The 113067-nt window shown below is 62.8% G+C and carries 109 protein-coding genes, 1 tRNA gene and 2 pseudogenes (2 of these 112 cut by a window edge); 74 read left to right on the forward strand and 38 right to left on the reverse strand.

Going from position 1 to position 113067, the window contains the following annotated elements; translation table 11 throughout:
- The 4 genes from IYY11_RS13245 to IYY11_RS13260 form a co-directional block, all read right to left on the reverse strand.
- A protein-coding gene (locus tag IYY11_RS13245; protein ID WP_246719949.1) for an aminotransferase class I/II-fold pyridoxal phosphate-dependent enzyme crosses the window boundary here: on the reverse strand, window positions 1-1016 show its 5' portion. The gene continues 244 nt to the left of window position 1, outside the view; only the first 1016 of its 1260 coding nucleotides appear in the window; it begins with the start codon at window positions 1014-1016; the stop codon falls past the left edge of the window.
- A complete protein-coding gene (locus IYY11_RS13250) occupies window positions 994-1986 on the reverse strand; it encodes an NAD-dependent epimerase/dehydratase family protein (RefSeq protein WP_196404281.1) in 993 nt (330 codons plus the stop codon). Before IYY11_RS13250 ends, IYY11_RS13245 begins: the two co-directional genes overlap by 23 nt.
- Window positions 1987-2037: 51 nt before the next feature.
- Window positions 2038-3483 (reverse strand): VOC family protein, encoded by a 1446-nt coding sequence (locus IYY11_RS13255; protein WP_196404282.1) that lies wholly within the window; start codon window positions 3481-3483, stop codon window positions 2038-2040.
- Between the two features lie 69 nt (window positions 3484-3552).
- Window positions 3553-5091 carry an aldehyde dehydrogenase family protein gene (locus IYY11_RS13260; protein WP_196404283.1) on the reverse strand — a complete coding sequence of 513 codons (1539 nt, stop codon included), beginning with the start codon at window positions 5089-5091 and terminating at the stop codon, window positions 3553-3555.
- Window positions 5092-5219: 128 nt separating this feature from the next.
- Between IYY11_RS13260 and rocD the strand changes: the two genes are divergently transcribed.
- Window positions 5220-6461: an ornithine--oxo-acid transaminase gene (rocD, locus tag IYY11_RS13265; RefSeq protein WP_196404284.1), complete on the forward strand. Its 1242-nt coding sequence runs from the start codon at window positions 5220-5222 to the stop codon at window positions 6459-6461.
- Between the two features lie 9 nt (window positions 6462-6470).
- Here rocD and IYY11_RS13270 read toward each other — a convergent pair whose 3' ends face one another.
- Both IYY11_RS13270 and IYY11_RS13275 read right to left on the reverse strand, forming a co-directional pair.
- Window positions 6471-8918, reverse strand: coding sequence for an FAD-dependent oxidoreductase (locus tag IYY11_RS13270; protein ID WP_196404285.1), 2448 nt, complete (start codon window positions 8916-8918; stop codon window positions 6471-6473).
- Entirely contained in the window at window positions 8915-9805 is an 891-nt protein-coding gene (locus IYY11_RS13275) for a choline kinase family protein (protein WP_196404286.1), read from the reverse strand. The genes IYY11_RS13270 and IYY11_RS13275 overlap by 4 nt, the downstream gene beginning before the upstream one ends.
- Before the next feature lie 163 nt (window positions 9806-9968).
- Here IYY11_RS13275 and IYY11_RS13280 point away from each other — a divergent pair, with 163 nt between their 5' ends.
- From IYY11_RS13280 to IYY11_RS13300, 5 genes are all read left to right on the forward strand, one after another.
- Window positions 9969-11348, forward strand: coding sequence for an ethanolamine ammonia-lyase subunit EutB (locus tag IYY11_RS13280; protein ID WP_196404287.1), 1380 nt, complete (start codon window positions 9969-9971; stop codon window positions 11346-11348).
- 2 nt (window positions 11349-11350) lie between these two features.
- Window positions 11351-12136: an ethanolamine ammonia-lyase subunit EutC gene (gene eutC / locus IYY11_RS13285; RefSeq protein WP_196404288.1), complete on the forward strand. Its 786-nt coding sequence runs from the start codon at window positions 11351-11353 to the stop codon at window positions 12134-12136.
- 135 nt (window positions 12137-12271) lie between these two features.
- The gene (locus tag IYY11_RS13290; protein WP_196404289.1) at window positions 12272-13279 is read left to right on the forward strand and encodes a class I SAM-dependent methyltransferase; all 1008 of its coding nucleotides are present in this window, start codon (window positions 12272-12274) and stop codon (window positions 13277-13279) included.
- Window positions 13280-13282: 3 nt separating this feature from the next.
- Window positions 13283-14206 carry an iron-containing redox enzyme family protein gene (locus IYY11_RS13295; RefSeq protein WP_196404290.1) on the forward strand — a complete coding sequence of 308 codons (924 nt, stop codon included), beginning with the start codon at window positions 13283-13285 and terminating at the stop codon, window positions 14204-14206.
- A gap of 8 nt (window positions 14207-14214) precedes the next feature.
- Entirely contained in the window at window positions 14215-15573 is a 1359-nt protein-coding gene (locus IYY11_RS13300) for a phosphoribosylglycinamide synthetase C domain-containing protein (protein ID WP_196404291.1), read from the forward strand.
- Here IYY11_RS13300 and pdeM read toward each other — a convergent pair.
- The 4 genes from pdeM to IYY11_RS13320 are packed head-to-tail and all read right to left on the reverse strand — an operon-like array spanning window position 15570 to window position 21494.
- Window positions 15570-16268 (reverse strand): ligase-associated DNA damage response endonuclease PdeM, encoded by a 699-nt coding sequence (gene pdeM / locus IYY11_RS13305; protein WP_196404292.1) that lies wholly within the window; start codon window positions 16266-16268, stop codon window positions 15570-15572. The genes IYY11_RS13300 and pdeM overlap by 4 nt on opposite strands.
- Window positions 16262-18742, reverse strand: a complete 2481-nt coding sequence (locus IYY11_RS13310; RefSeq protein ID WP_196404293.1) for a ligase-associated DNA damage response DEXH box helicase — start codon at window positions 18740-18742, stop codon at window positions 16262-16264. Before IYY11_RS13310 ends, pdeM begins: the two co-directional genes overlap by 7 nt.
- Complete coding sequence (locus IYY11_RS13315) at window positions 18739-20469, reverse strand: ATP-dependent DNA ligase (protein ID WP_196404294.1); 1731 nt, start codon at window positions 20467-20469, stop codon at window positions 18739-18741. Before IYY11_RS13315 ends, IYY11_RS13310 begins: the two co-directional genes overlap by 4 nt.
- Entirely contained in the window at window positions 20466-21494 is a 1029-nt protein-coding gene (locus IYY11_RS13320; RefSeq protein ID WP_196404295.1) for a ligase-associated DNA damage response exonuclease, read from the reverse strand. The genes IYY11_RS13315 and IYY11_RS13320 overlap by 4 nt, the downstream gene beginning before the upstream one ends.
- Window positions 21495-21742: 248 nt before the next feature.
- Here IYY11_RS13320 and IYY11_RS13325 point away from each other — a divergent pair, with 248 nt between their 5' ends.
- From IYY11_RS13325 to ligD, 8 genes are all read left to right on the forward strand, one after another.
- Window positions 21743-23467: a thiamine pyrophosphate-binding protein gene (locus IYY11_RS13325; RefSeq protein ID WP_246719951.1), complete on the forward strand. Its 1725-nt coding sequence runs from the start codon at window positions 21743-21745 to the stop codon at window positions 23465-23467.
- Window positions 23468-23481: 14 nt separating this feature from the next.
- On the forward strand, window positions 23482-24039 hold the full coding sequence (locus IYY11_RS13330) for a carboxymuconolactone decarboxylase (RefSeq protein WP_196404297.1): 558 nt from the start codon (window positions 23482-23484) through the stop codon (window positions 24037-24039).
- A gap of 175 nt (window positions 24040-24214) precedes the next feature.
- Window positions 24215-24601, forward strand: a complete 387-nt coding sequence (locus tag IYY11_RS22435; protein WP_210331353.1) for a hypothetical protein — start codon at window positions 24215-24217, stop codon at window positions 24599-24601.
- A 110-nt stretch (window positions 24602-24711) separates the two neighbouring features.
- The gene (locus tag IYY11_RS13340; protein WP_196404298.1) at window positions 24712-25767 is read left to right on the forward strand and encodes an AI-2E family transporter; all 1056 of its coding nucleotides are present in this window, start codon (window positions 24712-24714) and stop codon (window positions 25765-25767) included.
- A gap of 90 nt (window positions 25768-25857) precedes the next feature.
- Window positions 25858-26178, forward strand: a complete 321-nt coding sequence (locus IYY11_RS13345; protein WP_196404299.1) for a hypothetical protein — start codon at window positions 25858-25860, stop codon at window positions 26176-26178.
- Window positions 26179-26196: 18 nt separating this feature from the next.
- A complete protein-coding gene (locus IYY11_RS13350) occupies window positions 26197-26694 on the forward strand; it encodes a hypothetical protein (protein WP_196404300.1) in 498 nt (165 codons plus the stop codon).
- A gap of 45 nt (window positions 26695-26739) precedes the next feature.
- Window positions 26740-27600 (forward strand): Ku protein, encoded by an 861-nt coding sequence (locus IYY11_RS13355; protein WP_196404301.1) that lies wholly within the window; start codon window positions 26740-26742, stop codon window positions 27598-27600.
- 6 nt (window positions 27601-27606) lie between these two features.
- Window positions 27607-30156: a DNA ligase D gene (ligD, locus tag IYY11_RS13360; RefSeq protein ID WP_196404302.1), complete on the forward strand. Its 2550-nt coding sequence runs from the start codon at window positions 27607-27609 to the stop codon at window positions 30154-30156.
- Here the strand turns inward: ligD and IYY11_RS13365 are convergent.
- Window positions 30153-30959, reverse strand: coding sequence for a Ku protein (locus IYY11_RS13365; protein WP_196404303.1), 807 nt, complete (start codon window positions 30957-30959; stop codon window positions 30153-30155). The genes ligD and IYY11_RS13365 overlap by 4 nt on opposite strands.
- 140 nt (window positions 30960-31099) lie before the next feature.
- On the opposite strand from IYY11_RS13365, the gene IYY11_RS13370 reads away from it, so the two are divergent.
- A complete protein-coding gene (locus IYY11_RS13370) occupies window positions 31100-31384 on the forward strand; it encodes a NepR family anti-sigma factor (protein ID WP_196404304.1) in 285 nt (94 codons plus the stop codon).
- Between the two features lie 198 nt (window positions 31385-31582).
- Entirely contained in the window at window positions 31583-31828 is a 246-nt protein-coding gene (locus IYY11_RS13375) for a hypothetical protein (RefSeq protein WP_196404305.1), read from the forward strand.
- A 63-nt stretch (window positions 31829-31891) separates the two neighbouring features.
- On the opposite strand, the gene IYY11_RS13380 is transcribed toward IYY11_RS13375, so the two are convergent.
- The 8 genes from IYY11_RS13380 to IYY11_RS13415 all read right to left on the reverse strand — a co-directional run bounded on the left by IYY11_RS13380 (window position 31892) and on the right by IYY11_RS13415 (window position 39859).
- Entirely contained in the window at window positions 31892-32095 is a 204-nt protein-coding gene (locus tag IYY11_RS13380; protein WP_018407191.1) for a CsbD family protein, read from the reverse strand.
- Window positions 32096-32203: 108 nt separating this feature from the next.
- A complete protein-coding gene (locus IYY11_RS13385) occupies window positions 32204-32719 on the reverse strand; it encodes a YchJ family protein (protein WP_196404306.1) in 516 nt (171 codons plus the stop codon).
- A gap of 115 nt (window positions 32720-32834) precedes the next feature.
- Window positions 32835-33107, reverse strand: a complete 273-nt coding sequence (locus IYY11_RS13390) for a formate dehydrogenase subunit delta (RefSeq protein ID WP_196404307.1) — start codon at window positions 33105-33107, stop codon at window positions 32835-32837.
- A complete protein-coding gene (gene fdhD / locus IYY11_RS13395; RefSeq protein WP_196404308.1) occupies window positions 33097-33924 on the reverse strand; it encodes a formate dehydrogenase accessory sulfurtransferase FdhD in 828 nt (275 codons plus the stop codon). The genes IYY11_RS13390 and fdhD overlap by 11 nt, the downstream gene beginning before the upstream one ends.
- The gene (gene fdhF / locus IYY11_RS13400) at window positions 33921-36800 is read right to left on the reverse strand and encodes a formate dehydrogenase subunit alpha (protein WP_196404309.1); all 2880 of its coding nucleotides are present in this window, start codon (window positions 36798-36800) and stop codon (window positions 33921-33923) included. The genes fdhD and fdhF overlap by 4 nt, the downstream gene beginning before the upstream one ends.
- 10 nt (window positions 36801-36810) lie before the next feature.
- Window positions 36811-38361, reverse strand: a complete 1551-nt coding sequence (locus IYY11_RS13405) for an NADH-quinone oxidoreductase subunit NuoF (RefSeq protein WP_196404310.1) — start codon at window positions 38359-38361, stop codon at window positions 36811-36813.
- Window positions 38361-38834, reverse strand: coding sequence for a formate dehydrogenase subunit gamma (locus IYY11_RS13410; protein ID WP_029648326.1), 474 nt, complete (start codon window positions 38832-38834; stop codon window positions 38361-38363). Before IYY11_RS13410 ends, IYY11_RS13405 begins: the two co-directional genes overlap by 1 nt.
- Before the next feature lie 125 nt (window positions 38835-38959).
- Window positions 38960-39859, reverse strand: a complete 900-nt coding sequence (locus IYY11_RS13415; protein ID WP_196404421.1) for a LysR family transcriptional regulator — start codon at window positions 39857-39859, stop codon at window positions 38960-38962.
- A 244-nt stretch (window positions 39860-40103) separates the two neighbouring features.
- Here IYY11_RS13415 and IYY11_RS13420 point away from each other — a divergent pair, with 244 nt between their 5' ends.
- The 5 genes from IYY11_RS13420 to IYY11_RS13440 all read left to right on the forward strand — a co-directional run bounded on the left by IYY11_RS13420 (window position 40104) and on the right by IYY11_RS13440 (window position 45888).
- Window positions 40104-41504 (forward strand): histidine kinase, encoded by a 1401-nt coding sequence (locus IYY11_RS13420; RefSeq protein WP_196404311.1) that lies wholly within the window; start codon window positions 40104-40106, stop codon window positions 41502-41504.
- Window positions 41501-42157: a response regulator transcription factor gene (locus tag IYY11_RS13425; RefSeq protein WP_196404312.1), complete on the forward strand. Its 657-nt coding sequence runs from the start codon at window positions 41501-41503 to the stop codon at window positions 42155-42157. Before IYY11_RS13420 ends, IYY11_RS13425 begins: the two co-directional genes overlap by 4 nt.
- A 91-nt stretch (window positions 42158-42248) precedes the next feature.
- The gene (locus IYY11_RS13430; RefSeq protein ID WP_196404313.1) at window positions 42249-42809 is read left to right on the forward strand and encodes a DUF3280 domain-containing protein; all 561 of its coding nucleotides are present in this window, start codon (window positions 42249-42251) and stop codon (window positions 42807-42809) included.
- 164 nt (window positions 42810-42973) lie between these two features.
- Window positions 42974-44401: a serine hydrolase gene (locus IYY11_RS13435; protein WP_196404314.1), complete on the forward strand. Its 1428-nt coding sequence runs from the start codon at window positions 42974-42976 to the stop codon at window positions 44399-44401.
- Between the two features lie 284 nt (window positions 44402-44685).
- Window positions 44686-45888: a GTP-binding protein gene (locus IYY11_RS13440; protein ID WP_196404315.1), complete on the forward strand. Its 1203-nt coding sequence runs from the start codon at window positions 44686-44688 to the stop codon at window positions 45886-45888.
- A gap of 32 nt (window positions 45889-45920) precedes the next feature.
- Here the strand turns inward: IYY11_RS13440 and IYY11_RS13445 are convergent, their stop codons facing one another.
- Complete coding sequence (locus tag IYY11_RS13445; protein WP_196404316.1) at window positions 45921-47237, reverse strand: cation:proton antiporter; 1317 nt, start codon at window positions 47235-47237, stop codon at window positions 45921-45923.
- Between the two features lie 174 nt (window positions 47238-47411).
- Here IYY11_RS13445 and IYY11_RS13450 point away from each other — a divergent pair, with 174 nt between their 5' ends.
- From IYY11_RS13450 to IYY11_RS13465, 4 genes are read left to right on the forward strand one after another with little or no spacing between them, the layout of a single operon-like run.
- The gene (locus IYY11_RS13450; protein ID WP_196404317.1) at window positions 47412-48179 is read left to right on the forward strand and encodes a ComF family protein; all 768 of its coding nucleotides are present in this window, start codon (window positions 47412-47414) and stop codon (window positions 48177-48179) included.
- A gap of 21 nt (window positions 48180-48200) precedes the next feature.
- The gene (gene grxC / locus IYY11_RS13455; RefSeq protein WP_196404318.1) at window positions 48201-48473 is read left to right on the forward strand and encodes a glutaredoxin 3; all 273 of its coding nucleotides are present in this window, start codon (window positions 48201-48203) and stop codon (window positions 48471-48473) included.
- Window positions 48470-48868 carry a DUF1178 family protein gene (locus IYY11_RS13460; RefSeq protein WP_029648334.1) on the forward strand — a complete coding sequence of 133 codons (399 nt, stop codon included), beginning with the start codon at window positions 48470-48472 and terminating at the stop codon, window positions 48866-48868. Before grxC ends, IYY11_RS13460 begins: the two co-directional genes overlap by 4 nt.
- Before the next feature lie 2 nt (window positions 48869-48870).
- Window positions 48871-49959 (forward strand): NAD(P)/FAD-dependent oxidoreductase, encoded by a 1089-nt coding sequence (locus IYY11_RS13465; protein WP_196404319.1) that lies wholly within the window; start codon window positions 48871-48873, stop codon window positions 49957-49959.
- Between the two features lie 21 nt (window positions 49960-49980).
- On the opposite strand, the gene IYY11_RS13470 is transcribed toward IYY11_RS13465, so the two are convergent.
- Window positions 49981-51036: a hypothetical protein gene (locus IYY11_RS13470; RefSeq protein WP_196404320.1), complete on the reverse strand. Its 1056-nt coding sequence runs from the start codon at window positions 51034-51036 to the stop codon at window positions 49981-49983.
- A gap of 204 nt (window positions 51037-51240) precedes the next feature.
- Window positions 51241-51936, reverse strand: a complete 696-nt coding sequence (locus IYY11_RS13475; RefSeq protein WP_210331354.1) for an imm11 family protein — start codon at window positions 51934-51936, stop codon at window positions 51241-51243.
- Between the two features lie 276 nt (window positions 51937-52212).
- On the opposite strand from IYY11_RS13475, the gene IYY11_RS13480 reads away from it, so the two are divergent.
- Together IYY11_RS13480 and IYY11_RS13485 are read left to right on the forward strand one after the other, a co-directional pair.
- Entirely contained in the window at window positions 52213-52578 is a 366-nt protein-coding gene (locus IYY11_RS13480) for an ArsR/SmtB family transcription factor (protein ID WP_196404322.1), read from the forward strand.
- The gene (locus tag IYY11_RS13485; RefSeq protein ID WP_196404323.1) at window positions 52575-53108 is read left to right on the forward strand and encodes an SRPBCC family protein; all 534 of its coding nucleotides are present in this window, start codon (window positions 52575-52577) and stop codon (window positions 53106-53108) included. Before IYY11_RS13480 ends, IYY11_RS13485 begins: the two co-directional genes overlap by 4 nt.
- Before the next feature lie 59 nt (window positions 53109-53167).
- Here IYY11_RS13485 and IYY11_RS13490 read toward each other — a convergent pair whose 3' ends face one another.
- From IYY11_RS13490 to IYY11_RS13500, 3 genes are read right to left on the reverse strand one after another with little or no spacing between them, the layout of a single operon-like run.
- Window positions 53168-53770, reverse strand: a complete 603-nt coding sequence (locus tag IYY11_RS13490) for a hypothetical protein (RefSeq protein ID WP_196404324.1) — start codon at window positions 53768-53770, stop codon at window positions 53168-53170.
- Entirely contained in the window at window positions 53761-54351 is a 591-nt protein-coding gene (locus IYY11_RS13495) for a DUF1214 domain-containing protein (protein ID WP_196404325.1), read from the reverse strand. The genes IYY11_RS13490 and IYY11_RS13495 overlap by 10 nt, the downstream gene beginning before the upstream one ends.
- A gap of 16 nt (window positions 54352-54367) precedes the next feature.
- Complete coding sequence (locus IYY11_RS13500) at window positions 54368-56605, reverse strand: transglycosylase domain-containing protein (protein WP_196404326.1); 2238 nt, start codon at window positions 56603-56605, stop codon at window positions 54368-54370.
- Between the two features lie 141 nt (window positions 56606-56746).
- Here IYY11_RS13500 and IYY11_RS13505 point away from each other — a divergent pair, with 141 nt between their 5' ends.
- Window positions 56747-57343 (forward strand): YcgN family cysteine cluster protein, encoded by a 597-nt coding sequence (locus IYY11_RS13505; RefSeq protein WP_196404327.1) that lies wholly within the window; start codon window positions 56747-56749, stop codon window positions 57341-57343.
- 570 nt (window positions 57344-57913) lie between these two features.
- Here the strand turns inward: IYY11_RS13505 and IYY11_RS23870 are convergent.
- Window positions 57914-58000 carry a GIY-YIG nuclease family protein gene (locus IYY11_RS23870; RefSeq protein WP_409455259.1) on the reverse strand — a complete coding sequence of 29 codons (87 nt, stop codon included), beginning with the start codon at window positions 57998-58000 and terminating at the stop codon, window positions 57914-57916.
- 355 nt (window positions 58001-58355) lie between these two features.
- Here IYY11_RS23870 and IYY11_RS13510 point away from each other — a divergent pair, with 355 nt between their 5' ends.
- From IYY11_RS13510 to IYY11_RS13645, 28 genes and pseudogenes are all read left to right on the forward strand, one after another.
- Window positions 58356-58892 carry a hypothetical protein gene (locus IYY11_RS13510; RefSeq protein ID WP_196404328.1) on the forward strand — a complete coding sequence of 179 codons (537 nt, stop codon included), beginning with the start codon at window positions 58356-58358 and terminating at the stop codon, window positions 58890-58892.
- Window positions 58846-60177 (forward strand): DNA-packaging protein, encoded by a 1332-nt coding sequence (locus IYY11_RS13515; protein ID WP_409455258.1) that lies wholly within the window; start codon window positions 58846-58848, stop codon window positions 60175-60177. Before IYY11_RS13510 ends, IYY11_RS13515 begins: the two co-directional genes overlap by 47 nt.
- A gap of 176 nt (window positions 60178-60353) precedes the next feature.
- Window positions 60354-61511, forward strand: a pseudogene (locus IYY11_RS13520) (phage portal protein); the annotation flags it as partial.
- Between the two features lie 1101 nt (window positions 61512-62612).
- Entirely contained in the window at window positions 62613-62876 is a 264-nt protein-coding gene (locus IYY11_RS13525; protein ID WP_196404329.1) for a hypothetical protein, read from the forward strand.
- Window positions 62877-62897: 21 nt separating this feature from the next.
- Window positions 62898-63080 (forward strand): annotated as a pseudogene (locus IYY11_RS13530) (phage portal protein); the annotation flags it as partial.
- A 227-nt stretch (window positions 63081-63307) separates the two neighbouring features.
- On the forward strand, window positions 63308-63484 hold the full coding sequence (locus IYY11_RS13540) for a histidine kinase (protein WP_196404330.1): 177 nt from the start codon (window positions 63308-63310) through the stop codon (window positions 63482-63484).
- Window positions 63484-64086 (forward strand): HK97 family phage prohead protease, encoded by a 603-nt coding sequence (locus IYY11_RS13545; RefSeq protein ID WP_196404331.1) that lies wholly within the window; start codon window positions 63484-63486, stop codon window positions 64084-64086. The genes IYY11_RS13540 and IYY11_RS13545 overlap by 1 nt, the downstream gene beginning before the upstream one ends.
- 152 nt (window positions 64087-64238) lie before the next feature.
- Window positions 64239-65465 carry a phage major capsid protein gene (locus IYY11_RS13550; RefSeq protein WP_196404332.1) on the forward strand — a complete coding sequence of 409 codons (1227 nt, stop codon included), beginning with the start codon at window positions 64239-64241 and terminating at the stop codon, window positions 65463-65465.
- 68 nt (window positions 65466-65533) lie between these two features.
- A complete protein-coding gene (locus tag IYY11_RS13555; protein WP_196404333.1) occupies window positions 65534-66109 on the forward strand; it encodes a phage head-tail connector protein in 576 nt (191 codons plus the stop codon).
- Window positions 66106-66432 (forward strand): phage head closure protein, encoded by a 327-nt coding sequence (locus tag IYY11_RS13560; protein WP_196404334.1) that lies wholly within the window; start codon window positions 66106-66108, stop codon window positions 66430-66432. Before IYY11_RS13555 ends, IYY11_RS13560 begins: the two co-directional genes overlap by 4 nt.
- A 10-nt stretch (window positions 66433-66442) precedes the next feature.
- The gene (locus tag IYY11_RS13565) at window positions 66443-66850 is read left to right on the forward strand and encodes a DUF3168 domain-containing protein (protein ID WP_196404335.1); all 408 of its coding nucleotides are present in this window, start codon (window positions 66443-66445) and stop codon (window positions 66848-66850) included.
- Between the two features lie 12 nt (window positions 66851-66862).
- Window positions 66863-67270 carry a phage major tail protein, TP901-1 family gene (locus IYY11_RS13570; RefSeq protein ID WP_196404423.1) on the forward strand — a complete coding sequence of 136 codons (408 nt, stop codon included), beginning with the start codon at window positions 66863-66865 and terminating at the stop codon, window positions 67268-67270.
- Between the two features lie 160 nt (window positions 67271-67430).
- Entirely contained in the window at window positions 67431-67787 is a 357-nt protein-coding gene (locus tag IYY11_RS13575; protein ID WP_196404336.1) for a gene transfer agent family protein, read from the forward strand.
- Complete coding sequence (locus IYY11_RS13580) at window positions 67784-68017, forward strand: rcc01693 family protein (RefSeq protein WP_281431699.1); 234 nt, start codon at window positions 67784-67786, stop codon at window positions 68015-68017. Before IYY11_RS13575 ends, IYY11_RS13580 begins: the two co-directional genes overlap by 4 nt.
- Window positions 68018-68019: 2 nt before the next feature.
- A complete protein-coding gene (locus IYY11_RS13585; RefSeq protein WP_196404337.1) occupies window positions 68020-68613 on the forward strand; it encodes a phage tail tape measure protein in 594 nt (197 codons plus the stop codon).
- A gap of 15 nt (window positions 68614-68628) precedes the next feature.
- Entirely contained in the window at window positions 68629-69267 is a 639-nt protein-coding gene (locus tag IYY11_RS13590) for a DUF2460 domain-containing protein (RefSeq protein WP_196404338.1), read from the forward strand.
- A 121-nt stretch (window positions 69268-69388) separates the two neighbouring features.
- Window positions 69389-70279, forward strand: a complete 891-nt coding sequence (locus IYY11_RS13595) for a DUF2163 domain-containing protein (RefSeq protein ID WP_196404339.1) — start codon at window positions 69389-69391, stop codon at window positions 70277-70279.
- Complete coding sequence (locus IYY11_RS13600) at window positions 70276-70707, forward strand: NlpC/P60 family protein (RefSeq protein WP_196404340.1); 432 nt, start codon at window positions 70276-70278, stop codon at window positions 70705-70707. Before IYY11_RS13595 ends, IYY11_RS13600 begins: the two co-directional genes overlap by 4 nt.
- A gap of 145 nt (window positions 70708-70852) precedes the next feature.
- Window positions 70853-74734, forward strand: a complete 3882-nt coding sequence (locus tag IYY11_RS13605; RefSeq protein WP_196404341.1) for a glycoside hydrolase/phage tail family protein — start codon at window positions 70853-70855, stop codon at window positions 74732-74734.
- Window positions 74735-74742: 8 nt separating this feature from the next.
- Window positions 74743-75012, forward strand: coding sequence for a DUF2793 domain-containing protein (locus IYY11_RS23050; protein WP_246719953.1), 270 nt, complete (start codon window positions 74743-74745; stop codon window positions 75010-75012).
- 9 nt (window positions 75013-75021) lie between these two features.
- Window positions 75022-76005, forward strand: a complete 984-nt coding sequence (locus IYY11_RS13610) for a hypothetical protein (protein ID WP_246719955.1) — start codon at window positions 75022-75024, stop codon at window positions 76003-76005.
- 238 nt (window positions 76006-76243) lie between these two features.
- Window positions 76244-76855 carry an N-acetylmuramoyl-L-alanine amidase gene (locus IYY11_RS13615; RefSeq protein WP_196404342.1) on the forward strand — a complete coding sequence of 204 codons (612 nt, stop codon included), beginning with the start codon at window positions 76244-76246 and terminating at the stop codon, window positions 76853-76855.
- Window positions 76856-76896: 41 nt separating this feature from the next.
- The gene (locus tag IYY11_RS13620) at window positions 76897-77073 is read left to right on the forward strand and encodes a hypothetical protein (RefSeq protein WP_014890979.1); all 177 of its coding nucleotides are present in this window, start codon (window positions 76897-76899) and stop codon (window positions 77071-77073) included.
- A 1-nt stretch (window position 77074) separates the two neighbouring features.
- Window positions 77075-77296, forward strand: a complete 222-nt coding sequence (locus IYY11_RS13625; protein ID WP_196404343.1) for a hypothetical protein — start codon at window positions 77075-77077, stop codon at window positions 77294-77296.
- On the forward strand, window positions 77262-77477 hold the full coding sequence (locus IYY11_RS13630) for a hypothetical protein (RefSeq protein ID WP_210331355.1): 216 nt from the start codon (window positions 77262-77264) through the stop codon (window positions 77475-77477). The genes IYY11_RS13625 and IYY11_RS13630 overlap by 35 nt, the downstream gene beginning before the upstream one ends.
- Before the next feature lie 75 nt (window positions 77478-77552).
- A complete protein-coding gene (locus tag IYY11_RS13635) occupies window positions 77553-77921 on the forward strand; it encodes a PepSY domain-containing protein (RefSeq protein WP_196404344.1) in 369 nt (122 codons plus the stop codon).
- 22 nt (window positions 77922-77943) lie between these two features.
- Window positions 77944-78627: a response regulator transcription factor gene (locus IYY11_RS13640; RefSeq protein WP_196404345.1), complete on the forward strand. Its 684-nt coding sequence runs from the start codon at window positions 77944-77946 to the stop codon at window positions 78625-78627.
- 4 nt (window positions 78628-78631) lie between these two features.
- Entirely contained in the window at window positions 78632-80008 is a 1377-nt protein-coding gene (locus IYY11_RS13645) for an ATP-binding protein (RefSeq protein WP_196404346.1), read from the forward strand.
- Window positions 80009-80084: 76 nt separating this feature from the next.
- On the opposite strand, the gene IYY11_RS13650 is transcribed toward IYY11_RS13645, so the two are convergent.
- Window positions 80085-80480, reverse strand: coding sequence for a DUF3126 family protein (locus IYY11_RS13650; RefSeq protein WP_196404347.1), 396 nt, complete (start codon window positions 80478-80480; stop codon window positions 80085-80087).
- A gap of 119 nt (window positions 80481-80599) precedes the next feature.
- Entirely contained in the window at window positions 80600-81112 is a 513-nt protein-coding gene (locus IYY11_RS13655; protein WP_196404348.1) for a hypothetical protein, read from the reverse strand.
- A gap of 188 nt (window positions 81113-81300) precedes the next feature.
- On the opposite strand from IYY11_RS13655, the gene IYY11_RS13660 reads away from it, so the two are divergent.
- From IYY11_RS13660 to IYY11_RS13695, 8 genes are all read left to right on the forward strand, one after another.
- A complete protein-coding gene (locus IYY11_RS13660) occupies window positions 81301-81930 on the forward strand; it encodes a DNA-3-methyladenine glycosylase I (protein WP_196404349.1) in 630 nt (209 codons plus the stop codon).
- A gap of 4 nt (window positions 81931-81934) precedes the next feature.
- Window positions 81935-82567 (forward strand): HD family hydrolase, encoded by a 633-nt coding sequence (locus tag IYY11_RS13665; protein ID WP_196404350.1) that lies wholly within the window; start codon window positions 81935-81937, stop codon window positions 82565-82567.
- Between the two features lie 21 nt (window positions 82568-82588).
- Window positions 82589-83113, forward strand: a complete 525-nt coding sequence (locus IYY11_RS13670) for a tyrosine phosphatase family protein (protein WP_196404351.1) — start codon at window positions 82589-82591, stop codon at window positions 83111-83113.
- Window positions 83073-84101 (forward strand): NUDIX hydrolase, encoded by a 1029-nt coding sequence (locus IYY11_RS13675; RefSeq protein ID WP_246719957.1) that lies wholly within the window; start codon window positions 83073-83075, stop codon window positions 84099-84101. The genes IYY11_RS13670 and IYY11_RS13675 overlap by 41 nt, the downstream gene beginning before the upstream one ends.
- Window positions 84102-84209: 108 nt before the next feature.
- Entirely contained in the window at window positions 84210-84953 is a 744-nt protein-coding gene (locus tag IYY11_RS13680; RefSeq protein ID WP_196404352.1) for a hypothetical protein, read from the forward strand.
- Between the two features lie 318 nt (window positions 84954-85271).
- Complete coding sequence (locus IYY11_RS13685) at window positions 85272-88400, forward strand: chemotaxis protein CheB (RefSeq protein WP_196404353.1); 3129 nt, start codon at window positions 85272-85274, stop codon at window positions 88398-88400.
- An 11-nt stretch (window positions 88401-88411) separates the two neighbouring features.
- Window positions 88412-88786, forward strand: coding sequence for a response regulator (locus tag IYY11_RS13690; protein ID WP_196404354.1), 375 nt, complete (start codon window positions 88412-88414; stop codon window positions 88784-88786).
- Between the two features lie 260 nt (window positions 88787-89046).
- Window positions 89047-90609: a DUF882 domain-containing protein gene (locus IYY11_RS13695; protein WP_196404355.1), complete on the forward strand. Its 1563-nt coding sequence runs from the start codon at window positions 89047-89049 to the stop codon at window positions 90607-90609.
- 104 nt (window positions 90610-90713) lie between these two features.
- Here the strand turns inward: IYY11_RS13695 and IYY11_RS23325 are convergent, their stop codons facing one another.
- Window positions 90714-90839 (reverse strand): hypothetical protein, encoded by a 126-nt coding sequence (locus IYY11_RS23325; protein WP_018407129.1) that lies wholly within the window; start codon window positions 90837-90839, stop codon window positions 90714-90716.
- Between the two features lie 186 nt (window positions 90840-91025).
- Entirely contained in the window at window positions 91026-91988 is a 963-nt protein-coding gene (mdh, locus tag IYY11_RS13700; RefSeq protein ID WP_196404356.1) for a malate dehydrogenase, read from the reverse strand.
- A 241-nt stretch (window positions 91989-92229) separates the two neighbouring features.
- Between mdh and IYY11_RS13705 the strand changes: the two genes are divergently transcribed.
- From IYY11_RS13705 to IYY11_RS13715, 3 genes are all read left to right on the forward strand, one after another.
- The gene (locus tag IYY11_RS13705) at window positions 92230-92781 is read left to right on the forward strand and encodes a hypothetical protein (RefSeq protein ID WP_196404357.1); all 552 of its coding nucleotides are present in this window, start codon (window positions 92230-92232) and stop codon (window positions 92779-92781) included.
- 123 nt (window positions 92782-92904) lie between these two features.
- Window positions 92905-92980: transfer RNA gene (locus IYY11_RS13710), tRNA-Lys, on the forward strand.
- Between the two features lie 349 nt (window positions 92981-93329).
- Entirely contained in the window at window positions 93330-94364 is a 1035-nt protein-coding gene (locus IYY11_RS13715; RefSeq protein WP_196404358.1) for an AI-2E family transporter, read from the forward strand.
- A 497-nt stretch (window positions 94365-94861) separates the two neighbouring features.
- Here IYY11_RS13715 and IYY11_RS23055 read toward each other — a convergent pair whose 3' ends face one another.
- From IYY11_RS23055 to IYY11_RS13730, 3 genes are all read right to left on the reverse strand, one after another.
- The gene (locus tag IYY11_RS23055) at window positions 94862-95206 is read right to left on the reverse strand and encodes a hypothetical protein (RefSeq protein ID WP_246719959.1); all 345 of its coding nucleotides are present in this window, start codon (window positions 95204-95206) and stop codon (window positions 94862-94864) included.
- 585 nt (window positions 95207-95791) lie between these two features.
- Window positions 95792-96097, reverse strand: a complete 306-nt coding sequence (locus IYY11_RS13725) for a hypothetical protein (RefSeq protein ID WP_196404360.1) — start codon at window positions 96095-96097, stop codon at window positions 95792-95794.
- Between the two features lie 384 nt (window positions 96098-96481).
- Window positions 96482-97501 carry a patatin-like phospholipase family protein gene (locus tag IYY11_RS13730; RefSeq protein WP_196404361.1) on the reverse strand — a complete coding sequence of 340 codons (1020 nt, stop codon included), beginning with the start codon at window positions 97499-97501 and terminating at the stop codon, window positions 96482-96484.
- A 383-nt stretch (window positions 97502-97884) separates the two neighbouring features.
- Between IYY11_RS13730 and IYY11_RS13735 the strand changes: the two genes are divergently transcribed.
- On the forward strand, window positions 97885-99483 hold the full coding sequence (locus IYY11_RS13735) for an alpha/beta hydrolase (protein WP_409455260.1): 1599 nt from the start codon (window positions 97885-97887) through the stop codon (window positions 99481-99483).
- Between the two features lie 72 nt (window positions 99484-99555).
- Here the strand turns inward: IYY11_RS13735 and IYY11_RS13740 are convergent, their stop codons facing one another.
- Together IYY11_RS13740 and IYY11_RS13745 are read right to left on the reverse strand one after the other, a co-directional pair.
- Complete coding sequence (locus IYY11_RS13740; protein WP_196404363.1) at window positions 99556-99885, reverse strand: hypothetical protein; 330 nt, start codon at window positions 99883-99885, stop codon at window positions 99556-99558.
- A gap of 151 nt (window positions 99886-100036) precedes the next feature.
- Entirely contained in the window at window positions 100037-101083 is a 1047-nt protein-coding gene (locus IYY11_RS13745; RefSeq protein ID WP_196404364.1) for an AI-2E family transporter, read from the reverse strand.
- A gap of 327 nt (window positions 101084-101410) precedes the next feature.
- Between IYY11_RS13745 and IYY11_RS13750 the strand changes: the two genes are divergently transcribed.
- From IYY11_RS13750 to IYY11_RS13760, 3 genes are all read left to right on the forward strand, one after another.
- Entirely contained in the window at window positions 101411-101749 is a 339-nt protein-coding gene (locus IYY11_RS13750; RefSeq protein WP_196404365.1) for a hypothetical protein, read from the forward strand.
- A 330-nt stretch (window positions 101750-102079) separates the two neighbouring features.
- Entirely contained in the window at window positions 102080-103105 is a 1026-nt protein-coding gene (locus tag IYY11_RS13755; RefSeq protein WP_196404366.1) for a guanylate cyclase, read from the forward strand.
- A gap of 233 nt (window positions 103106-103338) precedes the next feature.
- On the forward strand, window positions 103339-104367 hold the full coding sequence (locus tag IYY11_RS13760) for a hypothetical protein (protein WP_246719961.1): 1029 nt from the start codon (window positions 103339-103341) through the stop codon (window positions 104365-104367).
- 84 nt (window positions 104368-104451) lie between these two features.
- On the opposite strand, the gene IYY11_RS13765 is transcribed toward IYY11_RS13760, so the two are convergent.
- Window positions 104452-107445: a tetratricopeptide repeat protein gene (locus tag IYY11_RS13765; protein WP_196404367.1), complete on the reverse strand. Its 2994-nt coding sequence runs from the start codon at window positions 107443-107445 to the stop codon at window positions 104452-104454.
- A 288-nt stretch (window positions 107446-107733) separates the two neighbouring features.
- Window positions 107734-108111: a hypothetical protein gene (locus IYY11_RS13770; protein ID WP_196404429.1), complete on the reverse strand. Its 378-nt coding sequence runs from the start codon at window positions 108109-108111 to the stop codon at window positions 107734-107736.
- A gap of 28 nt (window positions 108112-108139) precedes the next feature.
- Between IYY11_RS13770 and wecB the strand changes: the two genes are divergently transcribed.
- From wecB to IYY11_RS13785, 3 genes are all read left to right on the forward strand, one after another.
- The gene (gene wecB, locus IYY11_RS13775) at window positions 108140-109216 is read left to right on the forward strand and encodes a non-hydrolyzing UDP-N-acetylglucosamine 2-epimerase (protein ID WP_246719963.1); all 1077 of its coding nucleotides are present in this window, start codon (window positions 108140-108142) and stop codon (window positions 109214-109216) included.
- Window positions 109217-109330: 114 nt separating this feature from the next.
- Window positions 109331-110788 (forward strand): glycosyl transferase family protein, encoded by a 1458-nt coding sequence (locus IYY11_RS13780; protein ID WP_196404369.1) that lies wholly within the window; start codon window positions 109331-109333, stop codon window positions 110786-110788.
- A 282-nt stretch (window positions 110789-111070) separates the two neighbouring features.
- Window positions 111071-112942, forward strand: a complete 1872-nt coding sequence (locus tag IYY11_RS13785; RefSeq protein ID WP_196404370.1) for a CHASE3 domain-containing protein — start codon at window positions 111071-111073, stop codon at window positions 112940-112942.
- 41 nt (window positions 112943-112983) lie between these two features.
- Here IYY11_RS13785 and IYY11_RS13790 read toward each other — a convergent pair whose 3' ends face one another.
- Window positions 112984-113067, reverse strand: the 3' end of a protein-coding gene (locus tag IYY11_RS13790) for a SagB family peptide dehydrogenase (protein ID WP_196404371.1). 1359 nt of this gene lie beyond the right edge of the window; the window shows 84 of its 1443 coding nt (coding positions 1360-1443); its start codon lies off the right edge, out of view — the gene reads right to left on this strand; it ends in the stop codon at window positions 112984-112986.

The raw sequence follows: 113067 nt of genomic DNA on the forward strand, positions 1-113067 counted from the left end.
CCGGGCAGCGTCTCGAAGCCAAGCCTGACAAGCCCCGCCTTGAAGCGTGCGGTCATGGCGCGCAGATGCTCGAGCAACGACAGGCCCTTCGTACTATCCAGCAAGTCGATCGCCTTATGTGCGGCGGCGGCTTCCGCGGGCGTGATGGGGTTAGAGTAGACGTAGAAGGGCGAGCGCTCGCGCAGGTAGCGGATGAGAATTTCGTCGCCGACGACATAGCCGCCGTTGACGCCGAAGGCCTTGCCGAGCGTCGCCACCAGAATGTCGACCGGCGCTGACCGCGTATATTCCTCCGCGCCGCGCCCAGTCGTCCCGAGCGCGCCGACGCCATGTGAATCGTCGACGACGACGATCGCCCCCTCCACGAAGGCGTTATCGCGGCTGCGCGCCAGCGTCATGATGCGATCGAGCGGCGCGTGATCGCCGCGCATGCTGAATACCCCGTCCGTCACGATGACGGCGCGGGTGCATGATTTCGCGGTCTCGTCGAGACATCGCTCGAGTTCGCCCATATCGAGATGTTCGTAGATCCGCTTCTCCGCAGGCGCCGCAAGTGAGATCGCGTTGATGATGCAATTGTGATTTAGTTCGTCGCTGATGACGGCGGTCTTCTTGCTGACGAGCTGCGGAATGAGGCCCATGATCGCCGCATAGGCCGACGAAAAGAGGATCGCCGACGGCCGCGAATGAAAGGCGGCGAGCCGGCGCTCCAAGGCGACATGAGGCGACCAGGTGCCGCTGATGAAGCGCACCGCGCCGGGCCCGGCGCCATAGTTCGTCGCCGCCGCATCTTCGGCGTCAATCACCTCTTCGCGCAGCGACATGCCGAGATAATTGTTGGCGTTCATGCGCAGGAACGGCTTGTCGCCTTCGCCTTCGATGAGAAAGCGCGGACCGTGGCCGTCACGCGGCGCAATGACGCCACAGAGCACGCTTTCCGCGCCCTTGAGCAGCCCTGCCCGCGAAAGTTCGCCGAGCTGCGCGGCGAGCGCCTTAGCCAAACCCTGCATTGGCATTGGGGACCTCGTCAGAATTGGGATCGTCAAATGGATCTGTCGCCGCGCCAAGACGCGCGAGCATATCCCGCGTCATGGCGGCGAGATCTAAGCGCGGCGCAAAGCCCCAATCTTCCCGCGCCGCACTGGCGTCGAGCGCCTGCGGCCAGGAGTCGGCGATCGCTTGGCGTAGCGGGTCGATGCGGTAGTCTTCGGCGAAGGAGGGCGCGTGTTTGCGAATTTCCGTGGCGATTTCGCGCGGCGTGACGCTCATGCCGGTGACGTTATACGCATTGCGAAACCGCAGGCGCTCGGGATCAGCCTCCATGAGCTCCATGATCGCGCGCGTCGCGTCCGGCATATACATCATGTCGAGCCGGGTCTCTGCGTCGAGGAAGCAGGAATAGCGCTTGTGCCGAACAGCCGCGCGAAACATTTCGACGGCGTAGTCGGTCGTGCCGCCGCCCGGCGGCGCCGCGGAAGACACGAGACCCGGCAGGCGCAATCCGCGCGCGTCGACGCCAAAGCGGGTTGCGTAATAGTCGCAGAGCAATTCGCCCGCGACCTTGGTGACGCCGTAAATGGTCGTTGGCCGCTGAACGGTGATCTGCGGCGTGCCGCGGCGGGGCGTCGAAGGGCCAAACGCCGCAATCGAGCTTGGGAAAAACACCTGGCAGCCGAAGCGGCGCGCGGCCTCCAGCACATTGTAGAGGCCGCTCATATTGACGCTCCAGGCGTCTTGCGGCCTATCCTCAGCGATCGCCGAGAGCAGCGCTGCGAGGTGGTAGACGACGTCGATGTCGCGCCGGCGCATCAGATCGGCGACCGCTTCCGCCTGTGTGCAGTCGAGGCGTTCATAATGATCGTCAGCTGGCCGCGCCTCTGCGAGGTCTGAGGCGACCACGCGCGCCGCGCCATATCGCTTTCGCAGCGCCGGCGTCAGTTCGGCGCCGATCTGGCCGAGGGCGCCCGTAACCAGGATGCGTCGCATGCGCCTTCCGATACCGCGGCGCCTTCGCCCATGCGTCGAGCGCCCTACTCCTCAGTTATGGCTGCTTTCCGCCGCGCCAATAGGCGCGGCGCCCGTTTTCGGCGGTTGCAGCCAAGCGGCGCGATCGACGCCAAGCGCCTGCAGGCTGGCGCCTAAGGAGCGCGTCTCCGCTTCCTCGTAGAGCGCGAGTTCGTTGAAAACCGGCGCGCCGAGCGCGGCCTCGAAGGCGCGTCGGTCGGCGCGCTCGATCAATTCCTCTTCACCCCGCTCCCCAAGATTCGAGCGAAAGATCCCTGCCGCGCTGACCGGCAGGAAATCCTCGTAAACAATCGGTTCGGCGCGCAGAGCGCCGGTCTGCAGAAGATCATTTAATGAGCCTGGAGAAATCGGATCCGTTGCCCTAGCGCTTGGATCGGCCGAATAATGGAAGAAGGCGAGCCTTTCGCGCCGCAGCGTCTCGTCATCATCGGGAAACGCCGCGAAGCGCCGCGCCAGCTCCTCGTTAAAGGCGAGCGCATTGGCGCCGTCTATCGCGAGCGGAACCGCAACCTGAGCTTCAGCGAGAAGCCTGTCGTAAAGCGCGCGCCCCTTGGCTGTCAGCGCCGCGCCTCTCTGCTCGATCTCGCCAAAACGCGCGGCATGCGCGCCGGTCACGCGCCGGCCGCCTTCCTCGATGAATTCCACAGGCTCGGGGCGCGCCTTGAAACTCGTCTGGCGCAACAGGATCGGGCAGCGGCGACGCGGCGGGCCCTCGACAATCGCTTTCGGATTCATGCCGCGCGCCGCCATGGCGCTGTGCGCGGCGTCGATATCGAGCGCATGCAAGGTGAGATGGTTGATGTGCGGTCCTTTGAAACAGACGATGTCGGCGAGGAGCGGATGCGTGGCATGCAGCGTCCGGTACACCGCCGATGAGACCGTCGCCTGCCCGTTCCAGCGAAAGATCTTCGCGGCTTCCAGGACAAATTCGCGCGGCTCTACGTCGTCGAACCCGCTTCTTTCGAAGAGATCGAGCAGGGCTCGGCAGCGCGGCGTAAAAATGTCGCGCTGCGCCAGAACCTTGGCGGCGATCTCGCGCGCCTGCGGATCGGCGATGAGATCCAGCCTGAGAAGAGAAGTAAAAATGCGAAAGGGAATAGTCCGCAATGCGCTCTCGCCAATCGGCCGGAATGCCGTCGAATGCACTGGAATTCCGGCGATTGACAGATCGTAATAGCCGACGGGCGCCATTCCCATGATCGCAAAGAGCCGGCGCAGCATCGACAGTTCCTCGGCGGTTCCGACGCGAATTGCGCCATGGCGCTCAACGTCGAGTCGCTCGAGTTCGTTGTTTTCCGCCAGGTGCCGCTTGAGTTGCGGCTTTTCGGCGAGCGTGTGGCGGTTTACCTCGGCGACGAGCGCCTTCATCGCGCGATACTGCGGCGCTTCGGCCTGGTACATGTCCGAGACCGCCGACGCGAACATCGTCCGAATTGAGTCAGCGGAAGCGTCATTCATTTTGTGACCTTCGCTACCATCGCGTATTTAATCTAACAGCGGCCGAAATCATGAGCGTAGCGTCACGCGCTAAACGTCAAGATCGAATTTGACGCCCTGCGCCAGCGGCAGTTCGCCTGAATAGTTAATCGTGTTGGTGGCGCGGCGCATATAGAACTTCCAGCAGTCCGACCCCGCTTCGCGGCCGCCGCCCGTGTCCTTCTCGCCGCCGAAGGCTCCGCCGATTTCGGCGCCGGAAGGTCCGATGTTCACATTGACGATGCCGCAATCCGATCCGTCGGCGGCCATGAAGCGCTCGGCTTCGTCCAGACGCGCGGTGAAGATCGATGACGCAAGGCCATGTGCGACATCGTTATTGAGCGCGATCGCTTCATCGAGGCTGCGGAACTTCATTACATAAAGGATGGGCGCGAATGTCTCCCGCCGCACGACGTCCGTCTGCCCCGGCATTTCTACGAGCGCCGGGCGCACGTAGAACGCGTCCGGGAATGTCTCCGTCAGCACGCGTTCTCCGCCGAGGATGACGCCCCCTGCTGCGCGCGCTTCGTCGAGCGCGGCGCGCATCGCCGCATAGGCGTTCTGATCGATGAGCGGGCCGACAAGCGCGGCGCCGTCTCGGGGATCGCCGACCGCAACTGAGGCGTAGGCGCGTCGCAAGCGACCGAGAAGCTCGTCATAGACGTCTTCATGAACGATCAGCCGCCGCAGCGTCGTGCAGCGCTGGCCCGCCGTGCCCATGGCCGCGAAGGCGATCGCGCGAACGGCGAGATTAAGCGGCGCAGAAGCGCAAACGACGGCGGCGTTGTTGCCGCCAAGCTCCAGAATAGACTTCGCGAAACGGCCCGCGAGGCGCGGCGCGATGGCGCGCCCCATCGCCGTCGAACCGGTCGCTGAAACAAGTTGAATCCGCGCGTCGTCGACAAGCATTTCACCGATCTCGCGCCCGCCGACAAGCAGGGTTGAAAGCCCGTCCGGCGCCTCGCCGAAACGCGCCGCGGCGCGCTCGAACAGCGCGTGAGTCGCGAGCGCCACAAGCGGCGTCTTTTCAGAGGGCTTCCAAACCAGCGTATTTCCGCAGACCAGCGCAAGCGCCGCGTTCCAGGCCCATACGGCGACCGGGAAGTTGAAGCTGGTGATCACGCCGACGACGCCGAGCGGGCGCCAGGTCTCCATCATCCGGTGGCCTGGGCGCTCCGTGGCGATCGTCAAGCCATGGAGCTGACGCGAGAGCCCGACGGCGAAGTCGCAGATGTCGATCATCTCCTGGACTTCGCCGAGGCCCTCCGAGGTGATCTTGCCCGCTTCGATCGTGACAAGCTGCGCCAACTCGGTCTTGGCCGCCCTCAGCTCCTCGCCGAGCAGGCGCACGAACTCGCCCCGGCGGGGCGCCGGGACGTTGCGCCAGACGCAAAACGCATTCGCCGCGCGGGCGATGGCCTGATGCGCCTGCGCCGAATCCACGCTCTCGACGCGCGCGATGATCTCGCCAGTAATCGGCGAGCGGATCGTCACCGAGCCGCGCTCAAACGTCTGTGATTGGACCCCGAGCGTGCGCAGGAGGGCCGCAGCTTCCCCGGCGAGGCCAGGATCCAAAGCGCGCGCCTCCATTTCAACTCCCGATGTTCGCGGCTATGCGCGGCTGGCGCCGCGCCCCGCATGTGCCCATGTAATGTAGTCAGTACATGATCGTTCGCACGCATTTATCAAATGCGAATGCGCGCCAAAAGCTCTCGGATATGGACAACTCGGCGTTCAGTAACCCGCACGTCGCCAGAAACTACGACCCGCTGCCCGTCGTGCTCACGCGGGGACAGGGCGCTTATCTGTGGGATGTCGAAGGCCGGCGTTACATCGACATGATGAGCGCCTATTCGGCTGTCAGCCTCGGTCACGCGCATCCCCGAATCCTTGCAAAGCTCGCTGAGCAGGCGCAGCGGCTCGCGGTGCCTTCCCGCGCCTTTTACAATGATCGGCTCGCGCCGTTTCTCGAGGAGCTCTGCACTCTGACAGGACTTGACGTCGCGCTGCCGATGAACACCGGCGCAGAGGCGGTTGAGACGGCGATCAAAGCGGCGCGCCGCTGGGCCAATCGCGTCAAGGGCGTCGCCGACCCCGAGATTATCGTCGCCGCAGGCAATTTCCACGGCCGAACCACAACGATCATCAGCTTCTCCTCGGAGCGCGAATATCAAGACGGGTTTGGCCCCTTCATGCCGGGCTTTCGCGCCGCCCCGTTTGGCGATCTCGCGGCCTTCGAAGCCGCCATCACTCCGCGGACCGCCGCTATTCTCGTGGAGCCGATCCAGGGCGAGGCGGGCGTCATCGTGCCGCCGGACGGCTGGCTCGCGGGGCTACGCCGACTGTGCGACGAACGCGGCGTTTTGCTGCTGCTGGACGAAATCCAATCGGGTTTGGGGCGCAGCGGCGCCTGGTTCGCGTTTGAGCATGAGAATGTCCTTCCCGACGGCGTGACGCTGGGAAAGGCGCTCGGCGGCGGCGTTCTGCCCGTTTCCGCCTTCGTGGCGAAAAGCGAAGTGATGGATGTTTTCACGCCGGGCTCGCACGGATCGACCTTCGGCGGCAACGCTCTCGCCGCCGCCGTTGGACTAGAAGCGCTGCATGTCATTCGTGACGAACGGCTGGTCGAACGCAGCCAGGCGCTTGGCGCGAGAATGCTGCAACGGCTGCACGCGATGCGCGCCCCGGCGATCAGTGAAGTTCGCGGGCGCGGCCTCTGGGCCGGCGTCGACATCGACCCGCGTTACGCGAGCGCGCGAGAAATCTGCGAAAGCCTGCTCGCCAAAGGCGTGCTGACGACCGCGACGCATCACACGGTCGTGCGCTTGGCGCCGCCCTTCGTCATTTCTCAAGACGACCTCGATCTTGCGCTCGACGCCGTCGAGGAGGCGATCGTAAAGTTTCATGCGCCGCGCAATCTCCGTGGCGCCGCCGACGTCGGCCATTCACTTGAAGCGTAGGCGCAGCGGCTAAGCGCGTATGCGTTCGCCTTTGGGATCGTAGAACGGCGAAAGAGAGACGGTCGCCGGCCGGCGCTCGCCGGCGATTTCAAGTTGATATTCGCCAGAGAGCACAAAAGTCGGATCGACTCCGTCCGAGTTGCGGACATAGCCATAGCCGATCGCCTTGCCGATCGAATAGCCGTAGCCGCCGCTTGACAGCCATCCGACGCGGACGCCGTTACGATAGATCGTTTCGCGCCCGAGCAGCACGATCTCAGGATCGTCGACAACGAAGCCGGCGAGAAGTCGCGGCAAGGGCAAGCCCGCAGCTTGAACGAGCGCGTCTCTTCCCTGAAAAGGCGCGCCGGACTTCATCTTGACGGCCCAGCCGAGTCCCGCCATCGGCGGCGTGTGATCCGGACCGATATCCGCGCCCCACGCGCGGTAGCCCTTCTCCAGACGCAGAGATTCGATCGCTCGATAGCCCGCGTCGACGAGGCCGAAGGGCGCGCCCGCGACAACCAGCGCGTCATAAACAGAGACGGCGAAATCGACAGGGATGTGAAGCTCCCAGCCGAGTTCGCCCACATAAGTGACGCGGATCGCCAGCACTGGCGCGCCGGCCAGGCGAATTTCGCGGGCGCTCATGAAAGGAAAGGCGACATTCGAAAGATCATCGTCGCAGCATGATTGCAGAATCTCTCGCGCGCGCGGACCCATCAACGCGAGCACCGAATTCGCCGAGGTGACGTCGATCACGCGCGCGTCCATGCCCTCTGGAATCGATCGCCTGATCCAGTCGAAGTCATGCGTGCCGAAGGCCGTCCCCGTCACGACATAGAAGCGGTCCTTCGCCAATCGCGAGATCGTCAGATCGCATTCGATCCCGCCCTTGCGGTTCAACAACTGCGTATAGGTGACGGCGCCCGGCGGCTTGGCGACATTGTTGGCGGCGATCCAGGACAGCGCCGCTTCGGCGTCTTTGCCGACAATCAGCGCCTTGGCGAAGCTTGTCTGATCGAAAAGCGCCGCCGCCTCCCGGCATGCGCGATGCTCTCGTCCGACCGAATCGAACCAGCCGGGCGCGCCGAACGAATAGCGATCCAGCGGCGCTTCGCCCACGCTCGCATCCGCGAACCAATTGGGCCGCTCGAAGCCCATTTTTTCGCCGAAGCACGCACCCTTCGCCTTGAGGCGGTCATAGAGCGGCGAGCGCCGCAGCGGCCGGCCCGACGTAAATTCTTCGAAGGGCCAGGCGATGCTGTAGTGGCGCGCATAGGCTTCGAGCGTCCGCACCCGCACCCAGGACGGGTCCCTGTGCGGCGCGCCGAAGCGGCGGATGTCGACCGGCCAGAGATCGAACGGCTGTTCGCCGTCCGCCGCCCATTCCGCCAGCGCCATGCCGGCGCCGCCCGCCGACGCGATGCCGAAAGCGTTAAAGCCGGCGCCGACGAAGAAATTGCGCACCTCCGGCGCTTCGCCGATCATCCAATTGCCGTCGGGCGTGAAGCTTTCGAGGCCGTTGATCATCTGCTTGACGCCGGCCTCGGCGAGCGCCGGCACGCGGCCGAGCGCGAGATCCATGATCGGCTCGAAATGATCCCAATCGTCTTCGAGAAGTCGAAAGGCGAAATCCTCTGGCACGGCGCCCGATGACCAGGGCACGGGATTGGGCTCATAGCCGCCCATGACGAGTCCGCCGACCTCCTCCTTGTAATAGGTGAGCCGATCCGGATCGCGTAGAGTCGGCAGATCGCTCGTCACGCCGTTGATCTTCTCGGTCACGAGATATTGGTGATGCACCGCCGAGAGCGGCACGGCGACGCCGGCGCGCGCCGCGAGCGGCTGAGTCCAGAGGCCTGCGCAGAGCACGAGCTTCTCGCAGGCGATGGCGCCGCGATTCGTGACGACGCCGCGCACACGATCGTTCTCGATGATGAAGTCCGTGACGGCGACGCTCTCGACAAGCTTTGCGCCGGCAAGCCGCGCGCCTTTCGCGAGCGCCTGGGTGATGTCCGATGGATTCGCTTGTCCGTCGGTCGGCAGGAAAGCCGCGCCGACGACGTCATCGACATTCATCAGCGGCCAGAGCGCCTGCGCCTCCTTGGCGCTCAGAAGCTGCATCTCAAGGCCGAAGCTCCGCGCCGATGTCGCCTGTCGTTTCACTTCGATCCATCGGTCGGCGTTGCAGGCGAGTCGCAACCCGCCATTGCGTCGCCAACCGGTCGCATAGCCCGTCTCTTTCTCGAGCCGGTCATAAAGCTCCACCGAATAGCCGAGGAGCTTGGTGATATTGGCGTTGGTCCGCAATTGACCGATCAGTCCCGCGGCATGCCAGGTCGAACCCGACGTCAGCTGATGGCGTTCGATGAGCAGCGTCTCCACGCCGCGCTTGGCGAGGTGATAGGCCACGGAGCAGCCGACGATGCCGCCGCCGATCACGACGACTTGAGCGCTTCCCGGGAGATCCGTCATGCTCTTTCCATTTGCTGAAACGCCGCCCAGGCGTCTTCGAAACGCGTCAGATTTTGTTCCGAGTAAGCGACGTAATCGAAATCAATCGACGACCGACTCTCCGAGACAAGGCTCCACAACGCTTCGCGCAACAGCGAGGCGCAAAGCATCGCCTTGAAGCGGCGCCGCAACGCATCGGTCGGCGCCGCCTCGAAATAGTCCTTGAGCATCGCGTCGTCGTCCGCGGCGTCAAAGCCATTGTTCGACGAGAGTCCGCCAAGATCGAACAGCGGCGTATTCCATCCCGCATAGTCCCAATCGACGAGCCAGAGACGCCGCCCGTCGTCGATGAAATTGGCGGCAAGGAGATCATTATGACCGAAGACGAGGTCGATCGGGCCCGTCGCCTTTTCCAAACTCTCGCTCGCGGCGAGCAGGCGCGGCAATTTCGCCGCCATCCGGCTTTCGTCCTCGATCAGCGTATGGGCGTAGTCGCGAATGATATGGAAGACGTTGAACGCCAGGGTCGGCCCGCGCAAATGCAGCGCAACCTCACGATGAACGCGCTTGATGAGATCGACGCAGCGTCTGCGGTTCGCCCGCATGTCCTCGGGCTCATAGGTGCGGCCGGAAATATATTCGAGCGCCATCGCCATCGGCGCGGCATACAGAACTTTCGGGGATATGCCGGCGGCGCCCGCGGCCCTGCTCGCCGCCAATTCGTTAAAGCGCATGACGCCATGAACCGGAATGTCGCCGCCAAGGCGAACGACGACGGATCGATCGCCATCCTTGACGATATAATTCTTGTTGGTGATGCCGCCGAGCAACGGCGCGATCTCGATCGGCCCGCGCCAGAGCGGAAGCGCGCGTATCAGGGCTTCTGGATCTGCGGTATGGGCTGCCATCGGCTCCGGCGGGGCAATATAACAAACTCGGACTGAGCTAATATATGCGGCTGGCGCGCAAAGGCCATGGGCTACGAAGGGCCTTGGGGAAAACCTTACGCGCGGACAGTGACATGTCCGCTGGGGCGCCATAGCCTGTGAGAAGGTCCTTCGAGGTCTGGCCATGTATGCAACGACGATACGTGGAACGAGCTACAGGTTTCCAGACCTTAAAACGCTGATGGCCAAGGCGACCCCCTTGCGTTCCGGAGACTGCCTCGCCGGCATTGCGGCGACGAGCGCCGCGGAACGCGTCGCTGCGCAGATGGCCCTCGCCGATCTGCCCTTGAGCGTGTTCTTGAACGAAGCGCTTGTCCCCTATGAAGAGGACGAGGTCACGCGACTGATCCTCGACGGCCATGACCACAACGCCTTTGCGCCGATCGCCTCGCTGACCGTCGGCGACTTTCGCGACTGGCTTCTCTCCGACGCCGTCGATGAGCATGCGCTCGCCGCCTTGACCTTCGGACTGACGCCGGAAATGGCCGCGGCAGTCTCGAAGCTCTGCCGCAACCAGGACCTGATCCTGATCGCCGCCAAGCGGCGCGTCGTCACGAAATTTCGTAACACGCTCGGCCTGCGCGGGCGGCTGTCGTCGCGCATTCAGCCCAACCATCCGACCGATGATGCGCGCGGCGTCCTCGCAAGCGCCATCGACGGGCTTCTGCTCGGCAATGGCGACGCAGTCATCGGCGTCAATCCCGCGTCCGACAGTCCGGAGCAGTGCTACGAACTCCTGAGCCTTCTCGATGAACTGCGCGAGACTCTCAGCATTCCGACGCAATCCTGCGTGCTGGCCCATGTCACCACGACGCTGCAGCTGATGGAGCGACGCGCGCCCGTCGATCTGGTGTTTCAATCGATCGGCGGCACGCAAGCCGCCAATTCAAGCTTCGGGATAGACATCGCCCTATTGCGCGAGTCGCGCGAAGCGGCGCTTGCCTTAAGGCGGGGCACAATCGGCGACAATGTCATGTATTTCGAGACTGGCCAGGGCAGCGCGCTTTCGGCCAATGCCCACTGGAATTGCGATCAACAGACGCTGGAAGCCCGCGCCTATGGCGTCGCGCGGGTGCTCGATCCTCTGCTGGTCAATACGGTCGTCGGGTTTATCGGCCCGGAATATCTCTTCGACGGCAAGCAGATCACGCGGGCGGCGCTCGAAGACCATTTCTGCGGCAAGCTGCTCGGACTGCCGATGGGCTGCGACGTGTGTTACACGAATCACGCCGAAGCCGACCAGAACGATATGGACGATCTGCTAACGCTGCTCGCCGTCGCCGGCGTCAATTACGTCATGGGCGTTCCTGGCGCAGACGACGTCATGCTGAATTATCAAAGCACCTCCTATCATGACGTCCTTGCCGTTCGGCGCATGCTGAATCTGGCGCCCGCTCCCGAATTTGCGCAATGGCTCGCTGACGTCGGTTTGACGGACGCGCACGGCGAATTGCAGGCGCCGGCGCTGCCTGCATCCTTTGCGCCGCTTCTCGAAAGAGCCTGAGGATGGCCGACGATCGCCCGACGCCTCTCGACAAGATTGCGATCCTCCGTTCGGCGACGCCGGCGAGAATTTTCCTGCCGCGCGCCGGAGCGGCGCTGACGACGCGCGCTACGCTGGATTTCCAGCTGGCGCATGCCGAGGCGCGGGATGCGGTGGAAGAGCGACTCGACGCCGACCGGCTCTTCGACGAGCTGACCTCGCGCGGGCTGACGGCCATCCGCGTGAAGAGCGCCGCGCGCGATCGGCGAAGCTTTCTGTTGCGTCCCGACCTCGGTCGAAAACTCGACGACGATTCCCGCCAGCGACTCAAAGCCCTCGCGGGCGACTACGACCTTGCGTTCGTCATCGCCGAAGGACTGTCCGCCCGCGCCATCGCCCGGCACGCGCTTCCCGTGCTCGAAAAAGCGCTACAATCCCTCGATCGAACATCGTGGAACATCGCGCCGATCGTTCTCGCCGAACAGGGGCGCGTGGCGCTCGGCGACGACATCGGCGAAACGCTGGGGGCAAGGCTCGCGGCGGTTCTCATCGGCGAGCGGCCGGGCCTCTCCTCGCCCGACAGCATGGGCGTCTATCTCACATTTGCGCCGCGCGTCGGCCGCACCGACGCCGAGCGCAACTGCCTCTCGAATATCCGTCCGCAAGGGCTTTCCTACGCCGACGCCGCACGAAAACTGCTTTATCTTTGCCATGAGGCGCGCCGACGCCAGCTGACCGGCGTCGACCTCAAAGACGACGCCGATACGCTCCCACTGGGAGAACTGCGCGCGATCGACGCCAAGAGTTAGTTAGCGAATGAGCTACACGCTCTCGCGCTTCCCGCGCGCCTGGCGATCCAACTTTGGCGCAAGCGCAAACCTATCGGAACTATCGCCATCGCCGTGAGTTGAGACCTCTCTTGGCGCCGGGGGCGTTGGCGATTGATGCAACTGGATCTCTGCTCCGACGAGACGGCCAGTGGGCCGCCGACCGCTTCTCGCCAGGGTCTGAGCGTCGCGGACGAGGCCTTGCTATGGTTGGGCGCGTTCTTACGGGACCAGAACTACCGCTTCACCACCACGACGCCGCTGACCCATAGCCGCATCGTGCAACGGCCAGCGGTGGTCGGTTCGAATTTGACGCGCGCATTCGGTTGGAGTCTGCCGTTTTCTGCGAGCGATCTGCCGGCGCCGGTGTTACGCACTCTTGCGGAGGCGAAGGCGCTGGCGCACTGCAATGGCGTCTTGCGCAGCAAGGTGCGCTTCTCGACTCTCAAGAACCAGCTCTTCGCGCACTCGGCCTTTCCCACGGACGCCGCCGATTCAGTTTTTTTCGGACCTGACACTTACCGTTTCGCGCGCTGCGTCGAATCGATCCTCAATTCGCAGCCTCTCTCAGCCTCGGCGCCCCGCCGTCTCGTCGACATCGGGTGCGGCAGCGGCGCCGGCGGGATTTTCGCCGCGAGCCTGATGAGACCCGGCGTCGAGCTGCTGCTCGCCGACATCAATCCCCAAGCGGTGCGATATGCGCGCATCAATGCTGCATTGAACGGAATAAAGCGCACACAGGCTGTTCACAGCGATCTCTTCCAGAACGCCGGCGGCCCGTTCGACTACATCATCGCTAATCCGCCCTATCTCGTCGATGACTACCAACGTCTTTATCGCCATGGGGGCGGCGAGTTCGGCATCGCCCTTTCCGTCGATATTGTGCGGGAGGGCATCCCACATCTAACGGAAAGCGGAAGGCTGCTGCTCTATACCGGATCGCCGATTGTCGGCGGCGTGGACCAGTTCCTTGCCGCCGTGACGCCAGTCCTCGACGCTTCGCCGGTGACCTTCGATTACGAGGAGGTCGACCCCGACGTCTTCGGCGAAGAGCTGGAGCGCTCCGCCTACGACAATGTTGACCGCATCGCCGCAGTCTTCCTCAACATAAAAAAAGAAGGCTGACATATGCGTGACCCTGATTGGATCGCTCTGGCTCCGGCGCAAAACGGCGTGGCCTTTGAGCGCTTCCAGAGAGAACTCTGCCGACGAAATGCCGCCCGGCTTGAGCCGTTAACGCCCTCCGGCGACTGGCGCGCTGACGTGCTTGCGCGCGCCGTGCTCGCCGAAGCGGAGATCGCCTATGTCGAGAGCGCTCGTGCGGCGATCGCGCCCTTCGTCGCGAACATTCCGAGCGAGGCCGACGCCTTTCTGACCTGGTATGAGCGTCTCGCCGTGAACGGGCCAGGCCAAAACGATCCGCTGTTCCCTTGGCTTGAGCGACTGGCGAGCTTCGAGGAGATGAAATGGTTCCTTGAGCAGGAAGTCTCCGGCGAAGCGGGGTTCGACGATCTCGTCGCGCTCACCCAAATCAAGATGCCGCAGACCCCCAAGCTCGAAATGGCGCGAAATTACTGGGACGAAATGGGGCGAGGCAATGCGCAGGGCATGCACGGTCCGATGCTGACGCGGCTCGCCGCCTATTTCGGCGTCGACGCGCAGCCGGAGCGCGTCTGCCCCGAGTCGCTCGCGCTCGGCAATATGATGGTGGCGCTCGCCAGCAATCGTCGCTTCGCCTTCCATTCGATCGGCGCGCTTGGCGCGATCGAGATGACGGCGCCGGGGCGCGCGATCCAAGTCGAGCGTGGACTGCGGCGACTCAAGGTTCCCGGCAAGCAGCGTCAATATTTTTCGCTGCATGCGATTCTTGACGTCAAACATTCCGAGGCCTGGAATCGCGAAGTTCTGCGCCCTCTCGTCGTAGAGGATCCGCGCCGCGCGCAGGCGATCGGCGAAGGCGCCGTTCTTCGGCTTTGGCATGGCGCGCGATGCTTCGAGCGCTACCGTCGTCATTTCCGGCTGCAGATGGAGTCGCCGCGTGAAGCGGCCTAGGAGCGTCCATGCGGGTTCTGGGGATTGGGAACTACTGCGACCTCTCCGCGCTCTATCTTCGACTTTCGGCGGAAGGACATGAGGTCAAGGTCTTCATCGACGCGCCGCTTTGCCAGAACATTCTGAACGGCATGATCGCCAAGACCGACGATTGGCGTTCGGAACTGCAATGGGTGAAGAGCGCCGGGGACGAGGGAATCATTCTATTCGAAAACGTGTCATTCGGCGATTTGCAGGACGCGTTGCGCAAAGATGGATTCAATGTCATCGGCGGAAGCGCCTTCGGCGACCGGCTCGAAATCGACCGGGCCTATGCGCAGAGCCTTCTCGCCGAGCTCGGCCTCTCAACCGCAGCGACCCGCCACTTTTTGAACAGGCAGGATGGCTTGCGCTTCCTTCGCGAGCGCCCCAGTCGATATGTCCTGAAATTCAATTCGCCCGATTTGGCGCATCGCAACTTCGCCGGCGGTCTCGCCGATGGACGCGACATTTCCGCGCTGCTGCAAAATCTGCCCGACAGTCCTGCGGACGCAGCCGGCTTCGTCCTGATGGATTTTATAGATGGCGTCGAGATGGGCGTCGGCGCTTATTTCGACGGGGAGAAGTTTTTGCGGCCTGCCTGTCTCGACTGGGAGCACAAGCGCTTCTTCCCGGGCGACCTTGGAGAGCTGACGGGAGAAATGGGCACGGTCGCTACGTATGAGAACTCGACCCTCTTCTTTGAGAAAACTTTGGCAAAGATCGAGCCTTTGCTCAGGCGTCACGGCCATCGCGGCTATGTGAACCTCAACACCATCGTCAATGACCAGGGTATTTGGCCGCTCGAGTTCACTTGCAGATTCGGCTATCCGGGCTTCGCCATTCTGTCGCCGTTACAGCGAACGTCCTGGGCGGAATTGTTTCAGGCGATGGTCCGCCGCGACAGGGATCATCTGGACGTCGATGACGGGTTCTCGGTCGGAGTCGTCCTAACCGTGCCGCCTTTCCCCTATTCGCGACGACAGGCGGAAGAGCCGATCGGCATGCCGATCCTGTTTGAAGGCGCATTGCCGCGCGAGGACCAAGAAAATCTGCACTATTGCGAAGTGGCCCTCGACAATGGGCAGCTCGTTACCGCCGGCGCCTATGGCTGGACGATGGTGGCGACGGGCTGCGGGGGAACGATCCAAAGCGCGCGCCGCGACGCTTATCGGCTGATCGAGCGCGTGCACATTCCCAATATGCGTTACCGACGCGACATTGGAGAGCGGCTGATCGCGGCGGATTACGCCAAAGTGAATGCGCTTGGCCTGCTGGGAAACGAGATCGAATTGCTCGCTCGCCTGCCTTCCCCACCTGTCGCGACGCTTCATGCAACGCGCAGCTAGTCTGCGACGAGCAGTCGTTCGTCGACGATCGCGCAGGTCTTTGCGCCGCGCCCACGCACCAGAGCCCCGCCCGTGAAGGCGCCGAAGGCCGGGAGCACGATCTGTCGCTCCTGCAGCACAAAGCAAGGAAGACGAACGCTGTCGCGCGCCGCCCCGCTCATCCGGACACAGGGGTGAAGGTGCCCCGCAAGAATGGTCGCCCCCTGCCCTTCGCATTCGTCGGACGCAAGCGGGTGGTGACGTGCGACAATCCCTTCTGCGTCGTAGGGCTCGTCAACAAGCTCGATTCCGAACTGTTCCGACGGATCACCGGCGCGCCGATCATGATTGCCGCGCACGAGCGTGAGGCGCAATGCAGCGTGGCGCCTGCGCCAATCGAGAAAGGCGGCCGCCACTCCCGGCGAATGCGCCTGCCGGGCGTGAAACAAATCGCCGAGAAAAACGAGCCGGATAGGATTGAATCGATCTATGAGCGCGTCGAGCCGGTCGAGATTGTCGCGCGTCGTTCCCTTTGGCGCGGGCTGGCCGAGCGCGCGAAATGTCGCCGCCTTGCCAAGATGCGCGTCGGCGATGAACAGCGTGCGCGTCTCAACGCGCCAGACGGCGCGCTGCGGCAGCAAAACGACGCCGCGATGCTGGTGAGAGGAGACGAGGCCCGCGCCTTCACCCCGCAAAGTATCGTCAGGTTCTAACATTTGTCCGCGGCGCGCTCCAACTGCGAAATCATACGCTCGATGCGCGTCGCGAGCGTTTCATTGCTGAGGCGCTCGCGCATTCTCTCGACCATCAGCGGAAAGGCGAGCGGCGAGCAGCGCTGCAGCGCGACATGGACGAACTCTCTATTTTGCAGCCGCTCGAAGCTCTCGGCAAGGCGCGCGATGTCGAGCGCGTCTTCCAAGACTTCACGTTCGGCCTGGCGCAGCAACCCATTTTCGGGATCGAATTTGCGAAACACGTCGTAGAACAGGCTGGACGACGCCTGCAACTGGCGCAGGCTCTTATGATGCCCGGGATAGGTGGTCACGACGAGACCGGCGATCTGCGCGATGTCGCGAAAACGCCGGCGCGCCAGCTCCGCTGCGTTCAGGCTCGCGAGCGTTTCATGCGTCAGGTCATGAATGGCGCGCGGCGCAATCAGTTCCGGCAGCATGGCGCCCCAGTCGCGCGGGTCGGCGCTCAAAAGCTCGAAGCCGTAATCATTCACGGCGATCGAGAACGTGCTGGCGGATTTCTGCGCCGCCCGCCAGGCGATGAGGCTCGCCATGCCGATATGCGCATTCAGGCCCGCAAAGGGATAGAGGAACAAATGCCAGCCGTCGCGGCTTTTCAATGTTTCGGCAAGCAGCGTCGTCGGCGTCGGCAGATGCGACCAGCGCGCTTGCAATCTCAGCATTTTCTCGGCCGCCCGCAGCTCCGGCGTGTCATAACGCCCCTCGGCCGCGCGCTGCAATTGCTCCACCATGGCGTCCGCCAAAGTCGTCGAAAGCGGCATTCGCCCGCCGTCCCAGCGCGGAACGGCGCCGCTGCGCGCTTTCGCCGGCCGCACATAGGCGATGAGTTCGCGAAGCCGCACGAATTCGAGAATCCGACCCGCAAACCAAAAGCTGTCGCCTGGCTTGAGTCGCGCGATAAAGCTTTCCTCCACGACGCCGAGCTTCTGACCCGGCGGCGCGGGTCCGTATTGAACGAGGACGCTCGCGTCCGCCGTGATCGTCCCGATGTTGAGTCGATGGCGCAGAGCGATCTGCTTGCTGGCGACCCGCCACACGCCGTCAGCGTCAGGACCGCAGCGGCGATATTCGGGATAGGCGGAAAGACTTGGTCCGCCGCCGCTCACGAAGTCGAGACACCAGCGCCAATTCTCTTCGGAAAGATGTTCATAGGCCGCCGTCGATCGAATTTCCGCGAGCAATTCGTCAGGCCTGAAGCCGCCGCCCAGTCCGATGGTGACGAGATGCTGCACCAGAACGTCGAGCGGCGCATTCGGCGTGCGGCGGCTTTCGATGCGGCCGTCCCGCACCGCCTGCTGCACGGCCGACGATTCGACAAGCTCGAGCGCATGGCTCGGCACAAGCGTGATGCGCGACGTGCGACCGGGAGCATGGCCGCTGCGGCCGGCGCGCTGCAGAAGGCGCGCGACGCCCTTGGGCGACCCGACCTGCAGGATGCGTTCGACGGGAAGAAAATCGACGCCAAGATCGAGACTCGACGTGCAGACGACCGCTTTGAGCTTGCCGGCTTTGAGTCCATCCTCAACCCAATCGCGCGACTCGCGCGCCAGCGAGCCGTGATGCACCGCAATGAGCCCGGCCCAATCGGGTCGGGCGCGCAAGAGATTGTGATACCAGATTTCCGCCTGCGAGCGCGTGTTGGTGAAAATGAGCGACGTCGGAGATCGATCAATCTCCGCGACCACCTGCGGCGCCATTTTGATCCCAAGATGCCCGGCCCAGGGAAAGCGCGCGAAATCTTCCGGCAACAGCGTGTCGATGACGATATCTTTTCGTACGCCGCCCGCGACGATTACGCCGCGCGGCGCATCGGTTGGACCGAGCAGGATGCGCTTTGCTTCTTCAAGATCGCCAAGCGTCGCCGACATGCCCCAAATCAGCAGATCGGGACGCCAGCGCTTCAACCGCGCCAGCGCAAGCTGCGTCTGCACGCCGCGCTTATTGCCGAGGAGTTCGTGCCACTCGTCGACGACCACGCATCTGATCGCGCCGAGATAGTAGCGCGCGTCGGCGCGCAAGAGCATGAGCGACAGGCTCTCCGGCGTCGTGATCAACACGCTGGGCGGACGGCGCGCCTGCCGGGTGCGTTCGGCGGAGGCCGTATCCCCGCTGCGAACGCCGACCGTCCAGCGCTGGCCATGCGCGGAGAGACCGTCGAACGCCTCGTTGAGCGCCTTGGCGGTGTCCGCGGCGAGGGCGCGCATCGGCGTGATCCAGAGAACACAGAGTCGTGGCGGCTCTTCCGCATCTTCGGCGAGCGCCTGCCAGGCGCCGAGCGCGACGGCCAAAGTTTTGCCGGCGCCTGTCGTCGCGTGCAGCAGACCGCTGCGTCCCTTTGCTATTTCGCGCCACACGTCCTGCTGAAAGCGAAACGACTTCCAGCCGCGCTTCGCGAGTAAGCTCTTCACGGCGGACTGCTTGGCGCGTCGTCCGCTCATGCGCCGCCGCCAGGCAATAGCGCGTGTAGCGCCTCAATCGTATCGGCGTCCTCCACGGGCTTGTCCTGTCGCCAGCGCAACATGCGCGGAAATCGCACGGCGATGCCGCTTTTGTGACGGTTGCTGGCGCCGATCCCCTCGAAGCCGAGTTCGAACACCATGGTCGGGCGCACGCTGCGCACCGGGCCGAAATTCTCGATCGTCGTCCTTCTGATCGTCGCGTCGACCTTGCGCATCTCCTCGTCGGAAAGCCCGGAATAGGCCTTGGCGAAGGGCAGCAGCGTGCGGTCCGTCTGCTCCGGCGGGCCGCTCCACACCCCGAATGTGTAGTCGCTGTAAACGCCCGAACGGCGCCCATGACCCCGCGCGGCGTAGATCAGCACCGCGTCGACGCTCATTGGATCGAGCTTCCATTTCCACCAGAGATTGGCGCCGCTCTTCTGTCGGCCGACGCCATAAGGCGCGTTCATCGCCTTCAGCATCATGCCTTCGGCGCCGCGCGCCCGGGCCTCCTCGCGCTGTCTTGCAAAGGACTCCCAATCGGGTTGCGTTAGCGCCGGGCTGAGCCGCAGGGGCAAATCGGCGCCGACCTGCATCGCGCAGGCATGCGTGCGCGACACGGCCTCTTCGAGAAGCGCGCGACGCTCCCTCTGCGGCTTTTCGCGCAGATCGTGGCCGTCTTTCTCGAGCAGGTCATAAGCGATCAGCGCCACTGGCCTGTCGCGCAGCATTTTTGGCGTGAGAACCTTGCGTCCGAGACGCTGCTGCAATTCAGAAAAGGGGCGCAGATCGCTAAGATCGTCCACGGCGGAACGCGCGTCCGAACGAGGCGCGACGACGATGAGCTCGCCATCGAGGACAATATCGTCGGGGAGAAAATCGACGAGCGCGGCAAGCTCCGGAAAGCTGTCGCTGACGAGTTCTTCGCCCCGCGACCACAGCCACCACTCGCCGGCGCGATGAATGAACTGCGCGCGTATGCCATCGAATTTCCATTCAACGAGCCAGTCGTCGACTGCGCCTAGCAATTCTGGAAAGGCCGAAAGTGGCGCCTGAAGCGGGTGCGCGAGAAAGAACGGATAAGGCTGGCCGCGCAGAGGCCGCCCGTCTTCGCCTGCTTCGGCTGGCGCAACGAGCGCGATAAAATCCTGCGCCTGAGGCGCGCGGTTCGCCTGCGTGTAGCCCATCATCCGCTGCGCGACGAGCTTGGCGTCGAGCTCCGTCGCCTGGGCGATCGCTTGAGTCATTTGCAGCTTCGAAACTCCGATGCGCAATTCGCCGGTGACGAGCTTGAAAAACGGCAAGCGATCGTCGGAAGGCATGGCGTCGAGCCACTCGCGCAGCGCCGCTTGCCGCGCAGCATCATCACGCTCGCGCAAGGGCAATAGCCGTTCGTTCATCCAAAGATCGAGCGGCGCGTCTTCCATCCGGGTCGGCGGCGGCAGCAAAAGCGCCAAAGTCTCGGCGAGATCGCCGACGCTGTGATAGCACTCGTCGAGGAGCCACTCGGGCAGATCCGTCGCCTCCAATGCGAGCTGGCGCAGGAGCTTGGTCGAGATCATCTGGCGCGGCTTGCCGCCGGCGAGAAAATAGACCGTCCAGGCGGCGCTGGCGTATTGCTCCGGATCGCCGACCGCAAGGCGTAGATAGTCGATCAGCGCCTGTCTCTTATGCTGCGTCGACGTCGCGGCGTCGATGCGCCGGAAGAGCGTGGCGAAGGTCTTCATGCGCCGTCTGTGTCGACGTCGACGTTTGGCTCCGCCTCGCCCTCTTCGTCGCCATATTCGGTCGCCATCGGCCGCGCGTCATATCCTTTTTCGCGCAGATAGCGCGAAAGCGCCTCCCCGCTTCCATGCGTGACAAGAATACGCTCTGCGCCCGTTGCGGCGATCGCCTGCAACAGAGCCGGCCAGTCAGCATGATCGGAAAGCGCGAAGCCTTGATCGACGCCGCGGCGTCGCCGATTGCCGCGCAGCCGCATCCATCCGCTGGCGAAGGCGTCCGAATGATCGCCAAAGCGTCTAATCCACCCGCTTTGCACGGCGTGGGGCGGCGCCAGCGCAAAGCAGCGCGAAAGCCCCGCCTTGTCGAGCGCGCCGACGTTGAAGGTCGGCGGCAGCGCTATGCCGAGATCGCGATGGATCTGATTGAGCGGTTCGATCGCGCCGTGGCAGACGATCGGTCCTATATTCGCGTCGAGATGTTTGAGCAGGCGTTGCGCTTTGCCGAGCCCGTAGGCCTGCATGACGCTGGCGCGTCCCGCGCGCGCATTTTCCGCCCACCATGAATTGATGTCGGCCATCACTTCGGCTTGCGCGCGCCAGCGATAGATCGGCAGACCGAAGGTCGATTCGGTGATGAAGACGTCGCACGGGACGGGCTCAAAAGGCGCGCTGACGCCGTCCGCTTCGAGCTTGTAGTCGCCGGAGGCGACCCAGACCTCGCCCCGGCGCTCGATGCGCACCTGCGCCGAGCCGATGACATGGCCGGCGGGATGCAGCGAGAGCCGCACCTCGCCAATGTCTCGGCTCTCGCCATAACGCAGCGTCTCGATGCGAACGTCGCCGAGTCGTCTGCGCAGGATCGGCGCGCAATCCTCGTGACAGAGATAGGCGCCGCTGCCCCATCGCGCGTGATCAGAATGGCCGTGCGTAATCACCGCCAGAGCCGCCGGGCGCCATGGGTCGATGTGGAAATTTCCAGGAGGGCAGTAGAGGCCCTCTGCGACGGGAACGATCAGATCCTTGGTCATCTAGCCGAAGATGTGAAAAGCGCCTCGGCACCCCTTCGAGCAGCGCCGACAGCATAAATAGGAACTCGGTCGCACGGATTCACTTCCGGCGACGGCCGAGTTCGCGATTTGCCTCAAGACGGCGCTTGCTCCCGCCGCGCCTGTCGCGGTCAAAATCCTCCGTTGATCCTCGAGCTTGCGCTCGACTATATGAAGTGCTGGCGAATGCGCTTTTTTCATGCGCGCCTGACGCGTCAATGGAGCTGGGAATGCACCTAGGGGTCGATTTCATCCTCGAAGCGCTGGCGCGCGAAGGACTCGACCATGTGTTTATGGTCCCGGGCGGCCTCGTGGATCCCTTTCTGCCCGCTTTCGGACGACAGGAGGCTCTGACGCCGATCGTGGCGGCGCAAGAGGGCGGCGCCGCCTATATGGCGGACGGCTACGCACGCGCGAGCGGAAATTTCGGCGCCGCGCTCTGCATCGGCGGACCGGGCCTCACCAATACGGTCACCGCGGTGGCGACGGCGCAATCCGATGGCTCGCCGCTTCTTCTGATGAGTGGCGAAGTGGCGACTGTCCTCGAGGGCTTGGGCGTATTTCAGGACGCAAGCCCCCAGACGCTGGACGACGTCGCGATCATGAAGCCGCTGACGCGCTATTCCTCTTCGATCGACAATCCGAAGAATATGCCGCATCTGTTTGAGCACGCCCTGCTACAGCTTCGCACCCGTCCCGCGGCGCCGGTACATCTCTCCCTGCCAGGCGACTGCCTGGCCGCGGAGATCTCCGTCACCCATACGCCGATTGACCGGGCGCTGATCGACTACAACGCGCTGTCGATGACGGCCGCCGAGTCGTCACTCCAACATTTCTTGGGCTCCGCCGGCGGCAAGCCGCCTGTCAAGATCGCCATATTGGCCGGCGCGGGCGTCGAGCACTCGAAAGCCGCCCATGCGCTGAAGGAATTCGCCGAGACCTGGCGCATTCCGGTCGCGACGACGCTGCGCGGAAAGGGCGTCTTCCCCGAGGACCATCCGCTTTCGCTTGGCGTGTTCGGCTACGCCGGGACGCACCACTCCCGCGCCGCCTTGATGGACCCCTCGCTCGATCTGCTGATCATTTTGGGGTCGGGGCTGAACGAGCGCGACACGATGCACTGGGCGCTCCAAGTCAAACCCAGTAAGACGATCTGCGTGAACTTGCTGCCCTCCGCAATCGGGACGCATGTCCAAGACGGCGGGATCGTTGGCAGCTGCGGCGCCTATCTTGGCTATCTGCTCGACCAGCGCGAGAAGTTGCGCGCGGCTCTCGAGCCGACGCTCTCCGCACGCGCGGCTTGGATGTCCGAGATCCGCGCTCAACCTCGCCTGCAGGATCCGGAAAATTGCGAGAGCGACGCGGCTCCGATTCATCCGGCGCGCGTCATCAGCGAGCTGAGAAAGGCGTTCCCGCGCGATGGCGTTCTTGTGGTGGATTCCGGCGCACATCGCGCTTTCGCCGGCCATTACTGGGAAGCTTACGAACCCAAGACCTATGTGTCCGCCACCAATCTCGGCCCCATGGGCTGGGCGATCAGCGCTGCGATCGGCGTGCAATGCGCACAGCCGCACCGCCGCGTGGCGGTCGTCACGGGCGATGGATGCATGCGCATGGGCGGCATGGAAATCGCGACCGCGGCGCGCTACCAGCTGCCGGTGATCTATGTCGTCATCAACAATGCCGCGCTTGGCAATGTCTGGTTGCGCGCGCATGGACTGGGTCCGACGCCCGACGAACTGACGCGATTGCCGGATCACGACTGGGCGGGTTTTGCGCAGGCCTTGGGCTCTCGCGCCGAAACCGTGCGCTCTCCGGGCGATCTTGCCGCCGCTTTCGAAAGAGCCTTACAGGGCGTGGGCCCCTGCCTCATCGACGTTAAAGCCGACAAGGCCTTCACGACGCCCGTCAAGGACTGGGCCGAGGCCATTGCGGCCTATTCCTACCACGAGTGACAAGGGACGCGCCGATGGCTCAGTTGCCTTTTGATCCTTCAACGCTGTCGCCGGCCGATCGTGCGCGCTACGACCGCATGGTCGAACGGCGGAAGGCGCAGGGCGCGGGCTTCGGCGGTCCCTACGCCGCACTGATGAACCATCCGCAGCTTTGCGAAAAGATCGAGGACCTCGGCTATTATTTGAAGTTCCAGGGCCATCTGCCCCGCGAGGTCTATCAGTTCGTTGTGCTGTTCGTCGCGCGTCGGACCGGGGCCGACTTCGAATGGGCTGATCATGTTCAGCACGCCGAAGCGGCGGGCGTTCCGTCCTCGCTGATCAGCGCTCTGGAAAGAGACGAAGACTTAGGCGCCGTCGCGTCGTCGCCCTATGATCTCGTCACCGCGGTGCTGGCGTCGACCTTGTCCTGGCAAAACATTCCGCAGGGCGTTCAGGACGAAGCGATCAAGGCGTTCGGCGTCGAAGGGTTTATCGAACTCGTCGTCCTGTCCGGTTTTTATCAGATGTTTTCGGCGATCAACCAGGGTTTCCACGTCGCATTGCCGCCAGGCGTCGAGAAGCCGTTCAAGTAAACTGCGCATCGCCATTTTCGTTACGCCGCTTTTTATTTGGCGGCCGCTCCGAGCCTCGAGCTGCGCGATACGCGACTGCGCGAACCCTCGGAACATAGAACCCTTCAAATCAGTTTTCATCCTGGCGGGCGGCATTGGCCGAGCCCAGGAATTGAGATTTGGGAGCATGGAATCGATGGATGCGTTAACTGACAATGCCAGGGACCCCATTATCTGCGCCGATGAAGAATGTCGTTCTGGCGATGCATCGAATCCACCAGCGAGCGCGGAGGAAAATGCTGTCGATCTGGAGCGCTCAACTCGGGCCCGCTATTCGGTCGCCCAAGTGAAGGATTCGATGTGGGAGGCGCTCGACAATCTTGTGCAGTCGGGCGCAACCGATCAAATGCGCGGCTATGCGAACGAGGCCATGGGCAAGACCAAGTTGACCCTCGGACTCGCCACGCAGTCGACCCATCTCACGCTCACCGGACTGGCGCAGATCGTCGTTGGTGAATTTCAAAAATCGATCGGCGAAGCGAAACTTGCCGAAGACGGCAAGGACATCTTTCCGGGACTGTAAAATGCGGTTGCCCTCCGCAAGCTGGCGCGTGGGCGCGGTGGCCGTGGAACATTGGCTAGCGCCGTTGCGTTACGTCTCCGCGAAATTGTCGCGCTTCCCCGGGGCTCAACTTGTCGACGCAGACGGTCCAACACCAGCCGCTGGAACCCTCGCTCGGTCTCCAGAAAATCTCATCATGGGCGCTCATTGGCATGTTCGTGCTGATGCTCGCCGTCGCGATGAGCCTGGCTCAAACCCTGTTGGTGCCGATCGTTTCGGCAGGCGTGCTCGCTTTCATGCTCGGGCCGTGGGTGACCACCCTGCGAAAATGGGGCCTGCCGCCGAGCATTTTTGCAGCTGCAGTCGTCTTTGGCGCCTTATTGATTATTCATGCAGCGATTGTTCAGGGCTCGACGATCGCCGTCGACTGGGTTGGTCGCGCGCCCGAACTGTTGGCCTCATTCAGCGATAAGCTGCGATCGGCGTTTGGCCCGGCGTTTTCGCTGGAGCGGCTGCAAAGCACATTCGCAAGAACCGGGGGCGGCTCCTTTGACGCAGCGGCAGTCCTGCAGTCAACGATGAATTTTCTTACCCCGACCATCGGCGAGTTGATTGTATTTCTCGCGGCCTTGTTCTTCTCCTTGTCCGGACGAGAGGAGCTGCGCCGCTACCTCGTCTTTTTCTCCGATGACAAGGAAACGCGGTTGCGCACGCTGCGGCTTCTGAACAACATCGAACGAGATCTCAAGAGCTATATGGCGGTGGTGGCCGCCATCAACCTCGTTCTGGCGCTCATCGTCGCCGTGACCGCTTTTGCTGTCGGCCTTCCAAATCCGCTGCTATGGGGCATCATCGCCTTCGCTCTCGAATTCATCCCTTATGTCGGCCCGATCGCGATCTACGTCGCATTGTTTCTGGTCGGCTTCGCGACGTTCGGATCGCTTTCGCAGGCGCTCGTCGCCCCGCTCATTCTTCTCGTCGCAGATACGTTAGAGGCCAATGTCGTATCGCCCAGCGTGATCGGCAGCCGACTGACTCTCAATCCCGGACTGGTCTTCCTGGGACTGGTGTTCTGGACATGGCTCTGGGGACCGGTCGGCGCAATTCTGGCGACGCCTCTGCTCATCGCCGGAACAGTGACCGTCAGCCACGTGTTCCCTCAGCACGAGATCAATCTTCCAGAGTAGCGTGCGCCGGTTGGGACACGGCGAGGAACAATCAACCGATCTGGAAGTTCAGTATTCGCCCAGCGGGGCAATAACAGCGGAGAAGCGGGCATGAGCATAACATCGCAAGTCACGAACAAGGTCCAGGAAGCGCAAGACGCCGTGACCAAGGCGTCGGCGAACGCCGCCGCAAAGGCCGGCTCCATAGCTGACGACGTCAGCGCTAAATACGACGAAACCATGGAGAGGGCTGACGCCGCTTTGACGACAGTGGGCGAGCAGTCGCGGGAAATCGCGGAGAAGGCCAGGTCGGCAGGCGAAGGGCTCAAGACTACCGTCGAAGGCGCGGTGCGCGAACAGCCGGTGACGGCGCTGTTGCTTGCCGTCGCGGGAGGATTTCTCGTCGGGGCCATGTGGAAGGGCCGCAGCTAATCTGGAGCGGGCAAGATCATGATGCTGGATCCGCTATTCCATCGGGTGGACGAGAGTATCGCGAACGCGACGCGAGGCGCGTCGCGTCTCGCCATCGTCGCGACCCTCGCGCTGCTCGCGCTCGGCTTCGCAACGGCCGCCGCCCACGCCTACGCCATGAGGACGTGGGGAGAGATTGCCGGCAACCTCGTCATCGCCGGAGCCTTTCTGTTCGCGGCGCTCGTTGTCTATCTCGCGACAAAGGACTCAGCCTCGCTGGAGACTCAAGCTCCAGCCGCCGAACTCGAACAGAGCAGCTTTGCGCAACTCCCCTTCATGGATCAGCTGTTCAAGCCGGATGGAAATCTGGTGCGCTCGATCGGCTCCTCCATCGGTTCGATGGCGCCTGTGGCGGCGAAAGCAGTGGCCGAACGCGTAGCGCCCAACCTCCATCTGATCATCGGCGCCGCTGTCGGACTGATGATTGCTTCAAAAATCTCAGCAAAGCTTGACAGTACGAAGTCTCCAGAGGCGTAATCAGCGGGCGAGCGTTCAGCCGCCCGCGAGCGTACGAGGTTTGCGTTGTCGCCGAGAGCGAACTGGAAGGGCTCTCTAAAGATTGCGGAGCTCACCTGTCCGGTGGCGCTCTACTCGGCGACGTCGACGTCCGACAGGATCGCGTTCCACACGATCAACCGATCCACCGGCCACCGTGTGCGGCGGACCTTTGTCGATAGCGACACCGGCGAACCTGTGGAATCCGGCGATCAAGTCAAAGGCTATGAAGTCGGTAAGAACGAGTATGTCGTTCTTGAACCGGAGGAAGTCGCTCAGGCGACGCCAAAAGGCGATAAAACTCTCGCCATCGAAACATTTGTGGACTGCGGCGAAATCGACGCCGTCTATTTCGACAAGCCCTATTATCTGTTCCCCTCGCAAAGCGACGCGAACGAACTTTTCGTTCTGATACGCGAGGGCATGCGCAAGAACAAAGTCGCAGCCCTCGCGAAGACAGTGCTCTTCAGGCGCGCGCGCACGGTTCTGATCAGCGCTTTTGGCGACGGGCTCCTCGCGACCACGCTGAACTTCGATTATGAGGTGCGCTCGGCGCAACAGGCGTTCGACGAAGTGCCCGAGGTTAAAGTTCAGGGCGAAATGCTTCAGCTGGCCAAGCACATTATCGACACCAAGCGGGGCGCCTTCGACCCGTCTACGTTCGAAGACCGCTATGAGGCCGCCCTCGCCGAGTTCGTAAAAGCGAAACTGGAAGGCGCGCCGATCGCGCCGCCGCGCAAGGCTCGCGAAGCCAAGGTCGTCAATCTGCTCGAGGCGCTGCGCGAGAGCGCGGCTCTTTCCGAGCAGAGCGACAAAGCAGCAGCCAAAAAACGAGCGGCGCAGCCTCGCAAGACCCGGACAGCCGCGACACGCCGGAAAGCGAGCTGACATCGCATGTCGCTCGCCGACTACCGCAAGAAGCGCGATTTTGGGACGACGGGCGAGCCGAAGGGGCGAGGCGCTCGAAAGACCGGCAGCAGCTTCGTCGTCCAGAAACATGCCGCGAGGCGGCTGCACTACGATCTTCGCCTGGAGATGGACGGCGTTCTGAAAAGCTGGGCTGTGACCAGAGGTCCAAGCCTCGTGCCGGGCGAAAAGCGGCTTGCCGTTCACGTCGAGGACCACCCTCTCGACTATCGCAATTTCGAAGGCGTCATTCCGGAAGGCCAATATGGCGCCGGCGAAGTGATCGTGTGGGACAAGGGCGAGTGGATTCCCGAAGGCGATCCGCACAAGAGCTATGCCAAGGGCCATCTCGATTTCGAATTGCGCGGCGAAAAGCTCAGGGGCCGTTGGCATCTCGTGCGCATGGCGCGAAAACCGCGCGAGAAGCACGACAACTGGCTTCTCATCAAGAGCGAAGACGCATTTGCGCGTGCGCCTGAAGACGAGGACATACTTGAGGAGATGCCGCGTTCGGTAGACACCGGGCGCACGATCGGCGATGTCGCAGAGGGCAAGCCGGCGCGGCGCTCGAAAAAAGCCGCCGCGCCAAAACAGGCCGCGGCGCCCCGGTCAATCAAGACAAGCGCCGTAGCGCCAACGCAAGCGCCCGCGGCGGACATCGACCCGTCGCGTCTCAAGGGCGCAAAGAAAGCGCCGCTGCCGAATTTCGTTGCGCCGATGCAGGCCAGTTCCGGCGCCGCGCCGGCGAGTAAGGAATGGATTCACGAAATCAAATTCGACGGCTATCGCGTGCAGGCGCGCATCGAGGCGGGACGCGTACGGCTGCTCTCACGCAGCGGTCTCGATTGGACGAAGAAATTTGGCGATGAGGTCGCGTCGGCGCTGCGCGCCCTGCCGCTCGGCGCCGCGCTCATCGACGGCGAAATCGTCGTCGAGACGCGTTCAGGCGCGTCGGATTTCTCCGGGTTGCAGGCCGATCTGAGCGCGGGGCGGACCGATCGCTTCGTCTATTGGGTCTTCGATCTTCTTTACCTCGAGGGCTACGATCTGCGCGGCGCGACCTTGCTGGAACGCAAACGTTTGCTGGAAGCGCTCTTGGGCGCTGAGAACGGCGACACGGTTCGTCTCAGCCTTCACTTTGAGGACAGCGGCGCGGTCGTGCTGTCGCACGCGTGTCGACTCGGTCTCGAAGGCGTGGTGTCGAAGCGGCGGGATTCGCCCTATCGCTCCGGCCGCGTGAAGAGCTGGATAAAGGCCAAATGCTTCGCCCGGCAGGAATTCGTCGTCGCCGGCTATACGCCGTCGACGGTGTCGCGCCGGGCGATCGGCGCCCTCGTGCTTGGCGTCTACCAGAGTGGCGTCCTGTGCCACGTCGGCCGCGTCGGGACGGGATTTACGGCGGATATGTCGCATGAGCTTTTCACGAAGCTCGATCCCATGCGCATCCCCTCGAGCCCTTTCGGCGCGCGGCTCAGCACGGACGCGGCGCGCAATGTGCGCAATGTGCGCCCGGAACTGGTGGCTGAGGTCGAATTTCGCGGCTGGACGGGCGATCAAAATCTTCGGCACGCCTCCTTTCGCGGTCTGCGCGAAGATAAGGACGCGCGCGAGGTCGTCCGTGAAAAGGCGCCGCAGGTTGAGCGGGCGAGAGCGGAGCAAAGCGCGGTGAGGCTCACCCATCCCGATCGGCTTTATTGGCCGGATCAAGGCGTCACCAAACAGGGCCTGGCGGATTATTACGCCGACATCTGGCGCTATATCGCGCCCTTCATCGTCAATCGCCCGCTGGCGCTGCTGCGCTGCCCCAACGGCGTCGAGGGAGAGAAATTCTTCCAGAAGCATGCTTGGAAAGGCATCGATCCGAACATCGTGCTCATCGACGACCCGAAAGGAGAAGAAGAGCCCCTGCTCAGCATCAAGGACCTCAACGGCCTGATCGCGCTCGTTCAATCCGGCGCCTTGGAAATTCATCCCTGGGGCTCGACGGCGTCGGACTGGGAGCGTCCTGACGTCATCATCATGGATCTCGATCCAGGCGAAGAGGTCGCGTGGGAGTCCGTCATTGCGGCCGCGGAAGAAACGCGCGACCGACTTCAAGACCTTGGGCTCGCCGCCTTCGTGAAAACATCCGGCGGCAAGGGCCTTCATGTGGTGGCGCCCGTGACGCCGAAAGCGGAATGGCCAGAGGTGAAGGCTTTCACCAAAAGCATCGCCGATGCAATGACACATGACAGCCCGAGCAAATATGTTGCAACGATCACGAAATCGAAGCGCCACGGAAAGATACTCGTCGACTATCTGCGCAATCAGCGCGGCGCCACGGCTGTCGCGCCCTACTCCACGCGCGCCCGTCCCGGCGCCGCCGTGTCGATGCCGCTCGCCTGGGACGAACTTAGTCCGGCGATCGGACCTGACTATTTCACGATCGCGAAAACCCTCGCGCGTCTCGAGTCGCTGCAGAACGATCCGTGGGGAGACTTTCGTCTAGCGGCGGCCCCGATCGAAACGCCGAAGGCGCGCGGAAAGCGAAAAGCCTAGCGACGTTTGGCTCCGCGCTTTTCCGCATCGATGCTCTTGCGCAGCGCATCCATGATATTGACGACATTGCTCGGAGCGGCCGGGGCCTGTTTTTTGCCGCGAGCGGGTGTGTGCGCCTTCTTCTTTCCGGAAATGATGTCCAGCAACTGCGCTTGCACGGGATCATGGGTCAGCGCCGGGTCCCAGTGAGTCTTGCGCTCCTCGATCAATTGGGAAATCAGGGTGAGCGCTTTCGCATTCGGCGTCTCAACGCCGATCTTGTCGAGGTAGTCCTTCGGATCGCGCACCTCGTCGGCGAAGCGCAATGTCCATAAGACGAGACCCTTGTCGCGCGGCTCGACCATCACGGCGCGCTCGCGCCGATACATCACCAGCCGCGACAGGCCGACTGTGCCCGTCGCCTTCATCGCGTCGCGAATGACGGAAAAGGCCTCGACGCCGATCGGATCGTCCGGCGTAAGATAGTGGGCCTTATCGAACCAGATCCAGTCGACGCTCGCAGCCGGCGCAAAGGTCTCGATATCGATCGTTCGCGTGCTTTCCAGGCTTAGGGCGTCAAGCTCTTCATCTTCAAGCAGCACGTAATCGTCTTCGCTGCGCGGATAACCTTTCGCCGCATCGTCTTCGCCAATCGGCGCGCCGGAGACTGCGTCGATATATTGACTGACGACGCGGTTGCCGGTGTTTCGATTAAGGATATGGAAGCGAACTTTTTCGCCTTCAGTCGTGGCCGGCGTCATCGCGACCGGACAGGTCACAAGCGAAAGCTTCAAATAGCCCTTCCAGAATGACCGCGGCGCCAATCCTAAACCCTCCGAGGGCCGGGAACTCTCGAATAACGCTCCGTCGAATGCATCGTTCCGCTTCCGCCCTAATCACCACGAAAAAAGACAGTTAGCGCTGCAAATGGAACTTTGGCTCTCGAATAGTGTTGAATTCAATCATGACCCTTCACCTGCCCGTTTTCATTGGAGTCGACGGCTCCGATATCCAGAGCGCCGCCCAAGGGCTCTTCGCCATGCATAAGAAGGCTGAAAAGCAAACCTCGAAGGGTCGCCGGGGCGCGCCTGGGGCGCAGCGTGACGTCGCCCACCGGCTCGCCTTCCTTGGGATCGATGGGGAATTGACCGCCGGTCTGCGCGACGTGTACGCCACGAGCCTCTTGGAACCGATGCCAGATAAGTTTCTCGACTTGCTCGTGCGACTTTCAGCGTCGGCCGCCAAATAGGCTGGAGCGGTTGTTGCTCGCGCGCTCGTGGAAAGCGTGACTGGCGCCTTGCGCTGAGACGCGCTAAGCGACGAGAAAGAATGAACAAAAAAATGATTGCCTGTCGTTCAACAGGCAATCATCACGGATCTGTGGTCGAGGGAATCATTTTCGGCTGCGCAACCACTGCTCGATCTCCGCTTGTCGCGGTTCGCGAACATGGATGAAACGCTTTCGCGGCGCTTCGACTTGCGGCAAAAGCAGCATCTTGCAGACAATTTCCAAAGTGCGCCGCCAGTCTACACCAAGTTTCGGCTTCGAACTCATTTCGGCTCTCCTTTCAACGGAGACGGGTATGAAAACAACTCTCCCTTTTTAAGAATGTTCCAAGATGTCGGCAAAGCTTCATTCTCACCTCTCTTCGCCAGCGAAGCGGGCGCCCCGATGAAAAAAGCCCGAACCTGAGGTTCGGGCCGATCGAGAAGCGCCAGGAGCGGGAGTCATGCCAAGCCCGCGACGCGCAAAAATTCACGAGTTGAGAGTCTTCAGCCAAGTGTCAACTTCTTCGCGAATGCGGTCCCGCCCTTCGCCGTAGCGTTCTTGAAGAACGCCCTCAAACTGTTCGCGCTTGCCGTCCATGCGCGCGAGATCGTCGTCGGTGAGTTCCGCCCACTTCTCTCTTACCTTGCCCTTGAACTGCTTCCAGTTGCCTTCGACACGATTCCAGTCCATCGCCGTTTCCCCAAGGTTAAGGAGTTCCACGCCGACGCAACGCGGGCGGAACCGCTTTGTTCCGGGATTTGGCGGCAGCTGAATCGCATCGTAGGGCGAAACTGCTGCTCAGGCGGCGACGCCGCAGCACTTCTTGAATTTCTTGCCGGAGCCGCAAGGACAAGGATCGTTACGGCCCGCCTGCTTGCCCTTCACGACGGGCGCGCTCTTGCGATTGGCCTCTTCAAGGAAATACCAGCGGCCATCCTGCGCGTCATGTCGAAACAGCGAGCGCTCCCGATGCGCATAGCGTTCGCCTTCACTAGAGAAGTGCGCGACGAATTCGACGTAGCCCGTTTCATCGCCCTGCAGCCCCTGTTCCGTCGACAGGATCTCAAGCCCGAGCCATTCCGAGCTGCGCGACCAATGCGTGATGGCCTTGCGATCGAAATCGTAACGCGACTCCGGCGCTAAGGAGTCGACAAGATAGTCGATGTCACCCAACGCGAAGGCGGTGTAACGCGAGCGCATGAGCGCTTCAGCGCTTGGCGCCGGCAGTTTCTCTTCGATGTAACGGGCGCAGCAGGCCGCATAGGAAAGCTGTTGCGCGTCCATCGCGCGGCAGGGACATGTCTGGTCGGTCATCGCTCAGTCGTAGCAAGAATGATCGCGCGGCTGCGCCTGGGTCTGAGACCTAGGCGAGGAATGCGCCGACGTCCAATAATTTCGCCAATCGGCGGCTTGCGCCGTCGCGCATTCCTCAGCCGTCGGCGTCGCCTTCGCCGGGACGCAGTTCCGAAGCCACGGCGCCGGCTGGGGACTTGAGACGCTTCACCGCCTCCATCGCGATCGGATCGAGGCCGGCGCCGCCATGATCGACATGCGCGACGATAGCGTTCCGCATACGCGGGTCCCAGAACTTCTTCAAATGATCCGTCATGCTCGCGACGCCTTCGGGATGCTTCTGAGCCACGAAGAACGTGCCGATCTGGTTAGCCATTCTGACGAGCTTATCGACCGAATCATGCGACATGTGCGGAAACCTGTTCGAGGATGCGTCCTGGATGGGTGAAGACTTCGAAGTCGCGGCCGCGCATGACGGCGACGAGAGTCATGCCGCAGTGTTGCGCATTGCGCACCGCGAGCGCGGTCGGCGCCGAGACGGCGGCGATGATCGGCGCGCCCATGCGCGCGGCCTTCTGCACGAGTTCGACGGAAACCCGGCTCGTCATCAGCACCACGCCTTGCCCGGCGGCGATGGCCTGGCGCGTCAGCGCGCCGGCGAGCTTGTCGAGAGCGTTATGGCGGCCGACGTCCTCACGCGCGATCAGCGCGCCGGAGACGGGATTCCAGAAGGCCGCGGCGTGGATGGCGCGGGTCTCCTGATTATACATCTGCGCGGCCGGCAGACGGCCCATCGCCTCGATCAAGGCGTCGGCGCGCACAGACAGCGCATTGTCGAGCGTCGGCGGAATGCGCGTCGCCGCCTCGAGACTCTCGATGCCGCAAAGACCGCAGCCGGTCGGTCCCGCCATCGACCGGCGCCGCTCGACATAGGCTTCCTGCCGCCCGCCCTTGAGCCAGGCGCGCAGTTCAATGCCGGCGTCGGAGACGACGATCTCGACGTCGCCCGCCTGCTCCGGCGAATCGATCAGCCCCTCCGTGAGCGCGAAGCCGATCGCGAAATCCTCGAGATCCGCCGGCGTCGCCATCATCACCGCATGGGTGGAGCCGCCAAAGGTGAAGGCGACCGGCGTCTCTTCGGGGATCACGCGAGAAGAACGCGCCGTCACATCGTGACGGCGCGCCAGGCATTCCACCCGTAGCGTCGGCGGCGGCCTCTCCGTCATTCCGCCGCGTCGATCGTGCTCGCGATGCGACGGCTCTGCTCCGTCAGCTCGCGATACTGATGCTGCCAGTCGGTCGGTCCGTTGGTGGTCGAGATCTGCACCGCCGTGACCTTGTATTCAGGACAATTGGTGGCCCAGTCCGAATTGTCGGTCGTGACCACATTGGCCTGAGTGGTCGGATGGTGGAACGTCGTATAGACGACGCCGGGCGCGACACGATCCGTGATCTTGGCGCGCAAGGTCGTCTCGCCGGCGCGGCTCGCCACCTTCACCCAGTCGCCCTCGCGCACGCCGCGATCTTCTGCGTCATGCGGGTGGATCTCAAGGACGTCCTCGGGATGCCACTGGCTGTTCTCGGTGCGTCGCGTCTGCGCGCCGACATTGTATTGCGACAGGATGCGACCGGTGGTGAGCAGCAACGGGAACCGCGGCCCCACCTTCTCCTCGGTCGGCACATATTCGGTGATGACGAATTTGCCCTTGCCGCGCGCAAAGCCGTTGATGTGCATGATCGGCATGCCCTCAGGCGAGTCGTCATTGACCGGCCACTGCAGCGAACCGGCCTCGGCGAGATGCTTGAACGACACGCCGGCGAAGGACGGCGTCAGCCGCGCGATCTCGTCCATGATCTCGCTGGCGTTGGCGTAGTTCCAATTGAGTCCCAGCTTGTTGGCCAGCAACTGGGTGACTTCCCAGTCGGCGTAGCCATTCTTCGGCGACATCACCTTGGTGACGCGCTGGATGCGGCGCTCGGCGTTGGTGAAGGTGCCGTCCTTCTCGAGGAAGGTCGCGCCCGGCAGGAAGACATGCGCGTAATTCGCCGTCTCGACCAGGAAGAGATCCTGCACGATGACGATGTCCATATTCGCCAGCGCGCGCGACACATGGCGCGTATCGGGGTCGGACTGCAGAATGTCCTCGCCCTGGACATAAAGCCCCTTGAACGTGCCTTCGACCGCCGCGTCGAACATGTTGGGGATGCGCAGGCCCGGCTCCGGATCGAGCGAAACGCCCCAATCCTTCTCGAACGCCTGGCGCGCCGCATCGTTGGAGATGTGGCGATAGCCCGGCAGCTCGTGCGGGAACGAGCCCATGTCGCAGGAGCCCTGCACATTGTTCTGACCGCGCAGCGGGTTCACGCCGACGCCGCGGCGGCCGAGATTGCCGGTCGCCATAGCGAGATTGGCGATGCCCATGACGGTGGTGGAGCCTTGGCTATGCTCCGTCACGCCAAGGCCGTAGTAAATCGCCCCATTGCCGCCGGTGGCGTAGAGACGCGCGGCGCCGCGAATGTCGGCGGCCGGCACGCCCAGCACGCTTTCAAGCGCCTCGGGGCTGTAGCGGTCGTCGGCGACGAAGGCGGCCCAGTCCTGATATTCGTCCCAGTCGCAACGCGCCTTCACGAAATCCAGATTGGCGAGATTTTCTGTCACGATCACATGCGCCAGCGCCGTGACCATCGCGACATTGGTGCCCGGCTTGAGCGGAAGGTGATAGTCGGCCTCGACATGAGGCGAGCGCACGAGGTCGATGCGGCGCGGATCGATGACGATCAGCTTGGCGCCCTCGCGCAGGCGCTTCTTCATGCGCGAACCGAACACCGGATGCGCGTCGGTCGGATTTGCGCCGATGACCAGAATGACGTCGGCGTCGTCGACCGAGTCGAAATCCTGCGTGCCGGCGGAAGTGCCGAAGGCCTGCGCCAGTCCGTAACCCGTCGGCGAATGGCAGACGCGCGCGCAGGTGTCGGTGTTGTTGTTGAGGAAACCTTGTCGCGCGAGCTTCTGAACTAGGTAGCTTTCCTCATTGGTGCAGCGCGACGAGGTGATCACGCCGACGGCGTTCTTGCCGTATTTCTCCTGCGCCGCCTTCAGCCGGTCGGCGGCGAAGCCGACCGCTTCGTCCCACGAGACGACGCGCCAGGGCTGGTCGATCGATTCGCGGATCATCGGATCAAGAACTCGGTCGCCGTGATGGGCGTAGCCATAGGCGAAGCGGCCCTTGACGCAGCTGTGGCCGTGGTTGGCCTTGCCGTCCTTCCAGGGAACCATGCGGACGACTTCCTCGCCGCGCATCTCCGCCTTGAAGGTGCAACCGACGCCGCAATAGGCGCAGGTGGTGACTTCGGAATGCTCGGGCTGACCGACGGCGACCACGGCCTTCTCGATCAGCGTCGCGGTCGGACAGGCCTGAACGCAGGCGCCGCAGGACACGCATTCCGACTCCATGAAGGCTTCGTCCATGCCGGCGGAAACGCGCGATTCGAAACCGCGGCCCGATATCGTCAACGCGAAGGTGCCCTGCACTTCCTCGCAAGCGCGCACGCAGCGGTTACAGACGATGCATTTCGACGAGTCGAAGGTGAAATAGGGGTTCGATTCGTCCTTCGGCTTCCAGTCGAAATTCACTTCGCCATTGTTGCGGGCGAACACGTGATTGGCGCCGTCATAGCCATAGCGGACGTCGCGCAGGCCCACGGCGCCGGCCATGTCCTGCAGTTCGCAGTCGCCGTTGGCCGCGCAGGTCAGACAGTCGAGCGGGTGGTCGGAAATATACAGCTCCATCACGCCGCGGCGGATCGCCGCAAGGCGCGGGGTCTGCGTCTTGACGGAGATGCCCGGCGCGACCGGCGTCGTGCAGGAGGCCGGGGTGCCGTTGCGGCCTTCGACCTCAATGACGCAGAGCCGGCAGGAGCCGAACGCCTTGATGCTGTCGGTGGCGCAGAGCTTCGGGATCTCGGTGCCAACCTCCATCGCCGCGCGCATGATCGACGTGCCCTCGGGCACGGTGACGCTCTTCCCGTCAATGGTCAGCGTGACCGATTTTACGGACAGGGATTCGGGCGTGCCGTAATCGATTTCTTTGATAAGCGTCATGGCGGCTACCTCACTCGGCGGCTTCAAGGGCCGGCTTGCGGAAGTCCTCGGGAAAATGTCGAAGCGCGCTCTCGACCGGATACGGCGCAAAGCCGCCCAATGCACAGAGCGAGCCAAACTTCATCGTGTGGCAGAGATCCTTGAGGAGCTCGATATTCGCATCGACGTCCATGCCGTTGCGTATCTTGTCGATGGTCTCGACGCCGCGCGTCGATCCGAGCCGGCACGGCGTGCACTTGCCGCAACTTTCGATGGCGCAGAACTCCATGCCGAAGCGCGCCATCCAGGCCATGTCGACGGTGTCGTCGAAAACCACGAGACCGCCGTGACCGATGAGACTGTCCTTGGCCGCGAAGGCTTCATAGTCGATCGGAAGGTCGAAAAGCGACACGGGCACATAGGCGCCGAGCGGGCCGCCGACCTGAACCGCCCGGACGGGACGACCGGAGCGGGTGCCGCCGCCAATCTCGTTGACGACTGTGCCGAGCGGAATGCCGAAGTCCGTCTCGAAGAGGCCGCCATATTTGACGTTGCCGGCGATCTGCAGCGGCATCGTGCCGCGCGAGCGGCCAACGCCGAGATCGGCGTAATGCTTCGCGCCCTTCTCCATGATCATCGGGATGGTGGCCATGGACAGCACATTGTTGATGACCGTCGGCTTGCCGAAGAGCCCGACATGCGCCGGCAGCGGCGGCTTGGCGCGCACGATGCCGCGCTTGCCCTCGAGAGATTCGAGCAGCGAGGTCTCCTCGCCGCAAACATAAGCGCCGGCCCCGATGCGCAGTTCGACGTCGAAGTCGAAACCCGAGCCCCTGATGTTCTTGCCGAGCCAGCCCGCCTCAAGCGCCTTCTCGATCGCCGCCTGAAAGACCTTGGCGACGATCGGATATTCGGAACGCAGATAGATATAGCCCTTGGAGGCGCCGACGGCGTATCCGCAAATGAGCATGCCTTCGATCAGCGAGAGCGGATCGCCCTCCATGATCATGCGGTCGGCGAAAGTGCCGGAGTCGCCCTCGTCGGCGTTGACGACGACATATTTTTGGCCCGGCGGACAGTCCGCGACCGTCTTCCATTTGATGCCTGTCGGAAAGCCCGCGCCGCCGCGGCCGCGCAGGCCCGACTTGGTGACCTCTTCGACGACGGCCACGGGCCCGATCTCGAAGGCGCGCTTGAGGCCCTTGAATCCCTCATGCGCCTCATATTCGGGGACCGACAGCGGATCGATGACGCCGCAACGAACGAAGGTGACGCGGTTCTGCTTCTTCATCCAGGGATGTTCGTCGACGATCCCGATGTTCAGCAGATGCGCGCCGCCGGCAAGGAACCCGGCGTCAAACAGCGACGCGACGTCCTTGACCTTCGCCGGCCCATAACCGACACGGCCCGCGGGAGTCTCCACCTCGATCAGGGGCTCGAGCCAGAGCATTCCACGCGAGCCGTTTCTCACGATCTCGACTGTTTCGCCGCGGGCTGCGGCCTCTTGCGCCACGGCGGCGGCCAGTCTGTCGGCGCCCATCGCGACGGCGGCCATGTCCAGCGGGATGTAAATCTTCACCATCAGTCGCGCGCCTCCGCGGCGATTTCGTCAAGCATTTCAGCGTCGACGCGGCCGATCGGCTCGCCGTCGTAAAGCGCTGAAGGGCTGTGGGCGCAAAGTCCCAAACAATACACCGCCTCGACCGACAGGGCGCCGTCCGGCGTCGTCCCGCCCCAGTCGAGCTTCAACTTGTCGAGAAACGCCCGCGCCTGTCGCTCCGCGCCCATCGACTGGCACGATTCCGCCCGGCAGATCTTGAGCGTGTGGCGTCCGTGGGGGGCGCGATGGAAATCATGGTAAAAGGTCACGACGCCATGCATTTCGGCGCGCGAAATATTAAGCGCCTCGGCCATTTCCTTGACGGCGGCATCGGGCACATAGCCGAATTCTTTTTGTAGCGCGTGCAGAATTGGCATCGCGGGTCCCTCAAGACCCATATGGGCGGCGATGATCTCCCGCGCGCGCTCGTCGCTATACTGAGCAGCGCCAGACATTTCTTCCCTTTCAGTCTGGACGTTGCGCATATGCGGTCGTCCTATTTAGACTAATTCCGAGAACAGTGCCGGAAATCCAAGGCGCGATCAATAGCGACCATCCGTTGTGCGATAGGGCGAACCTATCAAGCGTCGAGCGTGTGGCTTCCGGCAAGCTTCTTGGCCTCCGAGACCAAGGCGGCGACCAGCGGAATCACCGGTTCGCGCTGCGGCGCAACAAGGCCGATCTCATGCACAGCCTCCGGCTCGACGATGGGGATGGAGCGCAACGGCGCCGCCACGTTTAGGGTCTTCGCGAGCTTCTCCGGCAGCACCGTCGCCCATCGGCCGGATCTCACATGGTCGAACAGCAAGATGACGTCGTTCGACTCGAGAATCGGCACCGGCTCGGACCCGCCCTTGCGCATGAGCTGCTCGACGATGCGACGATTTTGCATGTCCGGCGTCAACAGGCAGAGGTCGATCCGCCCGACTTCGGCCCATGTCACACGGTCGCGGCTCCCGAGCGGATTGCCGGCGAAGGTCAGTAGCCGATAGCGTTCGGAGCAGAGCGGCACCGTGCGCACCCGGCCAAGCGGCTCATTGTCGAGATAAGTGATGCCGGCGTCGATCTCAAGATTGTCGAGCATGGTCAGCACCTCGCTCGACGACGCGGAAACGACGGAAAAGCGCACGCCCGGATGCTTCTCGCGATAGGGCGTCGTCAGCGCCGACACGATGCCAAGCGCCGTCGGGATGACGGCGATCTTGAGCTGACCGGTAAGACCTTCCTTGAGCGCGCGAACTTCCTGGCGCATCGCGCGCGCATCGCCGACGATGCGCTTCGCCCAGTCGAGCACCCGCTCGCCCTCGGCGGTGAGGCCGTGGAAGCGCGAAGAACGGTTGACGAGCAACACGCCGAGCGAATCTTCGAGCTGCTTGACGCCGGCCGAGAGCGTGGGCTGGGTGACGCCGCAAACCTCCGCCGCACGCGAAAAGCTCTTCTCTTTTGCGACGGCGATCAGGAATTCAAGCTTGTCGATCACGACCTGGTCCACAATCGGGTCGCCAAGACACAGCGGCCAGGGCGTCACTGGCGCTTTCGTCAACCCGCACAGCCGGCACATTAGCATATCCGCCCAGGCCGCGCCGAAATTTCGAAACGAATCCAAATCGCTCGCGCGCCACTAGGCAATTTGCCCGATCCGGGCCTAAGCGCATGATGCGCGTTGGACCTCGTTTCGATTCCTGCTCTACTGAGCGACGGGTTTTTCTTCGAGGAATACGCCAATGCGGTTGATCGTTCGGCTCGTCTTGCAGCTTGTCGGCATCACGCTCATCTGCCTTACGCTGACCGCGGGCTGGGTGATGGTCGACGCACACCGCGCAATCGAAACGGAAGCGGCGACGTCCGCCGAGCGCGTGGCGCACCACCTCGAAAATCTCTACTGGCAGGCCATCCTCTGGCGTGGCAGCATGCGGCGCGACAAGATTTTGCCCGTTCCCGACTGGGAGTCGCTTTCGACCTTGAAGCTCGTTTCGCCGGGCGTCTGCATCAGCTATGCGCCGGGCGACGAAGAGCCGCGGACCCTTTGCAGCCAGCTCGAGGGCGTCGGCTCCGCCGCGCCGACATGGTTTGCGGCGGCCTATGAGCGGATATTCGGCGCACATGCGCCGATCGTCCGGCCTTTGACCGTGCGGCAGCCGGAAACCGGCGCAATACTCGTCAGGGCGGACGCCGGCGCCGCCATCCGACAGGCCTGGCGGCAGATCTCGGTCATCGTCGGCGTTGCGGCCTCCATGGCGATCTGCATGTGCCTCTTGGCGGCCGTCGCCATCGTCCATGCGCTGGCGCCGACCCGAGCCATCGTCTGCGGGCTGCGCCAGTTGGAGCAAGGGAATTACGCGAGCCGGCTCAAGGCGCTGACGAAGGGCGAGTTCGGCCTGATCGCGCGCGCGGTCAACGACCTGGCCGAACGGCTGGCGCGGACGACGGCGGAACGCGCCGCGCTCACGAAGCGGCTGTTCGAAGTCCAGGAGGAGGAACGCCGCGCCCTCGCCCGCGACCTTCACGATGAATTCGGCCAGTGCCTGACGGCGACCCTCGCCTTCGCCGGCTCGATCGAGACGGCGGCGGCCCGGATTGATCCCGGCGTCGCCGAGGACGCCCGTTCGATCGCGCGCGTCGCCAAGCGCATGATGACCACCCTGCGCGACGCGCTTGCCCGGCTGCGCTCGCAAGACCTCGATGAACTTGGGCTCGAAGCCTGTCTCGTTCAGCTCGCGGCGAGCTGGAACGCCAAAGCGGAACGAAAGGCGCTCATCCACCTGCGGCTCACGGGCGACCTCGCCGACCTGCCGCAGACGATTTCGACGAGCCTCTATCGGATCGCGCAAGAGTGCCTGACCAACGCCATGCGGCACGGCGACTCGAAAAACGTCTATCTGCGCGTCGAGCGCGCGGCGTCAGACGACGGGCTCGTCGCACTGACGGTCGAGGATGACGGCGGCGGCGACGCCTCCCGCCTCGCCGCAGCCTCCGGCCACGGCATTCTCGGAATTCGCGAGCGCATCGCGGCTTTTGGCGGAAGTCTGTCGATCAGCGACGCCACAAAAGGCGTGCGCGTCGTCGCGCGCATTCCGCTTATCGCCTTCGACAACGGGCCGATGAAAGGTCTGGCGCCCGCATGACCGCAATTCTTCTGGTCGACGACCACCCGATCGTTCGCGAGGGATATCGGCGGCTCTTAGAGCGCCAGCCGGATTACAGAATCGTCGCCGAAGCCGCTAACGCCGCGGACGCCTACCAAGCCTATCGGAAGGTTTCGCCCGACGTCGTCATCATGGATCTTTCTCTCCCCGGCGCGAGCGGCGTCGAAGCGGTCCGCCACATCAGGCAGTGGGATAAGGGCGCACGCATTCTGATCTTCACCATGCACAGCGGCGCCGCCTTTGCCCTGAAAGCCTTCGAGGCCGGCGCGTCCGGCTATGTCACCAAGAGCAGCGACGCCGCGGAGCTGCTCCGCGCCGTGGCGATCGTCGCCAAGGGCGGCCGAGCGCTCAGCGACGACGTCGCACGCGAGATCGCCGCGGAGCGATTGGGCGAAGGCCGCGCGCTCGTCGATGAGCTTGGCCCCAGAGAGACGGAGATCTTGCGGCTCGTCGCGTCGGGCCGAACGACCGAGGACATCGCCGGCATCTTAAATCTCAGTCCGAAAACCGTTCAGAACTACCATTATCAGATCAAATCCAAGATCGGCGCGCGCACCGACGCCCATCTCGTGTGGCTCGCCATCGGCGCAGGACTTGTCGGCGACGCGTCGGCGACCTCATCGGCCCCCTAAAGGAAATTTGCCCAGACCGCCGCAGGCGAAAGGCCGGAGCTTCCACCGCTTCGCTCAGCTACGCCTTCCTTCTGAACAGCGGAGCCTGGCGATGATTAAGAAGACGCTCACTCACCTTTTGTTATCGGCGCTCGTCGCCATCGCGACCGGAGCCGTCGCGACCGGCGCTCGCGCCCAATCCTCGCCGCCGTTCAAACTCGCGGTCTTCGACATCGAGCTCGACGATTTCACCGCCGGGGGTCCGATCGCCGGGGAAAGCCCGGAAGAAACCGCGCGCCTCCAGCGGATGACCGCGCTGGCGCGGGAGCTCCTGACTCAATCCGGGCTGTTCGACATCATCGACGGAAGCGCGGCGACGGATCAGAGGGTCAAGGATCATTGGCTGCGCAAGTGCAACGGCTGCGACGCCGACATTGCGCGCACGCTTGGCGCGGACCTGTCCTTCGTCTGCTTCTTTCGCAAAGTCAGCGTGATGGAGCAATATCTCGAACTGCGCATTCGCGACGCGCGCACGGGAGAACTGGCGCATATCTCGCAGACGGATCTGCGGGGAGAAACCGACCAGTCGTGGACCCGTGCGCTGAAGTTCCTGATGAGATATCATCTTGTCGGGCCAGAACTCGCGCGTCGAAATCACCCGCTTCAGCCGTGACGGCGGCGCGCGCTTTCCCTGAGGTGATGGTTAACAGGTTATAACCAACCGCCCCCGAATCGCCCAATTCCACGCCTATTCCGGCTATGCGCCTTAGGCGCTATTATATGGATGGCGTTTCATGCGATCCCGCGCGTTCAGCGCCGGGTAACGGGGCTAGGCGGATGATCTTCTCGAAGTCCACATTGATTGCGGCGGCCAGCGCATTGCTGATCGTGTTTGGCGCCGCAGCGCCCAGCCGCGCGACCCCGTCGATCGTCGTCGACGTCGCGTCGGGGGCCGTGCTCTCGCATGAACAGGCGACCGCCTCCTGGTATCCCGCCTCCGTGACGAAGCTGATGACGGCCTATGTCGCGCTCGACGCGGTCCGCCAGGGGCGCATCTCGCTCGAAACGCCGGTGATGATGTCGCCGCGCGCATGCAGCATGGCGCCTTCCAAGATGGGCTTCAGACCCGGCTCGGAAGTCACCCTGCAAAACGCGCTCGTCATGCTGATGGTGAAATCCGCCAATGACATCGCCGTCGCCATCGCCGAAGGCGTGTCCGGCTCGGTCGAGGCCTTCGCCGACGAGATGAACCGCGACTCCGCCGCCCTCGGCATGACGCAGTCGATATGGGTCAATCCCAACGGTCTGCCCGATTCGCGGCAGGTCACGTCGGCCCGCGACCTCGCCATTCTCGGCCGCGCGCTTTATCTGCAGTTTCCCGAGCACGCCAATCTGTTCAACATCGGCGCGATGCAGCTTGGCAAGCAGATCATCCCCACCCATAACCATCTTCTCGGCCGCTACGCCGGCGCCGACGGCATGAAGACGGGTTTCACGTGTTCGGCCGGATTTAATCTTGTCGCCTCCGCCACGCGCGGCGGCCGGCGTTTGATCGCCGTCGTCCTCGGCGCGCCCAATCCGATTCTGCGCACGGCGAAGACGGCGGCGCTGCTCGATCGCGGCTTTCAGAGCGGGGCGGCCGTCGCCTCTTTGGCGTCCCTGCCCAGCTCCGGCCCAACGGCGGCGCCTGACTTGCGCGAGTCCGTATGCCACCATCGGGGCCCGGCGGCGGCGGAATTCATGGCGGAGATCGAGGACGCCTCGGTCCCGGTCGGCTCAGGCGTTCCGCTGCTCGACACGCTCGGCGGCGCTCCGCAGCAGCAGATGAACGCTAAGGAGATCGCGCACCTGCCGCGCCCGCGTTTTGAGCCTGTGTCCGTCTATGTGGGCCGCGCGCCGGGCTATGCCGGGCCAGTGGCGCGGGCGCGCGCGCCGGGAGCGCCGGTCGGCGAGCAGCCTGATCTTGCCGCCTATGCGGCGCAGCCTGACGCCGGCGACGCCAGCGCCTCGCCGATCAGCAAGCCGGCGCCCGACGCGGTGTCGCTGCGTCGCGCCAAACACGCCAAGGCCGTGAAAGCGGCGCGCGCCGCCAAGGCGGCGAAGGCGGACGCCGCAAAGGTCGACGACATCGTCGCCGACGAACCAGCCGCGAAGCCCAAGGCGGCGAGAAGCGCGACGAAACCGAAAGCGGCCGCGCCGCACGCCGCAGCTCAAAAGCCAGCGGCCTCGAAGGCGCACTCCGCCGCCGAACCGGGCAAGAGCTGAGAATCGCCAGAGGATCAGGGAATCGTAGGGATTTTCTCCTCTCCCTCATGCTGAGGAGGCTCCGCAGGAACCGTCTCGAAGCACGAGGGTCAGGAAAATACGCAAAAACGGGCTTCCTCGTCCTTCGAGACGCGTGCTGCGCACGCTCCTCAGGATGAGGCCCCCTTCACGCGATCGCCCCGGGACGAAGGATCGTTCGTTCTGGAAACGCGCGGCGTTTTCGGCGAAGATGCGCGCCTTCCGAGAGCAGGAAATTCCTTCTGCTCCGGCGTGAGTTTCGCTGAATGAACGATCTGACCATGGCCGCCGCGAGTCGCGCGACGCGCGCGGCGCCGCCGCCAATTCCGCTGACCGTCATCACCGGCTTTCTTGGCGCCGGCAAGACGACGCTGCTCAACCGACTGCTCGCCTCGCCGGCGCTCGCCGAGACGCTCGTCCTCATCAATGAGTTCGGCGAGATCGGCCTCGATCATCTCTTCATCGAGAAGATCGACGGCGACATGGTGATGATGAGTTCGGGCTGCGTGTGCTGCTCGATCCGCGGCGATCTGGTGAACACGCTCGAAGATCTGCTGAAGCGGCTCGACAACGGCCGGATCAAGCCGTTCAAGCGCGTCGTGCTGGAAACGACGGGCCTCGCCGATCCGGCGCCGATCCTGCACACGATCATGTCCCACGCCTATCTGACGATGCGCTATCGGCTCGACGGCGTCGTCACGCTCATCGATGCGGTGAATGGCGAAGCGACGCTCGACGCGCATGAGGAAGCCGTCAAACAGGCTGCCGTCGCCGATCGGCTTGTCATCGCCAAGACGGATCTGCCGCAAGGCGCCGAGCGTGTCGACGCGCTGAAGGCGCGGCTGGCGCGGCTCAATCCAAGCGCCCTACAGCTTGACGCCGCCAAGGGCGAAGCGACGCCCGAGGCGCTCCTCAACTGCGGCCTCTACGATCCCGAGACCAAGACGCCGCGCGTGAAGGAATGGCTCAACGCCGAAGCGGTGGAAACAGCGCAGGCGCATGATCACGCGAACCATGACCATGACCATGAGCATCACCATGATCATCACCACGAGGCCCACGACCATCGCCCCGACGTGAACCGGCATGACGCGCATATCCGCGCCTTCTGCTTTTCCTCCGAGACGCCGCTCACGCCGGCCTCCTTCGACATTTTCATCGACCTTCTGCGCCACACTCATGGGCCGCGCATGTTGCGCGTGAAGGGAATCGTGGCGCTGGCCGATGATCCGTCGCGCCCGGTGGCGATCCATGGCGTGCAGCATGTCTTTCACCCGCCGCACCGCCTCGACGCTTGGCCCGACGCGGACAGACGCACGCGCATCGTCTTCATCGTCAAGGATCTCGACGAAGGCTTCGTCCGGGGACTCTACGGCGCGCTCGTCAATCACCCCGCGCCCGATCGGCCGGACGCGCAGGCGCTCACCGACAATCCGCTCGCGCCCAGGGCGGGCGGCCTGTTCGGCTAGAGCAGGTTCCGAAAAAGCGATCGGGTAGCGCTCTAAGGGCGATTGAACAGATCGGAGACGCGACGCTCGGCGTCCTGGAGCGTCTCGATCCATCGAGGCGGCAGTTTAGCGAATGCGCCTGACGCTTGCGAAGAGAACCAATCGGCGACCGCGTGAGCGATCGACGATATGCTGCTCTCAAGGCGCGATGGCTGACGCATTCCACGCAGCCAGAAGGCCAGCGTCGGGAACGCCGTGACGGTCACCATCGCGGCGCCCACAAGCGCGGAAGCCGTCTCTGGCGCCATCTGTCCCCTCCCGACGCCGAGATAGGTGAGCGCGACGACAAGCGGCAGGGTGGTCGACGACAACAGCCCCAGCGCCGGCATGTCCCGCTCGGGCAGCGTCCCGCGAAAAAGATTCAGCGGCGCGAGACGAATGAGCAGGAAGGCGACGCAAAAAAACGCGAAGAGCGCGACGGTCGCCGGGCTCCTGACGAGCGCCACGAAGTCAAATGACGCGCCGCTCTCGATAAAAAACAGCGGAATCAAAAAACCGGAGCCGATGGCGGTCAAACGATCATTGAGGATTTCGGCCTTGGTGCCCCGCACCAGCACCGCGACGGCCATGCCCGCCATATAGGAGCCGACCACAAGCTCCATCCCCAGCCTGTCGGCGAATGAGACGAAGCCAAGCAAGACGACGAGCGCGATTCGAATAGGCAGAAGCTCGCCGTCGCCAAGCCAATACACGATGCTTTCGGCCAACCGGTCCGAACGCGCGGTCTTGAGAAAAAAGATCGCGGCAAGCCCGAGCGCGATGAAAAGCGCGCTTAACAGCGTCTGGTGGAGATGATGATTGTGCTGCGCCAGAACGATCGAGGCGAGAATGAGCGGTCCAAGTTCGCTGACGGCCGCGACGCCAAGGACGTAGCGTCCGAATTCATTATCGAGGTCCCCCGACTGCCGCAAAACGGGGATCAAGATGCCGAACGCCGTGGTCGGTAGGATCAGCGCGACGAGCAGCGGCGCCTCGATGAGGCCAACGAGATAAAGCGCTCCGGAAATAATGACCGAAAGGCTCAATGAAATGAGCCATGCGAAAAGTCCCAGGCGAAGCGGCTTTCCGGTTATTTCCTTCTGATTGAACTCGAAGCCCGCCTGAAAAAACAAATAGACCAGGCCAAACTCCATCAAAAAATTGACGGCGCCATCCGCCGCCACCAGCCCTGCCCCGCTCGGACCGACGAGCATGCCCAGCAACAGTTCGATGGCGACGATCGGCGCGCGCGCAAACGCCGGAACTCTGTTGAGCAGCGGCGCGAGCACGGCGATGCAGGAGATGACGAAGATCGTGTGGAATTCGCTCATGGGGGCGTCAATCTCCTAAGGGCCGCTTGGCGCCGTAACGGCGGCGCGCCGGCGGTCCGACTCGACCGATGATTCTTTTCCTGAGCCTTACGATGCGATAGGATTCCGCCTGCGCTCAAGCCCTGAATTATCGAGCGAAGCGCGCGCGCAGATTCATTTTAGCGGATTTCGGCCATGACGCGGCTCGTGAAGGAGGGCCTGCTTCGACCCCTGGCGCGGGCGGGACATGCGCTCCTCGACCTCATCTATCCGCCCTCCTGCCTCGTCTGCCGAAGGGCGGTCGCCGCTCATGGCGCGATCTGCGCCGAGTGCTGGCGCGACATCGCCTTCATCGAGCGCCCCTATTGCGAGCGGCTCGGCACGCCGTTCGAGCGCGACCTGGCGCAACCGGGGCTGATCTCGCTGGAAGCTGCCGCCAACCCGCCCGCCTTCGGCCGCGCCAGGGCCGTCGCGCGCTACGACAGCGACAAGGCCCGCGCTTTGGCGCACCGGCTGAAATATTACGATCGGCTGGAGCTCGCCGAGCCGATGGGCCGCTGGATGGCGCGGGCCGGCGCCGAACTCCTCGCCGACGCCGACGTGATCGTCCCCATCCCCTTGCACCGGCTGCGGATTTTGGCGCGGCGGTTCAACCAGTCGGCGGCCCTGGCGCAGTCGATCGCGCGCGAGAGCGCCGTGCCGGCGGAGACCATGGCGCTGCAGCGCGTCAAGCCGACGGCGCCGCAGGTGGGGCTGACGCGGGCGCAGCGCGCCGCCAATCTCTCCGGCGCCTTTCGCGTCGACCCGGAGCGGGCGGACGCCATCCACGGGCGCAATGTGGTGCTGGTGGACGATGTGCTGACCACGGGGGCGACCGCCAACGCCGCGACTCGCGCTTTGCTCAAGGCGGGCGCGGCGCGCGTCGATCTCCTCGTCTTCGCGCGGGCCGTGACAAGCGCCTAGGCGCAGGCGTATAAGCGCGCCATGGCCCCCCGCATCGAAATCTACACAACGCCGACCTGCCCCTATTGCCTCGCAGCGAAACGGCTGCTGACGCAAAAGGGCGCCGCCTTTGAAGAGATCTCGGTGGCGTGGGACCCGCTCGGACGCCGCCGCATGACCCAGCGCGCCAATGGCCGCTCGACCGTCCCGCAGATCTTCATCGACGACAAGCACATCGGCGGCTGCGACGAGCTTCACGCGCTCGAAGGCGAGGGAAAGCTCGACGCGCTCCTCGCCGATGGAGCGACGCCATGATCCGCTACTCCCTCATCTGCGACGCCGGCCACAGCTTCGACAGCTGGTTTCGCGACAGCGCAGGATTTGAAAAACAGGCGGCCGAAGGACAGATCGCCTGCCCCTTCTGCGACTCGACGAAGATTACGCGCGACGTCATGGCGCCCCATATCGCCAAGCCGCGCGACGACGCGGCGCATGATCTGCGCGTGAAGCTGCGCGAACTCCACGACACGGTGGTCGCGCATACCGAAGACGTCGGCGACCGCTTCCCCGAGGAAGCACGCGCCATGGAGGACGGCGAAACGGAACGTCGCGCCATCCGCGGCCGCGCCACATTCGAAGAAGCGAAGGCGCTGCTCGAAGAGGGAATCGAGATTCTGCCGATCCCGGGTCTGCCCAGCGACAGCAACTGAACTTGCCGGCTCCGGTCGTCATTGTCGGCGCCAGTTTTTCTGGACTGGCCTGCGCTCATGCGCTCGCGGAACGCGGCGTCGCCACAACCATTATCGAACGCAAATCCGAGCCCGGCGAAAAGCCGCATACGACGGGCATTCTCGTACGCGAGGCGGTGGACGAGATCGATTGGCTCGGGCCGCTGCCAAAACACATCACGCGACGCGTTGAAGGCGTGCGGCTCTATGCGCCCGATATGCGCTGCATCGATCTTTCCGCGCCGGGCTATTATTTTCTTGCAACCGACACGCCGGAGCTGATGCGCCTGCTCGCGCGTCGTTGCCAGGCGGCCGGCGTGCGCCTTCAATATGGCGCGCCGTTCACCAAAGCGACGGCGCAGGCGAATGGCTATGCGCTGCCGGACGGCGCGGAAGCCTGCTATCTCGTCGGCGCCGACGGCCCGAAGTCGCATGTCGCGAAGACGCTCTCGCTTGGCGAGAATCGTCAGTTTATTTTCGGCGTGGAACATGAGTATGAAGGCGTCGATTTCGACGCGAGCGATCGGCTGCATTGCTTCATCGATAAGCGCCTCGCGCCGGGCTACATCGGCTGGATCATCGCCGGCGTCGGCGTGACGCAAGTCGGTCTCGCGCGAAGGAGTGGCGTCGGCGGGATCGCCGAAGCGAAGACCGCGATGACGGCATTTTTGAAAAAGATCGCGCCCATCGCCGATTTTCGTGATTGCGCGCCGACGAATGTGCGGGCTGGGCTCATTCCTTGCGGCGGTCTCGTTTCGCCGCTCGCGGCTCCGCGCGCGCTGCTTGTCGGCGACGCCGCCGGCATGGTTTCACCCGTCACGGCCGGCGGCATTCATACGGCGTTGCGTCATGGACGCGCCGCCGGCGTCGCCATCGCGGATTTTCTCAACGGACGCAAGGCTGATCCAGCGCAATGGCTGCCCGATTCCTATCCACGTTTTCGCTTAAAGCGGACGCTGCGCTGGAGCTATGACAATTTTCAAAGCGACGCGGCGTTCAATCTGCTGCTGCGCTCTTCCGCCATGCGCGCAGCGGCAAGCGTCGTATTTTTCCACAGAATGCGCGCGCGGTGAGGCGCATGTCCTGCGCCGTCATCACAATTGTCCGTCATTCAGTTCGCCGATTTCGAACGTGTCCAAAAGCCGTTCCAGCTTCGATTTGATCTGCGGCCACATCGGCATGAATATTCGCGGGAAGTCGGCCTCAATCCGGGCGTCGAGGCGCGCACAGCGAAAAAACATCTGGCATTCTGGGCGACGATCCCATCCCGAATCTTCCGTGTGATCCTTGATTTCTTCCGCCTGACACTCGAACCATAGATCGATCGGTTTTCTGTCGACATAAAAGAAATCGACGGCCTCACCCCCACCGACCTCGGTCTTGTAGCGGCTCATATCTCCGATGACGCCGACGCGCTTCAAATTGAACTTGTCCGGCTTCGGACCAACCGTCAGATGACTGGACTTCAAAAGCACGTACTCCGGATCAAGTGAAATCCGCTTTGTGTCATAGAAATTTTTTTCAATTACTCGAACCTTTTCAGCCTCCTTACCCTGAACTTTTGCTTGGGATCTCACGCTCACAACCATCTTTGTTGTATCGAGCCCTCGACGTCGGATGTGTCGATCGGTCGGTTGTAGGACCGTGAAATCCGGCAGATCGACGCCGATGCTGAATCCATGTACATAGACGTCCCGATAGTTCGGATCTGGATATCCGCGCCCCAAGGCGGGCACGCACCCGACATCGGCCCATGTCACATATTCAGCCGGCACACGCAGGCGGACGCGCCAGCCCGGCGGGTCCATCAACCAGCGCAGTTCGAGAAAACGACGCCCATCCGGATCATTGACGAAGCGTTCGTTAGGGACGCAGTCGGTCTTCTCGGTTTTCACCGCGAAGACATTGCCGCCGATATGGTTCGCCACCCAAAAAAACGCAGCGACGATTGCGAGAGGGCCAATAAGCCAGCCCGCAAACTGATGAATCGAAATGCCGGAAAGTAGTGATGTGAACGGAGCGGAGCGGATGCGACTCCCCGCGAAAAAGCTGGCAAAGGCGGATAGGCTCATGTGAAGCCCGCGCGGGCGACTATCGCCGCTCATGGTTTGCTCCGGCGAAATGGTGCAGTCGTTGTCAATGCGCTTCACAGCCTGCCGCCTCTTGAGAGGCGATGAGATATCGCCCAATGTCGTTTCCGACGCGACGCCTTTACGCTGTCATTCCCGACGCGCGAAGCGCGATCGGGAATCCAGAAAAAAACCAATCGTGCGTGGCGTCGCCTCTGGATTCCCGATCAGGCCTTCGGCCTGTCGGGAATGACGCCGCAATCTGACTGAAATAGACGCGTTCACTTACCAATGATCGACGCCGATCTTTAGAAAATTGCCGCCCTTTATGCCCGCCTCTTTGTAGGCGTCCTTGAGAGTCTGGTCGCAAAAGATCGCTTGGCCGAAGCCGACGATGCGAAAGAGGTGAGCAGAGCCGACCGCTTCGGACTTGAGATGGATAAAGGGATAACCGCCCGTCGACGGATATGAAGGAAAGCCATCCGGCTCGATGACGACCGTCATTTTCCTGGATTTTTCCAAGTCGATCACGTCCCATCCGAAAAGCAGCCGGGTGACCGAACAGAGCCAATATTCCGGCCCCGCTTCTCCCGAGGACCAAACAGTGTCGCATTTGCGATAATCGCAGGCCTCCGGATCGACGCGCTCCAGAAAGGCTTTCATCGCGGTTGTGACAAACCACAGTCCGCCGAAGTTTTCGACGTCGCGCGCCGGGCGACCAAACTTCTTGTCGAACACAAGCAGCGGCGACTCGCGATAGTCCGGAAGGCGCCAGGGGTGACGCGGCAGCCGCGCATAACCATCCGGCCAGCCAGGCTCAGCAAGCAGCGAACCGCATTCCTGCAACCGCGCTTCATTCGCAAGCTTGAAGAAGGGCGGCCGCACATTGAGCGCTGCGTCGAATTCGTAATATTGAGGCGCCTTGGGCTTTCGTCCGCGCATGCGCCGAGTCTCTGATGCAATTTCAGCTGCCGCCTGCATGATGCGCCGCCGTTCCCTGAAATCTTAAGCCGCTCGTTCCCGCTCAGGCCTTCGGCCTGTCGAGAATGACACGATAATGTGAGTCGTCATTGCGCGCCGCAGGCGAAGCAATTCAGTTGCGCCACAATAAGTCTGGATCGCTTCCGCATCGCCGCGTTCCTCGCAATATGGCGCCCGCCATCATCGAAAATCGACCAAAGCAATTGAAAAAGCGCCCACACCCCTTCATTCAACCAATTGGTTGACAATCGTAGATGAGCCGATATATTCAACCATATGGTTGAATTAGAAGCGCCTCAACTCGACGCCGTCTTTCACGCGCTCGGCGACGCCACGCGCCGGCGGATGCTTCGCGATCTCGCCAAGGGCGAACGAACCGTCGGCCAGCTTGCGGAACCTTTCGCGATGTCGCTCGCAGCCGCCTCGAAGCACGTCAAGGCGCTTGAGAATGCAGGGCTGATCCGGCGCGAAGTGCGCGGCCGCGCCCATATCTGCCGCCTCGCTCCTGGTCCGCTCGCCAGCGCCCACGAGTGGCTGAATTTCTACGCGCGCTTTTGGACAGACCGTCTGGATGCGCTCGAAGGCCTCCTCCTGACGGAGGACACACGCCGTTCCGACGCCCGCAAAGGAGACGACTCATGACCGATCTCGCAACGCCAAATGCTTATGGCGCGCTTACCGAGCCCGCCACCTTGACGATCGAGCGCCTTCTCCCCGGCCCCATAGAGCGTGTATGGGCCTATCTCACGGAGAGCGAACTGCGCCGCAAATGGCTGGCGGCGGGGCCGATGGAGATGAAGGTCGGCGCGCCCTTCGAGTTCCTCTGGCGCAACGACGAACTGAGTGATCCGCCTGGCCAGCGGCCGCCCGACTTTGGCGACGAGCACCGGATGCAAAGCCGCATCACCGAGGTCGATCCGCCCCGCAAGCTCGCCTTCACATGGCAAGGCAGCGGCGACGTTTCCTTCGAGCTCGAGCCCAGGGGCGATCATGTCCTGCTGACCGTGATCCATCGACGTCTGCCCGACCGCGCAACCCTGTTGAAGGTCGGAGCCGGCTGGCACATGCACCTCGACATCCTGGTCGCCCGAGCGACAGGCAAGCAGCCGGCGCCATTCTGGGAAGGCTGGAGCCAGCTGCAGAAGGAATACGACAAGCGGATGCCTGCCTGACGGCGCGTCTTTAGGGCTGGCGACCGAAAGCCGGTCGCCAATAAGCTGGGGAAACCGCGCTACCCCTGCGGCAGGTCGAAACGCTGGCAGCTGATCGCGCTCAGCCGGCTGCGCGCGCGCTCCTGATCGGAGGCGCGCTTGGCCAGGGAGCGGATCAGAATGAAGCCGCGCTTCGCCGGCGCCGTGAGCCGCACTTCCTGCGGCGGCGGCGCGTCGCCCTCATCCGCGCTCGTCAGCGCATCGATCTGGCGCGCGTCGCCGACGACGATGTCGATCTTGCCCTTGATCGCCGAGCGGTCGGTCATCGAATGATAGATGCGGCCGGCGTTGGCGTGAAAGGAAAGCCCGAGAAAATCTTCGCCGTCGACGCTCGTCTTGACCCGCAGCGGACCCTTGGCGAGATCATAGACGCAGACCGCCTCGGCGAAGGCCGGGTCCTCGAAGGGCAGCGTCTCGGCGCCGGGCGCCATCTGCGGCAGCATCACCAGGCCTTCCGCCGGCGCGGCGCTCTTCACATAGGTTGCGAGTCGCGCCAGCGCGTCGTTGGGCGCCAGGGTCGGCATCAGCAGCACCGAAACGACATGCACGATCCCCGCGACGAGCAGCGTCGCGAACAGCCACGGCAGAAGGTCGAGATAGCGATCGGGAATGTTCAGGCGCATCCGAGTTTCACGATTTTAGGAAAGGAATTTGGATCTGGAGCCGACTCGATGTCGAGCGGCGTATCATAGAGCCGCAGCATGACGACGAAGCCTTTCGACTCTCCCGGCGACAGCCAATTGCCGGGTCGCGCCTCGCGCGCCACGTCGATCTCGAAGGCGCCGCCCTCCTTGCGCAGAACGTCGACCGAGGAATAGCCGTAGCGCTCGGTGGGATTGGCGAGCAGCCTACCGTCGGGACTCGCCAGCGCGATCGTCCAGAAGCGCGCCGCCGGCAAGGGATCGACAATGCGATATTCGCAGTCGGCGCTGAGCGGCGCGCCATTGGTGTCGGCGCGGGCGATGAAGGCCAGTCCCTGATCGCGGCCGAGCGGCGCTTCTCCAGAACGCGAGATGACCGCCCGCGCATAAGGGTCGATGTCGGCGCCGCCGATATGCGGCCAGGCCTTCCAGGGGCCGGCGCGCAGAGAATTGAAGCCATAGCCGGCGTTGAGCGACAGGACGGTCGCAAACAGGCCGATGCCGACGCCGGCGAGCATCGCCGAGCCGGCGCGCAGATAATTTGCGTAGGGCTTGAGGTCCAAGGGTGCGCTCCCGCCGCTAACGGATGACGCCGACGGCCGCGCCGCCGGCGCGCTGCGCCTCGCGCCGCACAGCGTCGGATGCGGCGGGTTCAGGCGCCTCGAGCGCGCTCTGCTTGTCGCCGCCGACCGCCTTGATCTTCGTTTGAAGCGATTCCAGCGCCTGCATCGCGCCCTTGGACAGGGTCGCGGGACGCTGCGGCGCGCCAAGTTCGAGCGGCTTGACGACATTGGCGTTCACCGCGGCTGTCGCGCCCTTGGGATCCGGCTTCAAGCCGACGATGGGCTTGAGGATCGCGCCCTGATGCGCATAGGCCATGATGTCGTGCCAGGTGCCTGCCGGCAGCGTGCCGCCGGTCATGTTGTTCATCGGGGCGTTGTCGTCATTGCCGTACCAGACGCAGCCGCCCATCGTTCCGGAATAGCCGCAGAACCAGGCGTCCTTATAGCCATTTGTGGTGCCGGTCTTGCCGATCACGTCGATGCCCTCGCCGAGCTGCGCGCGCTTGCCGGTGCCTTCCTCGACGACCTTCTTCATCATGCCGGCGAGTTCGACGACCTTGTCGAGCGGCACCGCCTGCGCTTGCGGCGGCGCGTCGCGGTCGTGGCGATAGAGCAGATCGCCCTGCCGATTGCGGATCTCGACGGCGGCGTAAGGCGTGACCTTTTTGCCGCCGTTGACGAAAGCCCCATAGCCCGCCGAATGTTCGAGCAGGATCACGTCGCTCTGTCCGACCGGAAGCGAAGGCGTGTCTTCCAGCGGCGTGGTGATGCCGAGCCGCCGGCAGGTTTCAATGATTTTGGCGCGGCCGATGCGTGAATCGCCCTTGCCGATCGCCTGCGACAGTTGAATGGCGACCGTGTTCAAGGATTTCGCCAGCGCCATGGCGAGCGGCATGGAGCCGGCATAGCCGCCGCTGTAATTATGGACGCAGTAATTGCCGATGCAGGTCGGCCGGTCGGTGACGATAGTCGTCGGCTTGAAACGGCCGGTCATCAGCGCCGTGAGATAGACGTAGGGCTTGAAGGAAGAGCCCGGCTGGCGTGCGGCGTCGGTCGCGCGATTGAACTGGCTTGCGCCATAATCCCGTCCGCCGACGATGGCGCGCACGGCGCCGTCCGGCTCCATCACAACCGCGGCGCTCTGCTTGACATGGAAGCTGCGGCCCTGCTCGCGCAAATTGGTTTCGATAACGTCTTCGGCGCGCTTCTGGACGTTGGAATCGAGCGTGGTGCGCACGCTGAGCACGCGATTGTCGCCGAGCTTGCCTTCCTGCGCGAACTTGCGGATTTCGCCATAGGCGTAATCGAGATACCAGTCGGGGCTCGTCTCGCGGGCGCGGTCGATCGGCGTCGCCGGACTGCGCTGCGCCGCGATGATCTGGCTATCGGTCATGAAGCCGGAGTCGACAAGATTGTTCAAGACGTCATTGGCGCGCGCGCGCGCCGCCGGCAGATTGACGTGCGGGGCATATTTCGTCGGCGCCTTGAACAGGCCCGCGAGCATCGCCGCCTCGGAGAGCGTGACGTCTTTGACCGACTTGCCGAAATAGAATTCGGCCGCCGCCTGAATGCCGAAGGCGCCGCCGCCCATATAGACGCGATCGAGATAAAGCTTGAGGATTTCGCGCTTGGTCAGATGGTGCTCGAGCCACAGCGCCAGAAACGCCTCATTGATCTTGCGGGTGATGGTGCGCTCATTCGACAGGAAAAGATTCTTGGCGAGCTGCTGGCTGATGGAGGAGCCGCCCTGCACCACGCCCGATGACCGCGCATTGACGGTGAGCGCCCGCAGCGTGCCGATCACGTCGATGCCGAAATGTTCGTAGAAGCGGCGGTCTTCCGTCGCCAGCACCGCCTTGATAAGATAATCAGGATATTGATCGAGCGGCACGGCGTCGTCATGTTTGATGCCGCGCTGGCCGACTTCCGCGCCATAGCGATCGAGGAAGGTGACGGCGAGGTCGGTCTGCTTGAGCCAGTTCTCGTCGCTGGTCATCTGGAAGGCCGAGGACGCGAGCGCCATGGCGACGATGCCGGCGCCCAGGCCAAGCGTCAGCGCCTCGCAAGAGAGCTCCACGCCGACCCGGGCAAGGCCCGAGACATGGAACCGTTCCATGAAGGTCGAAAAATCCTCATAGATCTCGCGGGCGCGCCGTCCGCTCTGATACATGGCGGAATCGATGCGCGCATCGATCGCGAGCAGGATGCGCCGCAAGCGCTTGGCGAAAGCAGAAGCCTGGAAACGCTCCAACACAGCTCAAATGCCTCCCGCGGCCGGCAAAACTTACCGGCGCTGCTTGGACTTTAACACTTTTTAAACCATCTTGACGACAGTCCGCGCGACCCACACTGCGTTATGGTTTCTGTCGCGCAAAGCGCAAGTCGAAAGAGAAGGATGGCGTTAAAAAAAGGCGAAAATGCCCCAGATCACGCTGCAGGCGGCTGGAGCCGCGCGAATCCGGAGAACGGGACGGGGTTCAAAAGCGTCGAGCGCGCGCGGCGCGCCCTCCCGGTCGAGGCCGCGCCGACCGAGACGCCGTTCTGGGAAAAGCCGCTTTCGGCCTTGACCCGCGACGAGTGGGAGCAGCTGTGCGACGGCTGCGGCCGCTGCTGCCTGGTGAAGCTTGAAGACGAGGACACGGGCGCGATTCACCACACGAGCGTCGCCTGCAAATTGCTCGACCAGCAGAGCTGCCGCTGCGGCGACTATCCGCGGCGACGCCGCTATGTGCCGGACTGCGTGCGGCTCACGCTGGAAAAGCTAGTGGGCATTCCCTGGCTGCCGCCGACCTGCGCCTATGTGCTGCGCCATCAGGGCAAGCCGCTGCCGCCCTGGCATCCGCTGATCTCCGGCGATCCTGAAAGCGTCTCTCGCGCCGGCGTGTCGGCGCGCGGCCGGATCGAGGCCGGCGAGGACGACGTCGAAACCGACGATCTGCCGGACTTCATCCGGCTGTGGCCGAAGCGCTGGCCGAAGAAGGCGCGGTGGTGACGAGCGTCTGAGATTTTTCTTTATGTAGGTATTTATTCCTTGACAGCCGGACGATGGTCCTATAGAAAAGCGCCATGCTCCAAAATTGCGCTTGAGCGGCGCGAACGAGTTTACCGGCGCGGCGTCCTCTCCTCCCGTTCCCCCGCGCCCGCCTGATCCCCTCGCGCTTCGAGCCGCCTTGCGTCTTGAGCCGAGGGGATTTTTTTTGGAGCGTTGTTGAAAACTGACTCCTCAGACTCCCGGCTGTCATTCCCGACGCGCGGAGCGCGATCGGGAATCCAGGGGCGACATCAGACACGCTCATTGTGACTCTGGATTCCCGATCAGGCCTGCGGCCTGTCGGGAATGACACGCGAAATGATCAGTTGTTGAGGTCGAAGTAGAGGTCTCGCCATGTCGGATTGACCGTCTCGATCAATGCGAGCTTCCTGCGTCGCTCCCATTTTTTCAACTGCTTTTCTCGCGCGCAATCGCTTCGTTCACGTCATTGTATGTTTCATACCAAACGAGCATGTCGACCTTGTGTCGCGACGTGAAGCCTCGGACCTGTTTCGACTTATGCTCGTAAATTCACCGGGCCAGATCATTGGTCACGCCGACATAAAGAATGCCATTTCGCGCACTCGCGAGCATATAGACGGAATAGTTCTTCTCCATCGTCGATGCTTCCAACGACTGTCATTCCCGACGCTTCGCTTCAGCGAAGCGATCGGGAATCCAGAAAAGCCAATCGTTCACGTCGTTGCTCTGGATTCCCGATCAGGCCTTCGGCCTGTCGGGAATGACACCGAGCAGCAATCCCCATTGAAAATAAGTTGGCGTTTCTATTTCAGAAGGATTTCAGCATTGCGATCGATGCATCCCCGGTTGTCATTCCCGACGCGCGAAGCGTGATGAGAAATCCAGGGGCGACTCTGGATTCCCGATCAGGCCTGCGGCCTGTCGGGAATGACACCCAAGTCACTTGAGTAAATCAAACTCAGAACCAACAGCTCTTCCCGGAGACTCGCAGATGCGAGCCAAATCCGTCCCGCCCAGCGATGAAAAAATCGCGCAGGCGAAGCTTCTCTACGACTCGGGCGTCACGCCCATCGGCGAAATTCTCGAACTGCTCGGCATGAGCGTCGGGCGGTTCCGCCGCTTTCGCGAAATTCACGGCTGGCCGCTGCGCGCCTCCGCCTGCGCGCCGCGCAGAAAAGCGACGGACGAAACGCCGCCGGCGAAGAAACCGCGAGACGCGGGGCGACTCATCGCGCGGCTCGAAGACGCGGTCGAACAGGAATTCGCCCGCGCCGAAGCCGCCCTCGCCAAACATGCGCCAAAGACCATTGAGGCGAGCGCCCGCACGCTCGCAAGCCTCGTCAAAACGCTCGCCGAATTGAAGCGCATGCGGCGCGAGAGCGAGGATAGAGAGAACGACGCAAACGATGACAGCGATGAAGCCGCGAGCGAGCGAGACGGCGACGCCCCGCCCCGCGAATTGGCCGAACTCCGCGCGGAGCTTGCTCGACGGCTTGAACGACTGCGCGGCGCAGGGCCGACTGAATGAGGCGCTCGAAGGTCTGAGCGCGAGAGAACTGGCGCGGCTTCTCGACGAGTGGGAATTCGTCGCGCGGCGCGATCAATGGCCGCCGCACTTGGCCGCGAGCGGCGCACCGTGGCGGACCTGGCTGATCCTCGGCGGACGCGGCGCGGGCAAGACGCGCGCCGGCGCCGAATGGGTGAAAGCGCTGGCGCTCGGACGCGCGCAATTTTCGCTCCGCCCACTCGGCCGCATCGCGCTTGTCGGCGAGACGGCGGCCGACGTGCGCGAAGTCATGGTCGAGGGCGTCTCCGGCCTGCTCGCCGTGCATTCGCCGCGGGAGCGGCCGCGCTGGGAGACAACGCGAAAGCGTGTCGTCTGGGACTCGGGCGCCGTGGCGCAGGCGTTTTCGGCGGAAGATCCGGAAAGCCTGCGCGGGCCGCAGTTTCACGCCGCCTGGTGCGACGAACTCGCCAAATGGCGCTACGCCAAGGAGACATGGGACATGCTGCAATTTGGCCTGCGTCTTGGCGACTGGCCGCGTCAGCTGGTGACGACGACCCCGCGTCCGCTGCCGCTGTTGAAAGAGCTGATCGCCCATCCGGCGAGCGTCGTGACGCGCGCCTTGACGCGCGAGAACGCCGCCAATCTTGCGCCGTCGTTTCTGGAAAGCGTCGTCGCGCAATATGCCGGCACGCGATTGGGGCGTCAGGAGCTCGATGGCGAGATGCTCGACGAGCGCAAGGACGCGTTGTGGACGCGCGACATGCTGGAGCGCGCCCGCGTCCATGACGCGCCGCCCTTGAGGCGCATCGTCGTCGCCGTCGATCCGCCGGCGAGTTCGGGCAAGCGCGCCGACAATTGCGGGATCGTGGCGGCAGGGATTGAACAGGCAGGCATGCTCTACGTGCTCGCCGACGCGACTTTGTCGGCGGCGCGGCCGGCGCAATGGGCGCGCGCGGCGATCGCGCTCTATCACAAGCTTTCCGCCGACGCGCTTGTCGCCGAGGTCAATCAGGGCGGCGAAATGGTGCGCGCCGTGCTGAACGAAGCCGATCCGTCGGCGCCGGTGACGATGGCGCGGGCGACGCGCGGCAAATATTTGCGCGCCGCGCCGGTCGCGCAGCTTTACGAACAAGGCCGCGTCAAACATGTCGGCGCCTTTCCGGCGCTCGAAGACGAGATGTGCGACTTCGGCGCCGACGGGCTTTCGTCGGGCCGCAGTCCCGACCGGCTCGACGCGCTGGTCTGGGCGATCACCGCGCTGGCGCTGACGCCGAAGGCGCCCGAGCCGCGCATGCGAAGAGTGTGAAAGGGCGCATCCCACCCTCCCCTCGACGGGGAGGGTCGCGACGAAGTCGCGGGGTGGGGTGGGTTCCTTATCGTTTCCATTGGTCACCCCACCCCGAACCGCTTCGCGGTTCGACCCTCCCCATCAAGGGGAGGGTGAACGCGCGCCCCATCGAACGTTTCTCTCAAGGACCTTTCATGCCCTCTCTCTTCTCGCGCCTCATCGGCGCGGTCGCGCCGCCGCGCGAAACCAAATATTCGCGCGCGGCGAAGCTCCTCGCCATGCATGCGCTCGGACAGCCGCATTGGAGCGCGCGCAATTCGACGGTGCTGACGCGCGAAGGCTATGAGCGCAACGCTGTATGTCATCGCTGCGTGCGCATGGTGGCGGAAGCCGCCGCCTCCGTTCCCTGGCTTATCTATGAGGGCCGCGACGAAGCGATCGACCATCCGCTCCTCTCTCTCATCGAGCGGCCCAACCCGCTCGACACCAGCGCCTCCTTCATCGAGGCGATCTGCGCCAATCTGCTGCTTTACGGCAACGCCTATATCGAATCGGTCGTCATCGACGAGGAGCTGCGCGAACTCTATGCGCTGCGGCCCGACCGCATGAGCATCGAGGCGGGACGCAACGGCTGGCCCGCCGCCTTCATCTATCGCGCGCTCGGACAGGAAGCGCGCTATGAGATGCGCGGCGAAGGCGTCGAGCCGATCCTGCACATCAAATTCTTCAACCCGCTCGATGATTATTACGGCTTTCCGCCGCTCGCCGCCGCGCAAGTGGCGCTCGACACGCATAACGCCGCGAGTTTCTGGAACAAGGCGCTGCTCGACAATTCGGCGCGGCCTTCCGGCGCGCTGGTCTATGCGGGGCCGGAAGGCGCGCATCTCACCGACGAGCAGTTCTCGAGGCTGAAAGAAGAGCTGGAGGAGAATTTCTCCGGCGCGACCAACGCCGGAAGGCCGCTGCTGCTCGAAGGCGGGCTCGACTGGAAGGCGCTGTCGCTTTCGCCAAAGGACATGGATTTCACCGAGTCGAAGGCGGGCGCGGCGCGCGAGATCGCGCTCGCCTTCGGCGTGCCGCCGCTGCTGTTGGGTCTTCCCGGCGACAACACGTTCAGTAATTATGCCGAGGCCAATCGCGCCTTCTGGCGCCAGACCGTGCTGCCGCTCGTCGCGCGCGTGCAGAAGAGTTTTCAGGCCTGGCTGCAGCCGGGCTTCGGCGCTTTCCGCCTCGACTATAACGCCGACCGTCTCGAGGCGCTGGCGAGCGAGCGCGCCGCCGAATGGGAGCGCGTCGGCAAGGCGGCTTTCCTCACGCTCGACGAACAGCGCGAGGCGCTGGGCTATGGCCCGGCGCCGAAAGAAGCGCTCTTCGCCAAACGCGATCTCGCGCTGGAGCGCCGCTACAGCCCGAATCAGCCGCGCGTCCCGGCGGGAAATTCCGGCGCCGGGCAATGGACGAGCGGCGGAGGCGGCGGAGATTCGGGAGGTGGGTCTAGAGGCGCGCGAGATGATCGCGCGCGGCGGCGGGATGCGGAGGACCAAGTCCAGACTGCGGCGAACATAGACCCGAGAGTGGCGAGCGACGCCGCCAACCCCATCACGCGCGTGCAAGACCGGCGCGTCGGGGGTGGAGCCGGCGCCACGCCGGCGCAGCTCGCAAGAGAGACAATCTCGGCGGAGCGCGCCGCACGAGCGATGACGCGCGTGCAAGAACTCGATCCAGACTGGCGACCCCAGCAAACTCTCATCGATCCGGAAAACATCGAACATCGCATCGAACGCAATGAGAGCGACATCCGAGAGGCGGACGCGCGCTACGCCGAGCTTCTGCGCGCAAAATTCGGCGACAACATGCCGCCCCGCGATCCATTTCGCCGGCTGCGGACACAAGAATCGCTGATCGAAGAATTTTATCCCTTCGGAATTAGTGACTCAGAGCTCGGTCGAATAACTCCGCTGTCACAAGATCGAGAATCTTCTGGCCGACGACGCTGGGACGAGACTGCCACCGCACTCAGGCTTGAAAAAGAGGCCGGTCTTTCTCTGAAGAGATCAACCGTCGACGGCGCCGACTTTGTTGACAATCTAGGTCGAACTTGGGATGCGATTGGCGGAGCCGTCAAAGATGAACTCTTTGATCTTGCGCAGTTCGCAAGGAAACTTGAAATTAAGCTTCGCAACCAGTCTGCTGATCGCTATGTCATCGATCTGACGAACCTGGGGAGTGAGAACGCTTCACGAGTATTGATGTTCGTCTGGGGCCTGCCACTTGAGCAGCAAACCCGCATAACGGTTCTAAGGTGAAACATGTCTGCTCTCTTCACGCTAGAAGCAATCGACAAAAATTGGCTTCCTATCTCCCGCGGCCAATTCGAGGCGATACTTGGCGGCGCGTGCGCGTTCTATCTCGATCGAAATAAGGCGCCGAGAATCGCAGAAAGCATTGCGCCAATGGTCGCCGACTTCCGGCATGACTACTGGCCGGAAGAATATCCAGCGGCAGAAGGCGCCGACATGGACTTCTTCGAGTTCAGCGACTATCCGCGCGAGGAACGGATTGAATTGTTGCGCGCGATAGAGGCCTATTGCGCCGACTTTCAACACGACCGACTCGACCCGGGGCTGAATTGGATGCGTGGGCGCCGGCCAAATTTCACCGCCGCTTTCGAGGAAGTGATCGGACTGATGCGCGAGGAACTCGCGGCGACATCATAGGCGGCCCGCGCCTAAACGGGCGCGGCGCGCGAAATCGCGCTCGCCTTCGGCGTGCCGCCGCTGCTGCTGGGCCTGCCCGGCGACAACACCTTCAGCAATTACGCCGAGGCCAATCGCGCCTTCTGGCGCCAGACCGTTCTGCCGCTCGTCGCGCGCGTGCAGAAGAGCTTTCAGGCCTGGCTGCAGCCGAGCTTCGCGTCGGCAATGACTGACGAACGCGCCTCCGCCGGAAATACGAAACCGCCCATGTCCGACATTCTCAACGCCATCTTGGAGCGCGGCGATCTCGCGCATCTGGCGCTGTTTCTGTGGGCCTGCGCCGCCTCCGCGCAAGCCTATCTCGCCATGCGGGAATTGGGCGAGGCGACGCGCCGCCTTGACGCCTTCGTGCGCGAACTCGCGCGCTTCAACCGACGTTGCAGGAGCGATCCATGAGTCAGAACAATTGGCTGCCGCATTTCTTCAAGCGTCCACGCGCGCGCCAAGCGCGCATGCGGGACGATCCTTCCGCCGTGTTCAAGACCTTTGTCGAACTGTTGGCGCGGCTCCGCGCCGAAGCCCGTACGGCAAGCCAGACGCCGATCAACGTCCAGGCGGAGAAGAGCTGATGACGGCGTTGCAAAGAACTATGCCCGCCCCCGAGATAAAGCGCGCCGAGTCGCCATTGCTGCAGGCGAATGACGCCGGCGCCTTCTCGGGCTACGCCAGTCTCTTCGGCGTGGTTGATTCAGGCGGCGACATGGTGATGACCGGCGCCTTCGCGCGCTCGCTCGTCAAGCGCGGCGCGCAGGGCGTGAAAATGCTTTGGCAGCATCAGACGGCCGAGCCAATCGGAATGTGGTCCTCGATCGTCGAAGATTCGCGCGGCCTCAAAGTCGAAGGCCGGCTCGATCTTTCGGTGGCGCGGGCGCGCGAGGCGCTGTCGCTGATGCGCAAGGGCGCGATCGACGGCCTCTCCATCGGCTTTCGCACGCGGCGCGCCACGACGGACAAATCCCGCGGCGTGCGCCGCCTGCACGAAATCGATCTGTGGGAGATCTCCATCGTCACCTTTCCGATGCTGCCGCAGGCGCGCATCGGCGCGGTGAAGCAAAGTCGCAGTGACGCGTCACGCATGGAAGCGCTTGGCGCGAAGCTCTCGCGCCTGAGGGCGCAGCGGGCCGCGCTTGACTTCACGCAGGCGCTGCGACGCGCCGCCGCACGCTGCTGACCGACGCAGAAGAGAACAATCGCATCGATTCCCGCCTTGCCGTCGGGCGCAAATCAACTCTCCAGACGGTCTTTCCCAAGCGCGCGGACTTCCCGGCGACTCCAGCCGCGGGGCGCTTTTCCGCGCGCCGGCTCAAACATGAGGCTCGATACATGTCAGCAGTTGAAACCAGATCCGCCGGCGACGACATTTTCGCCGATCTCAATCGCGCCTTCAGCGCCTTCAAGGAGACGAACGACGAGCGTTTGACCCAGCTCGAAAACCGCTTCGGCGCCGACGTCGTGACCGAAGAGAAGCTCGCGCGCATCGACCACGCGCTTGACGACACGAAGAGCCGGCTCGATCGCCTGGCGCTGGAAATGTCGCGGCCGCGTATTGGCGGCAAGCTCGTCGACGACCACAGCGGGCGCGAGCACAAGAGCGCCTTCAATCACTACATGCGCTCCGGCGAAGCCAGCGGCCTCAAGGCGCTCGAAGCCAAGGCGCTGTCGCGCGGCTCGGGCGCTGACGGCGGCTATCTCGTGCCGCTTCCAACCGAGCGGGACGTTCTGCGAAGACTCGCGAAATTCTCGCCGATCCGCGCTATCTCCAGCGTGCGCGAAATCTCCGGCGCGTCGCTGCGCCGCGCTTTCTCAACGACGGGACCCGCCGCCGGCTGGGTGGCCGAAGCCGATCCGCGTCCGCAGACCAACAATCAGCAGCTCGCCGACATGACCTTCCCGGCGATGGAGCTTTACGCCATGCCGGCGGCGACGCAGGCGCTGCTCGACGACGCCGTCGTCGACATCGAGCAATGGATCGCCGAGGAGGTGCAGACCGCCTTCGCCGAACAGGAAGGCGCCGCCTTCGTCAGCGGCGACGGCGTGAATAAGCCGAAGGGCTTTCTCTCCTATACAAGCGTCGCGGATGCGAGCTGGAGTTGGGGCAATATCGGCTATGTGGCGACGGGCGCCGCCGGCGCCTTCGCCGCGACCGACCCCTCCGACGCGCTGGTCAGTCTGGTTTACGCGCTGCGCGCCGGCTTCCGCCAGAACGGCAAATTCGTCATGGGACGGCGCGCGCAGTCGCTTGTGCGCCAGTTCAAGACGACGACGGGCGACTACATCTGGGCGCCGCCCGCAACCGCCGACGCCGGCGCCTCGCTGATGAACTTCCCCGTCGTCGAAGCCGAGGACATGCCCGACCCCGCCGCGAATTCTCTCTCCATCGCCTTCGGCGATTTCGAACGTGGCTATGTGGTGGTGGATCGCGTCGGCATTCGCGTGCTGCGTGATCCCTATTCCGCCAAGCCCTACGTCCTCTTCTATACGACGAAGCGGGTCGGCGGCGGCGTGCAGAATTTCGAGGCGATCAAACTGTTGAAATTCGCCGCGTCGTAATTCGCGGCGTCGAATCAACGGCCGCGATACACATCGCGGCCAATTCTCTCAACATCACAGGAACCGCGATGCGACCGATGCTCATCGGCGCGCCGGCGATCGAGCCCGTCTCGCTCGCTGACGCAAAATCATGGCTGCGCGAAGACGGCTCACAAGAAGATGAATTGATCCAGGCGCTGATCGTCGCCGCGCGCATGACGCTGGAGGCCTATACAAGGCGCTTCTTCGTCACGCAAAGCTGGCGCCTGGCTTTCGACTGCTGGCCGACCTCGGTTGGCTCGAACGCGACCCTCTGCATTCCCTTCGCGCCATTTCAGTCGGTGACGGCGATCCGCGTGTTCGACGCCAACGACGCGGCGCAGACGCTCAATGCCGCGACCTATCGCGCGCCACACTCGAGCGACGGCAGGCGCATCAACTTTATATCGACGCCGCCGGCGCCCGGACGCGCGATCGACGGAATTGAGATCGACTTCATCGTCGGCTATGGCTCGGTCGCGAGTGATCTGCCGCAGCCCCTGCGCCAGGCGATTTTGACGCTCGTCGCGCATTGGCGCGAACACCGCGGCGATGGCGGCGACGACGCTTTGCCCAAAGCGGTCGCGCAGCTCGCCGCGCCATTTCGGCGGGAGCGGCTGCTGTGAGCGACCTCCTCATCGGCGCGCTGCGCCATCGCGTGACGCTCGAGGCGCCCACCGACGCGCCCGATGGCGCCGGCGGCTTTTCCCGCAGCTTTACGCCGGTCGCGACTCTTTGGGCGCGCATCGCGCCATCCGGCGTGCGCGAGGACTTCGTCGAGCAACGCGCCGAGCAGACCGCAACTCTCGTCGTGACGATCCGCTGGCGTGACGATGTCTCAAAGGACATGCGCTTCGTCTATCGCGGTCGCAAACTTCGCATCCAATCGGTTGTAGATCCCGATGAGCGTCGGCGATTTTTGATCTGCCAATGCGAAGAGATCACTTGAAGGATTCGCCATGAGCGTTTCTCCCGTCATCGCGCTGCGCAAGGCGATCCGCGCCTATCTTCTCGCGGATGCAGGCTTCGCCGCCGCGTTCGGCCAAAAGCTTTACGACGAGGCGCCGCACGGAACCGAGCCGCCCTATGCGCTTTTCGGCGAAGCGCAGCTGCGCGATTGGTCCGCCGATCTCTCGCCGGGCGCGGAGCAGCTCTTTACGATTGGCGTTACGTCGACGACGCGGGGACTGAGCGAGGCGCTCGAACTTGCCCAGCGCATCGCCGATCTCATCGATGAGTCTCCGCTCAATCTGCAGGACCATCGGCTGATCGACTTGCGCTTCCTCTCCATGGAGACGCGTCGCGAGCAGAACGGCCGCTTCGCGCGGGTCAATCTGCGCTTTCGCGCCACGACCGAATATCTTTAACGGAGTTCAATGATGGCCGCCCAGAAAGGCAAGGATCTGCTTTTAAGAATTCATGACGGCGCGAGCTTCGTCACGGTCGCTGGCTTGCGCACGCGACGCCTCGCGCTGAACGCCGACACGGTCGACGTGACCGACGCCGAGTCCACCGGCCGCTGGCGCGAATTGCTGGACGGCGGCGGACTGAGGCGCGCAAGCGTCTCCGGAACAGGCGTGTTCAAGGACCAGTCGTCGGATGCGCTCCTACGCCAGACCTTCTTCGACGGGCTGCTGCGCGAATGGCAGATTGTCATTCCGGATTTTGGCGTACTCTCGGGCCTGTTCCAGATCGCCAATCTCGATTACCGCGGCGAACATGCCGCCGAAGTGACCTTCGACATTTCGCTCGAATCGGCGGGCGCGCTCGCCTTCGCGGCGTTGTGAGGTTTGAATGGCTCAACTGTCGCTGCCGACGCGCGAAGCGCAATCCAGACCCCAGGGGCAAAATCAAACATGATTGTTGCGACTCTGGATTCCCGGTCAGGCCTTCCGCTTGCCGAGAATGACAATTCCAGATGGACCACGCATTTCATATGAGGACACGATGGCGAACAGCAAGCGCGGCGAAATCGACGCGACGATCGACGGCAAGAACTACACGCTCTGCCTGACGCTCGGCGCGCTCGCCGAACTCGAAAGCGGCTTTGGCGCCAGCGACCTTGTCGCGCTCGCCGGCCGCTTCGAGGAGAGACGACTCTCCGCGCGCGATATTCTCCGCATCATCGCATGCGGGTTGCGCGGCGCAGGGAACGACGTCAGCGACGAGGACGTCGCCAGAATGAAGGTTTCGGAGGGTCTTGCAGGCTATGTGCGTATCGCGGCCGATCTCCTCGCCGCGACATTCGGCGATGCGCCGGAGCAAAGCGCGACCGCAAACCCTCCGACGCCGCAGGGCGCTTGAGGCGAACGGCAGAAGCGGCGCGCGACGCCTCCCATCGCACGCCCTTTCCATTTGCGCGCGCCATGGCCTTCGGGCTCGGCGTCCTGCGGCTCCCGTCACGCGATTTTTGGTCGATGACGCCGCGCGAACTTTTTTGCGCGGTCGAGGGCGTCTATGGCGCCGCGCCGGGGGCGCCGTCGCGGGCAGTGATTGAAGAATTAATGCGCCGCTTTCCCGATCGCGGAGAATAGACATGACAACGAGTTTCGATCCCTTTCCGGATCCGTTTAATGAACCCGGGGCAAATGAGCGCCTGCCGGCGCCTGATCTGCGCGCGACAAAACTGTTGCTCGATCAGATCAATGTTTCAGCGGGAAATGTCGCGAAGACGCTTCACCTGGGTTTCGGCTCGGCGGCGGCAAGCGGCCGCAGCTTCAACGACGTGCTCTCGACGATTGCGCAATCGCTGACGCGCATGGCCTTGCGCACGGGAACCAAGGCGCTCGCCGAAGGACTGGTGAGTGGATTGAGCGGCATGTTTTCGGGCGCCTTCGGCGGACCCGGGACCGTTGCGCCTTTCGCGCAGGGCGGAGTCGTCGCAAGTCCAACCTATTTTGCGAGTGGAGGCGCGATGGGGCTGATGGGCGAGCGCGGCGCTGAGGCGATCATGCCGCTGGCGCGCGGCGCGGATGGCCGGCTCGGCGTCGTCGCGCAAGCCGCCGGCGCGCGTCCGGTGTCGGTCACCGTCAACATCGCTGCGCAAGACGTCGAAAGCTTCCGCCGTTCGGAGGCGCAAATCACGGGCGCCCTGGCGCGGGCTGTCGCGCGCGGCCAGCGCAACCTTTAAGCGGGCGCAGCCAGCATGAGTGATTTTCACGAGATCCGCTTTCCGCTGAATGTCTCGCTCGGCGGGTGCGGCGGACCGGAGCGGCGCACAGAGATCGTGACGCTCGGCTCCAATCGAGAGGCGCGCAACGCCCGCTGGGCGCATTCGCGGCGCCGCTATGAAGCTGGCTACGGCGTCAAGAGTCTCACCCAGCTTTCGCAGATCATCGAATTCTTCGAGGAGCGACGCGGTCGGCTTTATGGCTTTCGATGGCGCGATCGCGCCGACTGCGCCTCCTGCGCGCCGGGCGCAACGCCGAGTCCAACGGATCAAACAATCGGAATGGGAGATGGCGCGCGCGCCGCGTTTCAGCTTGTGAAGACGTACGGAGGCGCCTTTTCCGCTTATGCCCGCGACATTGTAAAGCCGGTCGCTGGAACAGTGCGCGTCGCGGCCGATGGCGTCGAGAAATTCACGCCGGATGTGAGCGTCGACGCCGCGACGGGAATCGTGACCTTCACGCCGGGCGCCATTCCCTCGGCGGGAGCGATCGTCACGGCTGGCTTTCTCTTCGACGTGCCTGTGCGCTTCGATACGGATTTCCTCGAAATCGACATGCACGCCTTCGAGGCCGGGGCGATTCCGCATATTCCGATCGTCGAAATCATTCCGTAGCTCCGTCATTGCGAGGAGGCGAAGCCGACGAAGCAATCCACAGATCGCGGACCGTGCTCTGGATTGCTTCGCCTTCGGCTCGCAATGACGCTGAAAGATCATACAAAAGTGGAATCGATCCATGCTCACGCTCTCTCCTTCGATGCAGGCGAAGCTCGATCAGCGCGCCACCACCTTCTGCCATTGCTGGCGCGTTTCGCGCAGCGACGCGACCGTGATGGGCTTCACCGATCATGATCGCGATCTGACGTTTAATGGCGTGACTTTTCGCGCCAACACCGGTCTTTCTGCTTCGCAACTCGAATCGAGCGTCGGCTTTGCGCCGGGAACGGGCGAAGCCACTGGCGCCTTGAGCGACGAGAGCCTCACCGAGGCGGATCTGCTGAACGGCCTCTATGACGACGCCTCGGTCGAGACATGGCTTGTCGACTGGACCAACGTTACTGATCGCGCCTTGCTGGATATCGCGACGATCGGCGAGATACGCCGCGGGGAAAACGCCTTCTCTGCGGAGTTGCGCTCGAGCGCCCATGTCTTCGATCGGCAACAGGGCCGCACCTTTCAACGCAGTTGTTCGGCCGATCTTGGCGATGCGCGCTGCGGGTTCGATGTGATGGCGCCCGGCTTTCACGCCACGGGCGTCGTCGCCGCCTTCGCCGGCGGCGCAATCGACATCGATCTTTCGGACACTTTTGACGGCGGCTTCTTTGCTGGCGGCGCGCTGACCTTTACGAGCGGCGCGAATGAGAACGCCCGTTTCACGATCAAATCGCATCGGCAGGAAAATCTGCGCGCGAGCGTTACGCTGTGGACGCCGCCGGGCGGCGCGATCCTCGCCGGCGACGCCGTTCTCATGACGGCCGGCTGCGATAAGTCGCCCACATCTTGTCGCGTGAAGTTCGACAATATCGTCAACTTCCGGGGCTTCCCGCATATGCCAGGCAATGATCGAGTCATCGCTTATCCGAGCACGCTGGCGCCGGCGATGGACGGCGGAAGCTTTTTTCGATGACTCGCGCCGACATTGTCGCGGCGGCGCGGCGCTGGCGTGGCACGCCTTACGCGCATCAGGCCTCGCTCATCCATGTCGGCTGCGACTGCCTCGGGCTCGTGCGCGGCGTCTGGCGCGACATGATCGGCGACGAGCCGGAAGCGGCGCCCGCATATACGCCGGATTGGGCCGAAGCCTTGAGGGCCGAGAGATTGCTTGACGCCGCCCATCGGCATTTCAGAGTGGTGACGTTAAGCGATTTTCGTGAAGGCGACGTTCTGCTGTTTCGCTTTCGCGAACATCTGCCGGCGAAACATCTCGGCGTCGCAATATCGACGACGCATATGATTCACGCCCATGCCGGCGCTTGCGTCGCGGAGGTCGCGATCGGCCCGCATTGGCGCAAGACGCTTGTCGCCGCCTTCGCCTTTCCGGGCGTTGTGGATTGAAGACGCTGCTCGTCTGTCATTCCCGACGCGCTTAGCGCGCGATCGGGAATCCAGCACAAAACCCGACATTCCTGAAGCTGCTCTGGATTCCCGATCAGGCCTTCGGCCTGTCTGGAATGACATTGCGACGCCTTTCGAGACGCTCATGGCCACTCTTGTTCTGCAGACGATCGGCTCTGTCGCCGGCGGCGCGATCGGCGGACCTGTTGGTTCCTCCATCGGCCGCGTGCTCGGCGGCTTTGGCGGCTCCTTCGTCGACGCAGCGCTGCAACCGCATGCATCGCCGCGCTATTCGATCGGCCCGCGGCTGAAATCGATGGACGGGATCACCTCAACGGAAGGGGCCGGCGTGCAGCGAATCTATGGCCGCGCGCGCGTCGGCGGACAGATGATCTGGGCGACGCGCTTTCTCGAACGCGTCAACGTCTCTTTCGAACAGACGCAGCATCAGGGCAAAGGCGGCGGCGGCGGCGGCGGCTTCAACGTTCAGTTCACCTATGCCTATTCGGCGAATTTCGCGATCGCGCTGTGCGAAGGGCCCGTCGCTTTCGTGCGACGCATCTGGGCTGACGGGTCAGAGCTCGACATGACGACGCTGCCGATCCGTATCTATCGCGGGAGCGAGGATCAGGAACCCGATCCGCTGATCGTCGCCAAGGAAGGGGCGGAGAACGCGCCCGCCTATCGCAGCCTCGCCTATATTGTTTTCGAGGATCTGGCGCTCGCGGCCTTCGGCAATCGCATTCCGCAATTTACCTTCGAAGTCGTGAAGCCGGTTGAAGGACTCGGCGCGATGATCCGAGCCGTCGACCTCATTCCCGGCGCGACGGAGGCCGGCTATCACCCTGCCCTCAAGCTCAATTTCTACTCGCCCGGCGCCACGGCGGCGGAAAATCGCCATCAGCTCACCGCAGCGACGGACTGGACCGCGTCGATCGACGCTTTGCAGGCGCTTTGCCCCAATCTCGAAAGCGTCGCGCTTGTCGTCGCCTGGTTCGGCGACGATCTTCGCGCTGAACATTGCACGATCGCGCCGCGCGTCGACGCCACATTCAAGACCATCGGCCAGTTCAACTTCATTCTCGGCGGCTTTTGGCCGCCCGACTGGTCCGTCGCCGGGCTGACGCGCGCTACCGCGCGGCTCGTGTCGCAAATCGACGGACGCGCGGCCTATGGCGGCACGCCCAGCGACGCGTCGGTCGTCGCCGCGATCGCCGACCTCACGGCGCGTGGCCTCGCGGTGACTTTCTATCCCTTCGTGATGATGGACGTGCCGCCAGGCAATGCGCTGCCCAATCCTTACACGGGCGCCGTCGAACAGCCGGCGTTCCCCTGGCGCGGGCGCATCACCTGCGATCCCGCGCCGGGCCGGCCCGGTTCGCCTGACGCGACCGCGACGGCGGCGACGCAACTCGATGCTTTCTTTACGCGCTATCGCGCCTTCATTCTGCACTACGCCGATCTTTGCGTTGCGGCCGGCGGCGTCGAGGCCTTCCTCATCGGCTCCGAGCTGATCGGCCTGACGCGCGTGCGGTCCGCGCCAGGCGCATATCCCGCCGTCGCGGCGTTGACGACTCTCGCGGCGGACGCGAAAGCGATTCTCGGCGCGCCAACCAAAATCTCTTACGCCGCCGACTGGACCGAATATGGCGCGCATGTTCCTGCAAGCGGCGAAGCGCGCTTCCCGCTCGATCCGCTGTGGGCGTCAAGCGCCGTCGATTTCATAGGCGTCGACGTCTATTGGCCGCTCTCCGACTGGCGCGACGGCGACGCCCATCTCGACGCGCAGGAAGCGGCGAGCATTTATGATCTCGACTATCTCAGGTCTCGCGTCGCCTCGGGCGAAGCCTATGATTGGCATTACGCCGACGCAAATGCGCGCCTCGCGCAAGATCGCACGCCGATCAGCGACGGGCTCGGCAAGCCTTGGGTCTTCCGCCAGAAGGATTTTCTGTCGTGGTGGTCGCAGGCGCATTACGAGCGCGTCGGCGGCGCTGAGCTGGCCGAGCCGACGGCATGGGTCCCGCAGTCGAAGCCGATCTGGATCGTCGAGACAGGATGTCCCGCGGTCGACCGCGGCGCCAATGCGCCGAATGTTTTTCCGGACCCGCGTTCGAGCGATGGCGGTCTGCCCTATTTCTCGCGCAACGGGCGCGACGATCTCATGCAGGCGCGATTCATCGAGGCGATGATCGCGCATTTCGATCCGGCGGCTCCCGGCGGCGCGACGCGCAACCCGACGTCCAGCGTCTACGCCGGGCCGATGGTCGATCCGGCGCGCCTGCACCTATGGTGCTGGGATGCGCGTCCCTTTCCGGCCTTTCCGACGCAGGTCGACGCGTGGAGCGACGCCGCCAATTGGGAAACGGGCCATTGGCTGAACGGACGACTCGAAGGCGCGCCGCTCGACCGCCTCCTGCCGGCGCTCGCCGGCGCCGTCTCCGCGCCTGAAGTTGTCACGCAGCGGCCGAACGTCGGCGGCTTTCTTGATGGCTATGTGCTGGAGCGGCCGATGTCGCCGCGCGAGGCGATCGATCCTCTTGCCGCGCTCTTCGGCTTCGACGCCGTAGCAAGCGGCGGCGCCTTACGCTTCGTCGATCGGCGCGGAAAGCCGGTGTGCGAGATTGACGAAGACGATCTCGTCGCCGGCAAAACCGCGGCGCTGGCGACGTTGGCGCGGGCGCAGGAAAGCGAACTGCCGCAGGAGATCGCGCTCTCCTTCTCCGATTCCGAGAACCACTTTCAGATGGCGCGAGTCTTATCTCGCAGACTCGAGGGCCGCTCGGCGCGCCAGAGTGAAGCGCAAGCCGCGGTGATGACCTATCGCGCCAATGCGCAGTCGCTGGCGGAGAGCTGGCTTCAGGATTTGTGGATCGGACGCGAAACCGCCGAATTTTCCCTGCGGCCGGGCCTTCTCGCCTTGCAGCCCGGCGATCTGGTGCGGCTCGGCGCAGCGGGCGGCGGCCGGCTGTTTCAAATTCAGCGCATCACAGACGGGGCCGCGCGACAGGTAAGCGCGCGCGCGGCGGACGCTTCCGTCTATGACACGGCTGCTCCGCTGCTCGGACGCACGAATGTCGTCTCGCCGAAAATGATCGGACCGCCGAGAGTCGAAATTCTCGACCTCGCGGTGATGCGCGACGAAGAAGCGCTCTCTTATGTCGCCGCCTTCGCCGATCCCTGGCCCGGGCCGCTCGCGATTTGGAAGATGACGTTTCAGGGCGGCTATGAGCAGGCCGGCGTCATCGACAAGCGCGCAACCATCGGCGAGACGCTCGACGTTTTGCCCTCGGGTCCCGTTGGGCGCTTCGACAATGGAAGCAGCCTCACTGTCAGGATCGGCGCCGGGCAGCTTTCGTCGGTCGGCGACCTCGCCGCGCTCGCCGGACGTTCGGCGATGGCGATTCGCGTCAATGGCGACTGGGAGATCTTCGCTTTCGCGCACGCCGAGCTGATTGGCGAAAAGACATATCGACTGTCGCGGCTCATTCGCGGCCTCGGCGGCGAAGAACATCTCGCCACGCGTGATGCGCCGGCCGGCGCAACCGTCGTGCTGCTCAATGACGCGATCGCGCCGCTCGCGCGCAAAGTCGCCGAGATTGGCGCGCCGACGACCTATCGCATCGGACCGGCGGATCGCGACTATGCGGAGCCTATCTTTGTTCAGCCGACGGTCGCCGCGACAAACAAGGCGCTGCGCCCCTACGCGCCGACGAAGGCGCGCGCGCGGCGCACGCCGGCCGGCGTCGTCATCGATTTCCTGCGGCGCGGGCGCCTCGATTCCGACGCCTGGGAAGCGCTCGACATTCCGCTCGGCGAGGCGAGCGAATCTTTTGAGGCCGATATCTCGCTGCCGGCGAGCGGAACGCGAACGCTCACCGCCGCCGCAGCGTCGATGCTTTATCCCGCCGCCGACGAACTTGCCGATTTCGGCGCGCCGCAAAGCGAACTGACGCTGTCGCTTTATCAGATGAGCGCGACGGTCGGACGAGGATTCTCGCTGACGACGATGCTTTCCATCCAATAGGAAAAACAATGACGCAAACCACGCATCTTGCGTTGCCTTTCATCGAGGCGGCGCAAGCGCAAAAACACGTCACGCATAATGAAGCTCTGGCGCTGATCGACGCGCTGACGCAGCTTGCGGTCTCTGCGCGAAACGTGACGTCGCCGCCCGCGACGCCGGCCGAAGGCGACCGTGTGCTCATCGGCGCCGGCGCGACAGGCGCCTTCGCCGGCAAGAGTGATCAGATCGCGACATTCCTCGCGGGCGGCTGGACCTTCCTTTCGCCGGGAGCCGGCTGACGCGCCTATGTGGAAGCGGAATCGCTGCTGCTACTCTATGACGGCGCGGGATGGATCGACTGCGGGCTGTCCTTGCGCCAGCTGCAAAATCTTGCGCTGCTCGGGATCGGCGCGACCGCCGACGGCGCCAATCCGCTGCTCGCCAAACTCAATGCGACGCTCTTTACCGCAAAGAGCGTCGGCGAAGGCGGCTCCGGCGATCTGCGCTTTGCGCTTAACAAGGAGAGCGCGGCGAAAACCGTCTCGCAGCTCTATGAATCAAACTATTCGGCGCGCGCCGAAACCGGTCTGACCGGCGACGACAATTTCCACGTCAAAGTCTCGCCCGACGGTTCGACCTGGAAGGAGGCGGTCGTCGTCGACAAATCGACGGGCAATGTCGGGATCGGCTCCAGCGTCGTTCCGGATAGTCCGTTCACGATCAACGCCAATAGCGGCGCGACGGACGCCCCGTCGACCGATACCGTAGCGCATCTCATTGGAGCAGACGGACACAAGGCCGGCTTCCTGTTCGACGCGTTCGCACAAAATTCATTTTTCAATGCGAGGCGAGCGAACGGCTCGCGCACGAGCAAGAGCCCACTGCTCGCGAATGATATCATAATGTCCTTCCAGAACTTGGGTTGGAACGGCGCGTCATATGGCGTCGCCGCGTCAATTGTTCAGAAGGCCTCCGAGAATTTCAGCGCGTCCGCCAATGGCGGCGAAATCGAGTTCCGAACGACGGCCGTCGGGACGACGACCGTCACCAAGCGCGGCGGCGTGTCCAACGGCGGAACGTTATACGCCGGGTCCGGCGCCGGCGATCTCGCCGCCGGCGCGACGGAAGGCATTCTCGGAATTCCGACGGTGAACGGCGTTCCGACCGGAACGCCGAATGTAACCGCCGGCGGCGCCGCGCTTTCCGGCGTCGCCTATCTCGCCTTCGACCGCGCGAATAATAAGCTCATGATCTACGTCGGCGGCGCCTGGAGGGGCGTGACGCTGACATAGCGCCACGCATGAGAAGATGCGCGCTGACCCCGGCGCGCCATCGAACCGGCGTCGGACGGATATCGGCGGGCCCGTCATTTTCGAATTCTTCTGATTTTTCAGACGCCGCCTACGCGCTCTCGAGGCGTTCATTTTTTTGATCGCGCTTGAGCGGCGGCGAGGTCCGCGACCGCCAGCTCGGGCGCGCGCGACCGCGTATCGCCACCAACTTATTCGACCAAAAGGAGGGAGTCGACCCATGGCCTTCGCCGTGAAGAATCATGTCCTGCATCTCGACGACAAGCCGGTCGCGCAAAAGCCGACGCCTAACGTCGGCGGCGTTCTGAAGCCCTCGCTGCTGATCATGCATTACACCGCCGCTCAGTCGGCGAAGGGGGCCATTTCCTGGCTGTGCAATCCGAATGCGAAAGCCTCCGCCCATCTCGTCGTCGATCTCGATGGCGCGGCGACGCAGCTCGCGCCGTTCAATCGCGTCGCTTGGCACGCGGGCAAAAGCGTTTGGAAGCGGCGCTCGAACTGCAACGCTTTTTCGATCGGCATCGAGCTCACGAACGCCGGACCGTTGACGAAGCTCGCCAATGGCAGATTCGCCGACGCATACGGAAAAAATGTGCCCGCGAGCCAAGTGGCGATGCTCGCGCACAAGCTCGACAAGGGCGGGGAAAAGCCCTGGATGATCTATCCCGCCCTTCAGATCTCGGCCGCCGTCGATATCGCCAAGGCCATCTGCCAGACCTACGGCATCAGCGACATCGCCGGACATGACGACATTGCGCCGACGCGCAAGCGCGATCCGGGTCCCGCCTTCGGCATGGAATCGTTCGTCTCGCGAGTCCTCGGCCGCAAGTGATACCGCGCCGGCGGCTTCCGGCATCAAAAAAGGAGCTCCCAATGCAAGGCTATCGCACCTATGTCGCCGCTGGCCTCGTCGCGCTGTTTGGCGCGCTCGCCTCGACCGACTGGATCGCCTTTCTCAATGATCCCAAGGCCGGCGCCATCGCCATCGGTTCGGCGGCGTTGATGGCGATCATGCGCAGCATCACCTCGACGCCGCCGGGAACAGCCTGACATGCCCAAGCTCATCGCGCTGGGTCTCGTCGCGGTCGCCGGCGTCGTCGCCTATGCTCTTGGGCGCGCAATGTTGGCGCGACTTGTCGCCGGCGGCGCCGCTAAGGAGAACGCGCGGCGCGCCGAATCCGATTTGCGCGCCGCCAAGCGCCAAGCCGAAATCATGGTTGAGCGCAGGAGCGTTGAAGATGTCTCGCAAGATCTCGATCACGGTCGCTTTTAGCCTCGCTCTTGCGGCATGCCAGTCGACGGGCGGCGGCTGTCCGCCGCTCGTCGCCTATTCGCTCGAAGAGCAGAAGATTGCGGCGAAGCAGTTGCGCGCCTTGCCCCAAAACGCGCCTCTCGCCGCCATGATCGTCGACTACAAGAAAATGCGGGACGCCTGCCGCGCCTCGGAGAGCTGAGTCGCGCGGCCGCATGTTTTGACTATTCATTGCGCATTCAGGGCATTCGGCCGACTATGCGCCGGGGAGAGGCGCATGCGGGCCGCCGGAGCTTGTTGGAGACGGGCGCTCACCGTCGCCGCTCTCGTGGCGACGAGCGCTTTCCTGCGCGCGCCCGCCGCCGGCGCCGAAGACGCTCCCGCGCGGCTGCAATGCTTCACCATGGCGCAGGCGCGCAGCAAAATGGAGGCGCAGAAGCTCGCCGATCCTTTCCGGTGCATGCGGGATATCGCCCTGCGGCTGCAGGCCGAGCCGCTCGGCGCGCGGCTGTGCCAATTGGGCGAAGGACTTATCTATGAGATCAGCCTGCTGCGCCGGGACGGCCACATCGTCAAGATTCTTGTCGACGCGTTCAGCGGGCGGCCTCATTCTAGCTCTCTAGGCGTTGACGCTACAGACAATTGAATCTCGCACGCAGGAGGACGCATTGCGGCTGCTGGTCGTTGAAGACGACAAGGATTTGAACCGCCAGATCGTTCGTGCGCTCGAGCAGTCGGGCTATGCGGTGGACCGCGCCTTCGATGGCGAGGAAGGTTGTCACCTCGGCGAAACGGAGCCCTACGACGCCGTCGTCCTCGACATCGGTCTGCCGAAAAAGGACGGCGTGACCATTCTCGAAGAATGGCGCGCGGCGGGACGCGACATGCCGGTGCTGATCCTCACCGCGCGCGACCGCTGGAGCGACAAGGTGCAAGGCTTCGACGCCGGCGCCGATGATTATGTTTCAAAACCATTCCACATGGAGGAGGTGCTGGCGCGCATCCGCGCGCTGCTGCGCCGCGCGACGGGCCACGCGACGAATGAAATCGTCTGCGGCGCGGTGCGACTCGACACCAAGGCCGGCCGCGTCGTCGTGGACGGCGCGCCCGTGAAGCTCACGTCGCACGAATACCGGCTGCTCGCCTATCTGATGCATCACAGCGGACGCGTCGTAGCCCGCAGCGAAATCATCGAGCATTTATACGATCAGGATTTCGATCGCGACTCGAACACGATCGAAGTCTTCGTCGGCAGGTTGCGCAAAAAGCTTGGCGTCGATCTGATCCAGACCGTGCGCGGGCTGGGCTACATGGCGGCCGCGCCGGCAAAGGACGCCGGCTATAAGCGCTAGGCGCATGCCCCTTTCCTTCGTCTCCATTCGCTCCATCGCCGCGCGTCTGTTCCTGACTGCGGCGGCGATGAGTTCGGTCGTGCTGATCGTCGCCAGCATTCTTCTTACCGCCTACTACCGAAGCGAAGCGGAAGAGGTTTTCGAACGTCGCCTCGACGTTTACCTGCGCGCCATCGTCGCGGACGTGTCCGAGTCGGGACAGGAGGGACGCACCGGCCCTGGCCAGCTCGGCGACCCGCAATTCGAATTGCCGGGCTCGGGGTGGTACTGGCAGATCACGCGTCTCGACGACAAGTCTCATGACATCAAGGCGTCGCGCTCGCTCTTCGCCAACACGCTGCCCAAGCTCTCAGAGCTTGGCGTCGCAGCGGAGGTCGGCGGCTTTCGTCGCGGCTACGGGCCTGGCCCGGACGGGCGCAGGCTGCGCATCGTCGAGCGCGTCATCGACGTCGGCGACGTCGGCATCTATCTCGTGCAAGTCGCAGGCAGCGGCGAAGAGATGGAAGAGCAAATCGCCCGCTTTCGCTTCGCGCTGATCGTCGCTTTCGCGGCGCTCGCGATTGCGCTCGCCATCGGCGCCGCCTTCCAGGTCCGCTTCGGCTTGCGGCCTTTGAGGCAATTGCAGCGCGAACTCGCATCAATCCGCGGCGGCGAACGGGAGCGCATCATCGACGCCTACCCGAGCGAAGTCGCGCCGCTCGCCGAAGAGCTCAATCTGCTGATCAGCGCCAATCGCGACATTCTCGAACGCGCGCGCACGCAGGTCGGCAATCTCGCCCATGCGCTGAAAACGCCGCTGTCCGTCATCGTCAATGAAGCCGACTCCGCGCCAGGGCAACTCGCCGGGAAAGTTCAAGAACAGGCGCAGATCATGCGCGATCAGATCTCCTTCTATCTCGACCGGGCGCGGGCGGCGGCGCGCGGCGGCGCGCTCGGCGCCGCGACGCAGATTGCGCCGTCGATCGAGGCCTTGCTGCGCGCCTTTAGTAAAATCTATGGCGACAAGGGCGTGATCTTTTCCGGCGGCGCCGATCCGCGTCTGCGCTTTCTTGGCGAGCGCCAGGACCTCGAAGAAATGATCGGCAATCTCCTCGACAACGCCGGCAAATGGGCGAAGAGCCGGGTGACGATCGACGTCTGCGTCGAAGGCGCGTCGCGGCCGACGCTGCGCGTCACCATCGACGACGACGGGCCGGGACTTGCTTCGCATTTGCGCGCGGCGGCGACGCAGCGTGGGCGGCGTCTCGACGAAACCAAGCCCGGATCCGGTCTCGGCCTGTCGATCGTCGTCGATCTCGCCGCCGCCTATGGCGGCTCGCTGCAGCTCAACGACAGCCCCAGCGGCGGTTTGCATGCAGAGCTTCGATTGCCGGGGTTTTGAACTGCGTGGGTCCGGCCCTAAGCAAGGCCCCGGACCGATCAGCGATCGAACGGGCCGCCGCGATTCGGGCGGCGCGTCACTCTTCTTCGAGATCGAAATCGAGAATGGCGACCTGCAGCGTGAAGCTCGACAGCTTCGGATCGTCAGCGGAGATGACGCCAAGAAATTCGCCGTCGGCGTTGAGTTCGACGGAATCCATTTTCCGCCCGCGCGCCACGATCGCCAGGCGATCGTTTTCGAACAGCTTGCGCAAATAGGACTGCAGCACTTCGCGTCCGACGGGAATTTTCATCTCGAAGGCGAACGAACGATCGCCGTCTTCGTCGTCGACCGAGATCGAAGCGATCCTTCGCTCGCCAAGATGCACGGCGGCGTCGTCCGGATTCTTCGGATCCGCTGTGACGCGAACGCCCTCATTGCCAAGCGAACGGCGCAGGAAAGCCTGCAGTTTTCGCAATTCGGTTTTATCCAAACGCCCGCCCCCGTTCAGCGATCAGCATCATTCCTCTGCCACGACGCCTTTCGCCGGGCAAGAGCGCATGAAAAACGCCCGGCGGAAGCCGCCGGGCGACGTAAAAAGCGCGAAAAGCGTTATTCGCCCGCGGCCTTCAGCCTCTTATTGCATTCGCTCCAATATTTCGGCCAGGTGATTTTTGAACCGGCCTTTTTGAGTTCGGCTTTCTTCTCTTTCCATTCGGCCGCGCATTTTTTCTGGCGCTCGCGCGTCGCGGTTTTCGGGTCCGTCGCGGGTTTGGGGCTCGGGGTCGCTTCGGTCGCGGCGGGCGGAGGAGTCGGCTCGACGGGCTTGGTTTCGGTCACCGGCGGCGGCGTAGGCTTCGACTCTGCGGCGGCCGGCGGCGGCGTCTCGGGCTTCGCTTCGGCAGGCTTGGTCTGCTCCGCCAATCGCCCGCGACAGGCCTTCAAAAATTCCTGCCAGCTCTGGCCGCCGAGTTCGTTGGCGGCCTTAGCCGCCTGGTATTGCGATCCGCATTCCTTCAATACGTTGGCCTGCGCATACGCGTCCCCCGAGCTCGCGGCGAGGGCGACGGCGACGGCCAGAGCGCCGCCGGCCGCAGCGTAAGAAACAGCGATACGGATCCCCATATAAATCTCCATTGATGGACGGCGCGAACTGAGCCGCAACAACTGCGACGGCGCAATAGAAGCAGGACGCGCGCCATCTGCGCCCGCCGGGGCCGACGATAGTCCCAACTTGGTTGTGAACGCAATCCGAACGCGCGATAAAGCCCGAGCACGCGGCGTTTTTTCGTCCGCTTTTTTAAAGGTGAGTCTTGGCAAGCGTTCGGGAACAGCCGGCAAGTTGGCGCGAACTCGCGGTCGTATCCCATCTCGACGGGCTGAAACGCTGTCCGTGGCCCGGCGTCGATCCGCTTTACCTCGACTATCACGACAATGAGTGGGGGAGGCCCGAGCGGGACGGCCGGGCGCTCTTTGAAAAGCTGACGCTCGACGGCTTTCAGGCTGGCCTCTCGTGGATCACCATTCTGCGCAAGCGTGAGGCGTTTCGCGCCGCCTTCGACGGATTCGATCCGGTAAAGATCGCGAGATTTGATCAGAAGCGCGTCGCGGCGCTGATGGGCAATGATGCAATCGTGCGCAACCGCGCAAAAATCGAAGGCGCCGTGCTCTCGGCGCAGGCGTGGCTGGAGATTGAGGCGACGACCGGCTTTTCGGCTTATCTGTGGGATTTCGTGGACGGGCGGCCGATCGTCAATCACTGGACGCGCATGAGCGACGCGCCGACGCAAACCCCGCGTTCCGAACGCCTCTCCAAAGATCTCAAGGCGCGCGGCTTCAAATTCTGCGGACCGACGATCGTCTATGCCTTCATGCAGGCGGTCGGCATGGTGGACGATCATCTGACGGGCTGCCATCGCCACGCAGGGGGCGAGGGCGGCTGACGCGATGCGCGCTCCCCCAGCGAAAAATCGCGGGCGGCCGGCGCCCGGCGAAGCGCCCCGCGCCTGGCAACGCATGTTGTCCGGACGCCGGCTCGATCTGCTCGACCCTTCGCCGCTCGACGTGGAGATCGAAGATATCGCGCATGGGCTCGCGCGCGTCGCGCGCTGGAACGGTCAGACAATCGGCGCGCATATTTTCTCGGTCGCGCAACACAGCATGCTTGTGGAAAAGATCGCGAGCGCGCTCGACCCGGCGATGGGCCGAACGGAGCGGCTTTACATGTTGCTGCATGACGCGCCGGAATATGTGATCGGCGATATGATCTCCCCCTTCAAGGCGGCGATCGGCGACGCATACAAAAGCGTCGAGGACCGCATATTGGGCGCAATTCTCCTGCGCTTCTCTTTGCCGCCGACGCCCTCCTCCGCACTGCGGCGCCTGTGCAAAGAGGCCGATCGCGCCGCCGCTTTTTTTGAGGCCGTGCAGCTTGCGGGCTTTACACGGGGCGAAGCCGAGCGCATCTTCGGCCGCCCGGCGATCCCGCCGCAGCCCTTCATTGACGAACTCGCCCCGGCTCCCATTGAGGAGGCGCAGGCGCGTTTTCTCGCTCGGTTTCGGGCGGTCGACGAAAGTTGAAGAAGAACGTCGGGGAGAGAAATGCCGAATGGGCGCCTGTACGTCTGTTCCCTGACTAAGGTGGTCGACACGGTGCGCGAAAGCGGCGCACGCTCGCTTGTCACCATTCTTACCGCCGGGGCGTCGCTTGTTCGGCCTTGCGAAATCTCCCGCGAGCGCCATTTGCGGATCGCTGTCTCCGATATCGACGCGCCGCGGGGAGGGCACGTCCTCCCGGGCGAGGAACATATCAATCGGCTGCTTGCTTTCCTTGAGGAATGGGACCGCTCCGCGCCGCTCGTCATACACTGCTACGCTGGGGTGAGCCGATCGCCCGCGGCGGCTTTTGTCGCGGCTTGTGCTTTAGCGCCGCATCGCAGCGAAATGGAGATCGCGCGCGAACTGCGCCGCGTCTCGCCGACCGCGACCCCGAACAGACGGATGGTCGCGCTCGCCGACGAAAGGCTCGAGCGGAACGGGCGAATGTCCGCCGCGATCGCCGCGATCGGACGCGGGACGGACTGCTATGAGGGAGCGCCCTTCGCCCTGGAATTCGCCGACGCCTAGCCGAGCCGCGGAAGAGCTCGCGCCCCTTTCCCCGCCCGTCGAAATCGGCCTGACCGCCGCAATCGTCGCCGTTCGAGACGACGAGCCCTTGATCCTGACGACGCGAGCGGACGGGCCGGCCAGCATCGCCGCCCTTCCCTCCGGGCCTTTCGATCCGATCCGCCATCGCACTTTCGAGATTGGCCTGCGCGAATGGGTCGCCGAGCAGACCGGCGCGCCGCTGGGCTATGTCGAGCAACTCTACACATTCGGCGATCGCGGACGCCACGCCCGCGCGGGCGACCGCGATCCGCACGTCGTCTCCGTCGGCTATCTGGCGTTGACGCGCATCCGCGACGACGCCGATCGGCGCGCAAGCGCCTGGCGGAGCTGGCATGATTTCTTTCCCTGGGAGGATTGGCGCAAAGGTCCGCCCGTGGTGCTCGAGGAAACGATCGCGCCGGGATTGACGGACTGGGTGGCCGAGGCGCCGGACGCCGTCTCCTCCTCGGGCGTCTCGCGCCGGGTGCGGGTCAATCTTCTCTTCGGCGGCAAGGGACGGGCGTTCAATGAGGAGAACGTCCTTGAGCGCTACGAGCTTCTATACGAGGCCGGGCTTCTCGAGGAGGCGCTCCGCGATGGTCGCGAATCGGCGGAGAAACGGGCGCCGCTGACGCCGCTCGGGACCCCGATGCGCCATGACCATCGCCGCATTCTCGCCACAGCCATGGGCAGACTGCGCGCCAAGATGAAATATCGACCGGTGATCTTCGAGTTGATGGCGTCCGAGTTCACACTGACTGAGCTGCAGCGGACAGTAGAAGCCATCGCTGGCCGACATCTGCACAAGCAGAACTTTCGCCGTCTGGTGGAATCAACGGCCATTGTCGAGCCGACGGGGGAAATGTCCTTAAAGACAGGCGGACGCCCGGCGGCTCTATTCCATTTTCGCCGCAATGTTCTGCAAGAAAGGCCTGCGCCAGGGCTTCGCGTCGGCATCCGAGGCTGATGTCGCGCCTTTAAGGCGATGTTCACCGCGACATGGTGAATGTTCGCTGAAGCGAAGCCGCAATGCGTAGAGTAGAGGTGCGTCTTGGGCTATTTGTCGCCGCCCCCCATGCCGGCGCCGGTTGTCGTCTACAAAGACGTCGGCGGTCTGGTCAGCGATTATGAAGCGCTCACCGAACGATATCGCCGCGAGAATCGCGAGGTCAGGCTGCATGAATGCCGCTCGGCCTGCACGCTGGCGCTGAGCCTGCCCAACGTTTGCGTCTATCCTGACGCGAAGGTCAAATTCCATCAGGCCTATAACGCCATCAACCGAGAGGTCGACCTCGGCGTCTCGTCGCAGCTGTTCGCCTCCTACCCGGCCGCTGTGCAGGCCCGCCTTGGCAATCTGACCAGGGAATATCGCGTGTTGACCGGGACGGAGCTGATCGCTCTTGGCATGCGCAATTGCGAGGGCGGCCCGACCATGATCGCCAGCCGCAAGCAGCGCGCGCCTTCGAGCAGCGTCGCCAGCGCGCGGCCCGAAGGGCAGTCCGGCGCGAGCCTCGCCGCCTTTGGCGACATCGCGCAGAAGGTGCAGTCCGCCGTCGCCACCGCCCTTGCGAGCACGGGCGGCCGGACCGATCCGATCCATGTCGCCGTCGCCGACCGGCAACAGCTGACCGGGTTGGCGCGCGGCGGAGAAGAGGCGAATGCGCTTCCCGAGCCCGCGCCGCTGCCGCCGCGCCGGCCGCCGTCGGAGGCCTTGGCGGCTCAGGACGCAGCGCCGTTGTCTCCCGCCTATCTGCAACTCATCAGCGGCGCTCAGCCGATCCTGGGACCGCGGCTCGTGCGCACGGTGGCCTCGAACTGAGGCGCGCAGTTGGTCCACGGCCCCGCGCAATTGCGCTTGGATGCGCCTATGAACGCAAGCTATAGTTCGCTACGCGCGATGCGCATTGCCTGCTGTCGATTGAAAACTGATACTGACGCCATCGGAGCCGCCTCCGCCGGGTAAGCGACAGCCGACGTCGCCCGCGGAAGCTGCTGAAACTAAGCGGCGATAAACTTTCCATGGCTACAAAGACGGCATAAAGGTCTTATGTTCTCCTTCGAGTAGCACGTCCTCTTATTTGGCTCCGATACGGTGAACCTGCGGCGCGCGACACAATCAAAACAATAGACGGACGTCATGGCGTCGGAGTCCCGGTTCCCCATCGTTGGCATTGGCGCTTCCGCCGGGGGGCTAAAGGCCCTGGAGCAATTCTTCGAAACGATTCCAGCCGATCTCGGCATGGCTTTTGTCATCATCACCCATCTCGCGCCGGATCGAGAGAGCTTCCTCACGGACATTCTCGCGCGGCACACCAGCTTGACCGTCCATGTCGCGAGCGATGGCCAGAAGGTTGAGCCGAACAGCGTCTACGTTCTCCCGCCGAACGCCTCCCTGACGATAGACCGTGGGGCGCTTCGACTCCGGGAGATCGAGTCCAAACATCCAGAGCGCAGTCCCGTCGACGTGTTTTTCAGTTCACTCGCCCAGGATTGCGGCGACTATGCCGTCGGCATCGTGCTCTCGGGAAGCGGCAGCGACGGCGTTCTCGGTATCAAAGCGATCAAGGAGCAAGGCGGCCTTGTCCTTGCGCAGTCGAGCGATGGCACCAAGCCAAGTTTCAGCGGCATGCCGGACAGCGCCATTGCGAGCGGTCTCGTCGACTTTGCCGTGCCCGTTGAGGACATGGCTGCAAAGCTGTCGGAGAACAGGCAAAGCATTGGATTGGTCGATGCGCTCACGGGCAATGGCGCACCGGTAGGCGATCATCCCGACGCCAAGTCGATTGAAATGCTCTTCGCGGTCCTTCGGACTCAGATGGGGCACGATTTCAGCGGCTACAAAAAGCGGACGTTCATTCGACGCGTTCATCGTCGCATGCAGATCAATCATTGCGATACTCTGAAGGGCTACGTTGACCTCCTGCAGCGTGACCATGAGGAGCCGGCGCGGCTGTTCCGCGATCTCTTGATCAACGTGACGAGTTTTTTCCGCGACGCCGAAGCTTTCGACGCCTTCGAAAAAATTGTTATCCCGCATCTCTTCGAGCGACGCGGGGCCGCAGATACGGTGCGCGTCTGGGTCCCCGGCTGCTCAACCGGAGAGGAAGTCTATTCGATCGCGATTCTGCTCCGGGAGCATATGGACAAGTCGACCGGGTCGCCGCGCGTCACGGTCTTTGCGACCGACATCGATGAACGCGCGTTATCGGTAGCGCGCGCGGCGCGTTATCCGTCCGCGCTGATGAAAGGCGTGTCGCCCGAACGGCGAGAACGCTACTTCACCAATCATTCCGGCAGTTTCGTCGTCGCCAAAGCGGTGCGCGATCTTTGCGTGTTCTCGGTCCACAGCATATTGCGTGATCCGCCGTTCTCGCGCATGGACCTGATCTCCTGCCGCAACCTACTGATCTATTTCGGCGCAGAAGCACAGCGCGAGGCGTTGCCGACTCTCCATTACGCGCTGCGGCCGGGCGGCTTTCTGTTTCTCGGGAAAGCCGAAACGATCGGCCGCTTTTCAGAAATGTTTGCGCCAGTCGACAAGGCGAACTGCATCTTTCAGGCCCGCGACATGGGGACGCCGGCGCGGATGCCGGCGTTCATCAATGGACTGCGCCCGGCCCCGTTCCTTTCGCATCGGAATGACCACGCAGTGGCGGGAGGCGCCGGCGCGCGTCAATCGGCGGAGGCGCGCATCGCCGATCGCTTTGGACCGCCGCACGTCATCGTCAACGAAGATGGCGACATCCTCCATTACTCGGCCCGGACGGCAAAATATCTTGAAGCGCCCTATGGCGTGCCCTCGCGGCAATTGCTGACCTCGGCGCGCAAAGAATTGCGTCTCGATTTGCGCAGCGCGCTTCGGGAAGCGGTCGAAACGCGGCGGGTCGCCACGCGCGATGATATCGCCTTCGAAAGCGCAGGCGATCACGTCGAACATGTTTCGCTCACGATCGAGCCTTTGCCGGAAGGAACGGATGGACGCCCCTCGTTTCTCGTCGCGTTCCAAGAGAAAGACGTTTCGCGAGACAAGCCGGGCGCTTTAAGCAAAGTCGTTCAACCGGAGACGCTCGCCGACACATCGCCGGTCGAAGCTGAATTGCGCGACACGCGCGAACGCTTGCAAGGAACCATAGAGGAATATGAAACGGCGCTCGAAGAGCTGAAATCGGCCAATGAGGAATTGGTTTCTCTGAACGAGGAGTTTCAGTCGAGCAATGAAGAGCTCGAATCCACAAAAGAGGAATTGCAGTCGCTGAATGAGGAGTTGCAAACAGTCAACCAGGAATTATGGGCCAAGGTGGAGGATCTCGATCGCGCGAACAGCGACCTCACGAACCTCTTCGCCAGCACCAACGTCGCCACGATTTTTCTCGATCGTGATCTCGTGATCCGCAGCTTTACGCCCGCGGTCACGAACCTCTTCAACATTATTGCGACCGACAAAGGCCGTCCTTTGGGAGACCTCGCGAACAGGCTCGATTACCCGGAACTGCAAGACGACATAAAGAGCGTCCTGCAGACGGGAACGCTGGTCGAGCGACGGGTGAACCAGAACGTGGCCGGAACGCCGCATTTTTTATGCCGCTTGACAGCCTACCGGGACGCAGAAGGACAAATCGATGGCGTTGTGGCGACGTTCGTCGACGTCACCAGTTTAGCGAGATCAGAAGAGCGCCAAAGGACGTTGGTCGCCGAGCTCAATCATCGCGTTAAAAATATCATCACCGTTATCTTAGCCCTCGCCAAACAGACATTGGCTCGGACGCAGGGATCAGAAGCCCTTCTGACCAGACTTTACGCCTTGGCGAGGAGCCACGAGCTGCTTGCGCGGGAAAGTTACGGCGCCGTCGGGCTGGAAGAAGTGGTGCGCCAGGCGCTCGCGCCCTATTTCTCAGAGGGTAGCCAACGGCTGACGCTTTCAGGACCACCTATCATGCTGCCGCCCAAGGCTGCGATGAGTTTTGGGATGATCCTGGATGAACTGGCGACCAATGCGGTCAAATATGGCGCGCTATCGAACGGGTCGGGCCATGTCTCGGTCGACTGGTCTTCGATGGAGGCGCCGGATGATAAAGCGTCGACGCTGACCCTTAGGTGGCGCGAGGACGGCGGGCCTCGCGTGGCGGATTCAAAGAAAAGGGGTTTTGGTCTGACGCTCATTGAACGCGAGGTGAGTTACGGGCTATCCGGCAGCGCAGCATATGATTTTGGCGAGACCGGATTTTCGGGAACGTTCATTTTCCCCTTGAAACAGAGGCCGGAATAGCGTGGGAGACCATGGCGAGTTCAACGATAGCAGGAAAGCGCGTCCTCATCGTCGAGGATGAATCCATCATCGCGATGATGCTTGAATGCGAATTGAACGACAGCGGTTGTGAAGTCATCGGCCCCACGCCCTCGGTTGAAGCGGCATTGCGGCTGATCGACAAGGAGCGTCTGGACTGCGCCCTGCTCGATTACCGTCTTGTCGACGAGACCAGCGGAAGAATTGCTTCCGTGCTGGCTGAGCGAAATATCCCTTTTTTGCTGATGACGGGACATTGCGCGAGCGATCTGCCGGCCGAATTGCGCGACAAGACTCTCCTGCAGAAGCCGGTGACGGGCAAAGCTCTTCGCGCCGCTCTCGAAGCGATTTTGGATATTGCCGCGTGAAACGCCGTCGCGCCATTGCGGTGCAGCGAAGCTTGAGCAATTTTTCGCCACGATGTTGCCCTAGCCTCTGAATTGGTGGGGAATTCGGGCGGTAGCGACCGCTGTGGGGCAAAGCGCGCGTAACTGCGTATTCCGCATAGGATTTTCGCCCGCCTCGCGCCACCCGGCGCAAAGGCGCCTTCCAGTCGAAAGGCCGGAAGCTTGTTAGTGTCAGGGCGACGTCGATTCAGGCGCGCTTAAAGCGGGACGGGAAGCAGCTATTGACGACGCCTCGTTCCAGCGCGCGCCTGATTTCCGCTCCGCTATCGACCGCTCTTGGCCTCGTGGCCTTTTTTCTGGCGACGCTCGCGCCGAAAATGACCGAAACCGCGGTCGCCAATGGCGACACAAGAACCATTCATCTCTACCACGCCCATACGCATGAATCGATTTCGGCGACCTATCTCGTCAACGGGCAATATGACGCCCAAGTCCTTCAGCAGTTGAACTGGTTCCTGCGCGACTGGCGTCGCGACGAGCCGACCAATATGGACCCACGGCTCTTCGATGTCGTGTGGGAGGCCTATCGCCATGCGGGCGCCGGCGATCAGGTCGTGCATGTCGTCTCCGCCTATCGCTCTCCAGAGACGAACGCCATGCTGCGCGCCCGTTCGCGCGCCGTCGCCAAATATTCCCAGCACATGCTCGGCAAGGCGATGGACACCACCATGCCAGGAATGCCGATGTCGCAAATTCGTGAAATCGGCATGCGCATGCAGCGCGGCGGAGTCGGCTATTATCCGACGGCGGGCACGCCTTTCGTCCATCTCGACGTCGGCAATGTGCGCGCTTGGCCACGCATGAACTACGACGAGCTCGTGCGGCTTTTCCCCGACGGTAAGACCGTGCATTTGCCGAGCAATGGACAGCCGCTGGCGCGCTATGAAGAGGCGCGCGCCGAGATCGAGGCGCGCGGCGACGGCGCTTATGTCGTCGCGCCTCGCCGCACGTTTGGCGGCTTCTTCGCCATGCTGTTTGGCGGCGGCGCCGGGGGCGGCGAAGAAGACGACGCGGAGGTCACGGCGCCGGCGCCGAGCACCCGTAAGCAGTGGGCTTCGCTCGCGCCGCGGCGAGCGCGCGGAACAAGCGGCGAGGCGGAAGAGCAAAGCGCGGCTGCCGCCACGACGGACGCCTCTCGCTACGGCGCGAAAGAGCTTTCGCGGGCCGAGTCCGATTTGCCGCGTGGCGAGACGACCATGTCCGCGCCGGGGGCCGAATCGCCCGAGCAAGAGCCGCCCGCCGCGAAGCTCCCAACGGTTCGAGCGCCGCTGCCGCCCCAGCGTCCGGCCTCGCTCGTCGCCCGCGCAGATGGGCGGACGGCGCATGACAGGTCAGCCGAACTGCAAAGTGCGGTCGATTTTCAGGACGCCGACGGCGCTGAACGCCGTTCGGGCGCAATGCCCGCAGCCGATGCGCCGCCGCGCCGTTCAAAGCTCGCGTCCGCGCCCCTGCCCCCCACTCGGCCGGGGATTCCCCATGCGAAGGCGACAAGCGCAATCGCGCGGCTGGTCGACTCGCCCAAGAATGAGACGAAAAAGTCGAGAGCGGCGGCTCGGCACGAATCGCTCGCCTATGCGCCTGAGCCGCCGCAGGGCGCTGAGCCTTCCGACGCCGCCCTAGCGGAAAAAAATGCGAACGCGGTCCCCGATGAAGCGACTGCTCGCGGCGCAACCCCACTCCTCGGCTCATCGACCGGCCTTCGAGCGGCCGCCCGCTCGCGCGGACGCAGTCACTTGAAACAGGATGTCTCGGCCGGACAGGATGTGGAGACCCGCGCGCGGTGAGACGGGCACATGGGAGCAGCTTTTTTCAAAGCTTTTTAGAATCGCGCTGGACGAGCCGCTGTCGCACGCACCAGATTGTATAGATCACGCTTGACGTTAAAAACTCAGGGCAAAAGAGCAACGGCGTTTATCGCCGCAGCGCCGATAAGGATTGCCGCGCGCGCTGCAAAGTAAAGCGTGCCGGCGATGGCGAGTATTTTAATAAAGCCAAAAGCGTCAGGGTCGAACATGGCTTCGCGTCCACTGGAACAAGCCTGAACCTCTCCGGGAGAATCAGTCTTCAGACAGTCTAACCCCTAACTTGCAAAGAATGTTCCTACGGTCGCGCCCAAGCGCCAGGGGCCGGGAGCCCGCCGTCCCAGCTTGCGCCGCAAGCAAACTGCCGCCTGGATCGGCGGCGCGCGTTCAGAGAAGCGTCAGGCGAAAGCCGGGTCGAGCGCCTTGGCGGCTTCCAGCAGCGTCCGAACCGAGGCGACGGATTTTTCAAACATCGCCCGCTCGGCCGCGTCGAGCTTTATCTCCATCACCCTCTCCACGCCATTCGCGCCGATGACCACGGGAACGCCGACATAGAGTCCGTTCACGCCATATTGGCCGGTGAGATAGGCGGCGCAGGGCATCACCCGCCGCTTATCCTTGAGGTAGCTCTCGGCCATGGCGATCGCCGCGGTCGCCGGCGCATAATATGCGGAGCCAGTCTTGAGAAGCCCGACGATCTCGCCGCCGCCCTTGCGCGTGCGCTCGACGATCGCGTCGATGCGCGCCTGCGTGGTCCATCCCATGTCCACGAGATCCGGCAAAGGCACGCCGGCCACCGTCGAATAGCGCACCGACGGCACCATGTCGTCGCCATGGCCGCCCAGAACGAAGGCGCTCACGTCTTCGACCGAAACATTGAGCTCTTCGGCCAGGAAATAGCGAAAGCGCGAAGAATCGAGCATGCCCGCCATGCCGACGATGCGCTGCGTCGGCAGGCCGGACGCCTTCTGCAGCGCCCACACCATGACGTCGAGCGGATTGGTGATGCAGATGACAAAGGCGTTCGGCGCGTAGCGCTTGATGCCGGCGCCGACCTTGGCGATGACGCCGAGATTGACCGACAGAAGATCGTCGCGGCTCATCCCCGGCTGGCGCGGCACGCCGGCCGTAACGATGACGACGTCCGCCCCCTCGATCGCCGAATAGTCGGAGCCGCCGGTGAGTTGGGCGTCGAAACCCGCGACGGGAGACGACTGGGCGATGTCGAGCGCCTTGCCCTGCGGCACGCCGTCGACGATGTCGAAAAGAACGATGTCGCCGAGTTCCTTGAGGCCGGCGAGATGGGCAAGCGTCCCGCCGATATTGCCGGCGCCAATCAAAGCGATTTTTCTTCGCGACATAATCAAACTCGTTCTTTGCTTCTGGGAAACAGCTACCGCGCTTTTGCGGCGGTGGGAAGACTTCTTGGCGCTTGTCGTAAGCAGAGCCTTACAAGGAGGCGCGGAGTCTCCGCGACCCAACAGCGCGCCCCGCGGTTTCCTGGCGCGGGCGAATGTCGCAGGGATTGCGGGCCGTCGCGGCGCTCCTTACCTGCGAAGCTCGAGGGGAGCGCGTGCGCGCCGCTTGGCGAAAGGCCGACATATGAAAAGCGAGTTTTTGTTGAAACGCCTGTGCGCCGCCGCGATTGCGGCAGGCGCTTGTTTCGTTGGCCCGGCCGCGGCGCAGCCGGCGGACCCGGACGAATCCGAGCTTCTGGGGCATTTCGAGAAGGTCGACGTCTGGCATGCTCCGGTCGACTATAGCGTCCGCTACAACAATCAGGACGTGATCGTCACCCGCGAGATGGTGGCCCAGCCCGCCCCTCAGGGGGAGCTCTGCTATATCCGCTTCGATCTCATTAAGGGCGAGGGCGATTACGGCTACGGCTTCAAGCCGGGAGCGCCGCGCGACGCGCATTGGGGCTTCAATGTGCTGAAAAGAGGCACGGTTGTCGACCAATTGGCCTCGCAGCTCAAGATGCACGTCATTTATTTTTACACGCAAGGGCCGAAGACCGAGGCGGCCAAGTCCGTTTGCGCGCGCAAACAGGCCGCGCCTACGCCCGCCGCGGGCAACGCCCACAAGGGCCCGTGGGCCGATCTCGTGACGAAAGCACGTCTGATCCACGGATGGCCGGCGGCGCGCTCGCCCTGATCCGGCGCAGGAAAATGCCGGCGAAAATGCGGGCGGCCGCGCGTAACGCTGGACAGCGGCGAGCGGGTTTGATATTCGCACCGCTCGTTCGAAGCAGCGTCGCGCTCGCGGCGCTCGACGAACGGGCGCATAGCTCAGTTGGTAGAGCAGCTGACTCTTAATCAGCGGGTCCAAGGTTCGAGCCCTTGTGCGCCCACCACTTACCTCTCGATCGGCGAAGGCTTGCTGGCGCGCTCGCGCACAGTGGCGACTCCCGCCCTATGATCGAGGCGCTGCTGAAACGCCCATATTGGCGCGGGAGCCGCAGATGATCTTGCGGGACACCATTAGGCGGCGCCGCGCCAAGGACAGAGTCGCCAAGGACACCTCCTCAGGCGCAAGCAACTGTTTGCGCGCACTTGACTGCGTCACCGGCCGATCATCAAAAATTGCTCTAAGGTTTTCAAATTCGCACAACCGGCTCGAGGCGGAGCGCGTGACCAAGAGTCTAACTCTTTCTCTAACGCGCGCGGTTGCTTAATATCCTGGTCTAGCAGAGCGGGTCCGAGATGAAGATCAATTTTCTGACTAAGAGCATCGATCAGAACGACTTCGCCTCTCGAGCAGCCGTGGTGGCTATGATCGCGGCGACGACCGCGGCCGTCGCATTCGTCCTTTGGCAGCTGACGGATCTTCTCCCGGCGGTTTTCGCGACGATTCTCATCGCGCTCGCCTGGCGTGGCGTCGCCGGGCGGGTCTCCAAGCTTCTCGGCCTGTCGCAGGGCGTGTCGCTCGCGCTGGTCGCGCTCGGCTCGCTCGTTGCGATCGTCGTGGCTTTGATGCTGTTCGGCGGTCAACTCGTGCGTCAATATGACGAGGTCGCTCTCGACATTCCCGCGGCGATCGCCATGCTCGAGCGCTTGGTGGAAGAGCACCCGTGGGGCCGTTTCATCGAAAAATTCGTGGTGCATGCCGACTTTTCGAAAATGACGACCCCGGTCGCCCAACACTTCGGCGCGCTCCTTGGTTCTGTCGGCAGTGGCCTCGGCTATGGTATTTTCACGATCATAGGCGCCGCATATCTTGCCGCCGATCCAGGGAGGTACGCCGCTGGCGCACTCGCCTTGACGCCTGCGTCGCGGCGCACCGACATGGCGCTGTTTTTGGACCGGTCAGGCGCCGTCTTGCGGCAGTGGCTTTTCATCCAACTCTATGTCGTCGCCATGAACGCGCTTTTCGCGGGGGCGGCTCTCTGGGCCTTTGGCGTTCCAGCGCCGCTGGCGCTCGCGACAATCAGCGGCGCACTGGCGTTCGTTCCCTATTTCGGCTCGATCATCGCGATGATTATCGGGGTGCTGGTCGCGTTGCCGCACGGACTGGACAATGCGGCTCTTGCGGCGCTTGCGATCGGCTCCGCGAGTTTCATCGAAGGCTATTTGATCACGCCCTATCTACAGAGCCGTTCACTTATGGTGCCGCCGGTCGTGCTGCTATTCTGCATGCTTGCCTTCGCCTCGCTCTTCGGGACGATGGGCGTGGTGTTGGCGGTGCCCGCGACGGTCGTTCTGTCCGTCGCCTATGGCGTCTTCGCCGAAAATCGATAGGAGTAGCGCGCGCCGCTCTTTATTCAAAGCGACACGCGTTACTGAGCTAAACAGCTATTGTTTAACCTCAGGAGCTGTCTGCGTGGGACCAGTGCGTCGCACACGGGCGACGCGCCTATGACGGCGTGACCCTCTCGTTGAACTTCGGGGCCGTGACACACGCGGCTGGTGATGGAAGGTCGTAAATTGCCGCTCGTTTGACTCCAGCGCCTCCGCATCGGAGGACGCCATCGTCGCCGCCGGGATCACAGCGGCTGCCGAAAACAGCGCTAAGATGAAGGAGCGGCGCGACAGTTTCCTGTCTTCTAAAATCTCGACATCCATTTTTTTATCCTCCCAAAAGCTTTCTTCTGAGATTTACAATCCTGATCAGAATCACGAGACCCGTCAAGCGGACGACACCCTGAAACATGTCTTTGTGGTGTGCGCTCTGCCGCGAGCGGTCGCGGACCTGAAAGCCTGGCTCCACAAGAGCAATCGTCAAAGCATGAGTCCTGTCACGGACATTGCCGCGCGCCGACATCGCCGGTTGAGAGATTGTTCAGGCAATGCCTTATGTTGGCCAACGCCGCCGCCCGCCACATTTTTATGGTCTCCGGTCGCCGGAATAGCTTGTCCTCATGCGACAGAAGATTCCTGAGAAAGGCCGCCTGCCCCGCGTTAAAAACCTCCTCGGGAATCCAACTGAATTCAAAGCGTATGTCTTGAAAATTTGCAGCGAACTGCTCCCATGGCAGGGCAAGCGTACTGAGGTCCAGATCGACGAACAGGTCCAGATCTCGCGAGAACCCCGCATAGCGTTCTTTGCTGGCCTTGGCTTCAAGGTGATTGGTCGTCGCCATAATCATTTCGCGAACAGCCTCGACGTCAGCTGAATTCATGAGCGTATAGCTTTGAAACAGATCAGCGCTGTCTTGAACGTTTAAGAAATCCGCCCGTCGGGATTCGCCTGCGCCGCGCGTTCGATAGACGACGTCGTGCCAGAAAATAGCTGTCGCGATTAGCTCGGGCCGCGCTGCGAGCGCCGCCAGTTCATCGAACGCTTGCAAGAGGTCGCTGATATGGCGCCAACTATGATAGGCGCGCCCGAGATCGCCATAGGCGGCGTCCAGCGCTTCCCAGGCTCCAGCCCGGTGGCTCGCTTCGAGGGGGAGCCAATAGCGACTTTTGATCTTAGGTGCGTTCATGTGATAGCTGCGGCGGTTCTGACTGGTGAAAACATGGATGATTATTTCGTAGCCGGAGGGGGAAGGCGATAGCCTTTTTAGAGCCGCAACCGCGCTCTGCCGCCTTCCGCATTTTTTATAGCGACACGACGGCTCGCATGATCTCAAAAAGCGCTCGACGAGATTGCGCGTCTAATCGCCACATGAACGACGCGTGCGGCGCCGCGAAGCGCACCGGCCTCAGAACGTTACGTGCGCCAATTACCTGAAAAGACATGCGTCGTTCGTCTTGCCGCGCCGTTCGCGAGAGCGGCGCGGAGGATCGAGAGAAAGCGTTTGCATGCAGGAAGCTTGACTTTCCCGTTGTATCGACAAGTATTGAAAATCTTGAAGGGTAAGCAGTTTGCTTAAAAAAGGGGGAGTTTCCTCAATGCGCCGGAACCTGAAAACGCATTTGATCGCGGTTGCTTGTGCTTCGGTTTTATTCGCCTCAAGCCCATCGGGCGCGGCGATTTTGTCGACCGGGGCAAATCTCAACGTCGATGGCGCGTCGGCCTCCTCCTTCATACAAAAGACGACGCTCCACGCTCCTGCCGGACACAAATGCATCAAATGGACCCGAACATGGAATCCGCGGCACGGAGTTGCGCGACGCCGATGTGTCCAATGGCGATAGAAAATGCATTGGCTTGGGAGTTAGCGGCCGGCTGATTTCGATCATCGGTCGGACCAACCAAGCCTTTCGGGCGAAACGGACAAACTAAAGGGGCCCGATCGGGCCCCTTTTTAATCTCAGCACAAGAATTTTTCTGATCGCCGCATGTCGCGGATCGCCTGATCCAGCGCAGCGTCGACATGGATCGCCGTAGCCTTCTCCCTTGCGGGGCGCCGACGCCTCGGGCGCACGAGCCGCCAGGAGCTTGAACCCTGACGCCAACAGAGCGCATCGCGTCAGACCCGCTCCAATAGCGCGTCAAGATCGAGAGTCGAACAGACTCCGACGTCGCGCTCATGCCGATCAAGGAAATCTTGCGCCGACCGGCGACCTTCGTCGCGCAGCATGCAAAGAAAATCCCATTCGGCGATCAGTTTCGAAGACGCGCTCAGCTCCGTCATCATCTGTGTCGAGATCCGATGCATGCGCATGCCAGCCCAGCGTGAGCCCTCGCTGTCGCCGGGATTGGCGGCGCGGCGCAGCAAGGCGATCATGCGGAGCTCCTTGAGCAAAACCGCGTTGAACGACACCTCGTTGAGGCGATTCAGTATCTCCGTCGCCGACCGCGGCGTGCCCTTGCGTTCGATAGGATTGATCTGGACAAGGATTGTGTCCATCGATTCACATTCGCGAACCAGCGGCGTGATGGTTGGATTGCCGGAATAGCCGCCGTCCCAATAGGCTTCCCCGTCAATCTCGACGGCCTGAAACATGGTCGGCAGGCACGCCGACGCCAAAAGCGCGTCCGGCGTCACGTCCGCGTTTGTGAACACGCGGCCGCGGCCGCTCGAGACGCTTGTCGCGGTGACGAAAAGCTTTATCCGCGCACGCGAAAGCCGCTCGAAATCGACAGTTTCGGCGAGAATCTCCCGCAGCGGATTGACGCCCTTCGGATTGAGGTCATAGGGCGAAAACAGGCGCGACATGATATCGGTCGCGACAAAGAAAGGGGAAGCATCCAGCGTCCAGCGACCCATCAGGACGTCGACAAGATTGCGCTGCAATGGACTGAGCCGCGCCGCCTGCGAAACACGCCGCCAGAAAAGTTCGAGCGCCGCGCGCGCGCCATCCGCCCCGCCATCAACATGGCCGCTGATGAGCGCCGCCGCATTCATAGCTCCAGCGGACGTGCCCGAAATGCCCTCGATCTGGAGCCACGATTCCTCCAGCAGACGGTCAAGAACGCCCCACGTATAAGCGCCATGCGCGCCGCCGCCCTGTAAGGCGAGATCCACGAGAATCACGTCGCGCGTCATATCCGCTGGCCTCCGCCTCTGCGTCAGTCAGACCGGGCAGCCTGGATCCAACCAAACCCGCCTGCGCGGCATTCGGTTGCGCTGTCCGAATCGTCCGATCGATTTATCCGCTGGGTTTGGGTCCGAAATAAATTATAGTCTGTGTGCGAAGCCTCGATTGGGCAAGCAGCTTTTGCGTGGAGTCGATTATATAAGTCTGCGCGATCGTGAAAACTGCGCTTGCCGCTGTTTGCGAGAGCAACCGCATGTCGGGCGTGCGCATTAACGTCGCTTCTTCATCTAGTCGCTCTAGATGCTCGGCGCACCTGCAGGGGCGGCGTTTTGATGCGGAAGTCAGTTAACAGATTTACAGTGTGCCGGTCGAAGCATAACGGGGATGGATGATGCTGGGCGTCGCGCTGAAAATGGCCAAATGGTTTTTGGCGTTGCTGAGCCTTTTCGTCTTTACGTTTTTCGCGGTGCGAATTTACAATTCTCAGCGCGGGCTGCCGCTTGATGTCTGGCACACTTACGTGCCGCAAGAGTTGAGCAAGACAGAAATCGACGCCGCCGATTGGGGGGCCTATCTCGAGGCGGAGGGGAAAATATTCGCTTCCCTGCGCACCAACGTCAGCCAGCAGTTGACGCCAGAGGAACAAGTTCCCTTCAATCGCTATTTCGAGGGCAGTCCGGTCTACCCGGGTCATTTTGCGCGGGATTGGAACCGGTCTTATCTGCTCGAACCCGCAGGGCCGCCGATCGGCGCCGTCGTTCTCCTGCATGGATTGACCGACTCGCCATATAGTTTGCGCCATATTGCAACGCGCTACCGTGATCGCGGCTTCGTGGTGGTTGCGATCAGACTGCCTGCGCATGGCACAGTGCCGGCGGCTTTGACCAAAGTGGAGTGGGAGACATGGCTGGCCGCGACGCGTCTTGCCGTGAGAGAGGCGCGGCGGCGCGCGCCCGAGCCGGCGCCTCTGCATGTCGTCGGCTTCTCGAACGGCGGATCGCTCGCGGTAAAATATACGCTCGACGCCATCGACGATGAGCGTCTCTCTCGAGTCGACCGTCTCATCCTGCTCTCGCCGATGGTGGGGATCACGCGGTTTGCGCGTTTTGCCGGCCTGGCGGGGCTACCGGCAATTTTGCCCGCCTTCGCCAAGGCGGCCTGGCTCAGCGTGCTGCCCGAGTTCAATCCATTCAAATATAATTCATTTCCCGTGAATGGCGCCCGCCAATCCTACCTGCTGACGGATGCGCTTGGAACGCAAATGTCGCGAGCGCGGCGAGAAGGTCGATTGACCGCGCTGCCGCCGGTCCTGACGTTCCAGTCTGTGATGGATTTCACTGTCAGCACCCAGGCGGTGCTGTCAGGGCTTTATGATCATCTGCCGGCGAACGGCAGCGAACTCGTCCTGTTCGACCTCAATCGCAACGTCAAATTCGGTCCGCTGCTGCGCGCCTCCGCGGAGTCCGCGCTCTCCCGCATCGTGCCGCCTCGCGTCAGGGATTACCGTCTAACCGTCGTGACGAACGCCGGCGAGGGCACTGAGGACGCGGTCGAACGCGTCGTTGAGGCCGGCGCCACGGCCGAGCGAACCCAAGCGCTGGGGCTACAGTATCCGAAGGGCGTGTTTTCGCTCTCGCATGTCGCGTTGCCCTTCCCGCTCGGCGACTCTCTTTATGGCCTGACGCCGGATGAAACCGAGAATTTTGGCGTTCACTTGGGTTCGCTGGCGCCGCGCGGCGAGCGCGGCACGCTGATCGTCAGTCTGGACGCCCTGCTGCGCATGTCGTCGAACCCATTCTTTTCCTATATGGCGCAGCGCATCGAGGAGCATCTTCCGGCGCGGCCAGACGGCGACGCAATCGAAGGCGGAGCGCCCGTCCAAGCGCCGCCACAGGCGGCTCCGCCGCCGCGTCGCCTCCCCAGCGCAGCGCCCGACACGCCTGCGGCGGCCAGCAGCGACCGGCCCGCAAAAAAGCGCTCGCATCGTTGAATCAGCAGGGTCCGTTCGACCTCGTCAAGACGCGACGAGCCAATCCGGCCGCGGGCCCCGTCAAGCGTAATGCTAGGACCGCCTCACGCGCCGCAGGAAAAGACGCCCCAGCAGTCCGATGAGATAGCCGCCGATCGTGATCGCCAAATAGACGACGATCACGAAGGCCCAGCGGTCGCTCGCAGAGGCCACTCTGCGGAATACATCCGTCAGGTAGTTTAGATCGATGAACCAGTTTGCGAACAGCCCGCAAGCCACGGCGAGCACTGGCGCGATCCACCACGGAGCCCTGAAATAGCCAAGCAATATAGCGAGCAAAAATACGATCAAACCGAAGATATGCAAAAACTCCAAGAAAATCGCTTGGGAAAGCAAGCCCATGAATCGGATCAGCCAAAGCATCTGACGCCTCTTAGCGCGAATTCAGCTTATCTTATCCGAATTCGGCCGCAGCAGCCATCTCGTTCCAGGCGCGCGCGGCCGAATCCTACAGCGCGCGTCAACGCGGCGGGCAAGAGACGTTTCAAGCGATGCGCCCAAGCGCCCGCGCGGCTCAGGCCGTTTGCCCGGTCGAAGCCCGGCGCCGTCCTCCCGACAAAATCTCCGCCACCCATCGGGTCGAGGGGAATTGTTCGCAGATCGTCAGAGCTGCGATCGAAAGCGGGACGCCGAGAAACGCTCCAAGCGCGCCCCACAGGAATGTCCAGAGAACAATTGAAAAGAGGACGATCGGAGGGGAGATTGAGAGAGCCGATCCCGAAAACACTGGCTCCAGATAGCTCCCGATAATGAACTGGATGACGAACACGCCCAAAAGAAAGATCAACGGCGCTTCAAAGGTTCCGAATTGAACGAAGGCGAAAAGCGGCAGAAGCGCCGTGACGATGAAGGAGCCGATGTAGGGCAGGTAGTTTAGCGCAAAGGCCAGCACGCCCCATGCGCCGGCCATGTCCAGATTCATGAATTGAGCAAATCCCCATACCGCGAGACCTGTCGCGATGCTGGCGATCGTCCGAACGAACATATAGGTGCGAAATTTTTCGCCGATCTTCCTGCCGCTTTCAAGCAGGCGCCGGCTTGTGTCTTGATTTTCAAGCGATGCGATTCGGGCCTGAAAGGCGTCGGTTTCCGCTAGTCCCAAAATTACATAGACGAGCACGATGACCGCGAAGGCGAGAACTGTGTTCACTCTCACGGCAAGTATGTGAAGAAGTCTGATAAGCGACGCGGTGTTGAAATGTTCCGCAAAGAGCGTGAAGACGAAAATGTCATGCTCTTCGAGCCACGATGTCGATGTCGTCGCCGTTTCCTGAATGCGGTCGAGATTCTGTCTGACCCATTCCAGCACCTCATGGCCGCCCCAAGCGATCAGAGAAAAGAGCGCCAGGATCACGGCGGCGGTCATCGCGACCGTCACGCTCAAGGCGATGGCCTTCCCCAATTTTGGCTGCAGCGCTTTCTGCAGGGGCCAGGCGATCGCGATAATGAAGAGGGCAAAGGCCACGGGCTCAAGGACCGCCTGCCCGACCTTGCAGGCGGCGAGGACGATAAACAGGATCACGGCAACGGAAGCCACGCTCGTGATGCGACTTTTTTCCATAGCGATCCTCTTGCCATTAGACGCGAAAGATAAGGCGGCGAGCGGCGTGATCTATTTGAGGCGTGGCTGCTCTTGCGGTTAAGTTTATGAGCCGGTCAGTTGGCGTTGCAAGCGGCATTTCGAATGGCGCGAATGATCGCTGCGCGGGGCGCGATCCACGCGTCATCGGATGCGTCTTGACGAACCTCATCGACAAGATCCTCCGCGCCGCCCAAGGATCGTTCTTTCTTCGATCTCGCTCGCCGTTAATTTGGCTCTTTCGCGAGCATAGAATTTCAACGGGCTTTGGGAGGGCGACGCCAAAACAGCACTTTTGGAGGATTTGCCATGAGGACGACCTTTGCACGAACATGCGCGCTCGCGTTTATTTCTTCTGTGACGATGTCGGCTGCGATGGCGGCGCCGGTTGGTGCCGTTATCTCGGCGTGCGATCGGATGCATGGCGCAGGGCAAACCTGCAATTACGGCATCAAAGGCAATTCTTTGGTCGGATGCACAAATGATGTCGTCTTCGAATGTCCCGCCGACGGGAGCCGCCAATGCACTGGCTCGAAAAACACGAGCGGGAAATGCAACGAAGATGGTACGGCCGCGCGCGTCTCTACGCTGAAGGGCAATGAGCTATTAGATTCACTTCATGCGAAAGACCTTCACCAAGCCAAGTAGGGATCTCTCGACCAAGGGGTCCCTCAATAAAGGACTCCCTCAATAAGAGAAAAACGCTCCGCGCGTGCATCCGGGCTCGGGGCGTTCTCTCCTATCTTGAGACCCAAAATTGATAGCGCTCGGGCTCGACCCGGGAGAAGCAGCGCGAGCGCAGCGGATGGCTGTCGCCTCGGATTGTACATCACGTCAGGCGCGCCTTGCGGCAAATGGCCAAGGAACTTCGGCACTTGCGTCGAGTGCGCGTCGAAGATCGGTCCAGAATTGCGCGGACCAATTTGCGCGTGCGATAACGGCGGCGATCGGCGCCCCAGCTCGGATTGAAAGAAGCTCATGGATCATTCGCGCAATCCCGGATCCCCGCTCCCTCTGAGGCTGGCCAGAGTCTTACTCGGGCTGCTGAACATCGCCCTGCTCATCGCGCTTGCGCTCGTCCTGCTCCCGCTCGTCACGCCTTATTTCAAGCATGCGGGGTCATACCGCTGGATTGAATATGTTGAAGTCTTCGACGCGCGGATGATCCGGCGGGTCAAGTCGGTCATCCCGACGAACTTCAAGGGCTATGAGCTGGCGCGCTGGTTTATCGTCGGCGGACTGCTCTTCGGGCGCATGTGGGTCGATACCTTGCGGCGCAAGATTACGACCACGATCTACCGTACGACGGTGCAGCGTGACTTCGAGGCGCTGCAGTCCGCCGCGCCGGCCGACGCGCGGGTGCTTGCGCCGGTCAAGGAAAAAATGAAGACGATGGATGCGCGCAACCCGAAGAGCCGGGCGGAGTTGCTCAAGGTCATGGGCGACGCCAAACGTCAGTTGGAGTCGATGGGCCGCGACCTCGCCTTTCTTTCCATTGACGTCGTCGATTCGACCAAGATGAAGCTCGGCGAGGACAAGACCTTCATCGAGCACGATTTTCGTGAATACAAGGACCTCGTCGACAGCAAGCTGCGCGGCAACGGCTCACTGAAGGCGGCGTGGACGCCCGACGGCGTCATGGCCTGCTTTCCCTCGATCGACGCAGCGCTGAAAGCCGCCAAGGAAGTGATCAGCGGTCTCGACGCGTTCAACGCCAATGTGAAGATGATCAAGTCGAATTTCACCGTTCGGTGCGGCATCAACGCCGGGCACGTTTATTACGACGAGCAGACGCCGATGGAGGAAATGAGCGACCGCGTCATCGATATCGCCGGCCATATGCAGAAATATGCGCTGCCGGGCACGATCGCCTGCGCGAAGCAGATCATCGAGCCCGTGCAGCAGCGCGGAGGCTTCAACGACGCCGGCAAGGTGGTTGACGGTTACGAGGTCTATCAATGGACCCCGGCAAGCCGTCTGCAGGACGAGCGCGCGGTTTCCTGACGCAGCCTCAAAGCGTGCGACGGGTTTGGCGCGCTCAACGATCGCTTGATGCGACATACGCGAGCAGCGAAATCGAGCCGCGGCCGTCACGCCCTTGCGCCAAAGAGCCTGTCTCCGAGCGCTCGGGCCTATTAAGCCTAGCCGTGGAATCCTCATCGCGGATTGGCAAAGTTGAGTAAGTTGCGGTCTCGGAGCGTTGCGTTTGCGAGGGGACCATCCGTGGCTTGGCTTAAATGAATTGGGCCTTTTTGCTGAGATCGATCGCCTTGGCGTCAATCTCATTGGCCGACGCCGCCGCTGAGGATGCGTCGACGCGCCCGGAGGCGATCAGGAACGCTCCCGTTGCAGCGCTGTCGGCGAAGCCGACGATGATCAATCCGGGTCAGTCGGCGACTCTGGCGTTTTCCGCAACCAACGCCGACGTCTGCACGGGTTCGAGCCGCCCGCGCGATCCAAACTTCGTCGTTCACGGCCTGTCGGGCAATGCTCATGTGCGGCCCCTGCGAACGACGACTTATACGATAAAGTGCAAGAAAGGCGCAGCGTCCACGTCGCACCGCGCTGTCGTGACGGTCACGCCGGAACGCATCATCCTTTCCGACATTTTTGACAGCGCGGTTCCTCACGCGGCTGAAACACGAATCGAAGATGGCGAGCTTCTCGCTCACAAATGGAAGTCCGTTTATCACGGCTATGGTGCGAACTCGGTCGCACGCCTGTTCGACGGCCAGGCGCTGGCGATACGCCCGAAGGAGTCAAATGCCGCGGATGAAACGCATGCCGGGCTGATCAGTGGGCCGCATCCGTCCTGGCCCGTCGATGTCAAAGGCAATTTGACCATCGAGGCCTCGCTTCACACAGAAGCGCAGTTGCGGCGGCAGAACGCGGCAAATCCATGGGAAGTGGGTTGGCTGTTGTGGGACTACGTCGACAAAACGCATTTCTATTACTTCATCCCGAAGCCGAACGGCTGGGAGCTGGGCAAAGCGGATCCCGCTTATCCCGGCGACCAGCGCTTCTTGGCGTCGGGAAGTCGACCGATTTATCCGATCGGAAATCGATATGTCGTCAAAATCGTTCAGGCCGTCACGCCGACATCGACGATGATTTCAGTATTCGTCGACGGCGTTCTATTGACCACTTTCGCAGACCGAGAACGACCCTATTCGACTGGTCTCGTCGGATTCTATTCCGAGGATGCGGCAGCGTATTTCCATTCGGTCGTCGTGACGATTCCTCGGGCCGTAACGGCCTTGAAATAAAGACGCTGCCGCAAAGTCGAGTTCCGGGCGAGGGCCACGCCGCATTGTTCCGGCGTCAGAGGCGGTCCTCGGACATGCATGCGGTCAAAAGGAAACGCCGATCGTCGCGTTGAGGCCGCCTTGACGGCGACTCTCCCCGAAGGGGAACAAATAGCCGATTTGTGCAGTCAATATGCCGTCAAAGGCGCGATAGAAGTCTCCGCCCAGCCATGTGCGCGCGACCAGCGCCGGACCTGCCCCAAAGGCAAATCGGCGGGTGTCCGCGCTGTCATATGTCGCCATGCCCATTGCAGCCGCCCCGATCACGACGCGGGAGCCAGCGTCCCAGTAGGAATAGCCCAGCAAACCCACCGCGTTCTGCAGATACCGGCGCTCGCCGGCCCTGTAGGTGCCATAGGTCGCAAAGCTCGTCAGCGGCTGCCATGTCGTCTCATGGGGATAGCTCAGGTCTGTCGGTTCGATCGCGCCCGCCGCTCCCGCGCTTGTGGCGCTCGAATAGGCGAATCCGCCGTAGCCATAGCCCCATGACAAGGCGAGCTGATTGAATGGCGCGTTTCGCGTGAAATAGTGCTGCCACTCAGCGCTCACCGAGAAATTAATGCCGTCGAACGGACGCAAGCGCAAACCGAGCCGTGAATAGCTTTCGGTGAAGCGCGTCTGGTCCTGAGACCAAAAGCCGCCGATCAAACCCTCGAGACCAAATATGTACGGCAGGAAGCGACCATCGAATCGGATGACCGTTTCGAAGCTCGGCTGAAGCTGATGCCCGCCCCAGCGTTTTGGACGATCGGCGATGCTATTGAACACCACATTGGTGCGAACGCTCGCATCCGACTCGACAATCTGCGTTCTGATCACGTCTCGATCGCGGGGCGGCCGGGCGCTGAGCGAGGGATCGCTCGACCAGCGATCGAGCGCTTCCCGAAAGAACTGCGACTCTTTTGAACGATCGACGTAGACGCTTGCATAGCCCGCGTTCAGCAAGACTTCGCCGCTCCGCTCGACCGCGAGGCTGGTTTCAAAGGCCTCGAGGGCGGCGGCATATTCCTTTTGACGCGCATAAAATTGGCCAAGCGTCGACCATCCGGCGGCGTAGCCAGGATGAGTCTGCGCGAAGGTGACGAGTTCGTCGCGCGCGCGCGCCACATCACCCTGTGTTTCATATGCAGACGCCCGAGCGGTCGCGATTTCGAGTTCGACGGCCACCCTTTGCGCCGCAGGCAGACCTCCCCGACCAAGCGCTTGCACGAAGTCCGCAAGCGCGCCAGCGCCGTCTCCGAGCGTCTTACGAAGATAGGCCCTTTGCGCATAGGCTTGGCCCGTGGCCTTGCCGCGCGCGATGAGCGCGTTTGACGCCCGTAGCGCCTCTTCCGTGTGGCCAAGCCCGGCGAGCGCGGCGATCGTCACGCGAAAAACCGCCTCGTCGGCTCGGGGGAAGGCCTCGGCCGCCCGGCCATAACGTAAGGCGCTCACCCAATCGCGAGCGGCCAGCGCCTTGAAGGCCTTTTCGGCGACGAGCGTGTAGCGCGCCTCATCGAGCGCCCGCGTGACGTTGAGCTTCTGATCGGCCGGAAGGTCAAATTTCAAGGCCTGCTCGAAGTCTGCGGCGGCGCCGCTCACATCCTTGGCCTGCCGACGCATGAACCCGCGCTGCGCGAGAACCCCCGGGCTTTGCGGGAAAGATGCAAGGTAGCGGTTCGCTTCCGCAAGCGCCTCGGCTTTGCGCCCTTCGCGAAGAAGCGCCGTCAAGAGGAGGAGAATGGGCTCCTCCGCTTCGGGATCGAGATCATGCGCCTCTCTTGCCGCACGCACAGCCTCGTCCAGCCGCCCCACTTTTAGCGCGTCGTAGCCGCTGTTGAGCGCTTGCTGCAGGGGCGTCGCCTGCACGACGCCGCCGACCGGCGAACCGCCCCGTTCATTCGCGCGTTCCGCCTCCGCAAGCGCCAGTTTCAGCCTCTTGGCTTGCGCGGGCTCGATATCCGGCCGCGCGAGCGCAGCCCGGAAGTCCGCAATGGCGCCGGGCAGGTCCCCAGTCGCGCGGCGGCTGTATCCGCGCTGCGCGAGCAATGTCGAACTCGGCGTATTGTCCTTGATGAACGCATCCGCTTCTTTGACCGCTGCTTCAGCCTGCCGGGATTTGCTCAACGCCGTCATGAGCGCAAAGAGCGGCGCTTCGGCGTTTGGATATTTGGCGCGAAGGACGCGCGCCGCCTTCACCGCACGCGCGTAGTCGCGTTTCGCGATCGCCGCGTAAACCTGCGCGAGTTCGGCTTGCACAATACTATCCTGCTCAGCCTGCGTGGCTTCCGCCAGCGCGTTGCGTAATGGTAATGTTTCGCTTGGCTCAATGTCGGGCGCGGCGAGCGCGGCGTCGAAATCCGCCTCTGCGCCTTTCAAGTCGTTCATGGCGCGGCGCAAATATCCGCGCTGGGCGAGAAGACGCCCGCTCGGCTTGTTCTGCGAGACATAGCGATTCAGCTCGTCGAGAGCCGCCTGAGCTTTGCCCTGTCGGCTAAAGGCGTCGGCGATCAGCCGGACGGGCGCTTCCGCTTTTTCGTCCAGTTTGCGCGCCGCTCGCGCATTTTCTATGGCTTCATTCAGACGAGATCCGTTGAAGTCCTTATATGCGGCGCTCATGGCAAGATCGAAGAGCGCGACGTTGACGGCGGCGGCCTGCTCTTGGGTCAGCGCGCCGCTGTCTCGTGCGCTGCGCAGATCCGCCTCGGCGCCGCCTACGTCCATGAGCCGTTTGCGCAGATGGCCGCGCTGCGCGATCAGCGCCATCGAGTGCTTATGGCTGGCGACAAAGTCGTTGATAACGTCAACCGCCTCGCCAATCCGCCCCAATTTGTTCAGAATGTCAGCGAGCAGCCGAACCGGCATCTCATAATCGGGCGCGAGGCTCCGTGCGCGCTGCGCGTATTTGAGGGCGCCCTCGTAATCGCCCTTGGCCACACGCGCAAACGCCAGGGCAAGCTCTTGGTAGCCGGGTTCGCCTGGCCGCATCTCCTCGCGAACGCCGTCGTTGACTCCCGCATGAGCAGCGATGGGCGTCGTGGACGCGAGCGCCAGCGCCAAAAATACGATTGTTGCGCAAGGCCTTCGAAAAACGCCTCCCACGATTGCGCTCCATCTGCTTTGCAGAACCGGATTCCGACATCAGAATCTTCGAACGCGTCACGCGAATCAGGCACTAAACATATTGTTTTTGCTAACCTAAATTGGTAGCAAAGCAAAATCTTGGCGAAATGTGTCCCAGAATGCGACGCCGCGATCTCGTTTTGGGTCGCCCCCGGCGTTCCTCTGCTTCCTAATATAAACCGCCACCCTATGCTGGTCGCGGCGAAACCAAGCGAAAATCTATACTTATCGCTTGCGGCGTCCGATGGCGCTCAGATCGGATGAGCCTGGCAAGCTAAATGCAGGAAGAAACAAAATGCAACTTATGGTGCTCATCTTCGTATTGTTTACAGTTATTTCCATCGCTGGCTTTATTGGAGCGCTCTTTTTCGGCACAACGGAAGCCGTAGCACTGATGGTGATAGGTTTGTCCGTCTCCTTTATCGGAATTGCCTTCTTTATAGGGCGCTGAAGATTTCGAATTGTTAATTCGACAGCGCCATCCGCCTCAATTATACAGGCCACTACACTGGCATCGCTGAGCAGGGCTGAGATGAACGAGCTGACGAGCATCAAAAAAGCCGAACTTCGTCTAAGTAAATCAAAAATTTGCTGTTTATGCATCGTTGGGACGCGACTCGAAGCCATCAAAATGGGACCTGTCATCGCCGAGCTCAATCGGTCGGACTGGGCCTTTCCCTATGTGGTGACGACCGGTCAGCACGCTGATGTCGTCGAAGGAGCGCTAAAGGAGTTTGGCGTGGTTCCTTCGCGCCGGCTGGACCTCGAACGCCGGAACGGCTCGCTGAACGAGCTGTTTGGCAAGGTAATGGCCGAGATAGATCGCGTGATCGACGAAGTTCGACCGGACTGCGTCATCGCGCAGGGCGACACGACGTCGGTTGCGGTGGTGTCCCTCGCCGCTTTTCACAAGAACGTGCCCTTCATGCATATTGAGGCAGGGCTCCGAACGGGAAAACTCAACGATCCCTATCCGGAAGAACTCAACAGGCGAATCGCTGGACTGACGGCGGCCATGCATTTCGCTCCGACCTCGGCGTCGCTCAACAATCTCCTGCGTGAAGGCGTCGTTCCTGGCGACTGTCTCGTCACGGGCAATACGGGCATCGACGCCTTGCTGCAGACCGCGGCGCACCGATCGCCCGCCCCAAAGGGATTTCCGGATTTGCCGCGAGTCATTCTCGCAACGGCGCACCGGCGGGAGAGCTTCGGGGCGCCCATAGAAAACGCGCTGCGGGGCATAAGGGCGGCGGTCGACCAACATGACGACCTCGGGCTGTTTTTCGTCACGCATCCCAATCCGCGCGCTCACGAGCCGGCGCAACGGATTCTTGGCGGCCATCCGCGTATCGTGATAACAGATGCGATCGGCTATGCGGATATGGTTGAGGCGCTGAAGAGATGCTGGCTTGTCGTCACCGACAGCGGCGGCCTCCAGGAGGAAGCGCCCGCTCTGGGAAAGCCTGTCCTCGTGCTGAGGAACACCACCGAACGGCCAGAGGCGGTTCGCGCCGGAGCGGTTCGCGTGATCGGCACAGACGCCGCCGCGGTGTCGGGCGCGATCTCGCAGCTGTGCGACGATCAGGAGCTATACGCCCGCATGGCCGTCCCGGTTTTCCCTTATGGCGACGGCCAGGCGGCGCAGCGCATCGTTGCCGCGATGCGGAAGAGATTGGCGCCCCCAGTTCGAGCATTGTCGGCGGCCTAGGCCGCTTCAGCGCTTCGCCTTGCCGCTCTCTAGGCGGCAAGGCGCACAAACAACAATGTCCGACGCGCGCTCAATCTGCCGAACATGCGGGGCTGAAGAGCTTAAGGACGACTGATGTTTGACTTGACGGACGCCACTGTCGCCTATGTCGACGCGCTGGTGGGACTGTTCTTCGTTTTTGGCGTCGCCATTATTATTTATAGCCTCGACGACGTCGTCGTAGACATTATCTACTGGGCTATGCGAATTTCAGGAACGATCCACGCCGAACGATCTCATCTATCTGAACAGGCGCTGCTCGAACAGCCTCAACGCCCTCTCGCGGTCATGGTCCCGGCCTGGCGCGAAGAGGCTGTCATTTACGACATGTTGAAGACCAACGCCGGCTATTCCGCAACAACGGTTTTTTTTGTTGGCGCCTATCCGAACGATGCGGCGACTCAGCGGGAAGTGCTCAGGGCGGCTGCCGAACTCCCGGAGAATGTCCGTCTCGTGATCGGTCCACATGACGGGCCGACGACGAAAGCCGATTGTCTCAACGCGGTCATCGCGGAAATCGGCAAGTATGAGAAAGACTCAAATATAGAATTTCAAGGATTTGTACTCCACGACAGCGAGGATGTCATCCATCCGCTGGAGTTTCCGCTGTTCAGCTCGCTGATCGCCACCTTCGATTTCATTCAGATCCCCGTATATTCCTTTCGGCGCACGCTCCTTCAAATGACGGCGGGCACCTACATGGATGAATTCGCGGAGTTTCATAGTAAGGATCTGTTTGTCCGGCAGCGTCTTACAGGCGTCATTCCGTGCGCAGGCGTGGCCGCCTGCTTCAGCCGGAGAGCTATCGAAGCGCTGAAATCCTGGCGACAGGGCGAGGTGTTCGACCCGGTTGCTTTGACCGAAGACTACGATGTCGCCTTCGCGATGAAGAGTCTTGGTCTGAAGTCCGCATTCATTCTCAATGAGGCTCCCTATACGCTGGATATTCCGCGCGGGACCGATCAGGTGCAACGGATCGCAACGCCGCTCGCGATCGCGGCGAGAGAACATTTTCCGAGCGACTACCGAGCCGCCTATCGCCAGCGCGCGCGCTGGCTCCTGGGAATCGGGTTCCAGGGGGCATCGAAGCTCGGCTGGGGCAACACGCTTACCGAAAGGCTGTTTTTTCTACGCGATCGCAAGGGCATCCTGTCCGGCATTATCGCCGTCGTCGCATATTTCCTGGCCTTCGACGCAGTTGCGATCCTTGTTCTTGGAACAGTGAGCGAAGAATGGCGCATCGCCGGCTATGCAATGCTCGACCCTACCCTGCGGGTCGTGTTCTTCATCAATATCCTGTTGCTCATCAACCGGCTCATCCAGCGAATGATCTTTACGAGGTCGATCTACGGGTTCGGCCAAGGTCTGATGGCGGCGCCGAGGGTCGTTTTCTCGAACTTCATCAATTTCTCCGCGGCGTTGCGCGCGCTCTATATTTTCGTTTGGCGACATAAAGTGCGCGGGCAACCGTTGAACTGGGATAAGACGAGCCACACCATTCCCGCTCAGAACGTGGAAGCGGCTCGAACGTAAATTGAAGCGTCTGGAGCGCAGGGCGTTCGATCCGGGCCGTGATAAAAGGCGCCTCTTAGCCCAAGCGACTCATGACCCGGTGGGGCGCGCCCGCCGCGCTTCCGCTCGAGGCATTCTGCAAAGGCTCGCGAAATTGCACCGTCGTCATGGCGCGAGCGGCGCGCGGCGCGTCCTTGCAAGAGACTTAGCGTCGTCCTTGTGCACGCGGGCCAAAGCAGCAAGAGGTTGACAGGGACCGCACTCGTGTAAATCTGATCGCGTCGTCTGTCTGCCAGGTCGAAAATGACAGTAACGGTTACGCTTCCAAAAAAACCCCTGTCCTGGGCGATCTTTGGACTTCTCGTCGCAGCGATCGTTGGTGCGGCCCTCTCCCTTGAGAAACAAGTGGCGGCTCAAGCATGGGTCGAGCACACGCTTTCAGCGCGCACAGCGCTTCTTTACGCCCTCTCCACTCTTCAGGACACGGAAACTGGCCAGCGGGGTTACTTGCTGACCGGCGACGAATCGTTTTTGGAGACCTTCCGCACCGCCGATCAAATAATTGGCGAGCGTTTAAGCATGTTGGAGCGGGCTGTATCTGACAACGAAGGGCAGATACGTCGAGTGGCCCGTTTGCGTTCCGTCGTAGCGGACAGATTGGCTTCATTAAAGAAACGTATTCAAGAACGCCGGGCCGCGCCGGATGCGGCTTTGACAGATGGTCTCAAGGCCGGCAAACGCCTGATGGACCAGGCGCGCAGCATCATCGCCGAGATGCTCGCCGAAGAAGATCGGCTCTTGACGAAACGAAGCGCCGCCATGCGCTGGACGGTGACCTTGACGCAGATCGGCGTTACAGGCGCTCTCCTGTTAGCGGCTCTCCTGGGTTGGGCGACCCTCAAAGACCGACAAAGGCAGGTTGGCGAACTTCAGACCGCCAATGTCGCGCTTCGAAACGCGCTCACCCACGCAGCTGAGCAAAGCGAGCGGCGGGAGCGCGTGGAAAGCCAACTCAGACAGTCTCAAAAAATGCAAGCGGTCGGGCAGCTTACGGGCGGCTTGGCGCATGACTTCAACAATATGCTCGCCGTCATCGTCGGATGCCTCAACCTCCTGAAGCGCAAAATGGCGCGCGGCGAGATCGACAAGGACAGCTTGATCGACAAGGCCATGGAATGCGTCGATCGCGCGGCAGCCTTAACTCATCGCCTGCTCGCCTTTTCGCGTCAGCAGCCGCTCGCGCCCCAGACTGTGGACGCCAATAAGTTGGTGGGCGGGATGGCGGAGATGATCCGGCGCACCCTTGGCGAAACCATCAATGTCGAGACGGTTCTGGCGAGCGGGGTCTGGCGGGTCCACGTCGACCCCAATCAACTCGAGAGCGCGTTATTGAACTTGGCCGTCAACGCCCGCGACGCGATGAACGACGAAGGCAAGGTGACGATCGAGACCTCGAACGCTTACATCGACGACAACTACGCGCGGGAACACGCCGAAGTGAAGGAGGGTCAATACGTATTGGTCGCCGTCAGCGACACTGGAGCCGGCATGCCGCCGGACATTATCGCCAAAGCCTTTGAGCCGTTCTTCACCACCAAAGGCCCTGGCAAGGGAACGGGACTCGGCCTCAGTCAAGTGTTCGGTTTCGTCAAGCAATCGGGCGGACACATCAAAATCTATTCGGAGATTGGCCAGGGCACGACGGTCAAGATTTATCTGCCACGCTTCGTTGGCGAGGGGGAAGTCGCCGGTCCAAGGCGTGAGCCGGACGCTGCCGAGATGGCGTTCCGAGGTTCACCAGAGAGGCTCATCCTCGTCGTCGAAGATGAGGATCGGATGCGGAGCATCGCGATCGCGATGTTCCAGGATCTGGGGTACAGCGTGCTCGCTGCGGGGAGCGCCGTCGAGGCGCTTGCGCTTCTAAACGCCAATCCTCAAATCGATCTTCTATTCACCGACATTGTCATGCCGGACATGAACGGTCGCGCACTCGCGGAAGCGGCGCTGCGCCGTCGCCCCGACTTGAAGATTGTGTTTACAACGGGCTTCTCGCGGAACGCCGTGATTCACAACGGCGTGCTCGATCGCGGCGTAAATTTCCTGCCAAAGCCATTCTCGATCGAACAGTTGGCGCAGAAGATCAGCGCGGTCCTCGGAGTTATGGAGACCACCTGAAGGCCGCTCGCCGTGCGATCATTTGCGCCGGCGACGCGCCGTCAATCGGCGAGCGGCGGTGAATCGCTTTGAACGCCGCGTCCGATCGCGATCTGGCCGACCGATCCTTCGACGTGAAACGCGAG

Origin of the sequence: Methylocystis sp. H62 (genome assembly GCF_015709515.1) — a bacterium.
In the GTDB taxonomy this organism is placed as follows: domain Bacteria; phylum Pseudomonadota; class Alphaproteobacteria; order Rhizobiales; family Beijerinckiaceae; genus Methylocystis.

Excerpts from the sequence above, each read along its gene's own strand:
- IYY11_RS13250 (WP_196404281.1), bottom strand. The coding sequence starts at position 1,986 with ATGCGACGCATCCTGGTTACGGGCGCCCTCGGCCAGATCGGCGCCGAA.
- IYY11_RS13255 (WP_196404282.1), bottom strand. The coding sequence starts at position 3,483 with ATGAATGACGCTTCCGCTGACTCAATTCGGACGATGTTCGCGTCGGCG.
- IYY11_RS13260 (WP_196404283.1), bottom strand. The coding sequence starts at position 5,091 with ATGGAGGCGCGCGCTTTGGATCCTGGCCTCGCCGGGGAAGCTGCGGCC.
- rocD (WP_196404284.1), top strand. The coding sequence starts at position 5,220 with ATGGACAACTCGGCGTTCAGTAACCCGCACGTCGCCAGAAACTACGAC.
- IYY11_RS13270 (WP_196404285.1), bottom strand. The coding sequence starts at position 8,918 with ATGACGGATCTCCCGGGAAGCGCTCAAGTCGTCGTGATCGGCGGCGGC.
- IYY11_RS13275 (WP_196404286.1), bottom strand. The coding sequence starts at position 9,805 with ATGGCAGCCCATACCGCAGATCCAGAAGCCCTGATACGCGCGCTTCCG.
- IYY11_RS13280 (WP_196404287.1), top strand. The coding sequence starts at position 9,969 with ATGTATGCAACGACGATACGTGGAACGAGCTACAGGTTTCCAGACCTT.
- eutC (WP_196404288.1), top strand. The coding sequence starts at position 11,351 with ATGGCCGACGATCGCCCGACGCCTCTCGACAAGATTGCGATCCTCCGT.
- IYY11_RS13290 (WP_196404289.1), top strand. The coding sequence starts at position 12,272 with ATGCAACTGGATCTCTGCTCCGACGAGACGGCCAGTGGGCCGCCGACC.
- IYY11_RS13295 (WP_196404290.1), top strand. The coding sequence starts at position 13,283 with ATGCGTGACCCTGATTGGATCGCTCTGGCTCCGGCGCAAAACGGCGTG.
- IYY11_RS13300 (WP_196404291.1), top strand. The coding sequence starts at position 14,215 with ATGCGGGTTCTGGGGATTGGGAACTACTGCGACCTCTCCGCGCTCTAT.
- pdeM (WP_196404292.1), bottom strand. The coding sequence starts at position 16,268 with ATGTTAGAACCTGACGATACTTTGCGGGGTGAAGGCGCGGGCCTCGTC.
- IYY11_RS13310 (WP_196404293.1), bottom strand. The coding sequence starts at position 18,742 with ATGAGCGGACGACGCGCCAAGCAGTCCGCCGTGAAGAGCTTACTCGCG.
- IYY11_RS13315 (WP_196404294.1), bottom strand. The coding sequence starts at position 20,469 with ATGAAGACCTTCGCCACGCTCTTCCGGCGCATCGACGCCGCGACGTCG.
- IYY11_RS13320 (WP_196404295.1), bottom strand. The coding sequence starts at position 21,494 with ATGACCAAGGATCTGATCGTTCCCGTCGCAGAGGGCCTCTACTGCCCT.
- IYY11_RS13325 (WP_246719951.1), top strand. The coding sequence starts at position 21,743 with ATGCACCTAGGGGTCGATTTCATCCTCGAAGCGCTGGCGCGCGAAGGA.
- IYY11_RS13330 (WP_196404297.1), top strand. The coding sequence starts at position 23,482 with ATGGCTCAGTTGCCTTTTGATCCTTCAACGCTGTCGCCGGCCGATCGT.
- IYY11_RS22435 (WP_210331353.1), top strand. The coding sequence starts at position 24,215 with ATGGATGCGTTAACTGACAATGCCAGGGACCCCATTATCTGCGCCGAT.
- IYY11_RS13345 (WP_196404299.1), top strand. The coding sequence starts at position 25,858 with ATGAGCATAACATCGCAAGTCACGAACAAGGTCCAGGAAGCGCAAGAC.
- IYY11_RS13350 (WP_196404300.1), top strand. The coding sequence starts at position 26,197 with ATGATGCTGGATCCGCTATTCCATCGGGTGGACGAGAGTATCGCGAAC.
- ligD (WP_196404302.1), top strand. The coding sequence starts at position 27,607 with ATGTCGCTCGCCGACTACCGCAAGAAGCGCGATTTTGGGACGACGGGC.
- IYY11_RS13370 (WP_196404304.1), top strand. The coding sequence starts at position 31,100 with ATGACCCTTCACCTGCCCGTTTTCATTGGAGTCGACGGCTCCGATATC.
- IYY11_RS13375 (WP_196404305.1), top strand. The coding sequence starts at position 31,583 with ATGGATGAAACGCTTTCGCGGCGCTTCGACTTGCGGCAAAAGCAGCAT.
- IYY11_RS13380 (WP_018407191.1), bottom strand. The coding sequence starts at position 32,095 with ATGGACTGGAATCGTGTCGAAGGCAACTGGAAGCAGTTCAAGGGCAAG.
- IYY11_RS13385 (WP_196404306.1), bottom strand. The coding sequence starts at position 32,719 with ATGACCGACCAGACATGTCCCTGCCGCGCGATGGACGCGCAACAGCTT.
- IYY11_RS13390 (WP_196404307.1), bottom strand. The coding sequence starts at position 33,107 with ATGTCGCATGATTCGGTCGATAAGCTCGTCAGAATGGCTAACCAGATC.
- fdhD (WP_196404308.1), bottom strand. The coding sequence starts at position 33,924 with ATGACGGAGAGGCCGCCGCCGACGCTACGGGTGGAATGCCTGGCGCGC.
- fdhF (WP_196404309.1), bottom strand. The coding sequence starts at position 36,800 with ATGACGCTTATCAAAGAAATCGATTACGGCACGCCCGAATCCCTGTCC.
- IYY11_RS13405 (WP_196404310.1), bottom strand. The coding sequence starts at position 38,361 with ATGGTGAAGATTTACATCCCGCTGGACATGGCCGCCGTCGCGATGGGC.
- IYY11_RS13410 (WP_029648326.1), bottom strand. The coding sequence starts at position 38,834 with ATGTCTGGCGCTGCTCAGTATAGCGACGAGCGCGCGCGGGAGATCATC.
- IYY11_RS13420 (WP_196404311.1), top strand. The coding sequence starts at position 40,104 with ATGCGGTTGATCGTTCGGCTCGTCTTGCAGCTTGTCGGCATCACGCTC.
- IYY11_RS13425 (WP_196404312.1), top strand. The coding sequence starts at position 41,501 with ATGACCGCAATTCTTCTGGTCGACGACCACCCGATCGTTCGCGAGGGA.
- IYY11_RS13430 (WP_196404313.1), top strand. The coding sequence starts at position 42,249 with ATGATTAAGAAGACGCTCACTCACCTTTTGTTATCGGCGCTCGTCGCC.
- IYY11_RS13435 (WP_196404314.1), top strand. The coding sequence starts at position 42,974 with ATGATCTTCTCGAAGTCCACATTGATTGCGGCGGCCAGCGCATTGCTG.
- IYY11_RS13440 (WP_196404315.1), top strand. The coding sequence starts at position 44,686 with ATGAACGATCTGACCATGGCCGCCGCGAGTCGCGCGACGCGCGCGGCG.
- IYY11_RS13445 (WP_196404316.1), bottom strand. The coding sequence starts at position 47,237 with ATGAGCGAATTCCACACGATCTTCGTCATCTCCTGCATCGCCGTGCTC.
- IYY11_RS13450 (WP_196404317.1), top strand. The coding sequence starts at position 47,412 with ATGACGCGGCTCGTGAAGGAGGGCCTGCTTCGACCCCTGGCGCGGGCG.
- grxC (WP_196404318.1), top strand. The coding sequence starts at position 48,201 with ATGGCCCCCCGCATCGAAATCTACACAACGCCGACCTGCCCCTATTGC.
- IYY11_RS13460 (WP_029648334.1), top strand. The coding sequence starts at position 48,470 with ATGATCCGCTACTCCCTCATCTGCGACGCCGGCCACAGCTTCGACAGC.
- IYY11_RS13475 (WP_210331354.1), bottom strand. The coding sequence starts at position 51,936 with ATGCAGGCGGCAGCTGAAATTGCATCAGAGACTCGGCGCATGCGCGGA.
- IYY11_RS13480 (WP_196404322.1), top strand. The coding sequence starts at position 52,213 with ATGGTTGAATTAGAAGCGCCTCAACTCGACGCCGTCTTTCACGCGCTC.
- IYY11_RS13485 (WP_196404323.1), top strand. The coding sequence starts at position 52,575 with ATGACCGATCTCGCAACGCCAAATGCTTATGGCGCGCTTACCGAGCCC.
- IYY11_RS13490 (WP_196404324.1), bottom strand. The coding sequence starts at position 53,770 with ATGCGCCTGAACATTCCCGATCGCTATCTCGACCTTCTGCCGTGGCTG.
- IYY11_RS13505 (WP_196404327.1), top strand. The coding sequence starts at position 56,747 with ATGGCGTTAAAAAAAGGCGAAAATGCCCCAGATCACGCTGCAGGCGGC.
- IYY11_RS23870 (WP_409455259.1), bottom strand. The coding sequence starts at position 58,000 with ATGGAGAAGAACTATTCCGTCTATATGCTCGCGAGTGCGCGAAATGGC.
- IYY11_RS13510 (WP_196404328.1), top strand. The coding sequence starts at position 58,356 with ATGCGAGCCAAATCCGTCCCGCCCAGCGATGAAAAAATCGCGCAGGCG.
- IYY11_RS13525 (WP_196404329.1), top strand. The coding sequence starts at position 62,613 with ATGGTCGCCGACTTCCGGCATGACTACTGGCCGGAAGAATATCCAGCG.
- IYY11_RS13540 (WP_196404330.1), top strand. The coding sequence starts at position 63,308 with ATGAGTCAGAACAATTGGCTGCCGCATTTCTTCAAGCGTCCACGCGCG.
- IYY11_RS13545 (WP_196404331.1), top strand. The coding sequence starts at position 63,484 with ATGACGGCGTTGCAAAGAACTATGCCCGCCCCCGAGATAAAGCGCGCC.
- IYY11_RS13550 (WP_196404332.1), top strand. The coding sequence starts at position 64,239 with ATGTCAGCAGTTGAAACCAGATCCGCCGGCGACGACATTTTCGCCGAT.
- IYY11_RS13555 (WP_196404333.1), top strand. The coding sequence starts at position 65,534 with ATGCGACCGATGCTCATCGGCGCGCCGGCGATCGAGCCCGTCTCGCTC.
- IYY11_RS13565 (WP_196404335.1), top strand. The coding sequence starts at position 66,443 with ATGAGCGTTTCTCCCGTCATCGCGCTGCGCAAGGCGATCCGCGCCTAT.
- IYY11_RS13570 (WP_196404423.1), top strand. The coding sequence starts at position 66,863 with ATGGCCGCCCAGAAAGGCAAGGATCTGCTTTTAAGAATTCATGACGGC.
- IYY11_RS13575 (WP_196404336.1), top strand. The coding sequence starts at position 67,431 with ATGGCGAACAGCAAGCGCGGCGAAATCGACGCGACGATCGACGGCAAG.
- IYY11_RS13585 (WP_196404337.1), top strand. The coding sequence starts at position 68,020 with ATGACAACGAGTTTCGATCCCTTTCCGGATCCGTTTAATGAACCCGGG.
- IYY11_RS13590 (WP_196404338.1), top strand. The coding sequence starts at position 68,629 with ATGAGTGATTTTCACGAGATCCGCTTTCCGCTGAATGTCTCGCTCGGC.
- IYY11_RS13595 (WP_196404339.1), top strand. The coding sequence starts at position 69,389 with ATGCTCACGCTCTCTCCTTCGATGCAGGCGAAGCTCGATCAGCGCGCC.
- IYY11_RS13600 (WP_196404340.1), top strand. The coding sequence starts at position 70,276 with ATGACTCGCGCCGACATTGTCGCGGCGGCGCGGCGCTGGCGTGGCACG.
- IYY11_RS13605 (WP_196404341.1), top strand. The coding sequence starts at position 70,853 with ATGGCCACTCTTGTTCTGCAGACGATCGGCTCTGTCGCCGGCGGCGCG.
- IYY11_RS23050 (WP_246719953.1), top strand. The coding sequence starts at position 74,743 with ATGACGCAAACCACGCATCTTGCGTTGCCTTTCATCGAGGCGGCGCAA.
- IYY11_RS13615 (WP_196404342.1), top strand. The coding sequence starts at position 76,244 with ATGGCCTTCGCCGTGAAGAATCATGTCCTGCATCTCGACGACAAGCCG.
- IYY11_RS13620 (WP_014890979.1), top strand. The coding sequence starts at position 76,897 with ATGCAAGGCTATCGCACCTATGTCGCCGCTGGCCTCGTCGCGCTGTTT.
- IYY11_RS13625 (WP_196404343.1), top strand. The coding sequence starts at position 77,075 with ATGCCCAAGCTCATCGCGCTGGGTCTCGTCGCGGTCGCCGGCGTCGTC.
- IYY11_RS13630 (WP_210331355.1), top strand. The coding sequence starts at position 77,262 with ATGTCTCGCAAGATCTCGATCACGGTCGCTTTTAGCCTCGCTCTTGCG.
- IYY11_RS13635 (WP_196404344.1), top strand. The coding sequence starts at position 77,553 with ATGCGGGCCGCCGGAGCTTGTTGGAGACGGGCGCTCACCGTCGCCGCT.
- IYY11_RS13645 (WP_196404346.1), top strand. The coding sequence starts at position 78,632 with ATGCCCCTTTCCTTCGTCTCCATTCGCTCCATCGCCGCGCGTCTGTTC.
- IYY11_RS13655 (WP_196404348.1), bottom strand. The coding sequence starts at position 81,112 with ATGGGGATCCGTATCGCTGTTTCTTACGCTGCGGCCGGCGGCGCTCTG.
- IYY11_RS13665 (WP_196404350.1), top strand. The coding sequence starts at position 81,935 with ATGCGCGCTCCCCCAGCGAAAAATCGCGGGCGGCCGGCGCCCGGCGAA.
- IYY11_RS13670 (WP_196404351.1), top strand. The coding sequence starts at position 82,589 with ATGCCGAATGGGCGCCTGTACGTCTGTTCCCTGACTAAGGTGGTCGAC.
- IYY11_RS13675 (WP_246719957.1), top strand. The coding sequence starts at position 83,073 with ATGAGGGAGCGCCCTTCGCCCTGGAATTCGCCGACGCCTAGCCGAGCC.
- IYY11_RS13680 (WP_196404352.1), top strand. The coding sequence starts at position 84,210 with ATGCCGGCGCCGGTTGTCGTCTACAAAGACGTCGGCGGTCTGGTCAGC.
- IYY11_RS13685 (WP_196404353.1), top strand. The coding sequence starts at position 85,272 with ATGGCGTCGGAGTCCCGGTTCCCCATCGTTGGCATTGGCGCTTCCGCC.
- IYY11_RS13690 (WP_196404354.1), top strand. The coding sequence starts at position 88,412 with ATGGCGAGTTCAACGATAGCAGGAAAGCGCGTCCTCATCGTCGAGGAT.
- IYY11_RS23325 (WP_018407129.1), bottom strand. The coding sequence starts at position 90,839 with ATGTTCGACCCTGACGCTTTTGGCTTTATTAAAATACTCGCCATCGCC.
- mdh (WP_196404356.1), bottom strand. The coding sequence starts at position 91,988 with ATGTCGCGAAGAAAAATCGCTTTGATTGGCGCCGGCAATATCGGCGGG.
- IYY11_RS13705 (WP_196404357.1), top strand. The coding sequence starts at position 92,230 with ATGAAAAGCGAGTTTTTGTTGAAACGCCTGTGCGCCGCCGCGATTGCG.
- IYY11_RS13715 (WP_196404358.1), top strand. The coding sequence starts at position 93,330 with ATGAAGATCAATTTTCTGACTAAGAGCATCGATCAGAACGACTTCGCC.
- IYY11_RS23055 (WP_246719959.1), bottom strand. The coding sequence starts at position 95,206 with ATGGCGACGACCAATCACCTTGAAGCCAAGGCCAGCAAAGAACGCTAT.
- IYY11_RS13725 (WP_196404360.1), bottom strand. The coding sequence starts at position 96,097 with ATGAAGGAGGAGGCCGACGCGCCATCGACGTTGAGATTTGCCCCGGTC.
- IYY11_RS13730 (WP_196404361.1), bottom strand. The coding sequence starts at position 97,501 with ATGACGCGCGACGTGATTCTCGTGGATCTCGCCTTACAGGGCGGCGGC.
- IYY11_RS13735 (WP_409455260.1), top strand. The coding sequence starts at position 97,885 with ATGCTGGGCGTCGCGCTGAAAATGGCCAAATGGTTTTTGGCGTTGCTG.
- IYY11_RS13740 (WP_196404363.1), bottom strand. The coding sequence starts at position 99,885 with ATGCTTTGGCTGATCCGATTCATGGGCTTGCTTTCCCAAGCGATTTTC.
- IYY11_RS13745 (WP_196404364.1), bottom strand. The coding sequence starts at position 101,083 with ATGGAAAAAAGTCGCATCACGAGCGTGGCTTCCGTTGCCGTGATCCTG.
- IYY11_RS13750 (WP_196404365.1), top strand. The coding sequence starts at position 101,411 with ATGAGGACGACCTTTGCACGAACATGCGCGCTCGCGTTTATTTCTTCT.
- IYY11_RS13755 (WP_196404366.1), top strand. The coding sequence starts at position 102,080 with ATGGATCATTCGCGCAATCCCGGATCCCCGCTCCCTCTGAGGCTGGCC.
- IYY11_RS13760 (WP_246719961.1), top strand. The coding sequence starts at position 103,339 with ATGAATTGGGCCTTTTTGCTGAGATCGATCGCCTTGGCGTCAATCTCA.
- IYY11_RS13770 (WP_196404429.1), bottom strand. The coding sequence starts at position 108,111 with ATGCATAAACAGCAAATTTTTGATTTACTTAGACGAAGTTCGGCTTTT.
- wecB (WP_246719963.1), top strand. The coding sequence starts at position 108,140 with ATGGGACCTGTCATCGCCGAGCTCAATCGGTCGGACTGGGCCTTTCCC.
- IYY11_RS13780 (WP_196404369.1), top strand. The coding sequence starts at position 109,331 with ATGTTTGACTTGACGGACGCCACTGTCGCCTATGTCGACGCGCTGGTG.
- IYY11_RS13785 (WP_196404370.1), top strand. The coding sequence starts at position 111,071 with ATGACAGTAACGGTTACGCTTCCAAAAAAACCCCTGTCCTGGGCGATC.